Raw genomic sequence first — 88,540 nt, 5'->3', positions numbered from 1 at the left:
GGACTCCCAGTCCTTCTTGTCGCGGCTGTCGTCCGCGTCCTGGCCGTGCTCCTCGCCCGTCCAGTCCTTGCTGTCCTCGTCGCGGGAGGCGTCGGCGGCAGCGCCGCCGCCCTGGCCACCGGGCTGGGCGTCATCGGCGGACGGCTGCGACTCGTCGTCGCCGTGCTCGTCCTTGCCGTTCTCGTCCTTGCCCTCGTGGTCCTTGCCCTTGTCGTCCTTGCCGTGCTCGTCCTTGCCGTGCTCGTCCTTGCCCTGCTCGTCCTTGCCGTGCTCGTCCTTGCCCTTGTCGTCGTGGTCGTAGGAGTCCTCCTCCTCGCTCCACTCGCCGCGGTCCTCGCCCCGGTCGTCCCGTACCGGCTTGAGCTTGACCTTGCCGGTGACCTTGGACCACACGAACGCGTGCTCCTGCCGATCCGGGCAGATCTCGAGGAGCTTGACCTCGTCGCCGGCCTTCACGACGTGCGGCTTGGCGAAGACCTTGCCGTCGTCGTCGTGGTGCCCGTCAGCGAACGCGATCCCCGGCGCGAACACCAGGAGCGACGCGCCGCCGAGTGCGGCGCCCGCAACGACCTTCCCGAGCATCTTCTTAGCCATGACCTGCGTCACTCCATCCCTGTTGTCCTGAGCTCGGCGACAACCGAGCTAAGACCGACGTTAGACCGTTTCATGACTTATCAAGTGAAAGATTCGTGTTCTCACCTTTACTAATAGTAAGTAGCAAAGGAGTGCTACGGGGCTTTCGCGGCCCGTAGTGCCGTCTCGGGTCCCGCAGGACCTTGCGTACGCACCGCGCTGTTGCCGACCCGCAGTGCTCGACCCGCGGCGGTCATCCCGGTAACGGACGGCAGGTGCCGCTCGCGCTGCTCGGGGGTATCGTCCGAGTCGAGGGCAGGCCGCGCATCGAGCCATTGCCATGGAAGCGCTCCCATGCAAGAATCGGCGCACGCGGTTCGGGGAGCCACACCGCGCAGGCAGGTCGTCGAGGGCATCCGGTTCGCCGGACGACAACCGGCCGCCGAGCGGTCGGTGTCGCGCCGGCCAATCACCACCAACCACCACCGCCCGTCCGGGTCGGGCACCCCCCAATGAATCCCGTGGCGCCGGAGGCCGTCCGTGCAGGACGCCCGCCGGGCCGTCTCGCCGGGCCGTACGCGAGCCCGGTCTCGCCCAAGGAGATCAGTGGCATGAATGTGTGGAGAAGGCTGTCCGGCCCACGCCGGACCCTCGCGCTCGCAGGCGCGGGCGTTCTGGTCGCCGGCGGGCTGGTGACAATCCCGGTCACCGCGGCGCAGGCCGCGACGCAGTGCGACATCGCGTACACGACCAATGACTGGCAGGGCGGCTTCACCGCCAACATCACCATCAAGAACCTCGGCGACCCGGTCAACGGTTGGACGCTCGGCTGGACCTTCCCCAACTCCAGCCAGCGGGTGCAGCAGGGCTGGTCGGCCACCTACACCCAGTCCGGCAGCCAGGTCACCGCCCGGAGCTTGTCCTACAACGGCACCCTCGCCAATGGTGCGTCGACGAACATCGGGTTCAACGGCGCGTGGAGCGGCAGCAACCCGAAGCCGACCTCGTTCACCCTGAACGGTGTGGTCTGCAACGGTGGCACCGGTAACCCGACCACCCCGCCGCCGACCACGGCCCCGCCCACCACGGCTCCGCCGACCACGGCTCCCCCGACCACGGCGCCGCCGACCACGGCCCCGCCCACCACGGCCCCGCCGACCACGACTCCGCCGGGCACCAAGGTCGACAACCCGTACGCCGGTGTGCGCGGGTACGTGAACCCGGAGTGGAAGGCCAAGGCGGATGCCGAGCCGGGTGGAAGCCGGGTCTCGAACAACCCCACCGCCGTCTGGCTGGACCGGATCGCCGCCATCAACGGCACTCCGAACAGCAGCTCGAACGGCGCGTTCGGGGTGCGGGAGCACCTGGACGAGGCGCTGCGCCAGGGCGCCGGCTACATCCAGTTCGTGATCTACAACCTGCCCGGCCGGGACTGCTCGGCGCTCGCCTCCAACGGTGAGCTGGGCCCGAACGACCTGCCCCGGTACAAGGCCGAGTACATCGACCCGATCGCCGCGATCCAGAGCGACTCGAAGTACCGGAACCTGCGGATCATCAACGTCATCGAGATCGACTCGCTGCCGAACCTGGTGACCAACACGTCCGGTCAGGCCGGCGGCACGGTCATGTGTGACACGGTCAAGGCCAACGGCGCGTACGTGAACGGCGTCGGCTACGCCCTCGCCAAGCTGGGCGCGATCGGCAACGTCTACAACTACATCGACGCCGGGCACCACGGCTGGCTCGGTTGGGACAGCAACTTCGGCCCGACCGCCGACATCCTGAAGACCGCCGCGGTCGCCTCCGGCAGCACGGTCAACAACGTGCACGGCTTCATCACCAACACCGCGAACTACTCGGCGCTCGTGGAGCCGTACTTCAAGATCACCGACACCGTGAACGGCCAGACGGTGCGGCAGTCCAAGTGGGTCGACTGGAACTTCTACGTCGACGAGCTGTCCTTCGCCCAGGCGTTCCGTACCAAGCTGATCTCGGTCGGCTTCAACTCCAACATCGGCATGCTGATCGACACCTCCCGCAACGGCTGGGGCGGCGCCAACCGGCCCACCGGACCGGGCGCGACCACCAGCGTGGACACGTACGTCAACGGTGGTCGGATCGACCGCCGGGCCCACGCCGGCAACTGGTGCAACCAGGCCGGTGCCGGTCTCGGTGAGCGGCCCCGGGCGAACCCGGCCACGGGTATCGACGCCTACGTCTGGGTGAAGCCCCCGGGTGAGTCGGACGGCTCCAGCAAGGAGATCCCGAACAACGAGGGCAAGGGCTTCGACCGGATGTGCGACCCGACGTACGGCGGCAACGCCCGCAACGGCAACAGCCCGACCGGCGCCCTGCCGGACGCGCCGATCTCCGGTGCGTGGTTCTCGGCTCAGTTCCAGGAGCTGATGCGCAACGCGTACCCGGCTCTCTGATCGGGTAGCTCACGCGCCAACCCGCCGCCGGCAGTAGGTGAGGCACTGCCGGCGGCAGGTTTCCCGGGGTCCCCGGTCCGACCAGTACGGTCGGGCCGGGGACCCCCCTTTGTCCGCCCCGGTCAGGGCACGATGCGCTCGATCGCCGCGCGGCCCTGCTCGGCCAGGTCGCGACGGGCCTTGTCCAGGTTCTCCGGCGTGAGGTCCTGCCCGCGGGCCATCACCAGGTCCTCCGGCTCCCAGGGCTGCTCGGCCCCGGTACGGATGTTGTCGCCGCCCGCGCCGGTGCCCGTTCCGGTGGCGCCGGTGCCGGCGGCGTACGGGTCGCCGATCAGGTCGTCGGTGTCCGGAGCGAGGTCCGCCGGCCGATCGCGGGGCTCGGTGAAGGTCGGCGTGTCACGGTCGGGCCCGCCTCCGGTCCGCAGCTGCGGGACGGTGCTGTCGTCGTCCACCGCAGCGGCCGTTTGCGGGCTCTCCTCCAGCGGTCGGCGGTCGCGATCGGTCATGGTGCTGCCTCCTGTGTCCGACACGTTGCCTGATCCCCCTCGCGTACCCCGTGCGCGAGAGCCCATGCGCGACGCCGGCGCCGTCCGTGTGGACGGCGCCGGCGCGGCGGGCCTGAGGTCAGCTGTCGGGCTGCTGCTCGTTCGGGGTCGGCGCCTCGGCCGGGCGCAGCCACTGCCAGAGCAGCATGAGCAGGCCGAAGGCGAGCATCACGAGCCCGGCCCACAGGTTGATGCGGACACCCTCGGCCTTGTCGATCTCGGCCCGGCTGTCGAAGACGCCGATCAGCGTCACGATGATCCCGTACGCCACGAAGAGGCCACCGATCACCCGACGGATGTCGAACAGTCGGGCGGCGGCGGAGCGGCGCTCCTCGGCCTGCGTCTCGTCGATCAACGGGTCCTGCGCCGGCTGGCCGTCGTTGCTCATCTGCCGACTCCTTTCTAGAAGACCGGGATGTAGAAGAGGGCGGCGAGCGCGACCGCGATCACGCCCAGCAGCACGGGGGAGCGGTACCAGACGGCGTCCCCGGCGAGCACGTCGCCCTTCAGGTCGACGCCGCCCATGCCGTAGACCAGCCCGCGCAGCTCCTCGTCGCGCTTGGGCGCGGTGAGCGGGGTGAGGATCGCGGCGACCACCGCCACGGTGACGAACGCGATGCCGGCGCCCCAGAAGCTCTCCTCCAGGTCGGAGTTGAAGTCGATCACGCCGCCCTTGTAGAGCAGGTAGGTCGCCAGCGACGCCAGCGTGCCGAGCAGCAGCGACCAGAAACCGGCCAACGCGCTCATCCGCTTCCAGAACATGCCGATGATGAACGTGGCGAACAGCGGCGCGTTGAACAGCGAGAAGAGCGCCTGGATGTAGTTCATGATGTTGCTGAACCCGGACGCGATGAACGCCGTCCCGATGCCGATCACCACGGCGGCGACCGTCGCCCACCGACCGATGCGCAGGTAGTACTCGTCGGACCGGCCGCGGCGGACGTACGCCTGCCAGATGTCGTAGGTGAAGACGGTGTTGAAGCCGCTCACGTTGGCCGCCATGCCGGCCATGAACGACGCGAGCAGGCCGGTGACCGCCACCCCGAGCACGCCGTTGGGCAGCAGGTCCCGCATGAGCAGCGGAATGGCGTTGTTGTACTGCAGGTCGCCCTTCTCCGCGCCGAGCCCCTTCACCGTCACGAGGGCGACGAGGCCGGGGATGATCGTGACCAGGGGGATGAACAGCTTCGGGTACGCGGCGATGATCGGCGTACGCCGGGCGGCGCTCATGTTCTTCGCCGACAGCGCGCGCTGCACCTCGGCGAAGTTCGTCGTCCAGTAGCCGAACGAGAGCACGAAGCCGAGGCCGAACACGATGCCGATCCACTGCGCGCCGAGCGGGTTGTCGGTGCTGGCGGTGTCCTGCCAGGCGTGCAGACCCGCCTCGCCGAGCTTGGAGTCGCGGACCGCGTCCATCAGCCCGCCCACGCCGCCGACCTTGACCAGACCGATCACGGTGACCGGGATGAGGCCGGCCAGGATGACGAAGAACTGGAGCACCTCGTTGTAGATCGCCCCGGACAGGCCACCGATGGTGATGTACGCCAGCACGATCGCCGCGCCCACCACGATCGCGGTCCAGAGCGGCCAGCCGAGCAGCGCCTGCATGACCAGGGCCAGCGCGTAGAGGTTCACGCCGGCGATCAGCACCTGGGCGACGGCGAAGCTGAGCGCGTTCAGCAGGTGGGTCGGTCGGTTGAAGCGCAGCCGCAGGTACTCGGGCACGCTGCGGACCTTGGACCCGTAGTAGAAGGGCATCATCACGATGCCCAGAAAGACCATCGCCGGCACCGCGCCGATCCAGTAGTAGTGGACCGTCATGACGCCGTACTGGGCGCCGTTCGCCGCCATGCCGATGATCTCCAGCGCACCCAGGTTCGCGGAGACGAACGCGAGGCCGGTCACCCAGGCCGGCAGGGAGCGGCCGGAGAGGAAGAAGTCGACGCTGGTCCGGATCGCCCGCCGGGCGGCGAAGCCCACCCCGAGGACGGTGACGAAGTACAGCGCAAGGATCAGGTAGTCCAGCCCGTTCATATTGAGCCGCAGACCGCCGCCGTCCATCCCGTCACCCCTCGTCCCGACGTTGACACCGGATTCGATGCGCGCGCCCTATTACCCGCTCCGCGAGGTTTCATGCCTGCACGTCCGCTCCGCTGCGTTCGCGCCCGCTCGGGCGGCTTGGCCTTCGGCGTGCGACTGGCCGGTCTCGAGCACTCAGCCGCCACCCCTCAGGGACGCCGAGGGGCGCCCCGGCCGGCAGGCCGGAGCGCCCCGTCGATCGATACGCCTCAGCGACCCAGTACGCGGTCCAGGAAGTCCCGGTAGTTGCGGACGGCCATCCGCAGCTGCTCGGTGTCCGCCGAGCCGGCGTCCTGCCACCCGCCCAGGGTGTTCTTCTGCGCGGCCAGTGCCGAGGCGAGAGCCTGGATGGCCTCCTCCACGAGGGCTTGCGCCTCACCGGCCGCGGCGTGCGGATCGTCGACGAAACGCAGCTGCACGTCCCGCCAGCGGTCCCGGAATCCCTGTGCGGTGTCCCCGTCGAGGAGCGTGGCCGGTTCGGCGGCGACTGTCGAACCGGCGGGCCGCGACGTCCCGGCGGATTCCAGGGAGGCGCCGGCCGCCCCGGTGGTGACCGGTTCGGCGTCGGCGTCCGGGTCGACCATCTCCGGAGACGCGCTGCCATAGCCGGCCGCGCCCGCGGTCGCCGCGTCGGGATCGCCGGCCCAGTCGGTCAGGTCGCCGCGCCGCTCGGGCGCACCGTCCGTGCTGTCCGCGGCGACGACGGTGCCCGCGGAGGTCTCGGTGTCCGCGCGCCGGCCGTCGCCGTTCAGGTCGGCGTCCTCGTCGGTCGCCGGTGCGGCGTCCCGGTCGGTCTCCGGAACGCCGTCACGGCGGTGCAGTTCGGCGGTGGGGTCGGCGCGCAGACCCTCCCGCTCGCCGTCCTCGGCGCCGTCGCCCGGCTGGGCGGTCCGCTCGGCCCGCGGATCCGGCTGGTCCTGCGGGTTCGGGCTCGCCAGTGCGGACGCCGCCACCGCGTCGGCCACCGTGGTGGCGCCGAAGGCGGTCGGGAGCGGCCCCGGCTCGTGGAAGCCACCCTCGTCGTCGGGCCGGTTCCGGCGGTCGGTGTCGTCGGCCCGGTCGTCGTCGGCCCACTCGTCGTCGGTCCGGTCGTCGTCGGCCCGGTCCTGGAACGCTCCCGGGTCGGTGCCGTTGGCCCGCTCGTGGTCGGTGGCCGGGTCGTGGTCAGTGGCCCGCTCGTCGTCGGTGGTCGGATCGTCGAAGGTGCCCCGGTCGTCCAGGGCGTCCTCGGGTACGTCCGAGCGGGCGGCCCGGTCGGCGGTCGGCGGCACCGGCACCGGTGCGGACCGGACAGCCTCCGGATGGTCGTTGCTCACCTGCTGCTCTTCGTGGCGCATCGGTGGCCTCCTCAGCGGCTCGTGGCGTCGTGCGGAGTGTCCGGGTGGGAACCCTGTTCGGTCGTGCGCTGACCGACCGGCTCCTCGCCGAGCAGGTCGGCGAAGAGAGCCCGGTAGTGCACGACCGCCTGGCGCAGCTCCTCGGTGCTCGCCTCGCCCCGGGAGTTGCGGAGGTGGATCTCGTGCGCGTCCCGGTAGTTGGTCAGCGTGCGGGCGTGCTCGACGGAGAGGTGGGCGATCTGGTCGGAGAAGTCCCCGGTCGGATAGCCCTGCTCCTCGATGAGCCGGGTGACCAGTTCGTCCGCGTCCCCCACGGTCTCGCCCGGCGAGTCGATGAAGCGGATCTGGAGCTCTTCCCAGGCGGCGGCGTAACGGGCCCGCGACTCCGGGCTGAGCGGGGTGAGCGTGAGCTCGGCGTGCCGGCGTTCCCGGTCGCGCAGCTCGCGCTCCGCGGCGGACCGGCTGTCCTGCTCCTGCACCACCCGGTCGTACTCCGGCCCGAACCGGCTGCGCAGCGCGCGGCGACGGCCGATCGTCCGGACGGCCACGGCGAGCGCCGCGACGATCACCAGCACGACGAGCACGATGACGATTATCTGCGTGGGCGACATGGGCTCCTCCTTCGTCACCTGGTATTCCCTCCGCGTACTGATCGCCAATCCCGATCCGAGGCACTTTCCTCACCGGTCCTGGTCGGGTGTCGCCACAATTCGAGGCGAAAATTTGACTCATTCCAGATAACGCGCTTGGGTGGGTGGTGTCCGCCGTACGCCCCGCGAGCGACCCGGCCCGGCCACCCCGGGACCGGTCAGGCCCGCCGCACCACGCATCCGGAGGAGACCGATGAGCGACCCGCAGGCCGACAGGCCGACCCTCACCACCCGCCAGGGTCACCCCGTGCACAACAACCAGCAGCAACGGACGGTCGGCTCACGCGGGCCAGCCACGCTGGAGAACTACCACTTCCTGGAGAAGATCAGCCACTTCGACCGGGAGCGCATCCCGGAGCGGGTGGTGCACGCGCGCGGCTTCGTCGCGCACGGTGAGTTCGAGGCGTACGGGACGATCGGCGACGTGCCGGCGGCCACGTACACCCGGGCCAAACTGTTCCAGACCAGGGGCGCGAAGACCCCGGTCACCATCCGCTTCTCCACCGTCATCGGTGGCCGGGACTCCTCCGAGGCCGCCCGCGACCCGCGCGGCTTCGCGGTCAAGTTCCGCACCCAGGACGGCAACTGGGACCTGGTCGGCAACAACCTCCAGGTCTTCTTCATCCGCGACGCGATCAAGTTCCCCGACGTGATCCACTCGCTGAAGCCCGACCCGGTGACCTTCCGCCAGGAGCCGAACCGCATCTTCGACTTCATGTCCAACACGCCCGAGTCGATGCACATGCTGACCTGGCTCTTCTCCCCGTACGGCATCCCGCGGAACTACCGCACCATGCGCGGGTCCGGCGTGAACACCTACCGTTTCGTGAACGCCCAGGGCGAGGGCGTGCTGGTCAAGTTCCACTGGCTGACCCAGCAGGGCGAGCACAACCTGACCCAGGCCGAGGCGGATGCGATTCAGGCCACCGAGCTGGGCCACGCCTCGAAGGACCTGTACGAGGCGATCGAGCGCGGTGAGTACCCGCAGTGGGAGCTCAACGTGCAGATCATGAGCGACGACGAGCATCCCGAGCTGGACTTCGACCCGCTCGACGACACCAAGATCTGGCCGGAGGAGCAGTTCCCCTACCTGCCGGTCGGCATGATGACGCTCAACCGCAACATCACCGACCACCACAACGAGAACGAGCAGATCGCCTTCGGCACCGGCGTGCTGGTCGACGGGATCGACTTCTCCGACGACAAGATGCTCGTCGGGCGGACCTTCTCCTACTCGGACACCCAGCGCTACCGGGTCGGCCCGAACTACCTCCAACTCCCGGTGAACCGGCCGCGCGAGGACGTCCAGGTCAGCACCAACCAGGGCGGCGGCCAGATGTCGTACGGGGTGGACAACCGCGGTGGCAACCCGCACATCAACTTCGAGCCGTCCTCGGTGGCCGGTCTCCAGGAGGCCGACGAGTCCTACCGGGAGTACCGGCCCTTCGTCTCCGGGCACGTCATGAAGGCCCCGATCGAGCGGCAGGACAACTACGCGCAGGCCGGCCGGCGCTTCCGCGAGATGACGGACGCCGAGCGCGACGACCTGGTGCACAACCTGACCACGCTGCTGGCCCAGTGTGACAAGCACATCCAGGAGAAGATGGTCTGGCACTTCAGCCAGTGCGACGCGAGCTACGGCCGCCGCGTCGCCGAAGGGCTCGGCATCGCCGACCACGTCTGATCCGTACCGCGCCGGCACGAGCGCCCCACCGGTCACCGGTGGGGCGCTCGTCGTGCCGGGGCGCAGGCGCATTCCGCAGCGTCGATGTCGGCGCGACAGGCGGTAGTGCAACCGGGCGCGATTACGTATCCTGCCCAAGGCGCCCGCGCCGGTGCCCGGCCTGACGGCCGGGTGCGCGACCGGCGAGCGCGTTGCCCGGCGGTGCCGGCGCCCCTCCTGCCACCCCTGTACGGGCGAGGTCTGATGAGAACCCGCGACTGGCCGATCCGCTCGAAGCTGACCGCGTTGGTCGTCGCCCCGGTGACCGCGCTCCTCGCGCTGTGGATCTTCGCGACGACGTTGACGTTCGGCCCCGCCCTGAACCTGCTCTCCGCGCGCACTTTGCTGTACGACCTGGGCCGCCCCGGCGAGGTGGTCGTCACCGAGCTGCAACGCGAGCGTCGACTGTCGGTGGTGCAGCTCGCCGGCACCACCGAGCTGCCCGCCCTGGCCGAGCAGCGCCAGCGTACGGATCGGGCGGTCGCCGAGCTGCGTCGCCGGGTCGACGGGGAGGAGTTGCGCGACGCCGCCGACGAGTTGTTGGAGGACCGGGTCGACCGGCTGGTCACCGCCCTGGCGGCGTTGCCGACCGGACGGGACTTCATCGACGACGGCATGATGGACCGCGCCGGGGCCCTCGGCCTCTACAGCGGCATGGTCTCGGCAGCCTTCCAGGCGTTCTCCGCGATGGCGAATCTGAACGATCCGGCCATCAATCGACAGGCGCTGGCCCTCACCACGCTGGGCCGTTCCCGGGAGCTGCTCGGCCAGACCGACGCCATGCTGGCCGGTGTGCTGACCGCCGGGAAGTTCGCCGAGGGGGAGCACGCCCTGCTCGTGCAGGCCATCGGCAACCAGCGGTGGCTCACTGAGAGCGCGGTGGCCGACCTGCCCGAGGCCGGGCGCACCGCGTACCAGCGACTGACCGAGAGCCCGGCGTTCACCAGCCTGCGCGCGATGCAGGACGCGTTGATCGGGGCCAACGGGTCCGGTCGGCCACCGGTGGACGCGGCGTCGTGGCAGACCAGCCACGACGAGGTACAGCAGCAGTTGCGCGACTTCGAGCTGGCCGAGGCCGACGGGCTCACCGACCGTTCGGTGCCGATGGCCGTCGGGATCCTGGTCCGGCTGGCCGCCGCCGGTGTGCTCGGGCTCGCCGCCGTGGTGGTCTCGGTGCTTGTGGCGCTGCGGGTCGGCCGCACGTTGGTCCGGCGACTCAGCGGGGTCCGTACCGCCGCCCTGGAGCTGGCCGAGCACCGGCTGCCGGACGTGGTGACCCGACTGCGCCGCGGCGAGCAGGTCGACGTCGCCCGGGAGGCGCCACCCCTGGAGTACGGCAACGACGAGATCGGCGAGGTCGGGCGGGCCTTCACCGAGGTGCAGCGCACCGCCGTCCAAGCCGCCGTGGACGAGGTCACCCTGCGCCGAGGGCTCAACGAGGTGTTCCTCAACATCGCCCGGCGCAGCCAGGGCCTGGTGCACCGGCAGCTGCACCTGCTGGACCGGATGGAGCGTCGCGCCGAGGACCCGGACGAGCTGGCCCAACTGTTCCAGGTGGACCACCTGGCCACCCGGCTCCGCCGGCACGCCGAGGACCTGGTCATTCTCGCCGGTTCCGCGCCGGGCCGAGGGTGGCGCAACCCGGTCGCGATGGTCGACCTGGTGCGTGGGGCGATCAGCGAGGTCGAGGCGTACGACCGGGTGGACATCACCAGCGTGCAGCCCGTCGGCGTGCTGGGTCGGGCGGTCGGCGACATCATCCACCTGCTCGCCGAGCTGGTCGAGAACGCCACCGCCTTCTCCCCGCCGGACACCCGGGTGACCATCAGCGGGGAGCAGGTCGCCAACGGGTACGTCCTGGAGGTCACCGACCAGGGGCTGGGAATGTCCGCCGCCGCGCTGGAGAGCGCCAACACCCGGCTGGCCAGCTCGCCCGAGTTCGACCCGGCGCAGAGTGCCCGACTCGGCCTGTTCGTGGTGGCCCGGCTGGCGGCCCGGCACGCCGTCCGCGTACGGCTGCGGCCCTCCGAGGCGGGCGGCGTCACCGCCGTGGTGCTGGTCCCCACCGACCTGGTCACCACCGAGCCGCCGGCCGGCCCCGACCCGGCCACGCTGGCCGCCACCGCGGGCGACCGGCGTCTGGCCCGACCTGTGCGCCGAGGCGCGGTGCCCCGGCCCCGCGCCGGCCGTACCAGCCCAGCCGTGGCCGCGACCGCCACCGATGACCTGCCCACTCTCGCCCTACCCACGGGCCCGACGCCCGACCGCCCGTCCGCCGACGGACCGGGCGCCGGTGGGGCGGGCGCGGACGCGCCGGGCGCCAACGGCGAGTCGTCCTCCGACGGGACGATTGACGACCTGGAGGGGCTGCCCCGCCGGGTGCGACGGCGTACCCCCACCGCCCTGCCCCGGTCCACCGTCACCGACGCGCCGACGCCACGTTCGCCGGAGGAGGTACGCCGGGTGATGGCGGCTCTCCAGGCCGGCACCGCACGCGGCCGGGCCACCGTCGTCGCCCCGGGCTCGGCCGCTCGGCGCGGTGCACCCGGCACGCCCGCTCCGGCGAACCGCGCGGGCGCGACCCCGGCTGTGGCAGGCCCGGCTGTGGCAGGCCCAGCTGTGGCAGGCCCGGCTCCGGCGCCTCCGACGGCCTCCGAACCTCCGACCGCGACTGAGAGGGACGCCTAGTGCGGCAAACGACGAAGCAGAGCGCCAGCCTCGACTGGTTGCTCGACGAGTTGGTGCAACGGGTACCGGCCGCCCGGGAGGCGGTGGTGCTCTCCGCCGACGGGCTGCTGCTCGGCGCCTCGGCCGAGCTGGAGCGCTCCGACGCCGAGCACCTCTGCGCGCTCGCCGCCGGCTTCTCCAGCCTGGCCCGGGGCGCGAGCCGGCACGTGGACGGCGGTCCGGTCCGGCAGACGGTGGTGGAGATGGAGTCGGCGTACCTCTTCGTCACCGCCGCCGGGCAGGGTGCCTGCCTGGCCGTGGTGAGCGACGCCGACGCGGACATCGGCCTGGTCGCGTACGAGATGGCGATGCTGGTCATTCGCGTGGGGGAGAACCTCACCGCCGCCGCCCGACCGGTGACGGATGCCGGTGATGCGGGCTGAGCCGCCCGGCCCCCAGCACGAGTGGCTGGACGGCGACGCGGGCCCGGTGGTCCGCCCGTACACGCTCACCGGCGGCCGGGTGCGCTCGGCCGCCGACGGGTTCGACCTGGTCGCGTTCGTGCTGGCCGGCTCGGACCTCGACCTGGCGGCTCACCCGCAGCTGCCGCCGGAGCACCGGCGGCTGGTCACGTTGGCAGGTCGCCCGGTGTCGGTGGCCGAGCTGGCGGCCGAGCTGGACCTCGCGGTCGGCGTGATCCGGGTGCTGCTCGGTGACCTCCTCGCTCAGGGGCTGGTCGCGGTGCACGAGCCGCCGGCCGGCAGCGACCTTCCCGACGACGACATCCTCAAGGCGGTGGTCAGTGGACTCCGTGCGCTATGACCAGGCGGGCACCTCGGTCACCGTCCCGCTGGCACTGAAGATCCTCATCGCCGGGGGCTTCGGTGCCGGCAAGACGACGCTGGTGAGCGCGTTGAGCGAGGTTCGACCGTTGCAGACCGAGGAGGTGCTGACCGACGCCGGCGTGGGCACCGACGACATCTCCGGGGTGGAGGGCAAGTCGACCACCACGGTGGCGATGGACTTCGGCCGGATCACCATCAACGACGACCTTCAGGTGTACCTGTTCGGCACCCCCGGCCAGGACCGGTTCTGGTTCCTCTGGGACGAGTTGGCCTTCGGCGCCCTCGGCGCGGTGGTGCTCGCCGACACGCGGCGGCTGGCCGACTGCTTCCCCTCGATCGACTACTTCGAGCAGCGTGGCATCCCGTTCGTGGTGGGCGTGAACTGCTTCGAGGACACCCGTCGGTTCGAGCTGGAGACCGTACGCCGGGCGCTCGACCTGGATCCGGACGTGCCGATGGTGCTCTGCGACGCCCGGGACCGGCAGTCCGGTAAGCTGGTGTTGATCTCCCTGGTCGAGCACGTGGCCCGGCAGCGCGGTGAGCCGGTGCCGGCCGCCTGAACCGGCCCCGCCGCGGGCGGGCGGCCTGGCGTCGGCCCGCCGACGCGGGATCGGCGGGCCGATCCGGTCCTCGGAAAGCCGGTTAGCGGGTCGGCTTCGCGGGCAGCTCTGGTTGGATCTACTCCAGGATGCCGGCAAAGGGGTGCAGCGTGACTGGTCAGGGCGAGATCGTCCACATCGGGGGTTACACCGCGCAGAGCGGAGGGCGGGGCAGCGGCATCGTCGCCGCCCACCGGGACCCGGCCACCGGGGCGCTGACCCCCCTCGGCACGGTGGCGGTCACGCCGTCACCGTCGTTCCTCGTGCGGCACCCCACCCGTCCGGTGCTCTACGCGGTGAACGAGCTGACCGACGGGGAGGTCAGCGCCTGGCAGGTCGGGCCGGACGGCGCGCTGGACGCGCTCGGCAGTCGGTCGACCGGCGGCGCCGAGCCCTGTCACCTGGCGGTGCTGCCCGACGGTGACCACCTGGTGGCGGCCAACTACGGCGGCGGCAGCGTCGCGGTCTTCCCACTCGACGCCCAGGGCGTGCCCGGCGAGCGCACCGATCTGGTGGTGCACGAGGGGCACGGCCCCGACCCGGAACGCCAGGACCGGGCGCACGCCCACATGGTCTCCCCGGGCCGGGGCCGGGAGCCGCTGCTCGCGGTGGACCTCGGCACCGACTCGGTCTACCGGTACGACCTGGACGGCGCGAGCGGGCGGCTGGTGCCGCGCGGTCCGCGGATGCGGACGGCGCCCGGCACCGGGCCCCGGCACCTGGCCCGCCATCCCGACGGCCGGCGCTGCTATCTGGTCGGCGAGCTGGACGCCTCGGTCACCGCGTACGAGGTGACCGACGAGGGGGCACTGCACCAGCGTGGCCGGGTCGAGGCGAGTGAGCGAGCGGGCCACGTCCAGCCGTCGGAGGTCGCGGTCGACCCGGACGGCCGTTTCCTCTACGTCGCCAACCGCGGGGTCGGCACCATCGCTGTCTTCGACCTGGCCGGTGAGCTGCCCGATCTGGTGGCCGAAGTGGACACCGGCGGTGAGTGGCCGCGACACTTCGCCCTCATCGGGGAGCACCTGTACGTGGCCGACGAGCGGGCGGACATGGTGCGGGCCTTCCGGCGGGACGCGAGCACCGGCATCCCGGCCCCGGTCGGCGAGCCCGTCCCGGTGGCGAGCCCGACCTGCGTGCTGCCGTGAGTCGGTCGGCGGCGGGACCGGACGTGAGAGGGAAACCGGTTTGGCAACGCCGTGGGGCCGCCTCGTCACACTCTGTTGCTAATTGGTGATCAACTGTTTCTCCTGCGTAACTTTAGTCCGAACGGATGTGGCAGAGACGGCACCTAATACGCAAGATGGTCAGCGTGTCAGCAGGCCGCCATCGCATGCGTACAAAACTTCATCTAGCAGCCGCCGCCGCGACGGCGACGGTTCTCGTCGTCACCACCGGCGTCTGGTTCGGCTATAAGGAGCTGGTCCAGCCCAGCTGTTCGGGAGAGATCCGACTCGCCGTGGCGGTCGCCTCCGAGCTGGCGCCCGCCGTGGACGCCGCCGCGTCCCAGTGGGTCAAGGACGGCGCCGCGGTCGGCCCCACCTGCATCCGGGTGGACGTCTCGGCGTCCGACCCGGTCGACGTGGCCGCCGTGGTGGCCGCGAAGCACGGTGCCGTGCTGGCCGGCGTCGGCCAGGCCAGCGGCACGGCGGTCACTCCGGACGTCTGGGTGCCGGACTCCTCGACCTGGCTGCTGCGACTGAAGAAGGACGCCACGGCGTTCGCGCCCACCAACGGCGCCTCCATCGCGCGCAGCCCCGTCGTCGTGGCGATGCCCGAGCCGGTGGCCACGCGGCTGGGCTGGCCCAACGCCAAGTTCACCTGGGCCGATCTGCTCAAGCAGGTCAACAGCAGCAAGCCGCTGCGTACCGGCATCGTCGAGCCGACCCGGGACGCGGCCGGCCTGTCCGGCCTGCTCTCGCTGACCACGGCCGCCAGCGGTGCCGGCGGGGACGCCCAGCGCAACACCGTCGGCGCGCTTCGGGCGCTGGCCACGGGTCGCTCCTCGCTCCGCAACGACCTGCTGGCCCGCTTCCCGACCGCCACGGACCCGACGTCCATCGCGAGCGCGCTCGGTGCGGCGGCGCTCTCCGAAGAAGACGTGATCGCCTACAACAGCAAGAAGCCCCCGGTGCCGCTCGCCGCGCTCTACATGGAGCCGGCCCCGATGCCGCTGGACTATCCGTACGCGGTGCTGCCCGGCATCGAGCCGACCAAGGCGGCGGCGGCAAAGGTGCTGTTCGAGCTGCTCACCGCCCCGAAGTTCCGCGACCGGCTGGCGGCGCAGTCGCTGCGCGGTCCGGACGGCAACTGGGGTGCCGGCTTCAACGCGCCGCAGGGCGCCCCGAGCCCGGCCGGCGGCGCGTCGACCGCCCCGGCGGCCGGCGGCACCGCGGCGGGCGGCCTGGACCCGGCCGCGATACAGCGTGTCGTCTCCAGCTGGTCGATCGCCACCCAGTCGGGTCGGATGCTCGCCGTCATCGACGTCTCCGGCTCGATGAAGGACCTGGTGCCCAGCGCAAACAACCGCAGCCGGGAGGAGGTCACCGTGGACGCGGCCCGCCGCGGCCTGGGACTCTTCGACGACTCCTGGTCCATCGGCCTGTGGACCTTCTCCACCAAGCTGGTCGGCAACCGGGACTACCGGCAACTGGTCCCGATCGGGCCGCTCTCCGGCCAGCGGGCGCAGTTGGAGGGGGCACTCGCCACCATCAAGCCGTCCAGCGGTGACACCGGCCTCTACGACACCATGCTGGCCGCGTACCAGGCGGTGCAGGAGGACTGGCAGCCCGGCCGGGTCAACTCCATCGTGCTGTTCACCGACGGCAAGAACGAGGACGACAACGGCCTCAGCCAGGGGCAACTGCTCGCCAAGCTCAAGCAGGTCGCGGACCCGGAGCGGCCCGTGCAGGTCATCATGATCGGTATCGGCGAGGGCGTCAGCAAGACCGAGTTGGAGTCGATCACCAAGGTGACCGGTGGCGACGTCTTCGTCACCAAGGACCCGAACGAGATCGGCAGCATCTTCCTCACCGCCATCGCGCGCCGCCCCCCGGCGCCGCGCTGACCGGCCGCACAGCAGGAGAAACCCGCCGTACCGCGTCAGCCGGTACGGCGGGTTCCTTTTATGGCCGCAGGGTTGAAGAAAAGTGACGGCAATACGTCGGAAGCAATCGGCAGCCATAGTTATCAAGGCAGGATGTCGACGTGTCCCGGCATCGTCCGTCCGCCTCCGGTCCGACTCGTCGGCCGGGGCCGTCCTGAGCAGAGTGGGAGGGCCGGTGACCGCGGCGACACTGTTGACCCCCGCCAGCACCTCGGCGACGCCGGAGGGCCCGCCGAGCGGGCTGGTGGCCCGCGCCGACGAACGGTCCTACGTCCGGGTCCTGGTCGTGCTGGACACCACAATCCTCATCATCGCGCTGCTCGTCGGGTACGTCGGCCGGTTCGGGGACGAGGAGCCGGTCGGCTCCAAGATCCCGTACGTGCTGGTGGCGCCGGGGTTGGTCCTGGCCTGGCTGATCTCCCTCAAGGCGCTCGGTTGCTACGACGACCGGGTCGTCGGCTACGGGGCGGACGAGTACCGGCGGGTCAGCTCGGCGAGCCTGCGGTTGGCCGGCGCGATCGCGATCGCCGGCTACATCGCCGACGTCGGCGTCTCCCGTGGTTTCCTCGGCATCTCGTTCGCGGTCGGCACGGTCGGGCTGGAGGTGACCCGGTTCGTCGCGCGCAAACGCCTGCACCGGGCCCGCTCGAAGGGCACCGGCTGGTCCCGCAAGGTGCTCGTGGTCGGCGACACCGCACACGTCCTGGAGTTGGTGCACACCCTGCGCCGGGAGCCGTACGCCGGCTATCAGGTGGTCGGCGCGTGCATCCCCGACGCGCTGCTCGCGCCGGTGGCCCAGCGGCTCGGTGACGTGCCGGTGGTGGGATCGTTCCGGGGCATCCCGGAGGCCGCCACCGCGATCGGCGCGGACACGGTCGCGGTGACCGCCTCCGGTGAGCTGACGGCGGCCCGACTGCGTCGGCTCGGCTGGCAGCTGGAGGGGACCGGCGTCGACCTCGTCGTGGCGCCCGCGCTGACCGATGTGGCCGGCCCACGGATCCACACCCGTCCGGTCGCCGGGCTGCCCCTGATCCACGTCGAGGCGCCCGAGTTCCGTGGTGCGCGCAAGCTGGTCAAGGGGTTCGTCGACCGGTCGGCGTCGTCGCTGGCGTTGGCGCTGCTGCTGCCGCTGATCGCGGTCATCGCGTTGGCCATCAAACTGGACAGCCGGGGGCCGGTGCTCTTCCGGCAGGTCCGGGTGGGTCGGGGCGGCCAGGAGTTCGGCGTGTTCAAGTTCCGGACGATGGTGGTCAACGCCGACGCGCTGCTCACCGAGCTGGCGACCCGCAACGAGACCGACGGCCTGATGTTCAAGATGCGCGACGACCCTCGGGTGACCCGGGTCGGCCGGCTGCTGCGCAAGTGGTCGCTGGACGAGCTGCCGCAGCTGGTCAACGTGCTGCTGGGCCAGATGAGCCTGGTCGGGCCGCGTCCGCCGCTGCCCTCGGAGGTGGCCCGCTACGACGGTGACGTGGCCCGGCGGCTGCTGGTGAAGCCCGGCATGACCGGGCTGTGGCAGGTCAGCGGTCGATCCGACCTGAGTTGGGAGGACGGCATCCGACTCGATCTCTACTACGTGGAGAACTGGTCGCTCGCCGCCGACCTCACCATCCTCTGGAAGACCGCCGGCGCGGTGCTGAACAGCCGCGGCGCGTACTGACCGCCGCCGCTCACGCCTGCGGGCCGGTCCAGTCCAGGCAGACCACCACGGCATCGTCGACGAGGTCGCCGGCCACGAACGCGCGCAGGTCACCGATCAGCGACCGCACGGCGTCCAGTGGCTCCATCGGGCCCGTCCGGCGCAGGAACCGGTCCAGTGCCGTCTCGCCGTAGCGCACGTTCTTCCCGGTGGCCTCCACCACGCCGTCGCTGACCACGAAGAGCCGGTCGCCGCGTTCCAGCGTGAACGTCTGCTCGTGGTAGTCGGTCGCCTCGAACATGCCGAGCGGGAACTGCGCCTCCAGCGGTTGCTCGGTGACCTCTCCGCCCCGCAGCAGGACGAGGCGTGGCGAGCCGGCGTCCACCACGCTCATCGTCCCGGAGCGCAGGTCCAGCTCCATCAACAGCACGGAGAGGTGCCGCTTGCCCCGGTACTCGTCGTAGATGGCCTGGTCGGCGAGGGCGGCCTGATCACCCAGACTGAGGCCGGCCCGGCGGGCGTTGCGCAGCGCGTGGGTGGCCAGCGACGTGAGCAGGGACGCCGCGACACCCTCACCGGTCCCGTTGACCGTGGAGAGCCAGAGACGCTGCCCGTCGTCGGCCCAGTCGAAGCTGTCGCCCCGCACGGCGTACGCCGGCTCCAGCTGCCCGGCCAGGCTGAACGAGGGTCGGATCCGGCTGCGGCCGGGGAGCAGGTCCCACTGCATCTCGGCGGCCAGGGTGAGCCGCTGGCTGCGCCGCGCGACGCGGTAGACGTCGGTGCCGGCGGAGACGGCCGCCAGCTCGTGCGCGAGCGCGGTGGCGACGTCGGCCAGCTCGCCGAGCACTGCCGGGTCGTCGGCCACCGGCGCGAGACGCAGGACGCCCCGCCGTTCGCCGCGCATGCTGACCGGCACCCAGGCGGTGCCGTCGACCAGCAGGGGCACCTGGTGGTCGAAGGCCCGCCAGGCGGGGTGTCCGGCGTCCCGGATGGAGTCACCCTCGGTGAGTGGCAACAGCTCCGAGAGGCGGTAGTCGACCTGGTACAGCTCCGCTTCGGTGATCCCGTACGCCTCTTTGAAGATCTTCCCGATGCTGCCCACGAGAAGGTCGGCGGGTGTCTCGTTCAGGGTACGACGTGCCCGATTGACCGGTTTACTCATCAGGCCTCCTTGATCAAAGCTCGACTACCAGTGGCTTCGGAGTAGTCTCGGGCCACCATGGCCGAAGAACACGGTCCACCGGACCCTGCGACGAGTATGGCTGCCGCGTTGGACGCGGCGGCGGGAGCCCTGCTGGGCGTATGGGATTCCGCCCGCGAGGCGACCGCCAGCCGGGTCTCCGGAGCCCAACTACGGGCTGTGATGGTGGTCGAGCAGCACGACGGGATCAACCTACGCCAGCTCGCCACCCGCCTGGACATGTTGCTCAGTTCCGCCAGCCGACTCTGCGACCGGTTGGTCGCGGCCGGCATGCTGGAGCGCGAGCCGGGTCGCTTCGACCGGCGGGAGATCTCCCTGCACCTCACCCCGGAGGCCCGTCGACTCCTCGCGGAGCTGCGCGCCGACCGGCAGAAGCGAATTGCCACAGTGCTGGCGGCGATGACTCCGGCGGGCCGTACCGCCCTGGTGAGCGGGATGCGGGAGTTCGACGAGGCCGCCCGCCGGCAGCAGGCGCGAAGCGGCTCGGCGCCGGATGACGGGGACCGGCCGCCTGGGCGAGACGACTGGCCGGACGACGCGGACCCGCGGGATCCGGACCGGCCCACCGGGCCGGCGGGGGACTCGTCGGAGCGCCCGGAGCGGTCGACCCGAACGGTGTGGCAGACCGGCCCCGAGCGGGCGGTGGGCACGCCGCGCGAATGGCCCACCGGTGAGCCGCCGGTGGCCCGGACCGCCTGACTCAGGCCGGCGCCGACGCGCACACCGCCAGCACGGCGATGTCGTCGTGAGCCTGCCCGCCCAGCCACTCGTCCACCACCTGGAGCAGCCTGTCGACCAGCGCGGCCGGAGGCAGCCCGGCCGCTGCGGCCAGTGCGGCGCGCAGCCGGTGCGCGCCGAACTTCTCGGCGTGGACCGGGCCGCCGTTCGCCTCGGTCACCCCGTCGGTGTACGCGAGGAGCAGGTCGCCCGGGTCGAGGTGCACCTGCGCCTCGGCGAACCGGGCGTCGGCCAGTGCGCCGACCGGCATCCCGCCGACCGGAACCGGGACGACCGAACCGGCGGCGGTGACCAACAGCAGTGCACCGGCTGACCCCCCGGGACCGGGCATCGGGCTGACCAGCAGCGCGCCCGGCCGGCCGAACCCGGGTGGGAGCACGGCGCTCAGGTCCGCGGCCTCGGCGTCCCGCCAGGGGCTCGGCTCGGTGGGTACGCCGTCGAGCGCCTCGCTGAGGCCGGGGACGGCGTCGGTCAGCTCTGGGCCGGCCACCCCGGTGACCGGAGCCGGCTCGCCGTCGGCGTACCGCGTCCAGCGCGCGTGCGACTCGGCCGGCGCGGGCGGCCGGAGCAGCGCCACGGCGGCATCGGCCAGGTACGGCACGGCGAGGGTGGCGGTGGTGGTGCGGAGCGTCTGGTCCCGGTGCAGGGACAGCCCGAGCCGGCTGCCGGCCTGGGCGAGGAACGCGGTGCGGGAGCGTTCGGCCAGCAGGGCGTCGGTGCGGGCGTGCTCCTCGGTGACGTCTCGGACGTACCAGGCGTACCGGCTGCCGGCGAGTTGCCGTCGACCGCCCCGCAGGTGCCGGCCGTGGTGCTCGGCGTCGAAGCTCTCGGTGCCGTCCCGCACGGCCCGGACCGGTGCCGCCACCGGGCACTCGGACAGCTCGACGCCCGCGACGATCTCCGGGAGCAGCTGGGCTGCCCGGGCGTTGACGAGGGTGACCCGGCCGGTCTCGTCGGTCGTCAGCACGGCCTCGGCGAGCCCGTCGAGCAGCTCGCGGGCCAGTGGCGAGTCGGCCGGCAGCGCACCGCCGCCGCGTTGGCGGGTCGGTGGTCGCGACGCCTGCCAGTCGCCGCCGACCGGACCTGCGATGCCGCCCCGTCGGGTCGTGGTCACCGCCCGACGCTGCCGGGCGTCCGACGACCTCTACGCATGCTGCTCCTGCGCTCCTCGCCTGCCGATAGTTGCTCGACGGCAAGCGTACCGAGCCGCACCGACGCACGCCCGGAGCGCGTCAGCCGGAGCGGTTCAGCCAGCCTGCGGGGCGGGCGACGATCCGCCGTACCACCGAGCCGGCCGCGCCCACGGCGGCGGCCTCCGGACCGAGGGTCGAGGGCCGGACCGTGACCGGTGACCAGGCGGCGGTGAGCACCCGGGCCGCGATCTCGGCGAGCACCGGCGGGCACAGCCAGGGCGCCAGCGGGGCGTACCCGCCGCCGAGCACCACGGTGTCCAGGTCCAGCAGGTTGACCACGCCGGCCACCGCCACCCCGAGTGCCGTACCGGCGTCGTGCAGCGCCCGTAGCGCGTCCGGGTCACCGGCCTCGGCCAACTCGGCCAGCCGCGCCGTCGCGGTGTCCGCGGGAAGCTCCGCCCGTACCAGGCCGGCGCCGGCCACGATCGCCTCCTGACCGGCGTACTGCTCCAGGCAACCCTGCCCTCCGCAGCGGCACGGACGGCCCTCGGGGTGGACCGGGAGGTGGCCGATCTCGCCGCTCCAGCCGCGTACGCCGCGGAACAGCGCGCCGTCCAGGACGATCCCCGCGCCGATGCCGACCTCGCCGGAGATGTGCAGGAAGCTCGCCGGGCCGGGCGGCCGGGAGTGCAGCTCGCCGAGCGCCGCGAGGTTGGCCTCGTTGTCCACCACCAGGGCCGGGATGCCGGGCACCTGTTCGGTCAGGGGCGGGTGCCTGCTGAGCAGTTCGGGGACCGCGACGTCCCGCCAGCCGAGGTTCGGCGCGAGCCGGACCAGGCCGGCGTCGTCCACCAGGCCGGGTACGGCGAGCGCGGCTCCGGCCAGGGTGAGGCCCTGCCGGGCCGCGTCGGCGCGGGCCTGCCGGGCCAGGTCGACGAGGCGGGCCAGCGCGTCGGCGGGGGCGACCGGGCGCAGGTCGGCCCGGTGCACGGTGCGGTGCCGGACCTGGCCGGCGAGATCGACGACGCACACCGTCAGGTAGTCGACGTTGACCTCCAGGCCGAGCCCGGCCGGGCCCTGGTCGGCCAGGACCAGCCCCCGGGCCGGGCGGCCGGCGCCCGCCCGGGGCGCCGGGTCGGCCTCGCTGACCAGTTGGCCCGCGAGCAGGTCCTCGACCACCGCCGAGACGGTGGCGCGGGTCAGGCCGGTGGCGGTTGCCAGGTCGGCCCGGGACGGGGGACGCTCGGCGGCGGCGATCCGGCCGAGAACCAGGGCGAGGTTGAGCTCGCGGAGGCTGCCCTGACGGGCTGCGCCGGCCGGGGCGTGGGTGGGGCTCACCCCTTGACAGTGCCATAGGGCGGGCAAATAATTCAATCGCTGAACAAATACCTGACACCACCACCCCGGAGGTTGCTCATGGCACCCCGTCCCACCCCCGCCGACAAGTTCTCCTTCGGGCTCTGGACCGTGGGCTGGCAGGCCCGCGACCCGTTCGGCGACGCGACCCGTCCCGAGCTGGACGCCGTCGAGGCGGTGCACCGGCTCGCCGAGCTGGGCGCGTACGGCATCACCTTCCACGACGACGACCTGATCCCGTTCGGGGCCGACGCCGCCACCCGCGATCAGCGCATCGCGCGGTTCCGCAAGGCGCTCGACGAGACCGGCCTCGTGGTGCCGATGGTCACCACCAACCTCTTCACCCACCCGATCTTCAAGGACGGCGGCTTCACCAGCAACGACCGCGACGTCCGCCGGTTCGCGCTGCGCAAGGTGCTGCGCCAGGTCGACCTGGCCGCCGAGCTGGGCGCCAGCACCTTCGTGATGTGGGGTGGCCGCGAGGGCTCCGAGTACGACGTCGCCAAGGACGTCCGCGCCGCCCTGGACCGCTACCGCGAGGCGGTGGACCTGCTCACCCAGTACGTCATCGACAAGGGCTACACCATGCGGTTCGCCCTGGAGCCCAAGCCCAACGAGCCGCGCGGCGACATCCTGCTGCCCACCATCGGGCACGCGCTCGGCTTCATCTCCCAGCTGGCCCACCCGGAGATGGTCGGTCTCAACCCGGAGGTCGGCCACGAGCAGATGGCCGGGCTCAACTACGCCCACGGCATCGCCCAGGCGCTCTGGCAGGGCAAGCTGTTCCACCTGGACCTCAACGGCCAGCGCGGCATCAAGTACGACCAGGACCTGGTCTTCGGCCACGGTGACCTGATGAACGCGTTCGCCCTGGTGGACCTTTTGGAGAACGGCAGCCCGAACGGCGGGCCGATTTACGACGGCCCCCGGCACTTCGACTACAAGCCCTCCCGCACCGAGGACATGGACGGTGTCTGGGCCTCCGCGGCGGCCAACATGAGCACCTACCTGCTGCTCAAGGAGCGGGCCGCGGCGTTCCGCGCCGACCCCGAGGTCGTCGAGGCGCTCGCCGCCAGCAAGGTCGACGAGCTGAACACGCCGACGCTCGGCGACGGTGAGGGCTACGAGGAGTTCCTGGCCGACCGGTCCGCGTTCGAGGACGTCGACGTGGACGCGGTGGCCGCGCGGGGCTTCGCCTTCGTCCAGCTCAACCAGCTCGCCGTCGAGCACCTGCTCGGCGCTCGCTGAGGCCCCGCCATGCCGTTGGTCGCGGGCGTTGACTCGTCCACCCAGTCCTGCAAGGTGGTCATCCGGGACGCGGAGACCGGCGCCCTGCTCCGGCAGGGCCGGGCACCGCACCCGGACGGCACCGAGGTCGACCCGGAAGCCTGGTGGCAGGCGCTGCGCAGCGCCGCCGACGAGGCCGGCGGGCTGGCCGACGTCGCGGCGGTCTCCGTCGCCGGCCAGCAGCACGGCATGGTCTGCCTCGACGAGGCGGGCCGGGTGGTGCGCCCGGCCCTGCTGTGGAACGACACCCGCTCCGCCGACGCCGCCGCCGACCTCATCGAGGAGGCCGGCGGCGGCTCGGAAGGGCGGCGGTTCTGGGCCGAGGCCACCGGCAGCGTGCCGGTGGCGAGCTTCACCATCACCAAGCTGCGCTGGCTGGCCCGGCACGAGCCGGATCTGGCCGCACGGGTGGCGGCCGTCTGCCTGCCGCACGACTGGCTGACCTGGCGGCTGGCCGGTGCGCCGGGGCTGGCGGGGCTGCGGACCGACCGGGGTGACGCCAGCGGCACCGGCTACTGGTCCCCGTCCACCGGTTCCTACCGTCCGGACCTGCTGGAACGGGCCTTCGGTCGGCAGCTCGTGGTGCCCGAGGTGCTGGGCCCGGCCGAGTCGGCCGGCACGCTGGCCGACGAGCTGGGTGGGGGCGGCGCGCTGCTCGGCGCGGGCACCGGCGACAACGCCGCCGCCGCGTTCGGCGTCGGCGCCGGTCCCGGTGACGTGGTCGTCTCGATCGGCACCTCCGGCACGGTGTTCAGCGTGGCCGACGTGCCGGCCGCCGACGAGAGCGGCGCGGTGGCCGGCTTCGCCGACGCGTCGGGCCGCTTCCTGCCGCTGGTCTGCACGCTCAACGCCGCCCGGGTGCTGGACGCCGCCGCCACGATGCTGGGCGTCGACCTGGACGAGCTGGCCGAGCTGGCGCTCTCCGCGCCGGCCGGCGCGGACGGGCTGGTCATGGTGCCCTACCTGGAGGGTGAGCGGACGCCCAACCGTCCGCTGGCCACCGGCGCGGTGCACGGGCTGACCCTGCGCACGTCGACCCCCGCGCACCTGGCCCGGGCCGCCGTGGAGGGCATGCTCTGCGCGCTCGCCGACGGCCTGGACGCGCTTACCGCGCAGGGCGCCACCGTCCGCCGGGTCATCCTCGTCGGCGGCGGGGCACGCTCGGCCGCGGTCCGCCGGATCGCACCGCAGGTCTTCGGCTGCCCGGTGGTCGTTCCGCCCGCCGGGGAGTACGTCGCCGACGGCGCCGCCCGCCAGGCCGCCTGGGTCGCCCTCGGCGGTCCGACCCCGCCGCAGTGGGAGGTCAAGGGCACCGAGGAGTACGCGGCGGAGCCCGTCCCCGCCGTCCGTGACCAGTACGCCGCCGCCCGCGGGTTGGTCCTCGACCGCCGCTGACCGTCGGAGTCGACGCGGGTGGGAGCCGACCGGCACCCACCCGCGTCGCGACTTGCGTACCGGAGTCTGGTTGGCTGCCCGTCATGAGCGTGACCAGTGGCGGGCCCGGCCAGCGCCGGAGTGGCCGGGGCGGCGGCCGGGCGCACCGGCTGTACAGCGTCGTGGTGTTCGTGCTGCTCGCCTCGCTCGACAACGTGGCGATCGGGCTCGTCCCACCGCTCTACAAGCCGATCGCCGGCGCGTTCGACGTGTCGGGGCGGCTGCTCGGGCTGGTCACCGCCGTCAGCTTTCTGGTCAGCGCGGTGGCCGCGGTCGGCTGGGCGTACGTCGGGGACCGGAGCAACCGCAAACCGCTGCTCATGGTGGGCACACTGCTCTGGGCGGCGGGCACCGGCGGCAGCGCGCTCGCCGGCGGGTACCTCACGTTCCTGGCCGCCCAGCTCGTCGCGGCGGTCGGTCTCGGTGCGGTCGGCTCGGTGGGCTTCTCGGTGGTCACCGACCTGATCTCGCCGACCCGGCGCGGGCTGGTGATGAGCTTCTGGGGGCTCTCCCAGGGCGTCGGCACGCTCGCCGGCACGCTGTTCGGCGGGCTGCTCGGCGCGGCCGACTGGCGGCGGCCGTTCCTGCTGCTGACCGGGGTGGGCCTGGCCGCCACCCTGGCGTACCTGTTCACCTACGACGTCCGGCGCGGCCAGAGCGAACCGGAGCTGGCCGACGCATTGGACGCCGGCGCGGACTACGACTACCGGATCAGTCGGGCCGACGTGCCGAGGATCCTGGCCCGGCGTACCAACCGGTGGCTGATCCTGCAGGGCCTGACCGCGCAGGCGGCGTTCGGCTCGCTGGTCTGGCTGCCGGTGCTGTTCGCCGAACGGGCCGAGGCCCAGGGCTACTCGGAGTCGACCGCGGTGGTGGTGGGCAGCGTCTTCGCCACGCTGTTCCAGCTCGGTGGGGTGCTCTCCATCGTGGGTGGGCTGGTCGGCGACGCGGTGCAGCGGCGTACCCCTGGCGGTCGGGCCCTGGTCGCGGCGGTCGGCATCCTCGCCGCGCTGCCGTTCTACCTGGTGCTGTTCTTCGTGCCGGTGACCATCGACGTGCCCGACGGCGGCAGCGCCGGCGCGGTGGTCGGCGCGGTGCTGTCCAGCGTGGTCACCGAGCCGTCGGTCGGACTCAGCCTGCTCACCGCCGTGGTGGCGCTCGCGTTGACCTCGGCGAACTCGCCGAACTGGTTCGCGCTGATCGCCGACGTGAACCCGCCGGAGCACCGGGGGACCGTCTACAGCCTCGGCAACCTGGTCAACGGGGTGGGCCGGTCGGCCGGCAACGGGCTGGTCGGGGTCGCCTTCCAGGGTCTTCGCGCGGCCTTCCCGCCACCGCTGAACTTCGCCGTCGGGCTGGCCGCGTTCCAGCTCTTCTTCATTCCCACCGGCATTATGTACTGGCTCGCCTCGCGTACCTCACCGGCGGACATCGACAACGTGCACGACCTGCTGCACACCCGAGCCGACCGCCTCTGACGGGCCCTCGCACCGTACCCGCGCCGGCTCGTTGGCTGGTTGTTCCGGAGCGGCCTGGACCTCCTTCTCATCACCCGATCAGCGGCCGCCAGGTCCGCGTAGTGCCAGCGCCGCCTTTGCTCTGCTTCAACCCACGCAACACATAAGGGCACCGACTGTCGCCTCGGTTGAAGCAGAGCAAAGGACGTGATGCGCAGCGGTCCCCGTCCCCGACCCCCCACCGGCCCGGCGCTGGAAAGCGGTGGGGCGGTGGGGCGGACTCCATTCAAACGGCAGCGGAGCAGGCCGCGGCGGCGGGAGAGGGCTCGACCGGACCGGTCAGCCGCGGAGCCAGACCGTGACGTCGGTCGGGACCGCGCCCTCGTCCAGCGGTGCGCTGGCGGCGAGCACCTCGGCGCCGGCCGGAACCGGCACCGGAGTGTCGCCGAAGTTGGTCAGCACCGTCAGCTCGCCGTTGCGGAAGGTCAGCACCTCGTCGTTGGAGGACAGCCACTCCAGCGTGCCCCGGCCCAGGCCGTGGGCACGGCGCAGACGCAGCGCCGTGCGGTACAGCTCGTACGTCGAGCCGGGCACGTCGCGCTGCCGGTCCAGCGCGTACTCCGCCCAGGACGGGGGTTGCGGCAGCCAGCTGGCATCGGTGGGCCCGAAGCCGTACGACGGGGCGTCGGCCTCCCACGGGATCGGCACCCGGCAGCCGTCGCGGCCCCGCTGGGTGTGCCCGCTGCGCGCCCAGGTCGGGTCCTGCCGGGCCTCGTCGGGCATCGTGGTGTGCTCGGGCAGGCCCAGCTCCTCGCCCTGGTAGAGGTACGCCGAGCCGGGCAGGGCGAGCATCAGCAGGGTGGCCGCCCGGGCCCGGCGCAGGCCGAGCGCGGCGTCCGGCTGCGGGTCGCCGATGCCGATGCCGTTGGGCCGGCCGCCGCCGATCGCCAGGCCGAGCCGGGAGGCGTGGCGTACGACGTCGTGGTTGGACAGCACCCAGGTCGTCGGCGCGCCCACCGAGTCGGTCGCCTCCAGGGAGCGGGTGATCACCGCGTACTGGGCCGGCGCGGTCCAGGCGGCGAGCAGGTACTCGAAGTTGAACGCCTGGTGCATCTCGTCCGGGCGGACGTAGCGGGCCAGCCGCTCGGCCGGCTCCACCCACGCCTCCGCGACCAGCACCCGCTCGCCGGGGTAGCTGTCCAGGACCCGCCGCCACTGCCGGTAGATCTCGTGCACGCCCTCCTGGTCCCACATCGGCGGGCGCGGCTTGTCGATCTCGTTGCCGGAGAGGATCTCCTGGGGCTCCTGCCAGTCGGCCAGGTCGGCCTGCTTGACGAGGCCGTGCGCCACGTCGACGCGGAAGCCGTCCACACCGCGGTCCAGCCAGAACCGCAGCACGTCCAGGAACTCCTCGTGCACCTCCGGGTTGTCCCAGTTGAGGTCGGGCTGGCCGGTGTCGAACAGGTGCAGGTACCACTGGCCGGGTCGGCCGTCCGGGTCGACCGTCCGGGTCCAGGCCGGACCGCCGAAGACGCTCTGCCAGTCGTTCGGCGGCTGGTCGCCGGCCGGGCCGAGGCCGTCGCGGAAGATGTACCGGGACCGCTCCGGGCTGCCCGGCGCGGCGGCCAGCGCGGCCTGGAACCAGCGGTGCGCCGACGAGGTGTGGTTCGGCACCAGGTCGACGATCACCCGCAGGCCGCGGGAGCGGGCCTCGGCGATCAGCTTGTCCGCGTCGGCGAGGGTGCCGAACAGCGGGTCGACGTCCCGGTAGTCGGCCACGTCGTAGCCCGCGTCGGCCTGCGGGGACGGATAGAACGGGGAGAGCCACACCGCGTCCACGCCCAGCTCGACCAGGTGGTCGAGGCGGGCGGTGATGCCCGGCAGGTCACCGATGCCGTCACCGTCGGAGTCGGCGAACGAGCGTGGGTAGATCTGGTAGATGGCGGCCTCGGTCCACCAGCCGGTGATCGGGTGACCGGAGGAGGTCTGCTGCGTCGGATCGGTGTTCAGGGTCGTCTCCCGTGTCGCGCGGTGGGTGGACTGCCGGCGGTGCTGCTGCCGGCCGCGTCGCCGCCAGCCGCCGGCCGGCGGCGGATGGTTGGGGTTCAGTGTGCCCGCGGCGGCGCGGTGGACTCTCGGACCACCAGCCGAGTGGGCAGGATCACCGATGTGTCGCCGCCGGCGGTTCGTTGACCGACGATCGGGCTCAGGTTGCGGGCCCCGAGCGGGTCGAGCAGCATCCGGGCGGCCAGCCGGCCCTGTTCGGCGGCCGGCTGGGCGATGGTGCTGAGCCCGAGCACGCCGGCGAGGTCGTGGTCGTCGATGCCGACCACGCTGACGTCCTGCGGTACGCGCAGCCCGGCGTCGCGCAGCGCCGTCATCGCGCCCATCGCCATCTCGTCGCAGGCGGCGACGATAGCGGTCGGCGGAACACCGCGGGCCAGCAGCTCGGCGGCGGCCCGGTTGCCGCCGTCGATGGTGAACGACGACTCGACGTCCAGGCTCGGATCGGGTCGCAGGCCGGCGGCCCGCAGCTCCGCCTGGTAGCCCCGGCGCCGGTCGAGGTGGGTGGTGAAGGCCAGCTCGTCGTCGGGGTCTCCGGAGATGTGCGCGATCCGCCGGTGGCCGAGGTCGAGCAGGTGGCGGGTGGCCATCCGCGCGGCGGCCACGTCGTCGATCCGTACGCACGGCCAGTTGGGCACCCTGCTCCCCGAGCTGATGGTCACGCCGGGCAGATCCAGGGCGGCCAGCGCGGTCAGGTCCGCCGGGCGCAGCGGCGTGGCGACCAGCATCATGGCGTCGACCCGCTTGTGCAGGTTGGCGGTACGCAGCACCCGCTGGCGGATCTGCTCCCGACCGCCCAGGTTGTAGAGCAGCAGGTCGTAGCCGGAGTGGTGCAGATACTCCTCGACCGCCTCGACGACCGTGCTGAAGAACCAGCGGGTGATCCGGGGTACGACCACCGCCACCGTGCCGGTGCGGCCACCGGCGAGCCGGGACGCGCTCGGCGAGACCGCGTAGTCGAGCTGCTCGGCGGCCGCGAGGACTCTGCGTCGGGTGGCGGCCGAGACCGTCGGCAGCCCGCGCAGGGCCCGCGAGACGGTTGCCGTGGAGACCCCGGCCAACCGGGCGACATCATCAATCTTCGTCATGCTTCCCCCGCTCGGTACCCGTCGCCCGCCGCCGCCTTCAGGGGCCGGGCGGCGGCGGGCAAGCGGGTCAGCCCTTGACGCTGCCGGCGAGCAGACCTCGCACGAAGAAGCGCTGCAGGGACAGGAATACGACGAGCGGTACAACGATCGAGACGAACGCGCCCGCGGTCAGCCGCTGCCACTCGTTGCCCCGGGTGCCGGCCATCTCGGCGAGCCGAACCGTGAGCGGGGCGGTCTCGTTGCCGCCACCGGCGAAGATGAGCGCGACCAGCAGGTCGTTCCAGACCCAGAGGAACTGGAAGATGCCGAACGCGGCCAGCGCCGGGGTGATCAGCGGCAGCACGATGGTGCGGAAGATCTTCGGGTGGGTGGCCCCGTCGACCCGGGCCGCCTCCATCAGGTCGCCGGGGAGCTGCGAGATGAAGTTGTGCAGCAGGAAGACCGCGAACGGAAGCGCGAAGCAGGTGTGTGCGAACCACACCTGGGCGAACTTCTGCTCGTCGACCAGGTCCCACGCCGGCATCAGGGTGACGCCGCCGAGGGTGACGCCGGTGGAGAAGAACTTCAGCAGCGGCACCAGGGCCATCTGCAGCGGGACGATCTGCAACGCGAAGATCGCGATGTAGAGCCAGTCCCGCCCGCGGAAGTTGATCCACGCCAGCGCGTACGCGGCCAGGGCCGCGAAGGCGAGCGGGAAGAGCACCGACGGGATGGTGATCGCCAGCGAGTTGATGAAGTAGCTGGCGAGCTGCCCGGACGACGCCGACCGCCCGAAGAGGACCTGCTGGTAGTTCTCCAGGGTGAACTGCGGGTTGGTGAAGGCCGTCCACCAGCCGGTGGTCTTGATCTCGTCCTCCGGACGGAGGGAGGAGACGAACAGGCCGAAGGTCGGGATGGTCCAGACCACCGCGATGACGATCGAGACGAGCGTGGCCGTACGGCTGTTGAGTCGCCGACGTACCCGCCCGGCGGCGGTGGACGCGGTGCCGTCGGTCTTCTGGACGCCGGCGGCGACGGTGGGCGTTGCGGTCGTCATCTCAGCCCTCCCGCTGTTGACGGAGGTTGCGGATCTGGTAGATCACGACCGGGATGACCAGGATGAAGAGGAAGACCGCGAGCGCGGAGCCCTGCCCGTTCTGGCCGTACCGGAACGCCTGGTTGTACATCTCGCTGGCGATGACGCTGGTGTCGTAGTTGCCGTTGGTCGAGGTCCGGACGATGTCGAAGACCTTGAGCGTGGCGATCGTGAGCGTCACCGCCACCACGATCAGGGCCGGCCGGATGCTCGGCATGGTGATCTGCCAGAACATCTGCCAGGGGCTGACCCCGTCGAGCCGGGCGGCCTCCACGATGTCGCCGGGGATCGCCTTGATCGCGGCGGAGAGCACCACCATGGCGAAGCCGGCCTGGATCCAGACCATGATGACGATCAGCAGCAGCGTGTTCAGGGGTGATTCCAGCAGCCACTGCTTGGGCTCGCCGCCGAGGCTGGTGACGATCTGGTTGAGCAGACCGATCTGGTCGCCCTCGCCGCGGTAGGCGTAGACGAACTTCCAGATGATGCTGGCGCCGACGAAGGAGATCGCCATCGGCAGGAAGATCAGCGACTTGGCCACGGCCTCGAACCGGGCCTTGTCCACCAGGACGGCGTAGATCAGGCCGAACGCGGTCGCCACCAGCGGGACCAGAACCACCCAGACCAGGGTGTTGATCAGGACCCGGAGCATCGAGTCGTCGGAGAACATCCAGCCGTAGTTGCGCAGTCCCACCCAGCTGGTGCTGCTCCCGTCCATCAGGGAGAGCAGCACGGTGCGAATGGCCGGCACGACCAGGCCGATGGTGAGGAGCAGCAGCGTGGGCAGCAGGAAGAAGAGCGCGAAGATCCCCTCCCGTTGCCGGGGGCGGCGGGGAAGTGGAGCTCCACTCACCGAGGCGGCCACGAGCTGCGCCTCCCGTCGCCGGGCAAACCAGGCCGGGACGACGTCGAGCAGCAGGAGCAGACCGCCCACCACCACCACGAAGGCGACCAGCCCGTACATCAGCATGAGGAGCTTCGGCTGCTCATCGGCGAAGTCGAACTCCATCAACCCTCCCTTCCGGGTCCGGTTCGGCCGGTGGCCCGGCCCGCGACCGCGGGCCGGGCCACCGCCGGGATCACTTGGGCCAGCTGCTCTCGATGCCCTGGAGCACCGGGGCGGTCGCCTTGCCGTTCAGCCAGTCGACCATGCCCTTCCAGAACGTTCCCGCGCCGACGGCGGCCGGCATCAGGTCGGATCCGTCGAAGCGGAAGACGCCGGTCTTGTCCTGCAGGATCTGGACGGAGAGCTTGTCGATCGGGCTGGCGACGTTGGCGATGTCGAGCTTGTTGTTCGCCGTGACCCAGTTGCCGAGCTTCGCGCGGCTGTTGACGTACTCGGCGGAGGCCAGGTAGGTCTGCACCGCCTGCACCTCGGGACGGTCGGCGTAGGCGACGACGAACTCGCCCGCGCCCAGCACCGGCTTGCCCTTGGCCGCGTCGATGGCCGGGAAGTAGAAGGCGAACGCGTCGCCGTCCTCGGCCACCTTGGTGCCCTCGGGGAACTGGTTGGCGTAGAAGGACGCCTGTCGGTGCATCGCGCACTTGCCGGTGGTCACCGGCAGGCCCGCCTCCTGGAAGGCGGTGGTGGTGATGCTCTTGACGCCGCCGAAGCCGCCGTTCATGTACTTCTCGTTCTTGAGGATCGTGCCGGCGCGGTCCACCGCGTCGACGACCCGCGGGTCGTTGAACGGGATCGCGTGGGTGGTCCACTGGTCGTAGACCTCGGCGCCCGCCGTACGCAGGAGGACGTCCTCGATCCAGTCGGTGGCCGGCCAGCCGGTGGCGTCACCGGACTCGACGCCCGCGCACCACGGCTTCATGCCACTGGCGGCGATCTTGTCGCTCAGGGCGATGAGCTGCTCCCAGGTGGTCGGGACCTCCCAGCCCTTCTCCTTGAACGTCTTCGGCGAGTACCACACGAAGGACTTGACGTTCGCGCCGAGCGGCACGCCGTAGAGCGTTCCGTTGACGGTGCCGTACTTCAGCCAGTCGGCCGGCATGTTCTGCTCGGCCAGGGCCTTGGTGTCGGCGCCGAGGGACTTCAGCTTGCCGGCGTCCGCGAACCGCTTCACGAGGCCCGGCTGGGGCACGAAGGCGATGTCGGGCGCGTTGCCGCCGTCGACCCGCACGGGGAGCTGGGCCTCGAACTCGCCGCTGCCCTCGTACGCGATCTCGATGCCGGTGCAGTCGGTGAACTGCGACCACGACCGCTCGAGCAGGTCCGCCTCGGCGTCACGGATGGACGCGTAGATGGAGACCTTCTTGCCGTCGTGGCCCTGGTACTTCTCGTATGGGGCGCACTCCGCGGAGCCCGCCTTGTCGCTCTTCTTGTCGTCACCGGTACCGCAAGCGGTGGCGCTGAGCGCCAGCCCGAGCACACCGGCGATCACGAAGGCCTGGCGTGGTCTGGTAAAGACCGCCATGCCGTCCTCCTTCCTAGCCGGCGTGGTCTCCGCTGGTGACCCTCGCCGGTCCGATTGGGCGTGCACACATGTAAGCGCTTGCATCCGGTCTGGTCCACCCCCTGTCAGACACGAGCGAGTAACAATCCCGAAACCTCGTGTCCGTCGGCTGGGCGCGCTCCCAGTCGCGGATCCCGACTCTTTCGAAGAGTGGCGATATCTGTCAGGCTGAGGCCACTTCATCGAAGGTTTTGAACATAGGAGGAGCTGGATGCGTAAGCGGTGGATCAGCCTGCTGGTGACGGGCCTGCTCGTCGGGGGAGTCCTCGCACCGGCGAGCCCGGCGCTGGCCGCGCCGACCTTCAAGGTGCCGTTCCCGTGCGGCCAGTCCTGGTCGGGGCAGACCCGGTCGGACCACAGCCCGGCGTACGCGGTCGACTTCAACCGCACCGACGACCTCGGCGACCCGGTGGTGGCCAGCGCCCCCGGCACTGTCGACCGGGTCACCGACCTCGGCGGCACCAGTTACGGCAAGTACGTGCGGATCGACCACGGTGGCGGCTACACGACCTACTACGCCCACCTCAACGGCTTCAACGTCTCGGTGGGGCAGACCGTCGGCTACGGCAAGGTGCTCGGCTGGGTGGGCAGCACCGGCGGGTCCACCGGCCCCCACCTGCACTACGAACAGCGCCTCAACGGCAACGACATCCAGGTCAGGTTCAACGGCACCCTCGGCCTGTACTGGGGTAGCAAGACCTACACCAGCGACAACGGGTGCAGCTCGGGCACCGGCAACGCCACGGTCGACACCAGCGGCACGCCGCTGACCGTCCGCTCCGGCCCGGGCACGGGGTACGCCTCGGTGGGCACCGTCGCCGACGGCACCCGGGTGACCATCGCCTGCCAGACCAGCGGCTCCACGGTCACCGGCACGTACGGCACCAGCTCGATCTGGGATCGCATCGGCAGCGGCCGCTTCATCGCCGACGCGTACGTCTACACCGGTTACGACGGCTACATCCCGAACGTGCCCCGCTGCTGACGGGGCCTCGGTCCTCCGGCGGGGCCGCTTCCCGCCGGAGGACCGGCGCCGGTCAGGTGTTCAGTCGCCAGATCGACAGGTTGAGCGCGGCGGCGAACGTGACCCACGCCCAGTACGGCAGCAGCAGCGCGGTCGCGACCCGGGAGACCCGGGCGAAGAGCGCCACGGTGAGGCCGATCGCCAGCCACATCACCACGATCTCGGCGAACGCCAGCCCGTACCGCCCCGCGCCGAAGAACAGTGGCGTCCAGATGGCGTTCAGGACGAGTTGGGCGGTCCACGCCCAGAGCGCGGGGGAGAAGCCGACCCGACGCCACACCAGCCAGCCGGCCAGGGCGATCAGCGCGTAGAGCACGGTCCAGACCGGGCCGAAGAGCCAGGAGGGCGGCGCCCAGCCCGGCTGGCGCAGGCTCGCGTACTCGTCGGTGGTGCCCTGCACGCCCAGCCCGCCGATCGCGGCCGCGACGAAGACCGCCGCCGCGAAGCCGGCGAGCGCCCAGCGCGACCGTCGGCCGGAGGCGGGCCGCGCCTCGCGAGATGTCTCCATGGTCGAGATATTGCCGCTGAACCGTCGGGTCAAACCCACAAAAAAGCGCCGGGGCCGCTGCGGCCGGGGCTTCTGTCGGGAGGACGAAGCTCCGGTCGCGGCGACCCCGACGGGTCCCGGTGTTGTGATGAGTTGTCAGAAGGTGCGAACGGTCAATTGAAGATGCTGACACCACCCGGGCCGACCAACAGCCCGACGACGATGAGGACGACGCCCCACAGGATCTGCCGGCGGAACAGCGCGAGGATGCCGGCGACCACGAGTACGACTGCGAGAATCCAGAGAATCAGCTCCATGACCTCTGACTACCCGACCCTCCGATCGGGGAAACCTGGTCGGTGTCGAGTTGATCCCCGACATGGAAGACGCTGTACGCCTGCTTGATCACCGGGTGCGCCACGTTGCGGACGCGTACCCCTCCCGGCGTGGTGCCGCGCTCGGTGCCGGCGTGCGCGTGCCCGTGCAGGGCCAGCGCCGTGGGCGCCGAGTCGATCGCCTGCCCGAGCTGGTACGACCCCAGGAACGGGTAGATCTCCAGCGGCTCGCCGGCCAACGTGTCCGGAACGGGCGAGTAGTGGGTCAGCGCGACCAGCATGTCGCAGTCCAGCGAGCGCAGGGCCTTACCGAGGCGGTCCGCGCTCTCGTTGGTGGTCCGGACGAACGCCTTCATCTCCGGCTCGCCGAAGTCGCTCGCGCACCGGCCGGCGAAACCCCCGCCGAAGCCCTTGACGCCGGCGATGCCGAGCCGGCCGCCCGCGCAGTCCAGCACCACGCCGTCGCCCTCCAGCACGGTGATGCCCGCGTCCTCGAGCACCTTCACGACCTGCGGCACCTGGTCACACTGGTGGTCATGGTTGCCCAGCACGGTCACCACCGGCACGGCCAACCCGCCGAACTCCTGCGCCACGCAGCGCGCCTCGGCCTCGGTGCCGTGCCGGGTCAGGTCGCCGGCCAGCAGCAGCACGTCGGCGCACTCCGGCAGCTCCTCAAGCGCCGGGCGGAACCGGCCGACCACGTCCTCGTCCAGATGCACGTCGCCCACGGCGGCGATCCGGATCACCATGAAACCTCCCTCAGGGCAGTTGCTCGATCTCCGTGGGCGCCTGGGCGCGGATCACACCGATGTCGCTGGTGATCGGCACGTCGGGGAAGCGCTCCGACACCCGGCGCAGGATCTCCTCCCGGCGGTGCGGGCTCTCCACCTCGCCGTAGAGCACGAGGGCGCGTTCCCGCCGGACCACGGTGATCCCCTGTTCGGCGACTGCGGGATCCTCGGAGAGCAGCCGGTGGATCTCCGCCTCGACGTACTCGTCCGGCGGCCCCGCGCCACTGTCGCGATCGTGCGTCACGGTGTCTCCTCTCCCGGTTGGGTGCCGGTGTCCGGCACCACCTCCAGCCGATCCAGCAGCACCAGGAACGCCTCGGCGTACGGCGAGTGCTGCGTCTCCTTGCGTACCCGTTCCCAGTCGATCTGCTCCCGCAGCGACCGGGCCAGTGGCAGGCCGCGGGCGAAGTCGCAGTAGTGCTGGGAGAAGCTCAGCAGCTTGTGCACCATCAGCTGGGTGGCGGAGAGGACCGGCATGTGGATGGCGTCCACCGGCCGCACGACCGTGTCGGCGAACGTCTCCTCGGTCACCGGCGTCTCGATCGGCCGGTGGATCAGATCCACCATCCGCCCGTCGTCGAAGACCTTGACCAGCCAGTCCTCCGGCGGCCGCTCGGCGCGGAAGCCCGCGGCCACGAGCGCCTCCAGGGACCGCTCGACGTCGGCCTCGCGGATCAGGAAGTCGACGTCGTGGTCGCTTGAGTGGCCGCCGTGGGCGTAGACGGCGAAGCTGCCGCCCAGGGCGAACGGGATCTCGGACTGCTTGAGCACGGCGGCGACCTTCTTGAGGGTGTGCACCAGACTCTCGTCCCCGCGCTCAGCCATCTGGATCTCCCGTCGGTCGTGTTGGTGGACAGGCGGTTGGATTCGAACTCCCGTACCCGGCATTCCGGTCGCCCACACCTGGTGTCGTCGCGGTCGGGTGCCAACGGTGACAAATGGCAACAAACGTCACGGGGCGCAAGCACGGGTCGGATAACCTGTCGAGGGTGGCCAGATCATCGGGGACGCGACGCGGCCGAGCCCGATTGCGCACCGTCGCACTGATCGGCATCGACGGCTCGGGCAAGACCACGCAGGCACACCGGCTGGCCGACGCGCTGACCGCCGCCGGCCGCCCCGCGACGTACCGCCGCAACGCCAGCGGGCGTCGCTGGCTCGGCCGGCTCGCGCACCGGCTCGGCCTGCCGGACGCGCAACGGCTCGTCGGGCGCGACGGCGTCCTGGCGGTGGAGTCCGTGCTTCGCTGGCTCGCCATCGCCGCGGCCCTGCTCAGCTGCCTGCTCACCGGCCGGACGGCGGTGATGGACCGCTACTCGGCCTGCCAGTACGCCAGCATCCGCGCGCACGGCGGGCACCGCTGGGAGCGTCTGGCCCGGGCCGGCTACCGGCTGTTCCCGACGCCCCAGGTGACCTTCCTGCTCGCCGTGGACCCGGCGGTGGCGTACCAGCGCATCGAGGAGCGCGGCACCGACCACGAGTCGATGGGCTGGCTCACCGCGGCGGACACCGCCTACCGGACCCTGCCCGAGTACCCGAGCTTCGTCCTCGTCGACGCGGGCCGCTCGGCCGAGGAGGTGACCGAGCAGATCCAGGCGCACCTGTCGACCTGGCTGCGGTCGGACGTCCGCCCCGACCCCACCCGGCCGTCGGCGGAGGGGTCAGCGCCCCCCGAGGTGCCGCAGCCGGCGCCCCCGCCCGCCCCGACACCCCCGCCCGCCCCGACACCCCCGCCCGCCGCGTCGGCGCAGGAGCGGGCCGGGCGCGGCGACATAACGTCCCTGCTCGTTCAGGCGCGTCCGTAGACCGGAACGCTGGCCCCGGTGGTCGGCGCGGAGTCCGTCGAGGCCAGGAAGCGGATCACCGGCGCGATCTCGGCCGGCGTGACCCAGCGGGAGTGGTCGGCGTCGGGCTGCGCGGCCCGGTTCGCCGGGGTGTCGATGACGCTGGGCAGCACGGTGTTGCAGCGCACGTTGCGGGAGCGGTATTCGACCGCGACCGCGTTGGCGAAGGCCAGCACCGCCGCCTTGGCCGTGACGTAGCCGGCCGCGCCGGCGAACGGGGTGAGGGCCGCCCGGGCCGACACGCACACCACCGCGCCGCCGCCGGCCGCGACCAGGTGCGGCAGCGCGGCCTGGGTGACCAGGTACGTGGGTCGCAGGTTGACGGTGAGCATCCGCTCGAACTCCTCGACCGGTGTCTCGTGCACCAGGCCGCCGCTCGCGTACCCGCCGACGAGGTTGACCACCGCCCGCAGCGGCGCCGCGGGGTCGCCGACGGCGGCCTCGACGACGCGGGCCGCGCCCGCCGGGTCGGTCAGGTCCGCGACGACCCGGACCAGCCCGTCCGCCGCCGGCTCCGACCCGGGCCGGGCTGCCCGCTGCGGTACGACCACCCGCCAGCCCGCGTCGACGAACGAGGCGACGACCGCCCCGCCGAGCCCACCCGTGCCTCCGGTCACCACCACGCTGCGCTCCGCCATGCGCCACACGCTAGCGTCCACCGCGCCCACCCATCGGGCGACCGGCGCTCTGCCGACAGCAGAGTGGTTGGCATGATCGGCCACCGGCGGCGCAGGATCGGCGGATGCGGATCCTGATTCTCGGTGGCACGCGGTTCTTCGGCCGGGCGGTGGCCCGGCTCGCCGTCGCGCAGGGCCACGACGTGACCTGCGCGGCCCGGGGCGTGTCCGGTGTCGTGCCGACCGGTGCGCGGTTCGTGCCGGTCGACCGCGACGACCCCGCGGCGCTGGTGTCGCTCGCCGGCGACGGCTTCGACGCGGTGGTGGACGTGACCCGCCAGGTCAGCCACGCCCGGCACGCGCTCGCCGCGCTGGCCGACCACGTCGGTCACTGGTCGTTCGTGTCCACGATCTCGGTGTACGCCGACAACACCGCCCCGGGTCAGACCGCGGCGCACGCCCCGCTGCTGTCGCCTGCCCCGCCGGACGTGGACGCTCCGGTCGGCCCGGACCACCGCTGGTACGGCGAGTGCAAGGTCAGCATCGAGCGGCTGGTTCGCGAACTGATGGGTGCGCAGCGGTCGTTCATCTGCCGGGCGGGGCTGATCGTCGGCGCGGAGGACCCGAGCGACCGCTTCCCGTACTGGGTGCGACGGCTGGCGAACGGCGGGGAGGTTCTCGCGCCCGGACGGCCGACCGACCGGGTGCAGTTCGTGGACGTCGCCGACCTGGCCGGCTGGCTGCTGCACGCCGCCGACGCCCGCCTCGCTGGCACGTACGACGGCACCGGCCCGGCGATGTCCCGCGCCGATCTGCTGACCGGCGTGGCGGCCGGTCTGGGTGTCGCCGACCCGCACCTCACCTGGGTCGATCAGGACTTCCTGGTGGCGCGCGACGTCCGCGAATGGTCGGGGGAGCGGGCGTTGCCGCTCTGGGTGCGACTGCCGGAGGGGGCTGGCCTGATGGACCGGGATGCCCGGCCGGCGCTGGACGCGGGTCTGACGATCCGTCCGTTGTCCGACACCGTTCGGGCGACCGTGTCCTGGATGACAGCGCGGCCCGACGCCGTACGGCAGGGTGGACTCGACCCGGCGGATGAGGCGGCGATCCTGGGAGAGTGGCAGGCTGTGCGGAACGCGTGATCCGGGTCGTCGACACTTTTCCCACCACATACGGTCATGGTTGACGCTCACGCCTCGTGAAAGTAAGTTTCATCCGTGGCGAAGAGTCCGAAGATTTCTGCGAGTCACGAGCCTGGTGGGCTGATCGTCCACATCAGCGGGCTGTTGCCGTCGCTGTCGCCCGCCGAGCAGCGGGTCGCCCGCCTGGTCGTGTCCGACCCGGCCGCCGCCGCCCGGCGGACCATCACCGACCTCGCCACCGCGGCGGAGACGTCGGAGGCGACAGTCATCCGGTTCTGCCGATCCGTCGGCATGGACGGCTATCCACAGCTGCGCATCCGGCTGGCCGCCGAGGCCGCCCGCCGCATCGAGCCGCCGGACGCCCGGGTCGTCGGCGGTGACATCCCGCCCGGCGCCGACCTCGCCCAGATCATCGCCACCATCGCGTTCAACGACGCCCGAGCCGTCGAGGAGACCGCCGAGCAGCTCGACCCGGCCGTCTGCGAGCAGGTGGTCGAGGCGATCGCGAGCGCGGGCCGGATCGACATCTACGGCGCCGGCGCCAGCGGGTTCGTCGCCTCCGACTTCCAGCAGAAGCTGCACCGCATCGGCCGGATCGCCTTCTACTTCCCGGACGTGCACACCGCGTTGACCTCGGCCGCCCTGCTCGGCCGCGGTGACGTCGCGATCGGCATCTCGCACACCGGCACCACCTCCGACGTCATCGAGGTGCTGGAGCAGGCCCGGACGCGGGGCGCGGCCACCGTGGCGCTGACCAACTTCCCGCGCTCGCCGATCACCGAGGTCGCCGACTTCGTGCTGACGACCGCGGCCCGCGAGACCACCTACCGCTCCGGAGCGACGGCCAGCCGGCTCGCCCAGCTCACCGTCGTCGACTGCCTCTTCGTCGGGGTGGCCGCCCGCAACCGGTCCCGGGCCCGCAAGGCCCTGGAGGCGACCGCCGAGGCGGTCCAGTCGCACCGGGTGGGTGCCAGTCGGAGACGGGCATGACGCCCGGTTCGGTGGAGCCGGACGAGGACATGTCAGCACCGCCCGCCCGCCCGAGCGTCCGGGTGGGCGCACCCACCGAACGACGCAACCCCCTCAGCGCGGACCTCGACCTGATGTCGACCCGGGACGTGCTCACCGTGATCAACGAAGCCGACCGGCGGGTGCCGGCGGCGGTCGCCGCGGTGCTCGACGAGATCGCCACCACCGTCGACCTGGCGGTGGCGGCGTTGCGCGGCGGGCACCGGGTGCACTACTTCGGGGCCGGCACGTCCGGCCGGCTGGGCGTCCTCGACGCGGCCGAACTGGCTCCCACCTTCAACTCGCCCCGGCACTGGTTCTGTGCCCACCTGGCTGGCGGCCCGGACGCCATGTGGCGGGCCGTGGAGGACGCCGAGGACGACGACCGGAACGGGGCGGACGAGGCCGCCGGATGTGTGCGCGCCGGTGACCTGGTGGTCGGTCTGGCGGCCAGCGGACGCACCCCGTACGTCCTCGGGGCGCTCGCCGCGTCCCGCGCCGCAGGCGCCTCGACGGTGCTGCTGTGCGCCAATCCGGAGGCGGAGGCCGCCCGGTCGGTCGACGTGTTCATCGGGGTGGACACCGGACCCGAGGTGGTCACCGGGTCGACCCGGATGAAGGCGGGCACCGCGCAGAAACTGGTGCTGAACACGTTCTCGACCGCCGTCATGGTGCGCCTGGGTCGGGTCTACTCGAACCTCATGATCGATATGGTGGCCACCAACGCGAAGCTCCGGGGACGAATGATCTCGATCCTGGTGGAGGCGACCGGCTGCTCGGAGGAGGTCTCCCGACGCGCCCTCAGCGCGGCCGACGGCGACCTGAAGACGGCGCTGGTCTCGCTGGTCTCCGGAGCCGAGGTGGCCGCCGCCCGAGCCGCCCTGGAGCGCTCCGCCGACCAGGTCCGCGGGGCTCTAGCCCTGCTCGCCTCCTAGCCCGCACCGCCCGGGAAGCGAACGGGGCTCCGGATTGTTCACCGGGGCGGGGGGTAATAACACCCCCGTGGATGAACCGACCGCCCCATTGCTGCGTATCTGGCAGTGACCAGGATCGCAGCACGGAGGTGACCCGGGTCGCTGTGCCGGCGCGGGCGGCGGTGTTGCCATGGTGCGGGCGATCAGCGATTCGTCGACCCGCCAACCCGTCCGAGGTGCCCAGCGGCGAGCCACCCGACGGGTGCTGACAGCAAACATGGACCGTGCTCTCAGCAACTACTCAGGCATTCGTGACACTTTCGACTCACGACATGGAATCCCCGACACGTCTCATCTGTTGTGTAGGTGTCAGCGACGGCGGGCACAGCAGAAGTTACCAGGGGCTGACCGGACGTGGGGAATGGCAAGGAACCGGGCAACCGGCGCGAGCGAGGGGACCGTGGGCAACGTGGACAAGAAAATCGGCATGCGCACCGACGAGGTTGCCGAGGAGCGCGACCTGGTCGGCGTCTACCTGCACGAGATCTCCCGGACGCCACTGCTGGACGCCGCCAAGGAGGTCGATCTCTCCAAGGCGATCGAGGCTGGCCTCTACGCGGAGCACCTGCTCGGCGGGGACGCCGTTCCCGATGGTGTCGACCGGGCCGACCTGGAGCGGCTGGTCGTCGAGGGTGAGCGCGCGAAGGACCTCTTCATCCGCGCCAACCTGCGACTGGTCGTGTCGATCGCGCGTCGTTACGTGCGCTCGGGCATGCCCATGCTGGATCTGATCCAGGAGGGCAACACCGGCCTCGTCCGGGCGGTCGAGAAGTTCGACTACGAGCGTGGCTACAAGTTCTCCACCTACGCCACCTGGTGGATCCGCCAGGCCATCAGCCGGGCGATCGCTCAGCAGGAGCGCACCGTCCGTCTGCCGGTGCACCTGGTGGAGGACGTCAACCGGATGCGCAACGTCATCCGGCAGCTCACCCGTGAACTGGGCAGCGACCCCGAGCCGGAGCAGATCGCCGCATCGCTCGGTGTCACCGTCGAGCGGGTCAACGAGTTGCGCCGCTGGTCGCAGGACACCGTCTCGCTGGACACCCCGGTGGGCGACGACGGCGACACGAACCTCGGCGACCTGGTCGCCGACAGCGACGCGCCGTCGCCGGAGGACATCGTCCTCAGCGGCCTGGAGCGGCAGCGCATTGAGGGGCTGCTCAACCACCTCGACGACCGGTCGGCCGGCATCATGCGGGCCCGCTACGGGCTGGAGGACGGCCGCGAGCACTCGCTGACCGAGGTCGCGTCCCGCTTCTCGCTGTCCCGCGAGCGGATCCGGCAGCTGGAGATCCAGGCCCTCGGCCGGCTCCGCGAGCTGGCCCGGGCGGAGGGGCTGCAGGCAGCCTGACCTGGTAGTAATGACGGCGAACGGCCGGCGTCCGATAGGGGGACGCCGGCCGTTCGCCGTATCGGGTCGGGCTAGCGGACCCGGCCGTAGCCGTGGATGGACATCATGTTCATGCCGCGCTTGAGCACGTTGCGACCGGCGCTCGGCGCGTCGATGACCTGACCGTCGCCCACGTAGAGGGCGACGTGCCCGAGCCCGCTGTAGAAGATCAGGTCTCCCGGGCGCAGGTCACCCCGACCGATGTGGGCGACCGCTCCCCACTGCATCCGTGCGTTGTGCGGCAGCGACCTGCCGGCCGCCCGCCAGGCCGCGAGGGTCAGTCCGGAACAGTCGTAGCCGTTCGGCCCTTCACCGGCCCAGACGTACGGCTTGCCGACCGCCCCGAAGGCGTAGCGCACCGCAGCGCCGGCGTCCCCGGCCACGGCGGGCACGTTTGTGGCCTCGGCCTCCGCCGCCTTGGGCGCGGGTCGCTCGGTGGCGGCCCCGTACGCCTGCCGGCGCAGCTCGTACAGGTCGGCCAGGTCACTCTCGATGCGCTTCTTGCCCGCCGCCAGCTCGCGGGCCTGCGCGGCCTGCCGGGTCAGCGTGGCGTCCAGGCGTGTCTTCTCGTCGAGCAGCCGCCGCTGGTTCGCGGTGAAGCCGGAGATGCGCTCCTGGCGCTGGCGGGTCAGCTGATCGAGGGTGCCGAGCCGGTCGAGCAGAGCGACGGAGCCGCCGGGACGCAGCAGCGCGTCCATCGTCTGCAGGCCACCGCTCTTGTACGCGGTGTTGGCGAGTGCCGCGACGTCGGCCCGGCTCTGCTCGGCCTGCTGTTCCAGGGGGCCGATGCGGGCCTGTAATCGGGCCACCGCGGTCTTGTTGACCTTGATGTCCTCGGTGAGCTTGTTGTAGGACTCCACGATCCGTTCCAACTCTGCCGAGGACGTCTCGATCCGGTGGGTCAGGTCGGCGGGGGACGGCTCGGCGTGGGCCACCGCCGTCGGGGCGATCAGTGCGGCCGACATGCCGGCCAGCACCGCGGTGCGCAGCAGGGTTCTCAGGGATGACAAGAGCGAAGGGCTCCTCTCCCACGGCCGCCGACGGGGCTGCTGACGCCCTCGGCGACACCGGCCGGGGCCATCCGGGTGGACGGCACTGGGCCGGACCGGCTCGCCCAACCTAACCCGGGACGGTTGTGCCGCGCAGTTGAAGCAGGGGCGAAAGTTGGCGAAGTGGCGCGAAGTGCCGCTGCTGTCGGTGACACCAGCGGGACTGCTGACGCGGGAGGGGGACCGCCCGCGAGCCCGTTTTCGCATCCGCTGACCGATATCTGACATTCGTCGTTCCGGGCGTATGCCGTCGGATGGCCTCCGCCAATATCCGATAAAACCTGAAATGGATGCTGTTTCGCGGCGATGTCCCCCGGTCGGGTGAGCAGGTCGGAATCGTAAATGCCCAGGTGGAGTGGCGGTGCCCCAACACAATGGAGCCGCAGCCGGGAATCCCGTCCCCGGGCAGCGATGCCCGGCCACGGACCGAACCCGGCAGACCGCCCCACGGGAGGAACCGTGAATCGTGAAGGCGCAAAGACGCGACCGCAACGAACGGTGCCCGGAGCCAGGTCCACGCTGCTGTACGCGCGACCCGGCATCATCGTCACCGTCGACCGGTTCACCGTCGGCCGCACCAGCTATCGCATCGTCGACCTGACCCACCTGCGCACCACCCGAGGCCCGCACGACCGGATCGCCGTCCGGGCGGTGGTGATCACCGCATCCATGATCGGCGTGGTCGGCCTGCTCCTCGGCTTCAGCGGCGGCCTGCAACGGTTGACCGCCGAGGCGTACCTCATCCTCGGAGCGGTGCTCCTGCTGCCGGCGGCACTCGCCCTGGTCGGCGACCGCTGGCGCCCACCGCCGTACGAGCTGTGGGGCTGGCACCGGGGCGCGGAGGTGCTGCTGTTCAGCGCCGACGACGAGCGGCAGTTCGGTCAGGTCACCCGGGCGCTGCTGCGCGCCCGGGAGGTCAACCGGTACGGCGGCTGGGTGGACCCCCTCGCCTCGGCGGACCCGTGGCGGCCCAGCCGCTGACCAGACCCGCCGCCGGGCCGGTCAGCCGGCGACCGGCTCCGGCGTACGGGTGGCGGGCCGGTCCAGCCAGGCGGTGACGCGTCGCTCGGCGTAGAACGAGACGAACGGCACGGTGCCGGCGAGCATCACCAGGAGCATCCGCTTCAGCGGCCAGTCGGCCCGGCGGCTCAGGTCGAACGCGGCCACCAGGTAGATCATGTAGAGGAAGCCGTGCGCCGGGCCGACCGTCTCCACCACGACCGGGTTGTCGAACGCGTACTTCAGTGGCATGCCGACAACGACCAGCAGGATCAGCACCACGCCCACGATCCAGGCGATCACGCGGTACCGGGTAAGGGCTGCGCCCACCTTCGTCCGTCCTTCCGAGCCCGGCTCAGCCGGGATAGTCACCGGGCCGGGCGCCCGGATTGGCGTTCAACCATGACAGGTAGTCGTTGTAGGCGGCCAGGTCGGCGTCGTCGCCGGGCGTTGCGTTGACCGGCACCCGGGTCACCCGCACCGGTCGGCGTACCGCCGGTCGGGAGCCGATGGTCGCGGCCGGCGGCGGCTCGACGGCCGGTGCGTCGGCGGGGTCCGCCGGTGGCTGGGCGGCTGTTTCCGCGTTGTGGCGTGCCAGCCGCACCTCGCGCCACCAGACGTACACCACGAAGCCGGCGAAGATCGGCCACTCGACCGCGTACCCCCAGCTGAGGTTGTTGCCGGCCGTGGCCCGGCTGATCTGCCACCAGCCCAGCCCGAGGAAGCCCACGACCAGCACGACCATGGCCACGTGACGCGCGATCCACGCCGGGGTCCAGAGCCACCTCATGGCGTCGAGGGTACCGGGAACGGCGGCGCTCTCCGACACGGTGTCGTAGCTGCCACGCGGGCGGGATGGTTTGGCGTTCCCCGGTGTGGGCATCCGTCTAGACGCCAGCCCAAACGAGACCAGGGGGGCGATGATGACCGGATCGGTACGCGAGGACGGCTTTCCGTCCAGCGGCAGCACGGAGATGAGTCCTGAGCAGCGGGTGCCCGAGTGGGGCGGCGACCACCTCGCCGACTCCGGTGGCGCCGACCTTGACGGCGACGCGCTGGGCGTCGACCCGACGGAGCTGACCGACGACGATCTGATCCGCGAGATGCACAGCCTGCACCGGACCCGGCTGGACACCCTCCGGCACGCGGCCGACTCCGCGCTCGCCAACCACCTGCGGCGCACGGCGGACCTGGAGACCGAGTACCTCGCCCGTCACCCGGGCCGGGAGGTCGACCCGAGCCGCCTGCGGGACGTCTGATGCCGGCGCGAGCCGTGCGCGGCATGTCCGCGCCACCCGAGGTGGTCTTCAACACGGCCACCGACCCGGCTCGGGCCTCGGCCTGGTTGCCGGCGCCGCTGCGCAACGACGGGAGCCCACCCGCCGAGATCAGCGGCGAGGAGTTGCGGGCCCGCTGGGGCGACGCCGACTGGGCCGCCGAGATCCGGGTGGATCCGGTCGACTCCGGTGGCGCCCGGATCCAGCTCGACCTGACCGACGGCTCGGGCGGGGACCCGGACCAGTTGGCCGACGAGGCGCTGACCAACCTCGCCCGCGAGGTCGCCGACAACCTCCAGGCCGGCTGAGACCGTCACCGACGGCCGCTTTCGCACCATGACGACATGTGAGGAGAACGGTGAGCGACACTGGCCTGCGACAGAAGGCGGCGCGGCTGCGCCGGGCGTACGCGCCGCACGAGCACCGGCCGCTCGGCGGCTACCTGGTGGCGATGGGCACCTACGCCGGGGTGACCGGGGCGCTGGCCGGCCTGGTCAAGGTGACCGGCCGCCCGGTGCCCGAACGTCCCGCCCCCGCCGACGTCGTGTTGCTCTCCATCGCCACGCACAAGCTCAGCCGGCTGCTGTCCAAGGACGCGATCACCAGCCCGCTGCGGGCACCGTTCACCCGCTATGACCGGCCGATCGGCAGCGGTGAGGTGATGGAGCAGGTCCGCGACTCGGGCAGTTCCACCCGGCACGCCATCGGCGAGCTGCTGAGCTGCCCGTTCTGCCTGGCGGTCTGGGTGGCCACGGGGCTGACCGGGGGCCTGGTGCTCGCCCCCCGCCTCACGCGTCTGGTGGCCACCGCGCTGACGGCGGTGGCCGCGTCCGACTTCCTCCAGATGGCGTACGCCGCGGCGCAGCAGGCCGCCGAGGGTGGGCACGACGACTGACCCGACGACGAACGCGACGTGGGGGCCGGCATCAGCCGGCCCCCACTCTCGTACGCGTCAGCGCTGCATGCCGGACCAGCCGTGCGGCGATTCCGGCTCCCGTTCGTCCTCGTCGTCCCCGGTGATGATGTCCCGGTCCACCGCGGTGCGGTCGTGTTCGTTGGCGAAGTCCGGCTCGGGCGTGGTGTCCCTGCCCTTCGGTGGTTGGCCCAACGCCGGCACCTTCTCGTCGTGGTCCTCGTGGTGCGTCATGTCGGTGTCCCTTCTGGGGTCGCTCAGGCGACGGTGCCGCCCAGCAGGTCACTGGCCTCGTCCACCGCGTACTCGCCCTCGGGGAGCGCGTCGATCCGGGCGAGCAGATCCGGCGGTAGCTCGGCGGCCACCGCCCGGCGGTAGATATCCCCCTGGGTGACCCGCTCCTGACCTCGGAAGATGTCATCGAGCAGGTCATCGAGGGCGTGGGTGTCCGGCTCGTCGGCAACGGGTGCGTCGTCGGTCACGCCGATCAGCTACCCGGGGCGGAATCGGTCAAACGTCGCGCCGGTGGGCCCACCTGCCGAGAGGGTGACCCACGAGGCTTCCTTTGCTCTGCTTCAACCTACGCAACGGTTTTGGGCGCTGGCTGTTGCGTCCGTGGAAGCAGAGCAAAGGCGCGTTGGGAGCATGCTCTGCGTCGGTGGCGCGACGGTGCTCTTGTACAGACAGCGCCGCCCCCGAGCCTTGTGGGCCGGGGGCGGCGCTGGTGTCGGTGTGTAGGTCGCCTCTCGGCGAGTGGCGCGACGCGGCTCCAGCCGAACGGTATTCCGCGAGGGCTATTTAGGTGAGGCCCGGGGACACTGAGCACACCGACACCTCAGTCAACCAGGCCCCACCGTCTCGTGTTCCGCGCACCGCAGTGCCGGCCGTCACACCCTCACGCCGGGGTTGGCAGCGTGGCCCGACGGGCCCGTACGGCGGTGGCCAGGTGGTCGAGCACCTCGGCGGTGTCGTCCCAGCCGAGGCAGGCGTCGGTGACCGAACGGCCGTACACCAGCTCGCGGGTCGGGTCGAGATCCTGCCGGCCGGGCAGCAGGAACGACTCCAGCATCACACCGGTGATCCCGCGCTGGCCGGCGGCCATCTGCGCCGCCACGTCCGCGGCGACCAGCGGCTGGTTGCGGTGGTCCTTGCCGCTGTTGGCGTGGCTGGCGTCGATCACCAGGCGCTCCGGCAACCCGGCCGCCCGGAGCAGGTCGAGCGCGCCCGCCACCGACTCCGCGTCGTAGTTGGGCCGACCGCCACCGCCGCGCAGCACCAGGTGCCCGTCGGTGTTGCCGCGGGTGTGCATGATCGCCGGGGTGCCGGAGAAGTCGATGCCCGGGAAGACGTGCGGCACCCCGGCGGCGCGGATCGCGTCCACGGCGGTGCCGATGCTGCCGTCGGGGCGGTTCTTCATGCCGATCGGCATCGACAGGCCGGAGGCGAGCTGCCGGTGCACCTGGCTCTCCACCGTGCGGGCGCCGATCGCACCCCACACCACCGTGTCCGCGATGTACTGCGGGGTGATCGGGTCGAGGAATTCGCAGCCCACCGGAAGGCCGAGACGCAGGACGTCGAGCAGCAGCGCCCGGGCCCGGCGCAGGCCGGTGTTGACGTCGCCGCTGCCGTCCAGCCCAGGGTCGTTGATCAGGCCCTTCCACCCGACGGTGGACCGCGGCTTCTCGAAGTAGACCCGCATGACGATCAGCAGGTCGTCGGCGAGCCGGTCGGCGGCGGCGCGCAGACGCTCGGCGTAGTCGAGGGCGGCGGCCGGGTCGTGCACCGAGCACGGGCCGACCACCACCAGCAGGCGGTCGTCCTCGCGGTCCAGCACGCGGCCCACCGCGCGTCGGCCGTTCAACACGGCGGCGGCGAGCGAGGCGTCCAGGGGCAACTCGTGGTGCAGCAGGGCGGGTGTGGTCAGCGGCACGACACGGTCGATCCGCTGATCGCTGACCCGATCGGTCTCCGGGGTCGTCACGGTGGGCATCCTTTCGCCGACCGTGCCCGGGGCCGGTGCCCGGGACGAGCCGGCTGCTCGTACGCAAAAGGGCAGGAACGACAGCTCCTGCCCAGCCGGCTCGGTCCGTGGTGACGTCAGTTCATGGTGAAGTCACCGGCGTGGGAGCCGGCTGCCTAAACCATCGATAGGAACGCGTCACGGGAGCCAGCCTACCCGACCGGGCGGGGGTGCCCGTGGCATCGTCCCAAGATGCGGGGTGAACATCGCGTGCCGAGGCCGGGCGGGGGGTAACAGGGGTCCCATGACTGACGAGCAGAGCGAGCAGGAGCGGGCGGAGTCCCGCGCGCACCACCTCCTTCCCGAGGAGGAGGCGGTGGGCAGCGACGACCCGCAGGCGCAGGCGGAGGCGATCCTCGCCGAGTCGGACATCCGCGAGGAGGACCAGAACGTGGCCCCGGACACGGTGCTGGAACGTCGTACCTCGGATCAGACGGTGGCCGTCGAACCGCCGGACTGAGCCCGCGCGCCGCGCGCCCGGCGTGACCCCCGGTAGGTCTGCTCGCGCAGCCAGGCGAGTGGGCCGGCCGCCCGCAGTTCGGGTGGCAGGTTGCGCACCGGGTCGAACGCGAGTGCGCCGTCCTCCCCGGCGTCGAGCGGGGCGCCGATGCTGACCTGGCCGACCGGCCGCCACGGCCCGACGGCGGACGCGACCGCGAGCACCACGCGCGGCGCGTCCGTCCGGGCCGCGGCAGCGACGGCGGCCAGAGTGCGGCCGAGGTCGACCGAGTCCGGGTCGGCCAACGCGGCCAACCAGAGACGACGCCGGCCCAGGCGGTAACACGTGATCGTGCTGTACGTCCCGGTGAAGCCGCGGCGGGGCAGCGGCAGGTTCCGCAGCACCGGAGCGGCGCCGCTGGAGCTGACCAGCAGGTCGAACGGGCGGCCGGTGGGGGAGTGCACACGCACCGCCAGGCCCAGCACGTCCGGCCAACCGCCCGGCGTGGGCGTACCCCTGGAGAGCCGGACCGTGGCCGCGTACCGGCCGGGGTCGTCCAGCAGGGCGACCCCGGTGGGCGGTCCGGGCGTACCCCAGATCGTCACCTCGCCGGTGAACGACCGGCCGGCCGGGTGCAGCAGCCGGCCGCGGCGCAGCCGGCCGAGTCCGGCGGTGGCGCGTTCGACGGTCCTGGCGGCCGGTCCGACGGTGCGGCGCGCGGGCGGTACGGGGGTCGGTGGGGTCATTGCTCTGCGGTACCCCGACCGGCCGAGTCGATGCCGGTCGGCCGGCTCGCCGACCGGCGGCACGTCACCTTTCCGCCCGCGAGATCGGATAGCGTCGTGCCATGCCCGACAGTGGTTACCCCTGGCCCATCGAGACGTCCCGACTGGACAACGGCCTGCGCGTGGTGGTGAGCGAGGATCGCACCGCACCCGCGGTGGCCGTCAATCTCTGGTACGACGTCGGATCCCGGCACGAGCCGGCCGGGCAGACCGGTTTCGCCCACCTCTTCGAACACCTGATGTTCGAGGGCTCGGTGAACGTGGCGAAGACCGAGCACATGAAGCTGATCCAGGGCTCCGGTGGCTCGCTCAACGCCACCACCAACCCGGACCGGACGAACTACTTCGAGACGGTCCCGGCCGAGCACCTGGAGCTGGCGCTCTGGCTGGAGGCCGACCGGATGGGTGGGCTGGTCCCGGCGCTCACCCAGGAGACGCTGGACAACCAGCGCGACGTGGTGAAGAACGAGCGCCGGCAGCGCTACGAGAACGTCCCGTACGGGGATGCCTGGCTGCGGCTGCTGCCGCTGCTCTACCCGCCGGGGCACCCGTACCACCACTCGACGATCGGCTCGATGGCCGACCTGAACGCCGCCGATCTCGCCACCTTCCAGGCGTTCCACGAGATGTACTACGTGCCGAACAACGCGGTGCTCACAGTCGTCGGCGACGCCCAGGCCGCCGAGGTGTTCGCGCTGGCCGAGAAGTACTTCGGGGCGTTGCCCGCCCGCGACGACATCCCGCCCGCGCCGGACGGTCGCCGCGTCCCGGCGACCGGGAAGCCCGCCGTGGAGACGGTGATCGCGGACGTGCCGGCGCCCCGCGTCTACATCGCCCACCGTGGCCACCCGTTCGGCAGCCCCGGCTACGACGTGCTCACCGTGCTCGCCACCGTGCTCGGCAGCGGCCGGGGCAGCCGGCTCTACCAGCGGCTCGCCGACGGCGAGCGGATCGCACAACCCGATCTGGTCGGCGCGTACGGGGTGGACCTCGCGCACGCCCCGGCGCCGCTGATCGCCACCGCCACCGCCCGTCCCGGCGTGAGCGCCGAGCGGTTGGCCGAAGGGCTGGCCGAGGTCGTCGACGAGCTGGCCACCGTGCCGGTCACCGCCGCCGAGCTGGACCGGGCGAAGGCGTTGCTGAGCACCGCGTGGTGGCGGCAGATGTCGACGGTGGACGGCCGCGCGGACACGCTCGGGCGGTACACCACCCAGTTCGGTGACCCGGCCCGGGCCGCCGACCGGCTGCCCGCCTGGCTCGCGGTGACCGCCGAGCAGATCGCCGAGACCGCCGCCGAGGTGCTCGGCGCCGCCGACCGGGTGACCCTGACCTACCTGCCCGAGGAGACCGCATGACGCTGATCGCCGACCGTCCCGGCCCGGGTGCCGCTCGCCCGTACCGGTTCCCGCCGGTGGTCCGCCGCGCGGCGGGCGGCGGCCAGGTGGTCGCCGCGCACCTGCCCGGGCAGAACCTCGCCGTCGCGTTGCTGCTGCTCGACGCCGGCGCCGGCCGGGAGCTGACCGGCAAGGAAGGGCTGGGCGGCGTGCTCGCCAAGGCCCTGGAGGAGGGCACCGCGCAGCGGGACGCCACGGCGTACGCGCTGGCCATCGAGGCGCTCGGCACCGAGCTGGTGACCGGGCTGGACTGGGACTCGTTCCAGATCAGCGTGCAGGTCCCGGTGGATCGGCTGACCGCCGCGGTGCAACTCCTCGCCGAGGCCGTCCGGACGCCCCGGCTGGACCCGGCCGACGTCCGGCGCGTGCGCGACGACGAGGCCACCGCGCTGCGGATGGACTGGGCCAACCCCGGCCCGCGCGCCGACGCCGCGCTGCGCGCCGACCTGTTCGGCGCCGACACCCGCTGGGGACGACCGATGTACGGCGATCCGGACTCGGTGGCCGGCCTGGACGTGGAGGACATCACCGTCTTCCACTCCGAGTGGTTCCTGCGGCCCGGCACCCTGATCGTCGCCGGTGACCTGGACCGGATCGACCTGGACGCGTTGGCCGGGGCGGCGTTCGCCGGCACCGGGGGCGGTCCGGCCGAGCGGGGCGGCCCGATCGAGGTCCCGCTGCACACCGGCCGCCGGATCATCCTGGTGGACCGGCCCGGCTCGGTGCAGTCCACGCTGCGGCTGGGCCACCCGTCGCCGCACCGGGCGCACCCCGACCACGTGCCGATGACCCTCGCGGGCACGGTGCTCGGTGGGGCGTTCACCTCCCGGCTCAACCACCTGATCCGCGAGGTGCGCGGCTACACGTACGGCATCCGGGGCGAGTTCGCCTCGTCCCGCCGGTTCGGGCGGTTCGCGGTCAGCTCGGGCGTGCAGACCGCCGTCACCGCGCCGGCCCTGGTCGAGGCGGTGGGCGAGATCACCCGTACGCAGGCGGGAGGCGTGACCGAGGACGAGCTGGCGGTGGCCCGTTCCTGGCGGGCCGGGCAGCTGTCGGTCGAGTTGCAGAGCCCCCGGGCGATCGCCTCCGCGCTGACCACGCTGGTGGTGCACGACCTGCCGGACGACTACCACGCCCGGCTGCGCGAGGAACTGCTCAACGCCGACGTGGACCAGGTCTCCGCGGCAGCGGCCACCCACCTGCACCCGGAAGCGCTGACCCTGGTCATCGAAGGCGACGCCGCCGTGATCCGCAACGACCTCGAGTCCGCCGCCCTAGGAGACCTCCTCCCCTAACCCCCTCCCGCCTCCCGCCCCCCGCCCTCAGCCCTCAGCCCTCAGCCCGTTGATCATGAAGTTGTTGTCACTCGGCACGGCGTGTCGCGGCAATAACTTCATGATCGACGGGGGAGGTGGGGGAGGTGGTGGTGGGGGTGGGTGTGAGGCGGGACCCGGGGGGTGGGAAAGGGGTCCCGGTTTCGGGGGTGGGGTGGGTAGCCTCCGGGCATGAGGATCGGCATTGTGGGGGCCACCGGCCAGGTCGGTGGCGTGATGCGGCAGGTGCTGGCGGAGCGGGAGTTCCCGGCGGAGCAGGTGCGGTTGTTCGCCTCGGCGCGGTCCGCCGGGCGGACGCTGCCGTGGCGCGACGGCGAGGTGACCGTCGAGGACGCCGCGACCGCGGACTACTCCGGGCTGGACATCGTGCTCTTCTCCGCCGGTAAGGGCACCGCCCGAGAGTTGGCTCCCCGGGTGGCCGAGGCCGGCGCCGTGGTGATCGACAACTCGTCGGCGTTCCGGATGGACCCGCTGGTGCCGCTGGTGGTCGCCGAGGTCAACCCGCACGCCGCCGCCGACCGCCCGAAGGGCATCATCGCCAACCCCAACTGCACCACGATGGCCGCGATGCCGGTGCTGCGCCCGCTGCACGCCGAGGCTGGTCTGGTCGGCCTGGTCGTCTCGACGTACCAGGCGGTCTCCGGCGCCGGCTTGGCTGGCGTCGCCGAGCTGGACGAGCAGGTCCGCAAGGTCGCCGAGCACGCCGCCGGGCTCGCCTTCGACGGGTCGGCCGTGGAGTTCCCCGCGCCGCGCTCGTTCGCCGAGCCGATCGCCTTCAACGTGCTGCCGCTGGCCGGCTCGATCGTCGACGACGGCTCGTTCGAGACCGACGAGGAGCAGAAGCTCCGCAACGAGACCCGCAAGATCCTGGAAATCCCCGACCTCAAGGTCTCCGGCACCTGTGTCCGGGTTCCGGTCTTCACCGGCCACTCGCTCCAGATCAACGCCCGCTTCGCCCGCCCGATCACCCCGCAGCGGGCCCACGAACTGCTCGCCGACGCGCCCGGGGTCGCGCTGACCGCCGTGCCGACGCCGCTGCAGGCCGCCGGGCAGGACCCGACCTACGTGGGCCGCATCCGCGCCGACGAGACCGTCGAGTACGGGCTGGCGCTGTTCTGCTCCAACGACAACCTGCGCAAGGGCGCCGCCCTCAACGCCGTACAGCTCGCCGAGCTGGTGGCCGCCGAGCGACGCTGACCGTTGCGATCACTGCGGGCTCCCGGCCGGTCTCGGTGGGAGCCCGCAGTCCGTGGCGGGCAGCGGTGCATCGGGGGCGGGAGCACGCCGGTCATGTTTGGATGGACGTAGCCGACCGCGCCACCTGGAGGAAACCGTGCCGGAGGACCCCACCCAGCAGGCGTTGACCGACCTGATCGCCGGCCGCTCGATGGGCGTGCTGGCCACCCTCAAACGCGACGGGCGACCCCAGCTGTCCACAGTGGTCTACTCGTTCGACCGCGCGGCCGGCCTGATCCGGGTGTCCGTCACCGACGGCCGAGCTAAGACCGCCAACCTTCGTCGGGACCCGCGGGCCAGCTTCCACGTCGGCAGCGAGGACGGCTGGGCGTACGCGGTGGTCGAGGGGCGGGCCGAGCTGACCACTCCGGCGGCCGACGTCGACGACGCCACGGTCGAGGAGCTGGTGGGGCTCTACCGGGCGCTTCGCGGCGAGCACCCGGACTGGGCCGACTATCGCAACACCATGGTCGCCGACCGGCGGCTGGTGCTGCGCCTGCACGTGGAGCGGATCTACGGAATGCCGCCCCGCGCCTGAGAGGGTCGCGAACCACGCCCGTGCCTGCGGGGCCCCGGACCGCGACCGACGACTGACCCCTGGGCGACGACTCCCGGCTCAGCCGGGCTCGATCACGGTCACGCCGGGCCAGCGTTGCGCGGGCCGGTGGCGAGCCAGTCGCTGCCGGGACATCGTGACGCCCACCCGGGCCGGGTTGTGCCGCCACACCCCGCCCAGCAGATCCGCCAGGCCGTACGGGGCGCAGACCTCCAGCCCACCGGTCGGGCGCAGCCGCACCGCCACGGCGGTCGCGTACTCCGGCCAGGTGGCCACCGCCTCGGCGACGCTGCGGTACGGGTCGATCGGATCGCCGCCGAACTTCGACGCGTACCAGGTGTGCACCGCCGCCTGGTTGCGTGCCTCCCACGGCGGCGCCGCCCAGGCCGCAGCGAGTCGGGCGGTGGCCCGGCGGTCGTCGTCGCGGGACAGTCTCGTCGGGTCGAAGAAGACCACGTCCACGTCGCGGACCGTCGCCGGGTCGAACCCGTCGCCGTACCGCTCGCTCCAAACGAGGTCGCGGAGGGCGCCCGCGCCGATCCAGGCGTCCGGCAGGCCGGAGTCGCGGACCACGGTCAGCGCCCGGGTCAGCCAGGCGTTGCCGGCGACGAGGTCTCTCAGCTCCTGCTCGCCCGTCAGCACCCCACCCACGCTAGGCGGTGCTGCCCTCGGCCAGTTGGTGGGGTCTGTACCACTATCTCGCCCGGCGTCACGACCTTGTCGATCAGGCGGTGTCGCGGAACGGCCGCGGGCCGCGGTCGCGACAGCTGCCTGCCCCCGGACAGCGGCCCGGCCGTCGGCGTTACCCCCTCCCGTGCGGCGGGTAGACGGGCCGTGCCGACACCGAGAGGGGAGCACCATGACAACGGTCGGAGAGTTCATGACGACCCGGTTGGTGACGATGGACGGCAACGAGACGCTCATCGCCGCCGCGCAGGAGATGCGCGACAGCGCGATTGGTGACGTGGTGGTGACCGATGGCAACGGTGTCGTCGGTATCGTCACGGACCGGGACATCACGGTCCGTGGTGTCGCGGAGAACATGGACCCGGGCTCGACCCGGCTGAACCAGATCACCACCCGCAATGTGATCACCGTGAGCCAGTACGACGACGCGGTGGCCGCCGCGGACCTGATGCGCACCTATGCCGTACGCCGGCTGCCGGTGATGGACGACGGGCGCCTGGTGGGTCTCGTCTCGATGGGTGACCTCGCGGTCGAGCGCGAACCGCAGTCGGTGCTGGCCGACATCAGCGCCGACGATCCGAACAACTGACGACCCGCCGCCAACGCGCCGGCCCTCCCCTGCCGGGGGAGGGCCGGCGCCGCCGTGCCCCACCCCCCTCGGTGATCAAGAGGTTCGCGTCACGACACGCCGGACGTGGTGACGCACACCTCTTGATCACCGAGGGGGGTGGGGTGGGGTGGGGTCACCCGATTCGGGCGAGGTTGGGCTTGCGCGGTGGGGGGACCCGTGCGGGGACGTGCAACGCCGGCCGTGCGCGCGACGCGAGCGCGCCGGGTGGGATCCCGGGCCCGGCCAACTGGGGGGAGTGGACCCGATGGTGGACGCGACCACGAGGTTCTTTGAGGACCTGGACCGGCGGGGGTACGAGCCTCTGCTGGCGAAGACCTCCGGGACACTGCGGATCGATCTGCACGAGGGGGCGCAGACCCGGCACTGGCTGCTCGCGATCGACCACGGGCGACTGAACGTGAGCCAGGAGGACCGGGAGGCCGACACGGTGATCGGCGCGAGCCCGATGCTGTTCGACGAGATCGCGGCCGGCCGTGAGCACGGTCTGGCCGCCCTGTTGCGCGGGGACATGACGGTGTCGGGGGACGCCCGGCTGGTGGTGCAGGTGGAGCGAATCTTCCCCGGGTCGCCGGACGCCCGTGGGCCGCGTCGCCGCTTTGCGGGGGAGGCGCGCTGATGGGCCAGAGCAACACGATCCGGATCCTGGACGGCAACACGTTCGTCGTCTGTGAGGACACCGGTGACATCGAGGCGACGCCGAGTGAGCCGACCGGGCTCTTCTCCATCGACACCCGGTTCCTGTCCACGTGGGTGCTGAGCGTGAACGGCGAACGCCTCAACTCGCTGTCGTACGACGACCTGCAGTACTTCGAGTCGCGGTTCTTCCTGGTGCCGGGGATGGCCACGCACTACGTGGACGCGAAGTTGTCGATCATCCGGGAGCGTGCGGTCGGCGGCAGCTTCCGGGAGCAGCTCACCATCCTCAACCACGACGAGAAGCCGGTCGACCTCGAAGTCCGGATGGACGCGGCGTCCGACTTCGCCGACCTGTTCCAGGTCAAGGACGAGATCCTGAACAAGAAGGGCGAGATCTACACCGAGGTGGAGTCGGACAAGCTGCGCCTGGGCTACCGCCGGGGCAACTTCCGGCGCGAGACGATCATTTCCTCGTCGATATCGGCGCGGTACGACACCCGGGGCTTCGCGTACACCGTCCACCTGGAGCCCAACGAGCAGTGGGAAGCGGCGATCGACGTGCAGACGCACGCCGTCGGCCCCGGCGGCCGGGACCTGCGTCTCGGGCTACGAGTGCACGGCGGCGAGCGGCTGGCCCTGCAACATGACCTGGAGCAGTGGATCGCGGAAGCACCGAAGGTCAACAGTCAGCACGGCCGGGTGGCCAGCACGTACCGGCGCAGCCTGATCGACCTGGCGGCGCTGCGCTTCTCGCCGCTGTCGCTGGGCGGCGCCACCCTGCCGGCCGCCGGCCTGCCCTGGTTCATGACCATGTTCGGCCGGGACAGCATCCTCACCTGCCTGCAGACCCTGCCGTTCACCCCGCAGTTGTCGAAGACGACGCTGCGCATCCTGGCGTCGCTGCAGGGCAGCCGGTTCGACGACTTCCGGGACGAGGACCCGGGGCGGATCCTGCACGAGATGCGCTACGGCGAGACCGCGGCCTTCGAGGAGCAGCCGCACTCGCCGTACTACGGCTCGGTGGACGCCACGCCGCTGTTCCTCGTGCTGCTCGACGAGTACGAGCGGTGGAGCGGGGACGTCGCGCTGGTCAAGGAGTTGGAGCAGGAGTCCCGGGCGGCGCTGCGGTGGATCGACAGCTACGCCGACCTGGTCGGCAACGGCTACATCTGGTACGAGCGGCGCAACACCGAAACCGGCCTGGAGAACCAGTGCTGGAAGGACTCCTGGGACTCGATCTCCTACTCCGACGGCACCCTGCCGCCGTTCCCGCGGGCGACCTGCGAGGTGCAGGGGTACGCGTACGACGCGAAGGTCCGCGCGGCGCGGATGGCCCGCGAGTTCTGGGGTGACCCGGAGTTCGCCAACCAGTTGGAGCGGGAGGCGGCGGAGCTGAAGGAGCGGTTCAACCGGGACTGGTGGGTGGCCGACGGCGAGTACTACGCGCTGGCCCTGGACCCGGACGGCCGCCAGTGCGACGTCCTCAGCTCCAACATCGGCCATCTGCTCTGGAGCGGGATCGTCCTCCCCGAGCGCGCGGAGAAGGTGGCGGCGCACCTGGTCGGGCCGCGACTGTTCTCCGGCTGGGGGGTGCGGACCCTCGCCGAGGGGGAGACGCGGTACAACCCGATCGGCTACCACAACGGCACGATCTGGCCGTTCGACAACTCCTTCATCGCCTGGGGCCTGCGCCGGTACGGCTTCGCCGAGGAGGCCGCCACCATCGCCAACGGCATCCTGGACGCGGCCACCTACTTCGACGGGCGGCTACCGGAGGCGTTCGGCGGCTACCCGCGGGAGCTGACGAAGTTCCCGGTGGAGTATCCGACGGCGTGCAGCCCGCAGGCCTGGTCGACGGGTACGCCGCTGCTGTTGCTGCGCACCATGCTCGGCCTCGAACCGCACGAGGGGCACCTGGCGGTGGAACCACGGTTGCCGGTCGGGATGGGCCGGATCGAGGTGCTGGACATCCCGGGTCGTTGGGGTCGGGTGGACGCCTTCGCCCGCGGCCGGCTCGATCTGAACAGCCTCGCCGACTGAGCCAGGACCGGCGGACCGGCGGACCGGCGGCGGCGCGCCACCCGCGTCGCCGCCGGGCCGCCGCCCAGGCGATCCCCAGCCGGGCAGGGTAGATTCTGCGGATGCCGGAGCTCGTTTACCCGCCCGTTATCGCCGCCGCCAAGACAATGTTCCGGGTCCTCGACCTGAAGATCACCATCGAGGGCGCTCACCACGTACCCCGCACCGGCGGGGCGGTGTTGGCCAGCAACCACGTCAGCTACCTCGACTTCATCTTCGCCGGGCTGGGTGCGAACGCGTCGGGTCGGCTGGTGCGGTTCATGGCCAAGCAGTCGGTCTTCACGCACCGGATCTCCGGCCCGCTGATGCGCGGCATGCGCCACATCCCGGTGGACCGGCAGGCCGGCGCCGCCTCGTTCCGCTCGGCGGTCGACGCGCTCAAGCGCGGCGAGGTGGTGGGCGTCTTCCCGGAGGCCACGATCAGCCGGTCGTTCACGGTCAAGGAACTCAAGAGCGGCACCGTGCGGATGGCCCGTTCGGCGAAGGTGCCGGTGCTGCCGGTCGCGCTGTGGGGCACCCAGCGGCTCTGGACGAAGGGCCGCCCGCGCACCCTCACCCGCCGGCACACACCCATCACCATCCTGATCGGCGAGCCGATCCACCCGGCGGACTTCCCGGACCCGAACGTGCTGGCCGCCGAGCTGACCACCCGGCTGAGCGCGCTCGTCGAGCGGGCCCAGCGCGAGTACCCGGACGCGCCGGCCGGCCCGGAGGACACCTGGTGGCTCCCGGCGCACCTCGGTGGCACCGCGCCGACCCCGGAGGAGGCCGCCGCGCTGGACGCCGTCGGCGAGGAGCGCACCCCGAGCGTCTGAGAATGATCAAGACCGGCCGCGCGGACCGGCTTCACCAACGCCCGGACGCCGCGCCGCCTGCGAAACCGTCCCAGGAGGTCGGCTCCGGTCCCGAGCGGTAGTAGTCGTCGCGGGAGCGGAACTCCACCGGCAGCGAGCCGGGCAGGGTGATCCGGGTTTCCCCGGCGGCCAGCGCGGGGCCGGCCCGCAGCAGCAGAACGTCGCGCTCCTGTGCGGAGAGGTCCACGAGTTGCGGGCGGGTGAGCCGGAACATGGCCGCCGCCCGGCGCACCTGCCGGGCCAGCGCGATGATCTCACCCGGTGACCCGCCGAGGGCCAGCGCCGGCTGCTGGATGGTGCGCAACGCGTCGCAGACGATCATGAGCTGCGCCGGATCGGTGCGAGGAAGCTCCAGCCGGGACGGCCACTGCCAGCGGATCTGGCCGGTCATCAGACCGGTCAGCCGCCCCGCCGGCCGGGACCGCGGGGTGTCGTCGTCGACCAGGGACAGCTGCGAGCCGGTGCCCACCCAGCAGATCCGCTGGTCGGTGACGGTCACCGAGACCGGCCCGGGAAGCTGCCAGCCGCGTCGTGTCTCGGTCGGCCCGAGCAGGTAGCCAGCGACGAGCAGCCGGTGTCTGCCGAGCACCTTCTCGCCGGGCAGCGGGCGCATGTCGTAACGCCGGTCGAGGGTCGGGCCCACGTCGTCGTCCGGCGCGTCGAACCGGTGTGGGCCGATGAAAAAGGGGGACGCGTCGGCGTGCATCGTCACGACCTCCCGGTCAGCTGGCTGTGGGTTGAGCCTCGCCGATGCGCCGGCCGCTGTCATGACGCCCGTTAGGGGGTCGGCCGGTCGTGCGTCGCCTGTGACCGGTAGATGCCGATCTCCTCCGGGCGGACGAGCCCGTCCTCGATCGCACGGGCGAGCAGAGCGGCCTTTGTGGCTGCCGGCCGCCCCGCCCGGGTGTACTTGATCCGCGCGCGGTCCACATACTGCTTCACGGTGTGTTCGCTGATCTGCATGCGACGGGCCACCGACGCCTTCGACATCGACTGGAACCAGAGCAGCAGCGCCTCTCGCTCCTTGTCGGACAGCATCGGCCGGTCCGGCCTCGGGTCGCCGACCATCGCGCCGGCGAGCGCCGGCGGCACGTACGGGCGGTCGCTCGCCGCGGCCAACACGGTCGCCACGCAGTGCTCCCGGCCCTCGTGCTTGGCCAGGAATGCCACCGCTCCGGCGTCCAGCGCGGCGAGCATCGTCTCCGGGTCGGTGTGCTCCGAGTAGACCACCACCCGTCGCCCCGTGGCACTCAACTCGGCCAGCTTGTCCAGTGCCATCCGGCCGTGCAGCCGCAGGTCGAGCAGGACGACGTCGGCGTCCGGCGCGGCGCGCAGCACCTCGTCCGGGTCGTCCCCGGTGGCCAGCACGGTCAGTCGCGGCTCGCTGGCGAGCCAGGCGCGCACTCCCTCGACGACCACCGGGTGGTCGTCGACGATCGACACCCCGACCAGCCGGTCACCGGTCACCCCAACCACCGGGTCTGCGCCCATCTGATGTCCCCGTCCCGTTCGTAGAGGTGCTGCACCGGCCCGTCCTCGTGCTCCCCGGGCGGAGGGCCGGTCGCGTCCGGCCCCTCCCGGTCCGGTGTGACCAGACTGACCACCACCTCGCCGGGGCCGGACACCACTGTCAGACGCGCCCACCCCCGGGCGTCGGCGAGCAGGCCGGTGAGCGGGTCGGCCAGCCGGCGGCGGATCTGAACCGGCAGCGGCGGTGGGGTGCCGATGGCGATCAGGTCGATCGGCAGCCCGTTGCGTTCGGCCAGGTCGGCGGCGGCCCGCAGCTCGTGCAGCAACGGGTCGGGCACGTCGTCGGACTCGGCGATCAGGCGGCGCAGCCGGGCCGCGGCCAGCACGCAGCGGCGCTGCGCCTCCGGGTCGTCCGGGGCGATCTCGCCGGCGGCCAGTTCGCCGAGCACCCGTCCGGCCGCCGCGCCGACCAGGGCGAGCCGGTCACGGCGTTCCTGCCGGCCCCGCTCGGCGGCCGCCCGCTCGGCGGAGAGCGTGTGCAGCGTGGCAGCCGCGGCGGCCCGGTCCCGGGCCAGGCCGACGATCACCGCGCTGCCGACGAAGACCGCCACCGGCAGCGAGAAGGTGCCGTAGACGTACATGGTGTAGCGGGCCAGGTCGGCCGGGCCGGGGCCGTGCGCGAGGACGGCGGCGAGCGCGATCAACGCGTGCGTGGTCAGCAGCGCGACCAGACCGCTGACCCGCCGACCCCACAGCGCCAGCACGAAGAACCAGCCGAGCGTGCCCCACACCCAGTTCGCGGCGGCGAACAGTTGCCGTTCGCCGACCGCGGCGAAGACGGCCGCGTCGACGGCGAGCAGCAGCCCGGCGAGCGGCCAGGGCGGCAGCGGCGCGCCCCGCAGCAGCCGGACGCCGGCCACCGCCCCGGTCACGGCGACCAGGATCCAACCGCCGAGCACCACCGTCGGCGCGGTGAACTGGGTCCGCGTCGCCAGCACCGCCGGCAGTCCGATCGCGACATGCCAGGCCAGCGCGATGGCGACGGCGACGATCCGGGCACCCCGGTCGGAGGCGTGCGCCACCGCGGCCGGCGCGGCGAGCACCGCGGGCTCGGGCGGCGTGGGCCCGTCGGCCGGGCCGGGCGGCGGCCCCGGGATGGGCGCCTCGCGGGTGCGGGTGCGCTCCGCCGAGGCGCCGAGGTCAGCCGACACCGGGCCACTCCAGTCGGATCCGGGTGCCCGCACCGGGCGCGGAGCGCACCTCGGCTCGCCCACCGACCGCCGCCATCCGACCGTGGATCGACTCGCGCAGCCCGTACCGGTGCGCGGGGACGGTGTCCGGATCGAAGCCGGGGCCGTCGTCGACCACCTCGACCACGACGGAGACCGCGTCGCGGGTCAGCCGCAGCGTGGCCCGCGCGCCCGGCGCGTGCCGGACCACGTTGGACAGTGCCGCGTGGGCGCTCTCGGTGATCGCGTCGGCCACCCCGGCGGGCACCGCGCAGGAGGCCAGCTCCAGGCCCACCGGCAGTTCGGGCAGCCGGTCGGGCACCGTCCGCAACCGACCGTCGAGGGGAACCGGGCCGTCGCCGGGCACCGGGCCGAGGTCGGTCAACGCGACGAGAGTACGCAGGTCGGCGGCGCACCGGTCGCGGAACGCGGCCGACGGGCCGGCCACCGCGCCGAGCCCCACCATGGTCAGCGTGCCGAGCACGGTGTCGTGCAGGTCCCGATTCTGTTGGCGCTCCGCCTCCCGGGCGGCCCGGGCGACCAACGCCTCCCGGGTCAACCGCTGGTGCTCGGCGAACGCCCGGTCGGCCCGCCCGATCCGGCGGCGCATCACGGCCGCCATCATCGCCGTGCAGGCCGTCTGCACCAGCAGGGTGGCGGCGTGCGCCCGGGACTCGGCGGGGTTGCCGGCCGCCTGCGTGCCCACCACGTAGGTGGCGGTGACCAGCAGCCCGGCCGGGACGGACCAGCGGGCCGGTGCGGTGGCCTGCGCGTTGATCACCGTGGTGCTGGCGAGCACCGCGATCCAACTGCCCTCGCCGGGCAGCACCTCGGGCGCCACCAGGCGAGGGACGAGCAGACAGGCCAGCGCGGTGAGCCCGACGTCACCGGCGACCAGTGCCGGGGTGATCCCGTGGCGCACCGCGCGGCCGGCGTACCAGAGCGACCAGCCGGTGAGCGCGGCCACGCCGGGCAGCAGCAGGGCCTCATCGACCGGCGGGGTACGCACCGACAGCGCCACCGCGGCGCCGACCAACCCGCACGTCAGCCGCAGCAGCGCCGGAAATGTGGTGAAGATGAGGCTCAACGCCCCGCCGGCCGGGCTGTCCAGGACGGGCGGTGGCACGGTCGGGGCGGCAGTCGCCGGCATCGGGAGCTGTCCTTCCGACAACGACCCGGTCCGGGTCCGCGCGGCATAGATCGACATCGGAGAATAGCATGGCGGACGGTGAGCGTTCACCCACCGTGCGCATGGTGTCGCCTTCTCGTCACTCTGCGCTGCGGGGCTGGATCAGGTCCCACCGATTGCCGTACAGATCGACGAAGACCGCCACCGAGCCGTACGCCTCGTGCCGTGGCTCCTCCAGGAACCGCACCCCGGCCGCGACCATCCGGGCGTGGTCCCGGGCGAAGTCCTCGGTGTGCAGGAACAGCCCGACCCGGCCGCCGGTCTGGTCGCCCACCCGCGCCTGCTGCTCGGCGCTGCTCGGTCGGGCCAGCAGCAGCGCCGTCTCCCGGGCCCCCACCGGGCGCACCACCACCCAGCGCGAGCCGTCCGGGCGGGCCGTGTCCTCCACCAGCTCGAAGCCGAGGCCGCCCACGTAGAAGTCGATCGCCTCGTCGTACTCGCGTACCAGTACCGCGACCAGTCCCAGATGTGCCATCAGGCCATCATGCCGACGGATGCGCCGACCCCGGCGGGCGGCGTCGGCCATGGTCGGCGACGTCACGCGGGAACCCCGCCGGACGGCCGCCCGTCTCATCCGGCGGTAGAGAGGTGGTGAGCGGGATGCGCTCGGGCGGAACGACACTGGTGGCGGCGCTGCTCGGCCTGGGGTTGTGCGGGCTGGTAATGGCAGGCTGCGCGGGCACGGTCAACACGCCGAACGATCCCGGCCCGGCCGAGATCGTCGAGAAGTGGACCTCCTGCGCCCAGGTCGCGCCGCAGGCAGGCGTCGTGCTGCCCGTACCGCCAGGGTCGGACGGGCCCGCGGCGCCGACGCCGGCCGGGGTCGAGCCGCGCGTCGGACGGATCGACCCGGCGTTCACCCCGGTCGCCGCAGTGCTGTGCGGCCGCGACGTCGTGCCGGGGGCCGCTGGTGGCCGGGAGGAGGTGGCCACCGAGCGCCGCGCTGGCGACATCGGCCCGCTGGTCGCCGCGCTGGGACTGGCCGACGAGGAACGGGGTCGGGGGGACATCGCCTGCACGGCCGACATGCTCGTCCCGCCCTGGCTGGCGCTGCTCGACGACAAGGGTCGGTGGCTGCGGCCGTACCTGCCGACGGACGTCTGCGGCAAGCCGCGCCCGGAGGTGCGCGCGGCGTTGGACGGGCTGCGCCCGACCACTGTCGACAGCCGTACGGTCGGGCTTGTCGAATCGTCGGCGGCCGAGACCGCCGGCTGTGAGCAGCGGTGGTCCGACATGGTGTGGGTGGAGACCACCCTCGGACGTCCCGGGCGTGTCGTGCCCGGCGCGACTCCGAAGGCCGGGCCGCTGCGCCTCTGCGTCTACGAGGTGCCGCCGTCCGAGCGGGGCGGCGGCAAACCGGCAGGTGACTTCGTGTACGGCGGGCCGCTGCCACCCGAGCGGCAGGCGAAGGTGCTCCCGGCGCTGGCCACCACCCGGCCGGCGGCCGACTGTGCCACCCCGGCGTCCCGCTTCGCGGTGCTCCGGTCCCTGGACGGCGGTGGGCCCGAGTGGTACGTCGAACTCGACGCCTGCCGGCGCTTCCTGGTCGTGGCACCGCCCGGCGGGACTCAACTCGGGCAGGGCGACGCCGCGTTGGCAGGGCTGCTGGGGCCGAGCTGAGCGTGTGCCGGCTCAGCCGATCGGCAGCGCCTTCGTGCCACCGCCGGCGATCGAGCGCTTGACGTTGGTGCCGCCGGACCAGAAGTAGCAGCGCACACCCCGGTCGCCGCGCGCCCACAGCTCCTGCGAGGGGAAGCGGTACGCGGTGCCGGTGCGGTAGCGCAGGCTGGCGTCGACGGGCACCTTGGCGTAGCGGGCGACAAGCGTACGGCAGGCGGGGTGGACCGCGTCCTCGTCGCGCACGGCGTCGGCGTAGGAGCGATCCGGGGCGGTCCAGACGCCGACGAACTCGTACTGGTGCCCGGCCGTGCAGGCGGCCGGCCGCAGTCGGCCCCACTCGTCCTCGTTCATGCAGCCGTACGTCAGCGGCGAACGGCTGCCGACCGCGTTGCGCAGCGTCCCGGACCGGTGGATGGCCCGGTCGGAGTCGCCGTTGGCGCCGTCCACCTCGTCCAGCTCGAAGATGTCGCACCGGTAGGAGCGGCTGCCACCCGCCCACCCGTCCGGCGAGGTCGGCGCGACCTGGACGGAGAGCCGCGCGGTGCGCCAGTCCCCGCCGACGAACTCCTTGGCCCGGGTGTCGCAGTCGGCGAAGACGCCACGCATGGCCGCCGACTCCACGGTGGGTGGGGTGCTGCGCGCGGCCAGGGCGCCGGTGAAGATGCCGACGTGGAACGTCTCGACCAGGTGGGTCTTCGCGCAGTCGACGGGGGAGTAGCTGCTCAGGTACGAGCTCGCCTCGGGGATGACGTGGCACTCGCCAGCCTTCGGGGTGAACTGCTGCGCCGCCGCCATCGGTCGCCAGTCGTCGGACAGGTCACCGTCCGTGCCGGCCGGCGTGCCGCAGCCCGCCAGCGCCACCGTGAGGAACGCAGCCGCGAGCGCTGCCCTGCCGTACCGTCGCATGTGTTTCTCCCCGTGGCCCCCGTGTGGACGCGCGCAGCATATGGCACCGGTGCGACGGGTCGGCATCCGCTTCCGGCGCGGGTTCGATCCGGTCGATCCCGCTGCCCCGGCCGTGCCCCCCCGGCCCGGTCGGACACCTAGACGAGTAATTCCTAACCTTTGCTGGGGCGGTGGGCGCAGCCGGCGGCCGGCCGTGACCCTCGGTCAGCTCCGTGGGGGCGGATGCGGTCGTAAGCGGTATACCTCAGAGTCATATCCATACCTCTGAGGTATACCGCTCAACAGCACATCGATACGGCGGGCAGCCAAGCGGATGACCAGCGCCCTTCGCCGCAGCCCCAGCCCCGTCTTGAGTGAGGACTTATTCGTCTAGGCCGTGACCGGCACGCCGTCGGCCCGCAGACGGTCGGCCTCCGACGACACGTGCCAGCGGTACGCCACCGAGCCGCCGGCCAGGCCCAACCCGGGCAGCAGCATGGCCAGCGCCAGCAGCAGCATCTGCATGCGCGGACGCAGGCCGATCGGAGCGGGTGCCGGCGCCTGACGCCGTCGCTTTGCCACCGGGCCATCGTCCACCGCTGGCGCAACCTGCTCTCAGAGTTGCTGGACGATCTGGATCGGGTTGCCGTCGGGGTCGGCCGTCCAGGCGATCAGCAGGCGGTCGAGCCACCGGTGCGGCGCAGCCAGGGAGGGTGCGCCGTTCGCGGTGAGGGCGGCGTACGCGCCAGCGGTGTCGTCGGTCCAGAGGACCACCGCGGCCCGCTGCCCCTGCGGCACGGGGTCGAGGCCGTGGTCGTCGCGCGTGGAGGCCACCGAGGCGATGCCGATCTTGTAGCCGTCGAGCGCGAGATCGATGTGGATCGGCTCGCCCTCGGTCGGCACCCGGAAGGTCTCGGTGAAGCCCAGGCCGGCGTAGAACTCGGCGGCTCGGCGGACGTCCTCGCTGAAGAGGATCACCTGAGGAGTCCGGAACATCGACACGCGGCGACGCTATCAGCGCAGCCGCTGCCCGCGAGCCCGTCCGGGTCACCGCCGTGGTCGGCGACGGTCTGCACCCACCTGATCATCCCGCTCAGCGTGTCCGCCATTGTCGAGTGGGCGCTCGGAGGCAGGCACTGCTGTACGGATGGCTGCACAGCCCTCAGGATGCGATTGTGCTCGCCGAACCAACGATGCTTCTCGTCCACAGCCCGCTTCTCACCGCAGCGACATGGGATGCCCTGCGTCCGCATCTCGAAGCGGCGGGGTGGCGTGTGGAAGTGCTGGACCTTCGCCCCCTCGTCGAGTCGACGTCCTTTCACGCGGCGGTCTGCACGGCGGCTGCCACCGTCACTCCTGGTGCGCACACCGTCGTCGTCGGCCACAGCCGCGCGGGCGCGTACCTGCCGGGCATCGCCGACGCGGTTGGCAGTGACCAGCTCGACGTCGTCTTCATGGATGCCCGCCTGCCACACCCGGGCACGAGCTGGATCGGATCACTGCCGGCAGAACGGGCCACCTGGCTGCGAGAGATGGCGGTGTCGGGTCGGCTGCCACCGTGGGGCACCTGGTTGCCCACGGCCTCCCTGGCCGATGTCCTGCCCGACCCCGAACAGCGGCGACGGGTGCTGGACGGCATACCTGAACTGCCGTGGCAGGTCGTCTCCGAGGTGCTGCCCACGCCGGGCGAGGCATGGGGCTCCGCCCGACACATCTACCTCCAGCTGAGCGCCGCGTACCAGTCCACGGCAGAGCAGGCGGAGGAACATGGGTACCGGGTCCGGAGCCTGGACGCCCATCACCTGGCGATGGTCACGCACCCCGCAGCGGTGGCGGATCTGCTCCTGTCGGCGTTGCATCCGTAGGCGGCGATTGCTCAACCCCACCACTGTCGACCTGTGGTGTGGTGGGTGCGCCGCCCTGCCCTGGTCAGGTCGAGCAGATTGGCCAGGCGGTACCGCAACACCCGCGTCTGCCGGACCGAGAGAAGCAGCCGGGTTGCCATGCGGTCCTCCAGGCGCACCATCGGCTCAGCGGCCTGGTGCAGGGCCTGTACCAGGACCGCTTGCACGGTGATCGCCTCCGGCCGGTCGGTCTCCACGCCGAGGATGCGGGAGTGGTGCTGACCCCGACTCTCACAATCGTCCCGGTCGCACCAGCGCGGATGCGTCAGACCGGCCGGGGCATCGGCAAGGGTGCCGGTCGGGAAGACGAACGTATGGCCGCAGGACCGTACGACGTCCGGTGCCATGCCGATCAGGTGGGCCTCCAAACCGGCGCGGGCGACGGCGGCCGTCGCGCGGATGGTGTGGTCAACACAGGTGTACGCGCAAGCGTCCAAAGAGTCCGCGCTGTACAGCTCGATGCGGATCGTCGCGGGTTCTGGGCAGGCGGGCAGGATCGGTAGGGTGCTCACGGGTCGCCTCCTTGCTAGGCGATCAAGGCCCTCGATCGGCGTGGCTGCGCTGGTCGAGGGCCGCCTCTGTTGGGCCCTCACAAACGTACAGGCTCTAGACGTCTAGTTACTAGACGTCTAGAGCCTGAACATCCCTGAACACGTACAGATCATGTGCGTGTCTAGGCTGCCGCCCATGACGAGCCCGCTCAACAACATGCCGCTCTACCGGCAGTTGGCTGACCTGCTCGCCCAGCAGATCGAAGAGGGCAAGCTCCGCCCTGGACAGCCGTTGCCGAGCGAACTCCACTTGCAACAGACGTACGGCGTGGCCCGAGGAACCGTCCGCATGGCGATGCGCGAGCTGCGCGAGCGTGGCCTGGTCGTCACCGTGCACGCGCGAGGCACCTTCGTAGCCGAGCAAGGCTAACCGCACCTGACGTCGTGGGGCCGGCCTGCGGTTCGTAGCGCTGCTCGGGACCCGTCCGACACTCGTCGACTTGTCCGACTTCTTGCTCGGGCAAGCTCGCACTTGCCCGAGGTCTTCCGCGCAGCCGTCAGCGCACGGGCGAACAGGCCACGCTTCACGCCTGGTCGAGGGAGGGCGGGTTTTGATGCACAGGCTCTGTGCTTGGCGATGAGTTGTCAGCCGAGCCGAGCACGATGTCGCCGGACGCTTCAACCAGGTCAACGAAACGACGCAGGATGGGCCAGGGGACGTCGCCAGTACCAGCGTTGAACATCACTTCGCTCGCCGGGCGCGGTGTGAACGGCCCATCGTCCGGCGTTGCATCGGGAATCGTGACGGTGATGTACGGCCCGGTTCCGGGTGCTCCGGTCAGCCCGACCAGCTCGTACTGCCACGCGTCGTCGGGCAGGCTGTAGTACGAGTTGACCTCGTACAGCTTGCCGTCGTGATCCCAGACTTCCACCGGAGCAGAATCACACATGCTCGACAGGCGAGGTCGTGAATATCCGGCCTGAGGCCGCCAGTAGGCGGGCCCCTGTACGTCTCCGTCTGTACCCAGCGGTCCGACGATTGTTGTCAACGGTTGCTCAGCTAGCGCTTCCTGTCCCGGCACCTGCAGCGATTGATACCGCCGGGGTAAGCGTTTACTCGCCCATCGAGCCGCTGGACCAGGAGGTGGTCGTCTTCGTGCCAGATCGTCTCGCCGGGATGCACGAGGACCGGTCGGTCCAGTACGAAGTGGCGCCAGTGATCGATCAGCGTGAGGCGGTCGGCCTGCTCGCGCAACATGGCTCCCTCCTCCTGGCCGTGCTTATGCTCAACATTATCGGCCAGCCGACAGGCGAGCTGCGCGGCCGCCGAGGGGTTCATCACCACACTGATCAGACCCTCGCCCTTTTCCGCGCGCATCGTCGGCAGCAAGCCGCGGATGGGTTGGCGGCGGCTGCCGGCCTGGACTGGTGCGGCTGCGAGGTCTGCGGCACGCCTGCGCGACGTTCCTGCTCGTCTCCGGGCCATGCCATGCCATGCCCGGGCGTGATGAAGGTGCTCGGGCACAGCCAGATCGGGTTGGCGAGGAACACCTACGACCTGCGGTGAGGTTGGTGCGCCCGGCAGGATTCGAACCTGCGGCCTTGGGATTAGAAGTCCCCTGCTCTATCCGCTGAGCTACGGGCGCGCGGTGTGGAGTCGCGCCCAGAGGGTACCGCCGTCCGGCTGCCCGACGACGAAAAGGGTGCCCGCGTCCACGTTGCCGAGCAGGGTCTCACGGAGTGCACCCGCCCGGCATCCGGGTTCCCACGAGGAGGCCGGCCGTCGGCCCGTACCCTCGGCTGGTGTTGCTGGACCCCGACGCCGAGAGCGGCGTCGCCTACGAGCTGTGCCAGGTCGTCGGCCGCGCCATCCTGCCCTACCGCACGTCCGACGCCTACGGCACCGCCTTCTTCTTCCAGGGCGGCGACGACCCGGTGGGGGAGGCGCTGCTGACGGCGGCCGACCTGGTCGGCCCTGCGGGCGGTGAGCTGGGCCTGCGGGCGAGCGTCACCGAGCCGGCCGGCGTCGCCCCGGACGTCATCGCGGAGGGCGAAATCGCGCCCGGCTGGGCGCGCTTCCCGGGCGACGGGGTCGCGGTGCTGCCGACCGCCGGCCTGCACCGGTACGCCGGCGACGGCGGCTGGCGATGGCGCGTGCAGCCGGTGCCGGCGGGGATCGCCGCCGGGCCCGAGGCCGTCGCCCGCCTCGGCGCCGACGCCAGTTCCGCTTTCGTGCTGGCCCATGGGGTACGCGAAGACGCCTCGCGCCCGCTAGAGGTCGGGATCGAGCGCGTGGTCCGCGACGGGGACGACGTGCGGATCACCACGGAACTGCCATCGGGGTACGTCGGGGCGCCCGTCTTCGTCGTGCAGGCCGACGCCACCGGCGAGGTCTCGCTGTACTGCCTGGGCCTGGTGCTGCCCGGCGTCGACGGTCACCCGGTGGCGACCTTCGACCGGATCCAGGCCGTCTTGTCGGCCGCGCACGGCGACGCCTGAACCCGGCTCGCCTCGCTGGGACGGGTCAGTCGCCGAGCGCTGTCGCCTCGGCGCGATCGGTCGTCGGAGGCCGGCTCTGCGGCAACCCGGGCGCGTCGGTGGCGGGGACGGATTCGGCCGGGGCGGTGGGGCCGGCGGCCAGGAACGCCTCGGCCCAGCGGCCGACCTCGTCGAAAACCTTTGCGCGTACGGCGGGGCCGGAGAGCGTGAGGTCGTGCAACCCGCCGTCGAAGCGGGCCAGGGTGACGTGCCGGCCGAGGCGGGGCGCGTACCGCACCATGTGTTCGACGTCCAGCACGGCGTCGGCCAGGGTCGCGTTGTCGTGCCACTTGGTGCCCCGGAAGGAGCGGGTCGAGCAGGCCAGCAGCACCGGCACCGGGATGTCCAGGCCGGCGCGCAGCCGGCGTTGACCGGCGCGGATCGCGTTCAGCCAGCCGGCGCGCACCGGGAACCCGGCCAGCGGCTTCCACGCCAGGTCGTAGGTCCACTCGCCGCGGTGGTCGGCGTGCAGGCTCTCGCCGTACACCGTGCCCAGGCCGAACGGCAGGATGCGGTGCGGCGCCCTGCGGCCCAGCCGGGAGACGGCGGCCGCGAGGGGTCGACGGACCGCCCAGGGGGCGTTGAGGTCGAAGAAGGGGCTGTTGAGGACCAGGCCGTCGACGGTGCCGGTGTCGCGGCGGGCATCCGCCCAGAGCGAGATGATCAGGCCGCCGGTGGAGTGGCCCATCGCCAGCAGGGTGTCGTGCCCGTCGTCGGAGCGAATGATCTCGGCGGCGGCGTCCAGCTCGGGGAAGTAGTCGCTGATGTCGCGGCAGAAGTTCGGCGTCTGGTGCGCGAGCAGGCTGCGGCCGTACTTGCGCAGGTCGAGGGCGTAGAAGTCCCAGCCGCGCTCGGCGAAGAAGTCGGCCAGGTGGGTCTGGAAGAAGTAGTCGACGAAGCCGTGCACGTAGAGCACCGCCCGCCCGGTGGGGCGCTCGGCCCGCCGCCGGACCAGGGTCGCGACAACGGGGCCTTCGTCGTCGGTGCCCAGGTCGATCGTCTGCCGCTCGTACGGCGGCCCCAACACGTCCGGTTCCACGAACGCGACGGTACGCCGGCAAGCTACCCGGCGGTAGCCCCACGCTGCCTGCCCCGACCGGCCGTGCCTCCCGGCCGGGGCATGACAGGGGTACGCGTCAGGCCGTCTCGGCGTCGGCGCGGCTCGGGTCGGCGGCGGGCAGCGCGTCCGACTCGTCGGTCGGGTCGACCTCGCCCTGCGGCTGCGGGATGTCCCGCAGGTGCTTGTTGTGCCGGGGCTCCTGCCGGGTCTTGGCGTCGTTGAGCCGCCGGCGCAGGTCATCGCGGACGTCGTTGAGGGCGGCGTGCAGGTCCTCCTCGGCGGAGGTGGTGACGATCTTCTGCCGGCCGGCGATCCAGCACTCCAGGGTGACCTTCTGGCCCCGGGCCTCCCGGTCCTTCACCGACACCTCAAGCTCGGTGGCGTCGGCGTGGAAGCCGGCCAGCCGGGCGTCGAGGGTGGCGAACTGCTCGGCGATCCAGTTGCGGTCGCCCTGGGAGAACCCCGCACCCACCCGCAGGCACTCGCCCACGGTCGCCGGGTTCGCCACGGCGCTCATCGCCGCACCTCGGAAACGGTTGCGGAGCCGAAAGTAGTGATCGTCATGGCGCTGACCTCTCGTCGACGTGGAGCTTGTCGGTGGTGCGTTGATCAAATCCATACCCAGTTCGGGCGGCTCCGGAACCGTCGGCGCCCGGACAGGTGGGTCGGCCGTACCACATCGGGGGTGTGATCAGGGCGTTGTCCACAGGTGGCCTCGTCATCCACAGGCCGGGGTGGTGGCGCTGGCGGCAGCCGACGAGAGCGCACAGGCTCGGTGCCGAGTCGACTCGCTGGCAGACCCCGGATCCCCTGGAGGGACGATGTTCGACACGTACGTCACGATTGTCGGCAACATTCTGACCGCGCCCGAGTGGCGGCGTACGACCCAGAGCAACACCCTGGTGGCCAACTTCAAGGTCGCCTCCACCGCCCGCCGGCTCGACCGCGACAGCGGTCGGTGGGTCGACGGCAACTCCCTGCGCGTCCGCGTCAACTGCTGGCGCAAGCTCGCCGAGGGCGTGGCCGCCTCGGTGATGGTCGGCGACCCGGTGGTGGTCTGCGGCCGGCTCTACACCCGCGACTGGACCGACGACGCGGGCAACCACCGCACCCTCTACGAGCTGGAGGCGGTCGCCGTCGGCCACGACCTGTCCCGGGGGCGGGCCCGCTTCCTGCGCAACCGGCCGACCATGACCACCAGCACCGTCGAGGACGCGGCCATCGAGAGCCGCGTGCACGGCGAGCCCACCGAACCGGTGCCCGACGAGCAGGCACCGGTGCTGCGCGACGACCGCCCGCTCGACGACGACTTCGAGTTGCCTGAGTACGGCTCGCTGCGTACCAGTCCGCTGGGCCACGGCCCGCTCGACGACGTCTCCCTCGAGGGCGGTGACTCTCTCGACGACGGCTTTCCCGGCGGCGGCGATGGGCACGCGGCCCTCGACGACGAGCTGACCCTCGCGGTGAGCGCGGACGACTCCGACCTGGAGGGCGACCCCGACGACGAGTTGGGCCCGGTGCCCGAGGAGGGCCGGCCGGAGGCTCCGCCGTCCGGTCGGGCGCGGCGGGGCCGGGGGCGGGTTCCGCAGCCGGCGTGACGGTTCGCATCCGGCCGGAGTCGGTGTGACAGTTCGGCCCGGTCGCCTGAGGTTGGTGTCGGCGACGGTGAGCGCCGGCGGCACGACGGGGGCGGGGTGGCGACGCGACCGGCGTCGTCACCCCGCGTGACGGAGGTGGGGTTCGATGGAGCACGGCGGCCGCGGCTGGCGCCCGGGTTGCTCGTCTAGGCTGGCCGGCCGGGGGGTGGTACGCGTGCGACGGACAGCGCCGGTGGCGAACGCGGTGGGCCTGGTGGCCGGTTACGCGCTGGACAGGCTGTTCGGCGACCCTCGCCGGTGGCATCCGGTCGCCGGGTTCGGCCAGGTGGCGGGCGCTCTGGAGAGTCGCCTCCACCGGCCGGACCGGACGGCCGGCGCGGTGTTCACGGCGCTGGCCGTCGGTGGGCCCGTGGTGCTCGGGGCGGTCGCCGCGGCGGCCACCCGGCACCGGCCGGTGAGCCGTGCGGTGCTCGTCGCCGCCGGCACCTGGACCGTGCTGGGCGGCCGTACTCTCCGACACGAGGCCGCCGTCATGGGCCGAACGCTTCGTGACGGTGACCTGCCCGCCGCCCGACGGCGCCTCGGCAACCTCTGCGGCCGGGACCCCTCGACCCTTGACGAATCGGAGTTGGCCCGGGCCACCGTCGAGTCGGTCGCGGAGAACACCTCCGACGCGGTGGTCGCCCCGCTGGTCTGGGGTGCGGTCGCCGGCCTGCCCGGGCTGCTGGGCTACCGCGCCGCCAACACCCTCGACGCCATGGTCGGGCACCGATCGGAGCGTTACGCGCGGTTCGGCACCCCGGCCGCCCGGCTGGACGACCTGCTCAACCTGGTGCCGTCCCGGCTGACCGGGCTCCTCACCATCGCCGTCGCGCCGGTCGCGAACGGCGATCGGAAGCAGGCCTGGCGGGTGTGGCGACGGGACCGCAACGATCACCCGAGCCCCAACGCCGGCCAGTGCGAAGCGGCGATGGCCGGCGCGCTCGGCGTCCGCCTCGGTGGCCGCAACAGGTACTTCGGGCGCTCCGAGGTCCGCCCGTTCCTGGGCGACGGCCCCCGTCCCGAGGCACGACACCTCAAGCGAGCAGCCCGCATCTCCGGCGCTGTCGGCCTGGCCGCACTCGGGCTGGCGGCCGCGTACCCGGTGACCGTCGGCCGCCTGGCCGGCGCCGTCGCCCGTCGGAGTCTGCGGGCCGTCGCGGCCGGGCCCGGGAGCCGCCTGCTGTCCGGCGGGGCCGGGAGCGGCCTGCTGTCCGGCGGGGCCGGGAGCGGCTTGCGGATGGCTGGGCGGAACGGCCGCCTGCTGTCCGGCGGGGTCGGGTCGGAGCGGGGCCTGTTCCACGGTGCGGCGCGGCGGGTGAGCGGGCGGTGAGCGGCGGGCTGCTGGTCGCCGGCACCACCTCGGACGCCGGCAAGAGCGTGCTCACCGCCGGCATCTGCCGATGGCTGCACCGGCAGGGCGTGAAGGTGGCGCCGTTCAAGGCGCAGAACATGTCGAACAACTCGGCCGTCGTGGTCGGGCCGGACGGGCGTGGCGGCGAGATCGGCCGCGCGCAGGCCATGCAGGCCGCCGCCTGCGGGCTCGCCCCGGACCTGCGCTTCAACCCGGTGCTGCTCAAGCCCGGCAGCGACCTGGCCAGCCAGGTGGTTCTCCTCGGTACGGCGGTCGACACGATCACCGCCGGCACCTTCCGGCAGGTGCGGCCGCGGCTCGCCGAGACCGCGTACGCGGCGCTGGCCGAGCTGCGGGCCGCGTACGACGTGGTGATCTGTGAGGGTGCCGGGAGCCCGGCGGAGATCAACCTGCGGGCCGGGGACTACGTGAACATGGGGCTCGCGCGGCACGCCAACCTGCCCGCCATCGTGGTCGGCGACATCGACCGGGGCGGGGTCTTCGCCTCGATGTTCGGCACGGTGGCCCTGCTCGACCCAGCGGACCAGGCGCTCATCGCCGGCTTCGTGATCAACAAGTTCCGCGGCGACCTCGGCCTGCTCCAGCCCGGGCTGGACATGCTGCGTCAGGTGACCGGCCGTCCCACGTACGGGGTGCTGCCCTGGTCGCTCGACCTCTGGCTGGACGCGGAGGACTCGCTCGCCTACGGCCGGGTGCTCGGCCGCCCCGCCGCACCGCACGGCACCGACTGGTTGGACGTGGCGGTCGTCCGACTGCCCCGGATCAGCAACGCCACCGACGTGGAAGCGCTGGCCACCGAGCCGGGCGTGCGCGTACGCCTCACCGTCGAGCCGGCCGAACTGGCCGCCGCCGACCTGATCGTCCTGCCCGGCTCGAAGTCGACAGTCGCGGACCTCACCTGGCTACGCGAGACCGGCCTCGCCGACGCGGTGACCAGACACGTGGCAGCCGGTAAGCCGCTGCTCGGCCTCTGTGGCGGCTTCCAGATGCTCGGCCGGGCCATCCACGACCCGGTCGAGAGCCGGCAGGGCAGCGTGCCCGGGCTCGGCCTGCTGCCCATCGAGATCACCTTCGATCCGCGCAAGACCGTCCGGCAGTCGGTCGGCACCGGCCCCGGCGACGTGGCGGTCCGCGGCTACGAGATCCACCACGGGTACGTCTCACAGACCGACCCCGCCCTGACCCCGTTGCTGACCGGGGCCGACGGCGACGGTGAGGGCGCGGTGCTCGGCGCGGTGCACGGTACGCACTGGCACGGGGCGTTCGAGTCCGACGGGTTCCGCCGCTGGTTCCTCACCGAGGCCGCCCGGCTGGCGGGTCGTACCGGGTTCCGGGTCGCGCCGGGCACCAGCTTCGCGGCAGCCCGGGAAGGCTCGCTCGACCTGCTCGGCGACCTCGTCGAGGAGCACCTGGACACCGACGCCCTCTGGCGCCTCATCGAGAGCGGCGCACCCCCCGGTCTTCCCTTCATCCCACCCGGCGCCCCGCAGCTCTGAGCAGGGCGGTTCAGGGCCGGATGTCGGCGGGGCGGTCCGTGGTGGGCAGGCCGGCGGCCAGCCACGCGTCGACGCCGCCGATCATGTCGGTGGCCCGGCGCAGGCCGAGGGTCTGGAGGCTGGCGGCGGCCAGGCTGGAGCTGTAGCCCTGGCGGCACACCACCACGATCTCCCGGTCGTAGGCGGTGGCCTCCGGGATGCGCCAGGCGCTGGCCGGATCGAGCCGCCATTCCAGCACCGTGCGGTCGATGACGACGGCGCCGGGCAGGTCGCCCTGTTCGCGGCGCTGTGCGTCGGTACGGGTGTCGACCAGCAGAGCGCCACCGCGGACCGCCTCGACGGTCTGCTGTGGAGTCAATCGGTGCAGCCCGGCGCGGGCCTGTTCGAGGAGGGCGTCAATGCCGGGGCTCATCACGTCTCGGAGCACCACCCGATCATGCCGACTCGGGTACCAAACCGCGCGGCGAACGGGCCGCCCGTCACCCGTCGCCCGCCCCAAATCCCCCGGTCGTGAGAATGACCGGCCCGGGGCGTCAGCCGGACGTGTCACCCCACCGAAACCGGCGTGATCGACTCGGTTTCCGTGATGTCGGGGTGTGCTGGCCGACGGGATACCCCGACATCAATGAGGCCGAGTTGATCTGGGCGGTGAACCCCCGTTGCCGGGGTGTGAGCGGGGCATACTTCGGTCGTGCACGACTCGTCACCAGAGGGCTTGCCCACAGGGGCCCGTAGCGGCGCGGCCCCGACCGCACGGGGCCGGCACGGGATGAGGGCGGGGCTCAGGGCGGGAACGAGGGCGTAGACGAGGGCGGGGCCGCGGGCGTGGACGGGGCTGAGGGCAGGGCTCAGGGCGGGAACCAGGGCGTAGACGAGGGCGTGGACGTCGGCGGGTCGACCGAGCGATCCGCCGCGCCGGTGCCGACGGTGGTGGTCGTCGAGGCGTACGCCGAGTTGGCCCGTCGGGTGCTCGCGGGCCCGGCGCGGTTGGGGCGGACCCGGCTGGTCGCGGTGGACGGGCCGAGCGGCGCGGGCAAGAGCCGGTTCGCCGCGCACCTCGCGGACGCCCTGGCGGCGCTGCCCGGCGGGCGCCCGCCGGTGGTGCACACCGACGACCTGCTCGACGGCTGGGACGACCAGCTCACCTTCTGGCCTCGTCTCGACACCGAGGTGCTGACCCCGCTGCGCCAGGAAGAGCCGGGCGCGTACCGGCGCTACAGCTGGGTGCGGCGGTGCTTCCTACCCCGCCCGGTGCCGGTGCCGGTGACGCCGGTGCTGATCGTGGAGGGGGTCAGCGCGGCCCGTGCCGTCGTCCGGCCGGAGCTGACCCTCGCCGTCTTCGTCACCGCGCCCGCGCCGCTGCGGCTGGCCCGTGCGGTCGAGCGGGACGGGCCGGAGATCCTGCCCGAGCTGCGCCGCTGGCATACCGGGGAGCGGGCGCACTTCGCCGCCGACGACACCGCGGCGCGCGCCGACCTGGTGGTCCACGGTGCGCCGACGCTGCCGCTGGACGCGTCCCGGTACTACGTGCGGATCCGCTGACCGGGCATGGACGCCGGCCACCCGCTGCGGCACGATGCGAGGAGTCACGGCGAAACGGGGGCCCCATCATGACGGCAGCGGACGCGCCGGCGCGGCGCCGGATCACCCTCACCGGCATCAGCTCGCGGGCCTGGGAGCATCCGGCCGACCGGGGCGCCCTGGTCGCGCTGCGTGAGCTGCGTGGTTTCGACGACGTGGTGCGGGCGTTCTTCGGCATGTGGAACGAGCGGGGTTTCCGGCTGTCGGTGCTGGCGTCCGGCATCCGCGTCGATCACCGGCAGTATCCGGCGGTGTGGCAGCGCTACACCGAGGCCGCGGCGGCGCTCGACGTCGCCGAGCTGCCCGAGCTGTACGTGACGCAGTCGCCCTGGCTGGGCGCCGAGGCGGTGGGTCTGGACCGGCCGTTCATCGTGCTGAACTCCGCGTGTGTGCAGCAGCTCGACGAGGACGAGCTGCGCTGCCTGCTCGGCCACGAGTTGGGGCACGTGGGCAGCGGGCACGCGGTCTACAAGACCATGCTCATGATCCTCACCCGGTGGGCGGCCAACCTGAGCTGGTTGCCGGTGGGCGCGTTCGCGCTGCGGGCGATCATCGCGGCGATGCTGGAGTGGTGGCGCAAGGCGGAGCTGTCCGCCGACCGGGCCGGCCTGCTCGCCGGGCAGGACCCGGCCGCCGCGCTGCGGCTGCTGATGAAGCTCGCGGGCGGCGGCGACCTGTCGCAGATCGACACGACCGCCTTCCTGGAGCAGGCCGCCGAGTACGCCGGCGGCGGCGACCTGCGCGACAGCCTGCACAAGATCCGGATGACGGCGTGGAGCACGCACCCGGCGCCGGTGGCGAGGGCCGCGCAGTTGCGGCAGTGGATCGACTCCGGGGCGTACGGGCGGGTGCTGTCCGGGGACTATCCGCGCCGCGACGACGACGCCTCGACAAGCGTCTCGGAGGAGATCAAGGCCGCTGCCGAGTCGTACCGGGAGGAGTTCAGCCGTTCCACCGACCCGCTGGTCGGGTTGCTGCGCCGCCTCGGCGACGGCGCCAGCGACGTCGGCGGGTGGGTGGGCGGCACGGCCGGTCGGGCCCGCTCCTGGATGGACGCCGCCACCGAGGCCGCCGGCCGCGCGCACCGCGCCGGCCGGGCCGCCCCGGGCGCGCGGGCGGGTTCCGGCCCGGCGGGCGGCGGTGACGGTACGGGCTCGGCCAACACGCCTGGGTAAGGCCGGCATACGATTCCGGTCATGACCTCACCGATCATGTCCGAGTCCGAGGTGCGGGCCGCCGTCGAGCGGGAGATGCCCGGCGTACGCGCCGACCTGGAACGCCTCGTCCGCATCCCCGGCATCGCCTTCGAAGGCTTCGACCACTCACACGTGGAGCGTTCCGCCGAGGCGGTCGCCGAGCTGCTGCGCGGCTGCGGCCTGGACGTCGACATCGTGCGCTCCGGCGGGCAGCCCGCGGTGATCGGCCGTCGGGCCGCCCCACCCGGTGCGCCCACCGTGCTGCTCTACGCCCACCACGACGTGCAGCCGGTCGGTGACCGGTCGCTGTGGGAGTCCGACCCGTTCGAACCGGTCGAGCGCGACGGCCGCCTGTACGCCCGGGGCGCGGCCGACGACAAGGCCGGCATCATGGCGCACGTCGCGGCGCTGCGCGCGTACGGGGACGCGCTGCCGGTCGGCGTGGTGCTGTTCATCGAGGGCGAGGAGGAGTACGGCTCCGACTCGCTGGAGCAACTGCTGATCGAGCACCGCGACGAGATCGCCTCGGACGTCATCGTGATCGCCGACTCCGGCAACTGGGACATCGGCGTACCGGCGCTGACCACCTCGCTGCGCGGCGTCGTCAACTGCTTCGTCGAGGTCCGCACGCTGGACCACGCCGTGCACAGCGGCATGTTCGGGGGTGTCGTCCCGGACGCGCTCACCGCGCTGGTCCGCCTGTTGGCAACCCTGCACGACGACGCCGGTGACATGGCGGTGGACGGGCTGGTCAGCCGGGAGGGCGCTGCCGTCGACTACCCCGAGGACCGGATGCGGGCTGAGTCCGGACTGGCCGAGGGTGTCCAGTTCATCGGCACCGGCCGGCTCACCGACCGGGTCTGGACGAAGCCGGCGGTGTCGGTGCTCGGCATCGACGCGCCGTCCACCGGCGAGGCGCCGAACGCCCTGGTCCCGGCCGCGAAGGCGAAGCTCAACGTCCGTCTCGCGCCGGGAGACGACCCGAAGCGGGCGTACGCGGCGGTGCGCGCCCACCTGGAGAAGCACGCGCCGTGGGGCGCCCAGGTGACCGTCACTCTGGAGCACGACGGCGACCCGTGCGTGATCGACGCGTCCGGGCCGATGTTCGACGCCGCCCGCTCGGCGTTCCGCGCCGCCTGGGACGGCACCGACCCGGTCGACATCGGCATCGGCGGTTCGATCCCGTTCATCGCCACGTTCCAGGAGATGTTCCCGGATGCGGCGATCCTGGTGACCGGTGTGGAGGACCCGCACGCCCGCGCGCACGGCCCGAACGAGAGCCTGCACCTCGGCGAGTTCGCCAAGGTCTGCCTCGCCGAGGCGCTGCTGCTGGGCAAGGTGGCCGCGGCAAGCAGTTAGATGTCGGAACGACAACTTTGCGTCTGATCTGGGAGTTTGCGGCGTGTCGCCGGGCGGCTTGTTATAGCCTTTCGAACATGAGTACGAACGAGGTGATGGCCCGGTTGGGGGCCGCCGTCAGCGCACTGGGGGACGTCGACGTCTCCGCGTGGTCCGAGGACACGCTCAACGACCAGCTCGGTGAGCTGTCCGCCGCCCTGGTCGCCCTCGACTCGGTGCTCTCCCGGGTCGCCGGCGAGGTCCGCGCCCGAGGGTTGCGCATCGAGGAGCCCGTCTCCGCCTGATTCCCGCCGCCCCCTCGTGGGCTGCGGCACCGCGCCGACACCGCCCGGGCACGGCAATGCCCGGGCGGTGTCGGAGGTGGCTGGCAGGATGGGCTTCGTGCGGTTCATCGACCTGGCGGCCACCTCCGCCGCCGTGGGCGCCACCAGCGGCCGGCGGGCCAAGGTGGAGCTGCTCGCCGACGCGCTGCGCCGGCTCGACCCGGCCGAGGTGGAGCCCGGCGCCGGCTATCTCGCCGGTGAGCTGCGCCAGCGGCAGACCGGCGTGGGCTACGCGAGTCTGCGTGACCTGCCGCCACCGGCCACCGAGCCGACGCTGACCGTGGCCGCCGTCGACGCGGCCATCGAGCAGATCGCCGCCGTGCAGGGCGCCGGGTCGCAGGCCCGGCGCCGGGCTCTGCTCGGCGGCCTCTACGCGGCGGCCACCGCCGACGAGCAACGGCTGCTCACCGGCCTGTTCGGCGGTGAGCTGCGCCAGGGCGCCCAGGCCGGGCTGCTCGCCGACGCCGTGGCCCGGGCCGCCGAGGTGCCGGTGGCGACCGTCCGTCGGGCCCTGCTGCTCGCCGGTGACCTGCGTGCCGTGGCGGTGGCCGCGCTGGCCGGCGGCGAGGCCGAGCTGGCCGGGTTCGGCCTGCGGGTCGGCCGGCCGCTGGCGCCGATGCTCGCGCAGAGCGCTCCCTCGGTCGACGAGGCGCTGGCCGCGACCGGCACGCCGGCGGTGGTCGACGTGAAGCTCGACGGCATCCGCATCCAGGTGCACCGCTCCGGCGCCGACATCGCCGTGTTCACCCGCAGCCTCGACGAGATCACCAACCGGGTGCCCGAGGTGGTCGCGGCGGTTCGCGCCCTGCCGGGCCGGGAGCTGGTGCTCGACGGCGAGGCGATCGGCCTGGACGAGACGGGCCGTCCGCTGCCGTTCCAGCAGACCTCCAGCCGGGCCGCCCGGCGCACCACACCGAGCACCACCGGGCGGACTCCGGTCGCCCCGGCGGTGCTCGCGGCCGCCGCCAGCACCGGCGCGACGGTGCTCACTCCGTACTTCTTCGACCTGCTGCACCTCGACGGCCAGGATCTGATCGACCTGCCCGGCCGGGAGCGGTGGGCCGCGCTCGCCGGCGCGGTGGACGCGTCGCTGCTGGTGGGGCGCATGGAGGTCGACGGCCCGGAGCAGGCCGGCGCGGCGTTCGCCGCCGCGCTCGACGCCGGCCAGGAGGGCGTGGTGGTCAAGGCACCGGACGCCCCCTACGACGCCGGCCGGCGCGGCGCCGCCTGGGTCAAGGTCAAGCCACGGCACACCCTCGACCTGGTGGTGCTCGCCGTCGAGTGGGGCAGCGGCCGGCGCAAGGGCTGGCTGTCCAACCTGCATCTGGGCGCCCGTGACCCGCGTACTGGCGACTTCGTGATGCTCGGCAAGACGTTCAAGGGGCTCACCGACGAGCTGCTGCGCTGGCAGACCGAGCGGTTCCTCGACCTCGCGGTGGAGCGCGGCGACTGGGTGGTCCGGGTCCGCCCGGAGCAGGTGGTGGAGATCGCTTTCGACGGGGTGCAGACGAGCACCCGCTATCCGGGTGGGATGGCTCTGCGGTTCGCTCGCGTGGTGCGCTACCGCGACGACAAGTCCGCCGCCGAGGCGGACACCATCGACGCGGTCCGCGCCATCCACGCCGGTCGGCTGAGCGGTTGACGGGCCACGCCGGCCCTCGTGTCGCGCCGGGCCGGCCGCCCGCTCAGGCGGACGCGCTCGGCGTCGGCTCGGCCGCCCGGTCCAGCGGGGCGGTCGCGCTGTCGAGCCCGGCGGCCCGGCGTGCCTCGCGTCGGGCCACCCAGCCGTAGCCGAAGAGCGCCATCGCGGCGAAGAGCCACCACTGCACGACGTAGCCGAAGTTCTGCCAGTTGTTGGTGTGCCCGACCGGCACGGCCTTGAACGCCCCGTCGGCGGCCGGGGTCTGGTCGTCCAGCAGCAGGTAGCCGCCGTAGACCGGGTAGGGCAGCTCGCGGGCCAGGCGCGGTACGGCGATCCGCCGCGTCTCCAGCCGGCCGTCGCGGCGGTCCACCGTGCCGGCGCCGCTCTCGGTCTCGTGCACCCGGCCGCTGACCGTCACGTCGCCGCCCGGCGGGGCGGGCACCGACGGCTGGGCGGTCGCCCCGCCCGGCGCGGGCGGGATCCAGCCCCGGTCCACCAGCAGCGCGCTGCCGTCGGGGAGCACCAGCGGGGTGAGCACCTCGAAGCCGACCCGGCTGTCGACCGTCCGACCACGGACCAGGACGGTGTTCGACGGGTCGTACCGGCCGGTGGCGGTGATCCGGGTCCAGACCTTGTCCTTCGCGGGGGCCGGGCCGGCGGTCCCGGGGCCGCCGGTGGGCGCGCGGAACGCGTCGGCCAGGGGCGCCGGGGCCATCCGCTCGCCCGCGTCGATCCGCTCGTTGATCTCGGTACGGCCCCGGTATCGGTCCAGCTGCCAGTTGCCCAGCCACACCATGACGGCGGCGGCGACCAGGGTCAGCGCGAGGGCGCCCAACCAGCGTGGGCTCAGCAGGAACCGGTACACGGCACCGAGGCTACCCGTATGACCGGGGCCACTCACCGCGACCGGGCCGGGACGGTCCGCCGACCCCCGGTTGGCGGTGCTCGCCCGTCGGACCGGACGGGTATCGTCACGCCGACGGATCGACCTCCTCGGTTGTCCGTCGCGTACCCGCCGCCGCCCGCGAGGAGTCGATGATGACCGTCGTGCCGCGCCTGGTGCTCAGCGCACCGTCCTCCGGGCACGGAAAGAACGCGCTGGCGATCGGGCTGCTCGCCGCCCTGGCCGAGCGGGGTGTCGACGTCGCCGGGTTCAAGCTCGGCCCGGATCATGTCGACGCCGCGTACCTCGGTCTCGCCGCCGGTCGGCCCGGTCGGGTGATCGATCCCCGGCTGGTCGGCGTCGACCGGCTCGCCGCGCTTGTCGCACACGGCGCCGCGGGTGCCGCGCTCGCCGTCGTGCAGGGCAGCATGGGCCTGTACGACTCCGTCGGTGGCCGCCCGGAGCAGGAGTCCACGGCCGCCGCGGCCACCGCGCTGCGCAGTCCGGTGGTGCTGGTGGTCGACGTGGCCGCGATGGGGCAGTCGGTGGCCGCTTTGGTGCACGGTTTCCGCTCGTACGACGAGCAGTTGTGGCTGGGCGGGGTGATCCTCAACCGGGTGGCGTCGTCCCGGCACGAGGCGATGCTGCGCGAGGCGCTGGACGACGTCGGCGTGCCGGTCTACGGCGCGCTGCGTCGCCAGGACCTGCCGGCCGTGCTGCCGTCGCGCCGGCACGGGGTGGCGCCGGTGGTCGACTCCTCGACCGACGCGGTCCGTGCGGTGCGCCGGCTGGGCGAGGCGGTCGCCGCCACGGTCGACCTGGAGCGGCTGCTCGGGTTGGCCCGTTCCGCTCCGCCACTGCCGGCGGCGGCCTGGTCGCCGCAGGAGGCGCTCGGCGAGCTGGTCGTCCCGGCGCAGCGCCCGCTGGTGGCGCTGGCCGGCGGGCCGGGTGGCAGCTTCAGCCACCCGGAGACCGCGGAGCTGCTGTCGGCCGCCGGCGCCGAGGTGGTCACTGTCGATCCGCTGCGCGACGAGGCGCTGCCGGTGGGCACCCGCGCGCTGGTCGTCGGGGGTGCGTTGCCCGAGTCGTACGCCGAGCAGCTGTCGGCCAACCGGCGGCTCTGCATCGCGGTGGCCGAGCTGGCCCGCACCGGCCGGCCGGTGGTCGCCGAGGGCGCCGGCCTGCTGTGGCTGGCCCGGGAGCTGGACGGGCTGCCGATGTGCGGTGTGCTGGACGCGGTGGGTGTGAGCCGCGACGGCCTCGTGGTGGGCTACCGGGAGGCGACCGCCCAGACCGACAGCGTGGTCGCCGCGCGCGGCACGGTGGTCGTCGGGCACAAGGTGCACCGGGCGGTGCTCACCCCGCGCGCCGGTCAGCGGCCGGCCTGGAGCTGGGACGGCGGCACGCCGGAGGGTTTCGTGTGGCGCAACGTGCACGCCTCGCAGCTCACCCTGCACTGGGCGGGACACCCGGCGACCGCCGCCCGGGTGGTGGCGGCGGCGGTCAGCGAGCCAGCAGCCGACGCGGTGCCCGCGCAGCCTCCCGTGGTGCCCGCGTGATCGGTGAGTTGGCGGTCCGCCGGTTTCCGGCGTTGACCGTCTCCACCCCGCGTACCGAGGTGCGTCGGCTCACCGCGGCGGACGCGTCGGCCGCCGGGGAGATCTTCGCCGACAAGCTGACCCGGCGGTGGCTGCCGCTGGCCGACGACTCCGGCCCGATCGACGGGCACGCCTGGTGCACGGATCTGGCCCGGCAGCGGCGCGACAGCGGCGAGGGCGACCACTACGCGGTGGTCCGCCGGGAGGACGACCAGATGGTCGGCTCCCTCTGGACGCGTCGCACCGACTGGGGCGCCCGGCTCACCGAGGTCTCCTACGCGATGGCCCCCCACGCGCGGGGCTTCGGCCTGGCCGCCGAGGCGGTGGACGCGGTGGCCATCGCGCTGATCCTGGAGCACGGCTTCCAGCGGGTCGAGCTGCGGGTGGCACCCGGCAACCTGGCGTCCCGCCGGGTCGCCGAGAAGGCCGGCTTCAGCTACGAGGGGCTGCTGCGCAACGCCGGTTTCGTCGGCGGTGGCCGGGCCGACCTCGAACTGTGGTCGTTCGTGGCCGCTGATCTGCGCTGATCCGCGCCGTCATCCCACGATGGCGTCCGACGGTGGCGTGAACTGGCGGGTCGGCGTGCCCTTCAGGCCGTCGCGCAGGGTCTCGGCCACCGCCGCGATCGGGATCTGGGACTGCCCGTCACCGACGGCGTTGAACGGGTTGTCCGGGTCGGAGATGAAGCTCGCCGCGGCCAGCTCCGGGGTGTAGCCGACGAACCAGGCGGACCGGGTGCTGTCGGTGGTGCCCGTCTTGCCGGCGACCGGGCGGCCGACCGTACCCCGCACGCTGTCGGCGGTTGACCAGCCGCCGCAGCCGCCGCGTGCCGGACTGTCCCCGGTCGGGCAGCGGGCGGCGTCGGTGGCCGCCCGGGCGGCGTCGGCGCTGACCACCTGGCGGCAGCGCGGCTTGGCGACCTCACGGTGCAGACCGCCCGGAGTGGCGTACGTGGCCGGGGTGCCGTCCCGGTTCATGATCGCCTGCACCGGGATCGCCTCGCAGTAGCGGCCGTCGGCCGCGACGGCGGCGTAGGCGTTCGCCATCTCCAGCGGTGTGGCGTCGGAGACGCCCAGGGTGAACGCGCCCCACTTCTTGGCCTTGCCCGGGGACGCCTGTTCCCGGTCGACGTCGGTGCGCCAGCGCAGCCCGAGCTGTTCGGCCAGCCGGACCGCCCGGTCCGCGCCCACCTTCTCCTCCAGCCACACGAAGTACGTGTTGACCGACTTGCCGAAGCCGGACCACATGGTCTGTTGCCCGGTCATCGCGCCGCTGGCGTTGGAGGGCGCCCAGCCGTCGTAGACCGACGACTTGTAGCGGTACGGGGCGTTGAACGAGGTGGACAGCGTCATCCCCGAATCCAGCGCGGCCAGCATCGGGAACATCTTGAACGTCGACCCGGCCTGGTAGCCCGGCAGGTCGCCGCCGCCGAGCAGCGGCGCCACCGTGTTCGGATAGTTCGCCTTCACCTTCGGCCCGGCCTCCGGGTTGGAGCTGGGTGGGTTGTCGGCCAGGTCCAGGGAGTAGTTCCGGTTCACCGCCATCGCCTTCACGCGCCCGGTCCCCGGCTCGGAGACCACGATCCCGTTGGCGAACGGGCTGCCGGTGCCCTCCTTGGCGCCGACGTTCTTCTCCGCCGCCTCCTGGATCTTGGGGTCGAGGCTGAGCACGATGCGGTAGCCGCCCCGACGCAGCTTGTCCATCCGCTCCAGCCGGTTGGCCCCGAACGCGGGCTGCGAACTCCACCAGTTCTTCAGGTAGTCGCAGGCGAAGCCCCAGCTCCGGTACTTCTCGATGAGCGAGGCGCAGTCGCTCGGCGGGGTGGTGAGCTTCAGCCGGATCGGCTCGGTCTTCGCGGCGGCGGCCGAGTCGGGGGAGAGGTAGCCGAGCTGGCTCATCCGGTCCAGCACGTAGTTGCGCCGCCCGGTGGCGTCCTTCTGGTCGGTGTCGGCCGGGTCGTACTCGGAGGGGGACTTGACCAGCCCGGCGAGGGTGGCCGCCTCGACCGGGGTGAGGTCCTTCGGGGTCTTGGAGAAGAAGATCTCGCTGGCGGCGTAGATGCCGTACGCCCGGTGGCCGAAGTACGCGGAGTTCAGGTAGCGCTCGAGGATCTGCTCCTTGCTCAGCTCCTTCTCCAGGTCCAAGGCCATGCGCATCTCCTTGACCTTGCGCAGGCTGGTCTGCTGGGTGGCCTCCTGGACCTCCTTCGGGGTGTTCGCGCTGTCCCGCAGGGCCATCCGGACGTACTGCATGGTCAGTGTCGAGGCGCCCTGGGAGCCGCCGGAGCGGGCGTTGGACACGAAGGCGCGGGCCACGCCCTTCGGGTCGACGCCGTGGTGCTGGTAGAAGCGGTTGTCCTCGGCGGCGACGATCGCCTGCTGGATGTTCGGCGACATGTCCGACAGCTTCGTGTACTGCCGGTACTCCTCGTAGAACATGGTCAGCACGGTCTTGCCGTCCGGGGCGTAGAGGTAGGAGGTCTCGGCGGGCAGGGCGGTGGTCAGCAGTCTGGTCTTCTGCTCCGTGGCGTGCGCGGTGGCCTTCGCGCCGAGCCCGGTGAAGGCGACCACCGGGTACGCGACGGCGGCGATCACGATGCCGGCGATGAGCCCGGCGCGGAGAAGAGGAACGAGTCGACCAGCGGCGGCAAGGGGTCGGTTGCTCACGTGGCCAAGTTATGACATTTCCGATTCGTACATGAGAAGAACTCATAAACCCGCGAGGTGGTGACATGGCTTACGCCGACATCGACTGTCCCGCCGGCCACCTTCCCGGCAGGATCGCGGACATGCGCGATCAGTCTGCTGCCATCACCCCGCCCACCAGGGCCGAGCCGGACCTCGCGCACCACGGCGACGCCGAGGTGGGCGCCGGGCTGATCGACCTCGCCGTCAACGTCCGCCAGACGCCACCGCCGGCCTGGCTGGCCGACCCGATCGCCGCCACCCTCACCGACCTGGCCCGCTACCCCGACCCGGCGCCGGCCCGCGCCGCCGTCGCCGCCCGGCACCGGCGTCACCCGGACGAGGTACTCCTCACCGCCGGCGCCGCCGAGGGCTTCGTGCTGATC

General features: G+C 72.3%; 90 protein-coding genes, 1 tRNA gene and 1 pseudogene (1 of these 92 running past the window's edge). 48 read left to right on the top strand and 44 right to left on the bottom strand.

The features are described from left to right. Positions 1-594: pseudogene (locus ABZT87_RS22595) on the bottom strand (hypothetical protein); the annotation flags it as partial. A gap of 590 nt (positions 595-1,184) precedes the next feature. On the opposite strand from ABZT87_RS22595, the gene ABZT87_RS22590 reads away from it, so the two are divergent. Further along, complete coding sequence (locus ABZT87_RS22590; protein ID WP_355066059.1) at positions 1,185-3,005, top strand: glycoside hydrolase family 6 protein; 1,821 nt, start codon at positions 1,185-1,187, stop codon at positions 3,003-3,005. 122 nt (positions 3,006-3,127) lie between these two features. On the opposite strand, the gene ABZT87_RS22585 is transcribed toward ABZT87_RS22590, so the two are convergent. From ABZT87_RS22585 to ABZT87_RS22565, 5 genes are all read right to left on the bottom strand, one after another. Further along, positions 3,128-3,511 carry a hypothetical protein gene (locus ABZT87_RS22585; protein WP_354856981.1) on the bottom strand — a complete coding sequence of 128 codons (384 nt, stop codon included), beginning with the start codon at positions 3,509-3,511 and terminating at the stop codon, positions 3,128-3,130. Positions 3,512-3,629: 118 nt separating this feature from the next. Then, positions 3,630-3,938, bottom strand: a complete 309-nt coding sequence (locus ABZT87_RS22580; RefSeq protein WP_354856983.1) for a hypothetical protein — start codon at positions 3,936-3,938, stop codon at positions 3,630-3,632. Between the two features lie 14 nt (positions 3,939-3,952). Further along, a complete protein-coding gene (locus ABZT87_RS22575; protein ID WP_354856985.1) occupies positions 3,953-5,611 on the bottom strand; it encodes a sodium:solute symporter family protein in 1,659 nt (552 codons plus the stop codon). A 227-nt stretch (positions 5,612-5,838) separates the two neighbouring features. Continuing rightward, positions 5,839-6,966: a hypothetical protein gene (locus tag ABZT87_RS22570; protein ID WP_354856986.1), complete on the bottom strand. Its 1,128-nt coding sequence runs from the start codon at positions 6,964-6,966 to the stop codon at positions 5,839-5,841. Between the two features lie 11 nt (positions 6,967-6,977). Further along, positions 6,978-7,577, bottom strand: coding sequence for a hypothetical protein (locus ABZT87_RS22565; RefSeq protein WP_354856988.1), 600 nt, complete (start codon positions 7,575-7,577; stop codon positions 6,978-6,980). A 232-nt stretch (positions 7,578-7,809) separates the two neighbouring features. Here ABZT87_RS22565 and ABZT87_RS22560 point away from each other — a divergent pair, with 232 nt between their 5' ends. From ABZT87_RS22560 to ABZT87_RS22525, 8 genes are all read left to right on the top strand, one after another. Continuing rightward, a complete protein-coding gene (locus ABZT87_RS22560; RefSeq protein ID WP_354856990.1) occupies positions 7,810-9,300 on the top strand; it encodes a catalase in 1,491 nt (496 codons plus the stop codon). Positions 9,301-9,543: 243 nt separating this feature from the next. Next, a complete protein-coding gene (locus ABZT87_RS22555; RefSeq protein ID WP_355137912.1) occupies positions 9,544-12,027 on the top strand; it encodes a nitrate- and nitrite sensing domain-containing protein in 2,484 nt (827 codons plus the stop codon). Beyond that, entirely contained in the window at positions 12,027-12,449 is a 423-nt protein-coding gene (locus tag ABZT87_RS22550; RefSeq protein ID WP_354856994.1) for a roadblock/LC7 domain-containing protein, read from the top strand. The genes ABZT87_RS22555 and ABZT87_RS22550 overlap by 1 nt, the downstream gene beginning before the upstream one ends. Then, a complete protein-coding gene (locus ABZT87_RS22545) occupies positions 12,439-12,828 on the top strand; it encodes a DUF742 domain-containing protein (protein WP_354856996.1) in 390 nt (129 codons plus the stop codon). The genes ABZT87_RS22550 and ABZT87_RS22545 overlap by 11 nt, the downstream gene beginning before the upstream one ends. Further along, on the top strand, positions 12,809-13,411 hold the full coding sequence (locus tag ABZT87_RS22540) for an ATP/GTP-binding protein (protein WP_234582070.1): 603 nt from the start codon (positions 12,809-12,811) through the stop codon (positions 13,409-13,411). Before ABZT87_RS22545 ends, ABZT87_RS22540 begins: the two co-directional genes overlap by 20 nt. A 149-nt stretch (positions 13,412-13,560) precedes the next feature. After that, positions 13,561-14,598, top strand: coding sequence for a lactonase family protein (locus ABZT87_RS22535; RefSeq protein ID WP_354856998.1), 1,038 nt, complete (start codon positions 13,561-13,563; stop codon positions 14,596-14,598). 164 nt (positions 14,599-14,762) lie between these two features. Next, positions 14,763-16,517, top strand: a complete 1,755-nt coding sequence (locus ABZT87_RS22530; RefSeq protein ID WP_355066074.1) for a substrate-binding domain-containing protein — start codon at positions 14,763-14,765, stop codon at positions 16,515-16,517. A gap of 214 nt (positions 16,518-16,731) precedes the next feature. Then, a complete protein-coding gene (locus tag ABZT87_RS22525) occupies positions 16,732-18,216 on the top strand; it encodes a sugar transferase (RefSeq protein WP_354857002.1) in 1,485 nt (494 codons plus the stop codon). 10 nt (positions 18,217-18,226) lie between these two features. On the opposite strand, the gene ABZT87_RS22520 is transcribed toward ABZT87_RS22525, so the two are convergent. Next, complete coding sequence (locus tag ABZT87_RS22520) at positions 18,227-19,357, bottom strand: PP2C family protein-serine/threonine phosphatase (protein ID WP_354857003.1); 1,131 nt, start codon at positions 19,355-19,357, stop codon at positions 18,227-18,229. Positions 19,358-19,453: 96 nt separating this feature from the next. Between ABZT87_RS22520 and ABZT87_RS22515 the strand changes: the two genes are divergently transcribed. Beyond that, complete coding sequence (locus tag ABZT87_RS22515; protein WP_355137910.1) at positions 19,454-20,095, top strand: MarR family transcriptional regulator; 642 nt, start codon at positions 19,454-19,456, stop codon at positions 20,093-20,095. Position 20,096: 1 nt separating this feature from the next. On the opposite strand, the gene ABZT87_RS22510 is transcribed toward ABZT87_RS22515, so the two are convergent. Next, positions 20,097-21,248, bottom strand: a complete 1,152-nt coding sequence (locus ABZT87_RS22510) for a SpoIIE family protein phosphatase (protein ID WP_355137908.1) — start codon at positions 21,246-21,248, stop codon at positions 20,097-20,099. A 118-nt stretch (positions 21,249-21,366) separates the two neighbouring features. Then, positions 21,367-22,605 (bottom strand): ROK family transcriptional regulator, encoded by a 1,239-nt coding sequence (locus tag ABZT87_RS22505; RefSeq protein ID WP_354857006.1) that lies wholly within the window; start codon positions 22,603-22,605, stop codon positions 21,367-21,369. Between the two features lie 78 nt (positions 22,606-22,683). On the opposite strand from ABZT87_RS22505, the gene xylA reads away from it, so the two are divergent. The 3 genes from xylA to ABZT87_RS22490 all read left to right on the top strand — a co-directional run bounded on the left by xylA (position 22,684) and on the right by ABZT87_RS22490 (position 26,822). Next, complete coding sequence (gene xylA / locus ABZT87_RS22500; RefSeq protein WP_355137906.1) at positions 22,684-23,871, top strand: xylose isomerase; 1,188 nt, start codon at positions 22,684-22,686, stop codon at positions 23,869-23,871. Between the two features lie 9 nt (positions 23,872-23,880). Further along, a complete protein-coding gene (xylB, locus tag ABZT87_RS22495) occupies positions 23,881-25,305 on the top strand; it encodes a xylulokinase (protein ID WP_355066084.1) in 1,425 nt (474 codons plus the stop codon). 83 nt (positions 25,306-25,388) lie between these two features. After that, a complete protein-coding gene (locus ABZT87_RS22490; protein WP_355066086.1) occupies positions 25,389-26,822 on the top strand; it encodes an MFS transporter in 1,434 nt (477 codons plus the stop codon). Positions 26,823-27,140: 318 nt separating this feature from the next. Here ABZT87_RS22490 and ABZT87_RS22485 read toward each other — a convergent pair whose 3' ends face one another. From ABZT87_RS22485 to ABZT87_RS22465, 5 genes are all read right to left on the bottom strand, one after another. Then, entirely contained in the window at positions 27,141-28,811 is a 1,671-nt protein-coding gene (locus tag ABZT87_RS22485) for a glycoside hydrolase family 13 protein (RefSeq protein WP_355138227.1), read from the bottom strand. Positions 28,812-28,906: 95 nt separating this feature from the next. Beyond that, positions 28,907-29,953: a LacI family DNA-binding transcriptional regulator gene (locus ABZT87_RS22480; RefSeq protein ID WP_354863137.1), complete on the bottom strand. Its 1,047-nt coding sequence runs from the start codon at positions 29,951-29,953 to the stop codon at positions 28,907-28,909. Positions 29,954-30,020: 67 nt separating this feature from the next. After that, entirely contained in the window at positions 30,021-30,989 is a 969-nt protein-coding gene (locus ABZT87_RS22475) for a carbohydrate ABC transporter permease (RefSeq protein ID WP_354863136.1), read from the bottom strand. Position 30,990: 1 nt separating this feature from the next. Then, positions 30,991-32,037: a sugar ABC transporter permease gene (locus tag ABZT87_RS22470; protein WP_355066088.1), complete on the bottom strand. Its 1,047-nt coding sequence runs from the start codon at positions 32,035-32,037 to the stop codon at positions 30,991-30,993. A gap of 70 nt (positions 32,038-32,107) precedes the next feature. Beyond that, entirely contained in the window at positions 32,108-33,454 is a 1,347-nt protein-coding gene (locus ABZT87_RS22465; RefSeq protein ID WP_354860934.1) for an ABC transporter substrate-binding protein, read from the bottom strand. Between the two features lie 250 nt (positions 33,455-33,704). Between ABZT87_RS22465 and ABZT87_RS22460 the strand changes: the two genes are divergently transcribed. Next, a complete protein-coding gene (locus tag ABZT87_RS22460) occupies positions 33,705-34,478 on the top strand; it encodes a peptidoglycan DD-metalloendopeptidase family protein (protein WP_355137904.1) in 774 nt (257 codons plus the stop codon). A gap of 52 nt (positions 34,479-34,530) precedes the next feature. Here ABZT87_RS22460 and ABZT87_RS22455 read toward each other — a convergent pair whose 3' ends face one another. From ABZT87_RS22455 to ABZT87_RS22435, 5 genes are all read right to left on the bottom strand, one after another. Beyond that, positions 34,531-35,025, bottom strand: a complete 495-nt coding sequence (locus tag ABZT87_RS22455; RefSeq protein ID WP_354860930.1) for a TspO/MBR family protein — start codon at positions 35,023-35,025, stop codon at positions 34,531-34,533. 152 nt (positions 35,026-35,177) lie between these two features. Then, positions 35,178-35,321 (bottom strand): GPGG-motif small membrane protein, encoded by a 144-nt coding sequence (locus ABZT87_RS22450; protein WP_165947907.1) that lies wholly within the window; start codon positions 35,319-35,321, stop codon positions 35,178-35,180. Further along, positions 35,312-36,088, bottom strand: coding sequence for a metallophosphoesterase (locus ABZT87_RS22445; protein WP_355137902.1), 777 nt, complete (start codon positions 36,086-36,088; stop codon positions 35,312-35,314). The genes ABZT87_RS22450 and ABZT87_RS22445 overlap by 10 nt, the downstream gene beginning before the upstream one ends. Positions 36,089-36,098: 10 nt before the next feature. Beyond that, on the bottom strand, positions 36,099-36,374 hold the full coding sequence (locus ABZT87_RS22440; protein ID WP_354860927.1) for a hypothetical protein: 276 nt from the start codon (positions 36,372-36,374) through the stop codon (positions 36,099-36,101). After that, a complete protein-coding gene (locus tag ABZT87_RS22435; RefSeq protein ID WP_354860937.1) occupies positions 36,371-37,018 on the bottom strand; it encodes a nucleotidyltransferase in 648 nt (215 codons plus the stop codon). Before ABZT87_RS22435 ends, ABZT87_RS22440 begins: the two co-directional genes overlap by 4 nt. Before the next feature lie 50 nt (positions 37,019-37,068). Here ABZT87_RS22435 and ABZT87_RS22430 point away from each other — a divergent pair, with 50 nt between their 5' ends. Next, complete coding sequence (locus tag ABZT87_RS22430) at positions 37,069-37,935, top strand: thymidylate kinase (protein ID WP_355137900.1); 867 nt, start codon at positions 37,069-37,071, stop codon at positions 37,933-37,935. Here ABZT87_RS22430 and ABZT87_RS22425 read toward each other — a convergent pair. Continuing rightward, positions 37,920-38,612 (bottom strand): SDR family NAD(P)-dependent oxidoreductase, encoded by a 693-nt coding sequence (locus tag ABZT87_RS22425; RefSeq protein WP_355137898.1) that lies wholly within the window; start codon positions 38,610-38,612, stop codon positions 37,920-37,922. The two genes, ABZT87_RS22430 and ABZT87_RS22425, sit on opposite strands and share 16 nt — an antisense overlap. Before the next feature lie 104 nt (positions 38,613-38,716). On the opposite strand from ABZT87_RS22425, the gene ABZT87_RS22420 reads away from it, so the two are divergent. From ABZT87_RS22420 to ABZT87_RS22405, 4 genes are all read left to right on the top strand, one after another. Then, on the top strand, positions 38,717-39,733 hold the full coding sequence (locus tag ABZT87_RS22420; RefSeq protein ID WP_355137896.1) for an NAD-dependent epimerase/dehydratase family protein: 1,017 nt from the start codon (positions 38,717-38,719) through the stop codon (positions 39,731-39,733). A 75-nt stretch (positions 39,734-39,808) separates the two neighbouring features. Then, the gene (locus tag ABZT87_RS22415) at positions 39,809-40,723 is read left to right on the top strand and encodes a MurR/RpiR family transcriptional regulator (protein WP_354860921.1); all 915 of its coding nucleotides are present in this window, start codon (positions 39,809-39,811) and stop codon (positions 40,721-40,723) included. Continuing rightward, positions 40,720-41,676 (top strand): N-acetylmuramic acid 6-phosphate etherase, encoded by a 957-nt coding sequence (murQ, locus tag ABZT87_RS22410; protein WP_355066099.1) that lies wholly within the window; start codon positions 40,720-40,722, stop codon positions 41,674-41,676. The genes ABZT87_RS22415 and murQ overlap by 4 nt, the downstream gene beginning before the upstream one ends. Positions 41,677-42,076: 400 nt before the next feature. After that, complete coding sequence (locus ABZT87_RS22405) at positions 42,077-43,066, top strand: sigma-70 family RNA polymerase sigma factor (protein ID WP_355137894.1); 990 nt, start codon at positions 42,077-42,079, stop codon at positions 43,064-43,066. A 71-nt stretch (positions 43,067-43,137) separates the two neighbouring features. Here ABZT87_RS22405 and ABZT87_RS22400 read toward each other — a convergent pair whose 3' ends face one another. Then, positions 43,138-44,070: an NlpC/P60 family protein gene (locus ABZT87_RS22400; protein ID WP_354860935.1), complete on the bottom strand. Its 933-nt coding sequence runs from the start codon at positions 44,068-44,070 to the stop codon at positions 43,138-43,140. A 582-nt stretch (positions 44,071-44,652) separates the two neighbouring features. Here ABZT87_RS22400 and ABZT87_RS22395 point away from each other — a divergent pair. After that, positions 44,653-45,135 carry a DUF6232 family protein gene (locus ABZT87_RS22395; protein ID WP_355137892.1) on the top strand — a complete coding sequence of 161 codons (483 nt, stop codon included), beginning with the start codon at positions 44,653-44,655 and terminating at the stop codon, positions 45,133-45,135. 21 nt (positions 45,136-45,156) lie between these two features. On the opposite strand, the gene ABZT87_RS22390 is transcribed toward ABZT87_RS22395, so the two are convergent. Both ABZT87_RS22390 and ABZT87_RS22385 read right to left on the bottom strand, forming a co-directional pair. After that, positions 45,157-45,483 carry a DUF3817 domain-containing protein gene (locus tag ABZT87_RS22390; protein ID WP_266245607.1) on the bottom strand — a complete coding sequence of 109 codons (327 nt, stop codon included), beginning with the start codon at positions 45,481-45,483 and terminating at the stop codon, positions 45,157-45,159. 25 nt (positions 45,484-45,508) lie between these two features. Beyond that, positions 45,509-45,943, bottom strand: coding sequence for a hypothetical protein (locus ABZT87_RS22385; protein WP_355137890.1), 435 nt, complete (start codon positions 45,941-45,943; stop codon positions 45,509-45,511). Positions 45,944-46,073: 130 nt separating this feature from the next. On the opposite strand from ABZT87_RS22385, the gene ABZT87_RS22380 reads away from it, so the two are divergent. From ABZT87_RS22380 to ABZT87_RS22370, 3 genes are read left to right on the top strand one after another with little or no spacing between them, the layout of a single operon-like run. Then, positions 46,074-46,412 carry a DUF6158 family protein gene (locus ABZT87_RS22380; protein WP_355137888.1) on the top strand — a complete coding sequence of 113 codons (339 nt, stop codon included), beginning with the start codon at positions 46,074-46,076 and terminating at the stop codon, positions 46,410-46,412. After that, entirely contained in the window at positions 46,412-46,738 is a 327-nt protein-coding gene (locus tag ABZT87_RS22375) for a hypothetical protein (protein ID WP_355137886.1), read from the top strand. The genes ABZT87_RS22380 and ABZT87_RS22375 overlap by 1 nt, the downstream gene beginning before the upstream one ends. A gap of 50 nt (positions 46,739-46,788) precedes the next feature. Further along, entirely contained in the window at positions 46,789-47,325 is a 537-nt protein-coding gene (locus ABZT87_RS22370) for a DUF1360 domain-containing protein (RefSeq protein WP_355137884.1), read from the top strand. Positions 47,326-47,382: 57 nt separating this feature from the next. On the opposite strand, the gene ABZT87_RS22365 is transcribed toward ABZT87_RS22370, so the two are convergent. The 3 genes from ABZT87_RS22365 to ABZT87_RS22355 all read right to left on the bottom strand — a co-directional run bounded on the left by ABZT87_RS22365 (position 47,383) and on the right by ABZT87_RS22355 (position 49,333). Next, on the bottom strand, positions 47,383-47,577 hold the full coding sequence (locus tag ABZT87_RS22365; protein ID WP_354860911.1) for a hypothetical protein: 195 nt from the start codon (positions 47,575-47,577) through the stop codon (positions 47,383-47,385). A 23-nt stretch (positions 47,578-47,600) separates the two neighbouring features. Continuing rightward, positions 47,601-47,825 carry a hypothetical protein gene (locus ABZT87_RS22360; protein WP_354860909.1) on the bottom strand — a complete coding sequence of 75 codons (225 nt, stop codon included), beginning with the start codon at positions 47,823-47,825 and terminating at the stop codon, positions 47,601-47,603. Positions 47,826-48,238: 413 nt separating this feature from the next. Next, positions 48,239-49,333 (bottom strand): 3-deoxy-7-phosphoheptulonate synthase, encoded by a 1,095-nt coding sequence (locus ABZT87_RS22355; protein ID WP_355137882.1) that lies wholly within the window; start codon positions 49,331-49,333, stop codon positions 48,239-48,241. 274 nt (positions 49,334-49,607) lie between these two features. Here ABZT87_RS22355 and ABZT87_RS22350 point away from each other — a divergent pair, with 274 nt between their 5' ends. Further along, positions 49,608-49,823 (top strand): hypothetical protein, encoded by a 216-nt coding sequence (locus tag ABZT87_RS22350; protein ID WP_354860907.1) that lies wholly within the window; start codon positions 49,608-49,610, stop codon positions 49,821-49,823. Here ABZT87_RS22350 and ABZT87_RS22345 read toward each other — a convergent pair. Next, on the bottom strand, positions 49,793-50,548 hold the full coding sequence (locus ABZT87_RS22345) for a phosphodiesterase (RefSeq protein WP_355137880.1): 756 nt from the start codon (positions 50,546-50,548) through the stop codon (positions 49,793-49,795). The genes ABZT87_RS22350 and ABZT87_RS22345 overlap by 31 nt on opposite strands. 101 nt (positions 50,549-50,649) lie before the next feature. Here ABZT87_RS22345 and ABZT87_RS22340 point away from each other — a divergent pair, with 101 nt between their 5' ends. The 4 genes from ABZT87_RS22340 to ABZT87_RS22325 all read left to right on the top strand — a co-directional run bounded on the left by ABZT87_RS22340 (position 50,650) and on the right by ABZT87_RS22325 (position 55,089). After that, complete coding sequence (locus ABZT87_RS22340) at positions 50,650-51,942, top strand: pitrilysin family protein (protein ID WP_355137878.1); 1,293 nt, start codon at positions 50,650-50,652, stop codon at positions 51,940-51,942. Then, the gene (locus tag ABZT87_RS22335; protein WP_354860902.1) at positions 51,939-53,276 is read left to right on the top strand and encodes a pitrilysin family protein; all 1,338 of its coding nucleotides are present in this window, start codon (positions 51,939-51,941) and stop codon (positions 53,274-53,276) included. Before ABZT87_RS22340 ends, ABZT87_RS22335 begins: the two co-directional genes overlap by 4 nt. A 210-nt stretch (positions 53,277-53,486) precedes the next feature. After that, positions 53,487-54,512: an aspartate-semialdehyde dehydrogenase gene (locus ABZT87_RS22330; RefSeq protein ID WP_355137876.1), complete on the top strand. Its 1,026-nt coding sequence runs from the start codon at positions 53,487-53,489 to the stop codon at positions 54,510-54,512. Between the two features lie 136 nt (positions 54,513-54,648). Then, positions 54,649-55,089, top strand: a complete 441-nt coding sequence (locus ABZT87_RS22325) for a PPOX class F420-dependent oxidoreductase (RefSeq protein WP_355066110.1) — start codon at positions 54,649-54,651, stop codon at positions 55,087-55,089. 78 nt (positions 55,090-55,167) lie between these two features. Here ABZT87_RS22325 and ABZT87_RS22320 read toward each other — a convergent pair whose 3' ends face one another. Beyond that, complete coding sequence (locus tag ABZT87_RS22320; protein WP_355137874.1) at positions 55,168-55,749, bottom strand: nucleotidyltransferase family protein; 582 nt, start codon at positions 55,747-55,749, stop codon at positions 55,168-55,170. A gap of 217 nt (positions 55,750-55,966) precedes the next feature. Between ABZT87_RS22320 and ABZT87_RS22315 the strand changes: the two genes are divergently transcribed. The 4 genes from ABZT87_RS22315 (at position 55,967) to ABZT87_RS22300 (ending at position 59,955) form a co-directional block, all read left to right on the top strand. Beyond that, a complete protein-coding gene (locus ABZT87_RS22315; RefSeq protein WP_354860896.1) occupies positions 55,967-56,383 on the top strand; it encodes a CBS domain-containing protein in 417 nt (138 codons plus the stop codon). Between the two features lie 286 nt (positions 56,384-56,669). Beyond that, positions 56,670-57,041 (top strand): SCP2 sterol-binding domain-containing protein, encoded by a 372-nt coding sequence (locus ABZT87_RS22310; protein ID WP_355066115.1) that lies wholly within the window; start codon positions 56,670-56,672, stop codon positions 57,039-57,041. Continuing rightward, complete coding sequence (locus ABZT87_RS22305; RefSeq protein WP_355137872.1) at positions 57,041-59,101, top strand: glycogen debranching N-terminal domain-containing protein; 2,061 nt, start codon at positions 57,041-57,043, stop codon at positions 59,099-59,101. The genes ABZT87_RS22310 and ABZT87_RS22305 overlap by 1 nt, the downstream gene beginning before the upstream one ends. A gap of 101 nt (positions 59,102-59,202) precedes the next feature. After that, complete coding sequence (locus ABZT87_RS22300; protein WP_354858746.1) at positions 59,203-59,955, top strand: lysophospholipid acyltransferase family protein; 753 nt, start codon at positions 59,203-59,205, stop codon at positions 59,953-59,955. 31 nt (positions 59,956-59,986) lie between these two features. Here ABZT87_RS22300 and ABZT87_RS22295 read toward each other — a convergent pair whose 3' ends face one another. The 5 genes from ABZT87_RS22295 to ABZT87_RS22275 all read right to left on the bottom strand — a co-directional run bounded on the left by ABZT87_RS22295 (position 59,987) and on the right by ABZT87_RS22275 (position 64,357). Further along, complete coding sequence (locus ABZT87_RS22295; protein ID WP_355066117.1) at positions 59,987-60,700, bottom strand: hypothetical protein; 714 nt, start codon at positions 60,698-60,700, stop codon at positions 59,987-59,989. Positions 60,701-60,771: 71 nt separating this feature from the next. After that, positions 60,772-61,485 carry a response regulator transcription factor gene (locus ABZT87_RS22290; RefSeq protein ID WP_354858750.1) on the bottom strand — a complete coding sequence of 238 codons (714 nt, stop codon included), beginning with the start codon at positions 61,483-61,485 and terminating at the stop codon, positions 60,772-60,774. Beyond that, positions 61,458-62,567, bottom strand: coding sequence for a hypothetical protein (locus ABZT87_RS22285; RefSeq protein WP_354858816.1), 1,110 nt, complete (start codon positions 62,565-62,567; stop codon positions 61,458-61,460). Before ABZT87_RS22285 ends, ABZT87_RS22290 begins: the two co-directional genes overlap by 28 nt. A gap of 97 nt (positions 62,568-62,664) precedes the next feature. Next, the gene (locus ABZT87_RS22280) at positions 62,665-63,843 is read right to left on the bottom strand and encodes an ATP-binding protein (protein WP_355137870.1); all 1,179 of its coding nucleotides are present in this window, start codon (positions 63,841-63,843) and stop codon (positions 62,665-62,667) included. Between the two features lie 118 nt (positions 63,844-63,961). Next, on the bottom strand, positions 63,962-64,357 hold the full coding sequence (locus ABZT87_RS22275; protein ID WP_355066121.1) for a VOC family protein: 396 nt from the start codon (positions 64,355-64,357) through the stop codon (positions 63,962-63,964). Positions 64,358-64,482: 125 nt separating this feature from the next. On the opposite strand from ABZT87_RS22275, the gene ABZT87_RS22270 reads away from it, so the two are divergent. Beyond that, positions 64,483-65,502, top strand: a complete 1,020-nt coding sequence (locus ABZT87_RS22270) for a hypothetical protein (protein WP_355137868.1) — start codon at positions 64,483-64,485, stop codon at positions 65,500-65,502. A gap of 12 nt (positions 65,503-65,514) precedes the next feature. On the opposite strand, the gene ABZT87_RS22265 is transcribed toward ABZT87_RS22270, so the two are convergent. From ABZT87_RS22265 to ABZT87_RS22255, 3 genes are all read right to left on the bottom strand, one after another. Further along, entirely contained in the window at positions 65,515-66,408 is an 894-nt protein-coding gene (locus ABZT87_RS22265) for a septum formation family protein (protein WP_355137866.1), read from the bottom strand. Between the two features lie 369 nt (positions 66,409-66,777). Then, the gene (locus ABZT87_RS22260; RefSeq protein WP_355137864.1) at positions 66,778-66,969 is read right to left on the bottom strand and encodes a hypothetical protein; all 192 of its coding nucleotides are present in this window, start codon (positions 66,967-66,969) and stop codon (positions 66,778-66,780) included. Positions 66,970-67,002: 33 nt separating this feature from the next. After that, positions 67,003-67,383 carry a VOC family protein gene (locus tag ABZT87_RS22255; RefSeq protein WP_355066220.1) on the bottom strand — a complete coding sequence of 127 codons (381 nt, stop codon included), beginning with the start codon at positions 67,381-67,383 and terminating at the stop codon, positions 67,003-67,005. 278 nt (positions 67,384-67,661) lie between these two features. On the opposite strand from ABZT87_RS22255, the gene ABZT87_RS22250 reads away from it, so the two are divergent. Beyond that, positions 67,662-68,252: a hypothetical protein gene (locus tag ABZT87_RS22250; protein WP_355137862.1), complete on the top strand. Its 591-nt coding sequence runs from the start codon at positions 67,662-67,664 to the stop codon at positions 68,250-68,252. 11 nt (positions 68,253-68,263) lie between these two features. On the opposite strand, the gene ABZT87_RS22245 is transcribed toward ABZT87_RS22250, so the two are convergent. Next, positions 68,264-68,803, bottom strand: a complete 540-nt coding sequence (locus ABZT87_RS22245; RefSeq protein WP_355137860.1) for a hypothetical protein — start codon at positions 68,801-68,803, stop codon at positions 68,264-68,266. 175 nt (positions 68,804-68,978) lie between these two features. Here ABZT87_RS22245 and ABZT87_RS22240 point away from each other — a divergent pair, with 175 nt between their 5' ends. Then, positions 68,979-69,212, top strand: coding sequence for a GntR family transcriptional regulator (locus ABZT87_RS22240; RefSeq protein ID WP_355137858.1), 234 nt, complete (start codon positions 68,979-68,981; stop codon positions 69,210-69,212). A gap of 154 nt (positions 69,213-69,366) precedes the next feature. On the opposite strand, the gene ABZT87_RS22235 is transcribed toward ABZT87_RS22240, so the two are convergent. Further along, entirely contained in the window at positions 69,367-69,714 is a 348-nt protein-coding gene (locus ABZT87_RS22235; protein WP_355137857.1) for a hypothetical protein, read from the bottom strand. A 212-nt stretch (positions 69,715-69,926) separates the two neighbouring features. Between ABZT87_RS22235 and ABZT87_RS22230 the strand changes: the two genes are divergently transcribed. Beyond that, positions 69,927-70,349 (top strand): hypothetical protein, encoded by a 423-nt coding sequence (locus ABZT87_RS22230; protein WP_355137855.1) that lies wholly within the window; start codon positions 69,927-69,929, stop codon positions 70,347-70,349. Positions 70,350-70,352: 3 nt separating this feature from the next. Here ABZT87_RS22230 and ABZT87_RS22225 read toward each other — a convergent pair. Further along, positions 70,353-70,428 (bottom strand) — tRNA-Arg (locus tag ABZT87_RS22225). Positions 70,429-70,585: 157 nt separating this feature from the next. Here ABZT87_RS22225 and ABZT87_RS22220 point away from each other — a divergent pair. Next, the gene (locus ABZT87_RS22220; RefSeq protein WP_355137853.1) at positions 70,586-71,281 is read left to right on the top strand and encodes a hypothetical protein; all 696 of its coding nucleotides are present in this window, start codon (positions 70,586-70,588) and stop codon (positions 71,279-71,281) included. A gap of 25 nt (positions 71,282-71,306) precedes the next feature. On the opposite strand, the gene ABZT87_RS22215 is transcribed toward ABZT87_RS22220, so the two are convergent. Continuing rightward, positions 71,307-72,359, bottom strand: a complete 1,053-nt coding sequence (locus ABZT87_RS22215; protein WP_355137851.1) for an alpha/beta hydrolase — start codon at positions 72,357-72,359, stop codon at positions 71,307-71,309. Between the two features lie 97 nt (positions 72,360-72,456). Continuing rightward, positions 72,457-72,897 carry an HPF/RaiA family ribosome-associated protein gene (locus ABZT87_RS22210; RefSeq protein ID WP_354858779.1) on the bottom strand — a complete coding sequence of 147 codons (441 nt, stop codon included), beginning with the start codon at positions 72,895-72,897 and terminating at the stop codon, positions 72,457-72,459. Positions 72,898-73,201: 304 nt separating this feature from the next. Between ABZT87_RS22210 and ABZT87_RS22205 the strand changes: the two genes are divergently transcribed. From ABZT87_RS22205 to ABZT87_RS22195, 3 genes are all read left to right on the top strand, one after another. After that, positions 73,202-73,978, top strand: coding sequence for a single-stranded DNA-binding protein (locus ABZT87_RS22205; protein ID WP_355137849.1), 777 nt, complete (start codon positions 73,202-73,204; stop codon positions 73,976-73,978). 214 nt (positions 73,979-74,192) lie between these two features. Then, positions 74,193-75,350, top strand: coding sequence for a cobalamin biosynthesis protein (locus tag ABZT87_RS22200; protein WP_355137847.1), 1,158 nt, complete (start codon positions 74,193-74,195; stop codon positions 75,348-75,350). Next, entirely contained in the window at positions 75,347-76,888 is a 1,542-nt protein-coding gene (locus ABZT87_RS22195; RefSeq protein ID WP_354858787.1) for a cobyric acid synthase, read from the top strand. Before ABZT87_RS22200 ends, ABZT87_RS22195 begins: the two co-directional genes overlap by 4 nt. A 10-nt stretch (positions 76,889-76,898) precedes the next feature. Here ABZT87_RS22195 and ABZT87_RS22190 read toward each other — a convergent pair whose 3' ends face one another. Continuing rightward, entirely contained in the window at positions 76,899-77,300 is a 402-nt protein-coding gene (locus ABZT87_RS22190; protein ID WP_354858820.1) for a rhodanese-like domain-containing protein, read from the bottom strand. A 467-nt stretch (positions 77,301-77,767) separates the two neighbouring features. Between ABZT87_RS22190 and ABZT87_RS22185 the strand changes: the two genes are divergently transcribed. The 5 genes from ABZT87_RS22185 (at position 77,768) to ABZT87_RS22165 (ending at position 82,989) form a co-directional block, all read left to right on the top strand. Next, positions 77,768-78,430: a hypothetical protein gene (locus ABZT87_RS22185; protein WP_355138225.1), complete on the top strand. Its 663-nt coding sequence runs from the start codon at positions 77,768-77,770 to the stop codon at positions 78,428-78,430. Positions 78,431-78,498: 68 nt separating this feature from the next. Further along, positions 78,499-79,644 (top strand): M48 family metallopeptidase, encoded by a 1,146-nt coding sequence (locus ABZT87_RS22180; protein ID WP_355137845.1) that lies wholly within the window; start codon positions 78,499-78,501, stop codon positions 79,642-79,644. Positions 79,645-79,680: 36 nt separating this feature from the next. Next, entirely contained in the window at positions 79,681-81,024 is a 1,344-nt protein-coding gene (locus ABZT87_RS22175; protein WP_355138223.1) for a dipeptidase, read from the top strand. 77 nt (positions 81,025-81,101) lie between these two features. After that, on the top strand, positions 81,102-81,308 hold the full coding sequence (locus tag ABZT87_RS22170; protein ID WP_007464240.1) for a hypothetical protein: 207 nt from the start codon (positions 81,102-81,104) through the stop codon (positions 81,306-81,308). 88 nt (positions 81,309-81,396) lie between these two features. After that, positions 81,397-82,989, top strand: coding sequence for an ATP-dependent DNA ligase (locus ABZT87_RS22165; protein WP_354858828.1), 1,593 nt, complete (start codon positions 81,397-81,399; stop codon positions 82,987-82,989). 43 nt (positions 82,990-83,032) lie between these two features. Here the strand turns inward: ABZT87_RS22165 and ABZT87_RS22160 are convergent, their stop codons facing one another. Beyond that, complete coding sequence (locus ABZT87_RS22160) at positions 83,033-83,854, bottom strand: SURF1 family protein (protein WP_355066154.1); 822 nt, start codon at positions 83,852-83,854, stop codon at positions 83,033-83,035. Between the two features lie 173 nt (positions 83,855-84,027). On the opposite strand from ABZT87_RS22160, the gene ABZT87_RS22155 reads away from it, so the two are divergent. Both ABZT87_RS22155 and ABZT87_RS22150 read left to right on the top strand, forming a co-directional pair. After that, on the top strand, positions 84,028-85,431 hold the full coding sequence (locus ABZT87_RS22155) for a cobyrinate a,c-diamide synthase (protein WP_355137843.1): 1,404 nt from the start codon (positions 84,028-84,030) through the stop codon (positions 85,429-85,431). Then, positions 85,428-85,997: a GNAT family protein gene (locus ABZT87_RS22150; RefSeq protein WP_354858796.1), complete on the top strand. Its 570-nt coding sequence runs from the start codon at positions 85,428-85,430 to the stop codon at positions 85,995-85,997. Before ABZT87_RS22155 ends, ABZT87_RS22150 begins: the two co-directional genes overlap by 4 nt. Positions 85,998-86,006: 9 nt before the next feature. On the opposite strand, the gene ABZT87_RS22145 is transcribed toward ABZT87_RS22150, so the two are convergent. Next, on the bottom strand, positions 86,007-88,136 hold the full coding sequence (locus ABZT87_RS22145) for a transglycosylase domain-containing protein (protein WP_354858798.1): 2,130 nt from the start codon (positions 88,134-88,136) through the stop codon (positions 86,007-86,009). A gap of 122 nt (positions 88,137-88,258) precedes the next feature. On the opposite strand from ABZT87_RS22145, the gene cobC reads away from it, so the two are divergent. Then, positions 88,259-88,540: the start of an Rv2231c family pyridoxal phosphate-dependent protein CobC gene (cobC, locus tag ABZT87_RS22140; protein WP_355137841.1), read on the top strand. It continues 801 nt past the right edge of the window; the window shows 282 of its 1,083 coding nt (coding positions 1-282); its start codon is at positions 88,259-88,261; its stop codon lies off the right edge, out of view.

Origin of the sequence: Micromonospora sp. NPDC005237, from assembly GCF_040607775.1 — a bacterium.
Classification (GTDB): Bacteria; Actinomycetota; Actinomycetes; order Mycobacteriales; family Micromonosporaceae; genus Micromonospora.
This window is presented reverse-complemented; position numbering and strand designations above follow the sequence as displayed.

Coding starts and splice junctions, on each gene's coding strand:
- ABZT87_RS22585 (WP_354856981.1), bottom strand. CDS start 3,511: ATGACCGATCGCGACCGCCGACCGCTGGAGGAGAGCCCGCAAACGGCC.
- ABZT87_RS22295 (WP_355066117.1), bottom strand. CDS start 60,700: ATGCACGCCGACGCGTCCCCCTTTTTCATCGGCCCACACCGGTTCGAC.
- ABZT87_RS22180 (WP_355137845.1), top strand. CDS start 78,499: ATGACGGCAGCGGACGCGCCGGCGCGGCGCCGGATCACCCTCACCGGC.
- ABZT87_RS22280 (WP_355137870.1), bottom strand. CDS start 63,843: ATGCCGGCGACTGCCGCCCCGACCGTGCCACCGCCCGTCCTGGACAGC.
- ABZT87_RS22315 (WP_354860896.1), top strand. CDS start 55,967: ATGACAACGGTCGGAGAGTTCATGACGACCCGGTTGGTGACGATGGAC.
- ABZT87_RS22450 (WP_165947907.1), bottom strand. CDS start 35,321: ATGGAGCTGATTCTCTGGATTCTCGCAGTCGTACTCGTGGTCGCCGGC.
- ABZT87_RS22345 (WP_355137880.1), bottom strand. CDS start 50,548: ATGACCCCACCGACCCCCGTACCGCCCGCGCGCCGCACCGTCGGACCG.
- ABZT87_RS22590 (WP_355066059.1), top strand. CDS start 1,185: ATGAATGTGTGGAGAAGGCTGTCCGGCCCACGCCGGACCCTCGCGCTC.
- ABZT87_RS22515 (WP_355137910.1), top strand. CDS start 19,454: ATGGCTGCCGCGTTGGACGCGGCGGCGGGAGCCCTGCTGGGCGTATGG.
- ABZT87_RS22465 (WP_354860934.1), bottom strand. CDS start 33,454: ATGGCGGTCTTTACCAGACCACGCCAGGCCTTCGTGATCGCCGGTGTG.
- ABZT87_RS22405 (WP_355137894.1), top strand. CDS start 42,077: ATGGCAAGGAACCGGGCAACCGGCGCGAGCGAGGGGACCGTGGGCAAC.
- ABZT87_RS22555 (WP_355137912.1), top strand. CDS start 9,544: ATGAGAACCCGCGACTGGCCGATCCGCTCGAAGCTGACCGCGTTGGTC.
- ABZT87_RS22435 (WP_354860937.1), bottom strand. CDS start 37,018: ATGCCGGGTACGGGAGTTCGAATCCAACCGCCTGTCCACCAACACGAC.
- ABZT87_RS22385 (WP_355137890.1), bottom strand. CDS start 45,943: ATGAGGTGGCTCTGGACCCCGGCGTGGATCGCGCGTCACGTGGCCATG.
- ABZT87_RS22270 (WP_355137868.1), top strand. CDS start 64,483: ATGCGCTCGGGCGGAACGACACTGGTGGCGGCGCTGCTCGGCCTGGGG.
- ABZT87_RS22400 (WP_354860935.1), bottom strand. CDS start 44,070: ATGTCGGCCGCACTGATCGCCCCGACGGCGGTGGCCCACGCCGAGCCG.
- ABZT87_RS22355 (WP_355137882.1), bottom strand. CDS start 49,333: ATGCCCACCGTGACGACCCCGGAGACCGATCGGGTCAGCGATCAGCGG.
- xylA (WP_355137906.1), top strand. CDS start 22,684: ATGGCACCCCGTCCCACCCCCGCCGACAAGTTCTCCTTCGGGCTCTGG.
- ABZT87_RS22340 (WP_355137878.1), top strand. CDS start 50,650: ATGCCCGACAGTGGTTACCCCTGGCCCATCGAGACGTCCCGACTGGAC.
- ABZT87_RS22175 (WP_355138223.1), top strand. CDS start 79,681: ATGTCCGAGTCCGAGGTGCGGGCCGCCGTCGAGCGGGAGATGCCCGGC.
- ABZT87_RS22190 (WP_354858820.1), bottom strand. CDS start 77,300: ATGAGCCCCGGCATTGACGCCCTCCTCGAACAGGCCCGCGCCGGGCTG.
- ABZT87_RS22350 (WP_354860907.1), top strand. CDS start 49,608: ATGACTGACGAGCAGAGCGAGCAGGAGCGGGCGGAGTCCCGCGCGCAC.
- ABZT87_RS22455 (WP_354860930.1), bottom strand. CDS start 35,025: ATGGAGACATCTCGCGAGGCGCGGCCCGCCTCCGGCCGACGGTCGCGC.
- ABZT87_RS22445 (WP_355137902.1), bottom strand. CDS start 36,088: ATGGTGATCCGGATCGCCGCCGTGGGCGACGTGCATCTGGACGAGGAC.
- ABZT87_RS22275 (WP_355066121.1), bottom strand. CDS start 64,357: ATGGCACATCTGGGACTGGTCGCGGTACTGGTACGCGAGTACGACGAG.
- ABZT87_RS22330 (WP_355137876.1), top strand. CDS start 53,487: ATGAGGATCGGCATTGTGGGGGCCACCGGCCAGGTCGGTGGCGTGATG.
- ABZT87_RS22560 (WP_354856990.1), top strand. CDS start 7,810: ATGAGCGACCCGCAGGCCGACAGGCCGACCCTCACCACCCGCCAGGGT.
- ABZT87_RS22475 (WP_354863136.1), bottom strand. CDS start 30,989: ATGACGACCGCAACGCCCACCGTCGCCGCCGGCGTCCAGAAGACCGAC.
- murQ (WP_355066099.1), top strand. CDS start 40,720: ATGACGCCCGGTTCGGTGGAGCCGGACGAGGACATGTCAGCACCGCCC.
- ABZT87_RS22170 (WP_007464240.1), top strand. CDS start 81,102: ATGAGTACGAACGAGGTGATGGCCCGGTTGGGGGCCGCCGTCAGCGCA.
- ABZT87_RS22565 (WP_354856988.1), bottom strand. CDS start 7,577: ATGTCGCCCACGCAGATAATCGTCATCGTGCTCGTCGTGCTGGTGATC.
- ABZT87_RS22575 (WP_354856985.1), bottom strand. CDS start 5,611: ATGGACGGCGGCGGTCTGCGGCTCAATATGAACGGGCTGGACTACCTG.
- ABZT87_RS22335 (WP_354860902.1), top strand. CDS start 51,939: ATGACGCTGATCGCCGACCGTCCCGGCCCGGGTGCCGCTCGCCCGTAC.
- ABZT87_RS22255 (WP_355066220.1), bottom strand. CDS start 67,383: ATGTTCCGGACTCCTCAGGTGATCCTCTTCAGCGAGGACGTCCGCCGA.
- ABZT87_RS22480 (WP_354863137.1), bottom strand. CDS start 29,953: ATGACGAAGATTGATGATGTCGCCCGGTTGGCCGGGGTCTCCACGGCA.
- ABZT87_RS22425 (WP_355137898.1), bottom strand. CDS start 38,612: ATGGCGGAGCGCAGCGTGGTGGTGACCGGAGGCACGGGTGGGCTCGGC.
- ABZT87_RS22570 (WP_354856986.1), bottom strand. CDS start 6,966: ATGCGCCACGAAGAGCAGCAGGTGAGCAACGACCATCCGGAGGCTGTC.
- ABZT87_RS22520 (WP_354857003.1), bottom strand. CDS start 19,357: ATGAGTAAACCGGTCAATCGGGCACGTCGTACCCTGAACGAGACACCC.
- ABZT87_RS22300 (WP_354858746.1), top strand. CDS start 59,203: ATGCCGGAGCTCGTTTACCCGCCCGTTATCGCCGCCGCCAAGACAATG.
- ABZT87_RS22490 (WP_355066086.1), top strand. CDS start 25,389: ATGAGCGTGACCAGTGGCGGGCCCGGCCAGCGCCGGAGTGGCCGGGGC.
- ABZT87_RS22365 (WP_354860911.1), bottom strand. CDS start 47,577: ATGACGCACCACGAGGACCACGACGAGAAGGTGCCGGCGTTGGGCCAA.
- ABZT87_RS22375 (WP_355137886.1), top strand. CDS start 46,412: ATGCCGGCGCGAGCCGTGCGCGGCATGTCCGCGCCACCCGAGGTGGTC.
- ABZT87_RS22460 (WP_355137904.1), top strand. CDS start 33,705: ATGCGTAAGCGGTGGATCAGCCTGCTGGTGACGGGCCTGCTCGTCGGG.
- ABZT87_RS22290 (WP_354858750.1), bottom strand. CDS start 61,485: ATGGGCGCAGACCCGGTGGTTGGGGTGACCGGTGACCGGCTGGTCGGG.
- xylB (WP_355066084.1), top strand. CDS start 23,881: ATGCCGTTGGTCGCGGGCGTTGACTCGTCCACCCAGTCCTGCAAGGTG.
- ABZT87_RS22470 (WP_355066088.1), bottom strand. CDS start 32,037: ATGGAGTTCGACTTCGCCGATGAGCAGCCGAAGCTCCTCATGCTGATG.
- ABZT87_RS22155 (WP_355137843.1), top strand. CDS start 84,028: ATGACCGTCGTGCCGCGCCTGGTGCTCAGCGCACCGTCCTCCGGGCAC.
- ABZT87_RS22305 (WP_355137872.1), top strand. CDS start 57,041: ATGGGCCAGAGCAACACGATCCGGATCCTGGACGGCAACACGTTCGTC.
- ABZT87_RS22420 (WP_355137896.1), top strand. CDS start 38,717: ATGCGGATCCTGATTCTCGGTGGCACGCGGTTCTTCGGCCGGGCGGTG.
- ABZT87_RS22205 (WP_355137849.1), top strand. CDS start 73,202: ATGTTCGACACGTACGTCACGATTGTCGGCAACATTCTGACCGCGCCC.
- ABZT87_RS22380 (WP_355137888.1), top strand. CDS start 46,074: ATGATGACCGGATCGGTACGCGAGGACGGCTTTCCGTCCAGCGGCAGC.
- ABZT87_RS22310 (WP_355066115.1), top strand. CDS start 56,670: ATGGTGGACGCGACCACGAGGTTCTTTGAGGACCTGGACCGGCGGGGG.
- ABZT87_RS22240 (WP_355137858.1), top strand. CDS start 68,979: ATGACGAGCCCGCTCAACAACATGCCGCTCTACCGGCAGTTGGCTGAC.
- ABZT87_RS22210 (WP_354858779.1), bottom strand. CDS start 72,897: ATGAGCGCCGTGGCGAACCCGGCGACCGTGGGCGAGTGCCTGCGGGTG.
- ABZT87_RS22265 (WP_355137866.1), bottom strand. CDS start 66,408: ATGCGACGGTACGGCAGGGCAGCGCTCGCGGCTGCGTTCCTCACGGTG.
- ABZT87_RS22580 (WP_354856983.1), bottom strand. CDS start 3,938: ATGAGCAACGACGGCCAGCCGGCGCAGGACCCGTTGATCGACGAGACG.
- ABZT87_RS22430 (WP_355137900.1), top strand. CDS start 37,069: ATGGCAACAAACGTCACGGGGCGCAAGCACGGGTCGGATAACCTGTCG.
- ABZT87_RS22165 (WP_354858828.1), top strand. CDS start 81,397: ATGGGCTTCGTGCGGTTCATCGACCTGGCGGCCACCTCCGCCGCCGTG.
- ABZT87_RS22545 (WP_354856996.1), top strand. CDS start 12,439: ATGCGGGCTGAGCCGCCCGGCCCCCAGCACGAGTGGCTGGACGGCGAC.